General features: G+C 47.6%; 101 protein-coding genes and 1 pseudogene (1 of these 102 running past the window's edge). 68 read left to right on the top strand and 34 right to left on the bottom strand.

The annotated features are described in order from the left end of the window. Window positions 1–246 precede the first annotated feature (246 nt). Window positions 247–777, top strand: a complete 531-nt coding sequence (locus B067_RS20055; RefSeq protein WP_020700296.1) for a hypothetical protein — start codon at window positions 247–249, stop codon at window positions 775–777. A 210-nt stretch (window positions 778–987) separates the two neighbouring features. On the opposite strand, the gene B067_RS0109545 is transcribed toward B067_RS20055, so the two are convergent. Then, window positions 988–1,869: a LysR family transcriptional regulator gene (locus B067_RS0109545; RefSeq protein ID WP_019529854.1), complete on the bottom strand. Its 882-nt coding sequence runs from the start codon at window positions 1,867–1,869 to the stop codon at window positions 988–990. A 129-nt stretch (window positions 1,870–1,998) separates the two neighbouring features. Between B067_RS0109545 and B067_RS0109550 the strand changes: the two genes are divergently transcribed. From B067_RS0109550 to B067_RS0109590, 9 genes are all read left to right on the top strand, one after another. Continuing rightward, entirely contained in the window at window positions 1,999–2,673 is a 675-nt protein-coding gene (locus tag B067_RS0109550; RefSeq protein ID WP_019529855.1) for a type 1 glutamine amidotransferase domain-containing protein, read from the top strand. Window positions 2,674–2,964: 291 nt separating this feature from the next. Beyond that, window positions 2,965–3,837: a DMT family transporter gene (locus B067_RS0109555; protein WP_019529856.1), complete on the top strand. Its 873-nt coding sequence runs from the start codon at window positions 2,965–2,967 to the stop codon at window positions 3,835–3,837. A 710-nt stretch (window positions 3,838–4,547) separates the two neighbouring features. Next, entirely contained in the window at window positions 4,548–5,969 is a 1,422-nt protein-coding gene (locus B067_RS0109560; RefSeq protein ID WP_205619962.1) for an ice-binding family protein, read from the top strand. 390 nt (window positions 5,970–6,359) lie between these two features. Then, window positions 6,360–7,577 carry a chromate efflux transporter gene (chrA, locus tag B067_RS0109565; RefSeq protein WP_019529858.1) on the top strand — a complete coding sequence of 406 codons (1,218 nt, stop codon included), beginning with the start codon at window positions 6,360–6,362 and terminating at the stop codon, window positions 7,575–7,577. 242 nt (window positions 7,578–7,819) lie between these two features. Further along, complete coding sequence (gene smc / locus B067_RS0109570) at window positions 7,820–11,326, top strand: chromosome segregation protein SMC (RefSeq protein ID WP_019529859.1); 3,507 nt, start codon at window positions 7,820–7,822, stop codon at window positions 11,324–11,326. 68 nt (window positions 11,327–11,394) lie between these two features. After that, entirely contained in the window at window positions 11,395–12,435 is a 1,041-nt protein-coding gene (zipA, locus tag B067_RS0109575; protein ID WP_019529860.1) for a cell division protein ZipA, read from the top strand. Between the two features lie 39 nt (window positions 12,436–12,474). Beyond that, a complete protein-coding gene (gene ligA / locus B067_RS0109580) occupies window positions 12,475–14,511 on the top strand; it encodes an NAD-dependent DNA ligase LigA (RefSeq protein ID WP_019529861.1) in 2,037 nt (678 codons plus the stop codon). An 18-nt stretch (window positions 14,512–14,529) separates the two neighbouring features. After that, entirely contained in the window at window positions 14,530–15,141 is a 612-nt protein-coding gene (locus B067_RS0109585; RefSeq protein WP_019529862.1) for a transglycosylase SLT domain-containing protein, read from the top strand. A 13-nt stretch (window positions 15,142–15,154) separates the two neighbouring features. After that, window positions 15,155–15,625: a hypothetical protein gene (locus B067_RS0109590; protein WP_019529863.1), complete on the top strand. Its 471-nt coding sequence runs from the start codon at window positions 15,155–15,157 to the stop codon at window positions 15,623–15,625. Window positions 15,626–15,688: 63 nt separating this feature from the next. Here B067_RS0109590 and B067_RS0109595 read toward each other — a convergent pair whose 3' ends face one another. Next, entirely contained in the window at window positions 15,689–16,129 is a 441-nt protein-coding gene (locus B067_RS0109595; protein WP_026244552.1) for a lactoylglutathione lyase, read from the bottom strand. Window positions 16,130–16,194: 65 nt separating this feature from the next. Between B067_RS0109595 and B067_RS20060 the strand changes: the two genes are divergently transcribed. Both B067_RS20060 and B067_RS0109605 read left to right on the top strand, forming a co-directional pair. Continuing rightward, complete coding sequence (locus B067_RS20060; protein ID WP_019529865.1) at window positions 16,195–16,563, top strand: VanZ family protein; 369 nt, start codon at window positions 16,195–16,197, stop codon at window positions 16,561–16,563. Further along, window positions 16,560–17,009 (top strand): flavodoxin family protein, encoded by a 450-nt coding sequence (locus B067_RS0109605; RefSeq protein WP_019529866.1) that lies wholly within the window; start codon window positions 16,560–16,562, stop codon window positions 17,007–17,009. Before B067_RS20060 ends, B067_RS0109605 begins: the two co-directional genes overlap by 4 nt. Before the next feature lie 54 nt (window positions 17,010–17,063). Here the strand turns inward: B067_RS0109605 and B067_RS20065 are convergent, their stop codons facing one another. Then, entirely contained in the window at window positions 17,064–17,615 is a 552-nt protein-coding gene (locus tag B067_RS20065) for an FHA domain-containing protein (protein ID WP_019529867.1), read from the bottom strand. Window positions 17,616–17,808: 193 nt separating this feature from the next. Here B067_RS20065 and B067_RS20070 point away from each other — a divergent pair, with 193 nt between their 5' ends. After that, on the top strand, window positions 17,809–19,542 hold the full coding sequence (locus B067_RS20070) for a protein kinase domain-containing protein (RefSeq protein WP_051083841.1): 1,734 nt from the start codon (window positions 17,809–17,811) through the stop codon (window positions 19,540–19,542). Here the strand turns inward: B067_RS20070 and B067_RS0109620 are convergent. Beyond that, window positions 19,539–20,414 carry a LysR family transcriptional regulator gene (locus tag B067_RS0109620; protein WP_019529868.1) on the bottom strand — a complete coding sequence of 292 codons (876 nt, stop codon included), beginning with the start codon at window positions 20,412–20,414 and terminating at the stop codon, window positions 19,539–19,541. The genes B067_RS20070 and B067_RS0109620 overlap by 4 nt on opposite strands. A gap of 143 nt (window positions 20,415–20,557) precedes the next feature. On the opposite strand from B067_RS0109620, the gene leuC reads away from it, so the two are divergent. From leuC to B067_RS22130, 20 genes and pseudogenes are all read left to right on the top strand, one after another. Next, window positions 20,558–21,997, top strand: a complete 1,440-nt coding sequence (gene leuC, locus B067_RS0109625) for a 3-isopropylmalate dehydratase large subunit (protein WP_026244553.1) — start codon at window positions 20,558–20,560, stop codon at window positions 21,995–21,997. Between the two features lie 7 nt (window positions 21,998–22,004). Further along, window positions 22,005–22,649, top strand: coding sequence for a 3-isopropylmalate dehydratase small subunit (gene leuD, locus B067_RS0109630; RefSeq protein ID WP_019529870.1), 645 nt, complete (start codon window positions 22,005–22,007; stop codon window positions 22,647–22,649). Between the two features lie 14 nt (window positions 22,650–22,663). Continuing rightward, complete coding sequence (leuB, locus tag B067_RS0109635) at window positions 22,664–23,743, top strand: 3-isopropylmalate dehydrogenase (protein ID WP_026244554.1); 1,080 nt, start codon at window positions 22,664–22,666, stop codon at window positions 23,741–23,743. Window positions 23,744–23,802: 59 nt separating this feature from the next. After that, window positions 23,803–24,918 (top strand): aspartate-semialdehyde dehydrogenase, encoded by a 1,116-nt coding sequence (gene asd / locus B067_RS0109640; RefSeq protein WP_019529872.1) that lies wholly within the window; start codon window positions 23,803–23,805, stop codon window positions 24,916–24,918. Window positions 24,919–25,528: 610 nt separating this feature from the next. Further along, window positions 25,529–28,447 carry a motility hub landmark protein FimV gene (locus tag B067_RS0109650; protein WP_019529874.1) on the top strand — a complete coding sequence of 973 codons (2,919 nt, stop codon included), beginning with the start codon at window positions 25,529–25,531 and terminating at the stop codon, window positions 28,445–28,447. 191 nt (window positions 28,448–28,638) lie between these two features. Continuing rightward, entirely contained in the window at window positions 28,639–29,469 is an 831-nt protein-coding gene (gene truA, locus B067_RS0109655) for a tRNA pseudouridine(38-40) synthase TruA (protein WP_019529875.1), read from the top strand. Window positions 29,470–29,547: 78 nt separating this feature from the next. Beyond that, window positions 29,548–30,231: a phosphoribosylanthranilate isomerase gene (locus B067_RS0109660; RefSeq protein ID WP_019529876.1), complete on the top strand. Its 684-nt coding sequence runs from the start codon at window positions 29,548–29,550 to the stop codon at window positions 30,229–30,231. A 64-nt stretch (window positions 30,232–30,295) separates the two neighbouring features. Next, complete coding sequence (gene trpB, locus B067_RS0109665; RefSeq protein ID WP_205619971.1) at window positions 30,296–31,480, top strand: tryptophan synthase subunit beta; 1,185 nt, start codon at window positions 30,296–30,298, stop codon at window positions 31,478–31,480. A 17-nt stretch (window positions 31,481–31,497) separates the two neighbouring features. Then, window positions 31,498–32,313 carry a tryptophan synthase subunit alpha gene (gene trpA, locus B067_RS0109670; protein ID WP_019529878.1) on the top strand — a complete coding sequence of 272 codons (816 nt, stop codon included), beginning with the start codon at window positions 31,498–31,500 and terminating at the stop codon, window positions 32,311–32,313. A gap of 31 nt (window positions 32,314–32,344) precedes the next feature. Beyond that, window positions 32,345–33,208 (top strand): acetyl-CoA carboxylase, carboxyltransferase subunit beta, encoded by an 864-nt coding sequence (gene accD / locus B067_RS0109675; RefSeq protein ID WP_019529879.1) that lies wholly within the window; start codon window positions 32,345–32,347, stop codon window positions 33,206–33,208. A gap of 21 nt (window positions 33,209–33,229) precedes the next feature. Continuing rightward, complete coding sequence (folC, locus tag B067_RS20075; protein ID WP_019529880.1) at window positions 33,230–34,528, top strand: bifunctional tetrahydrofolate synthase/dihydrofolate synthase; 1,299 nt, start codon at window positions 33,230–33,232, stop codon at window positions 34,526–34,528. Beyond that, window positions 34,528–35,106, top strand: a complete 579-nt coding sequence (locus B067_RS0109685; protein ID WP_019529881.1) for an SPOR domain-containing protein — start codon at window positions 34,528–34,530, stop codon at window positions 35,104–35,106. The genes folC and B067_RS0109685 overlap by 1 nt, the downstream gene beginning before the upstream one ends. Window positions 35,107–35,136: 30 nt before the next feature. Next, the gene (locus tag B067_RS0109690; RefSeq protein WP_019529882.1) at window positions 35,137–35,646 is read left to right on the top strand and encodes a CvpA family protein; all 510 of its coding nucleotides are present in this window, start codon (window positions 35,137–35,139) and stop codon (window positions 35,644–35,646) included. An 86-nt stretch (window positions 35,647–35,732) separates the two neighbouring features. Continuing rightward, the gene (purF, locus tag B067_RS0109695) at window positions 35,733–37,256 is read left to right on the top strand and encodes an amidophosphoribosyltransferase (RefSeq protein ID WP_019529883.1); all 1,524 of its coding nucleotides are present in this window, start codon (window positions 35,733–35,735) and stop codon (window positions 37,254–37,256) included. 42 nt (window positions 37,257–37,298) lie between these two features. Further along, on the top strand, window positions 37,299–38,504 hold the full coding sequence (locus tag B067_RS0109700) for an O-succinylhomoserine sulfhydrylase (RefSeq protein WP_019529884.1): 1,206 nt from the start codon (window positions 37,299–37,301) through the stop codon (window positions 38,502–38,504). A gap of 43 nt (window positions 38,505–38,547) precedes the next feature. Continuing rightward, entirely contained in the window at window positions 38,548–39,468 is a 921-nt protein-coding gene (locus tag B067_RS20080) for an AAA family ATPase (RefSeq protein ID WP_019529885.1), read from the top strand. A gap of 23 nt (window positions 39,469–39,491) precedes the next feature. Beyond that, the gene (locus tag B067_RS0109710; RefSeq protein ID WP_019529886.1) at window positions 39,492–40,487 is read left to right on the top strand and encodes a DUF58 domain-containing protein; all 996 of its coding nucleotides are present in this window, start codon (window positions 39,492–39,494) and stop codon (window positions 40,485–40,487) included. Then, complete coding sequence (locus B067_RS20085) at window positions 40,487–42,517, top strand: transglutaminase TgpA family protein (RefSeq protein WP_019529887.1); 2,031 nt, start codon at window positions 40,487–40,489, stop codon at window positions 42,515–42,517. The genes B067_RS0109710 and B067_RS20085 overlap by 1 nt, the downstream gene beginning before the upstream one ends. A 176-nt stretch (window positions 42,518–42,693) precedes the next feature. Further along, a pseudogene (locus B067_RS22125) lies at window positions 42,694–43,107 on the top strand (NYN domain-containing protein); the annotation flags it as partial. Beyond that, window positions 43,108–43,404 carry an OST-HTH/LOTUS domain-containing protein gene (locus B067_RS22130; RefSeq protein ID WP_338031274.1) on the top strand — a complete coding sequence of 99 codons (297 nt, stop codon included), beginning with the start codon at window positions 43,108–43,110 and terminating at the stop codon, window positions 43,402–43,404. It begins immediately after the preceding pseudogene. A 432-nt stretch (window positions 43,405–43,836) separates the two neighbouring features. Here the strand turns inward: B067_RS22130 and B067_RS0109725 are convergent, their stop codons facing one another. Continuing rightward, on the bottom strand, window positions 43,837–44,811 hold the full coding sequence (locus tag B067_RS0109725) for a hypothetical protein (RefSeq protein ID WP_026244559.1): 975 nt from the start codon (window positions 44,809–44,811) through the stop codon (window positions 43,837–43,839). A gap of 666 nt (window positions 44,812–45,477) precedes the next feature. Between B067_RS0109725 and B067_RS20095 the strand changes: the two genes are divergently transcribed. Then, window positions 45,478–46,269: a hypothetical protein gene (locus tag B067_RS20095; protein ID WP_019529891.1), complete on the top strand. Its 792-nt coding sequence runs from the start codon at window positions 45,478–45,480 to the stop codon at window positions 46,267–46,269. A gap of 49 nt (window positions 46,270–46,318) precedes the next feature. Here B067_RS20095 and B067_RS0109735 read toward each other — a convergent pair whose 3' ends face one another. Then, on the bottom strand, window positions 46,319–46,807 hold the full coding sequence (locus tag B067_RS0109735) for a hypothetical protein (protein ID WP_019529892.1): 489 nt from the start codon (window positions 46,805–46,807) through the stop codon (window positions 46,319–46,321). Between the two features lie 965 nt (window positions 46,808–47,772). On the opposite strand from B067_RS0109735, the gene B067_RS0109745 reads away from it, so the two are divergent. After that, the gene (locus B067_RS0109745; RefSeq protein ID WP_019529894.1) at window positions 47,773–49,116 is read left to right on the top strand and encodes an aldehyde dehydrogenase family protein; all 1,344 of its coding nucleotides are present in this window, start codon (window positions 47,773–47,775) and stop codon (window positions 49,114–49,116) included. Between the two features lie 77 nt (window positions 49,117–49,193). Further along, a complete protein-coding gene (locus B067_RS20100; RefSeq protein ID WP_019529895.1) occupies window positions 49,194–49,451 on the top strand; it encodes a YfgJ family double zinc ribbon protein in 258 nt (85 codons plus the stop codon). Window positions 49,452–49,849: 398 nt separating this feature from the next. Here B067_RS20100 and B067_RS0109760 read toward each other — a convergent pair whose 3' ends face one another. The 3 genes from B067_RS0109760 to B067_RS20110 form a co-directional block, all read right to left on the bottom strand. Continuing rightward, complete coding sequence (locus B067_RS0109760) at window positions 49,850–50,056, bottom strand: hypothetical protein (RefSeq protein WP_019529897.1); 207 nt, start codon at window positions 50,054–50,056, stop codon at window positions 49,850–49,852. Next, window positions 50,049–50,618 (bottom strand): RNA polymerase sigma factor, encoded by a 570-nt coding sequence (locus B067_RS20105; RefSeq protein ID WP_019529898.1) that lies wholly within the window; start codon window positions 50,616–50,618, stop codon window positions 50,049–50,051. The genes B067_RS0109760 and B067_RS20105 overlap by 8 nt, the downstream gene beginning before the upstream one ends. A 72-nt stretch (window positions 50,619–50,690) precedes the next feature. Continuing rightward, window positions 50,691–51,281, bottom strand: coding sequence for a spondin domain-containing protein (locus B067_RS20110; RefSeq protein ID WP_019529899.1), 591 nt, complete (start codon window positions 51,279–51,281; stop codon window positions 50,691–50,693). Between the two features lie 240 nt (window positions 51,282–51,521). On the opposite strand from B067_RS20110, the gene B067_RS0109775 reads away from it, so the two are divergent. After that, on the top strand, window positions 51,522–52,043 hold the full coding sequence (locus B067_RS0109775) for a phosphatase PAP2 family protein (protein ID WP_026244560.1): 522 nt from the start codon (window positions 51,522–51,524) through the stop codon (window positions 52,041–52,043). A gap of 26 nt (window positions 52,044–52,069) precedes the next feature. Then, complete coding sequence (locus B067_RS20115; protein WP_051083842.1) at window positions 52,070–53,155, top strand: MJ1255/VC2487 family glycosyltransferase; 1,086 nt, start codon at window positions 52,070–52,072, stop codon at window positions 53,153–53,155. Between the two features lie 9 nt (window positions 53,156–53,164). On the opposite strand, the gene B067_RS0109785 is transcribed toward B067_RS20115, so the two are convergent. Beyond that, window positions 53,165–54,184, bottom strand: a complete 1,020-nt coding sequence (locus B067_RS0109785) for an AraC family transcriptional regulator (protein WP_019529902.1) — start codon at window positions 54,182–54,184, stop codon at window positions 53,165–53,167. A 108-nt stretch (window positions 54,185–54,292) separates the two neighbouring features. Further along, window positions 54,293–56,029, bottom strand: a complete 1,737-nt coding sequence (locus tag B067_RS0109790; protein WP_019529903.1) for an acyl-CoA dehydrogenase C-terminal domain-containing protein — start codon at window positions 56,027–56,029, stop codon at window positions 54,293–54,295. Between the two features lie 215 nt (window positions 56,030–56,244). Here B067_RS0109790 and B067_RS0109795 point away from each other — a divergent pair, with 215 nt between their 5' ends. Next, window positions 56,245–57,771, top strand: a complete 1,527-nt coding sequence (locus B067_RS0109795) for a DUF7133 domain-containing protein (RefSeq protein ID WP_019529904.1) — start codon at window positions 56,245–56,247, stop codon at window positions 57,769–57,771. Here B067_RS0109795 and B067_RS0109800 read toward each other — a convergent pair. Next, on the bottom strand, window positions 57,768–58,361 hold the full coding sequence (locus B067_RS0109800; protein ID WP_019529905.1) for a DNA-3-methyladenine glycosylase I: 594 nt from the start codon (window positions 58,359–58,361) through the stop codon (window positions 57,768–57,770). The two genes, B067_RS0109795 and B067_RS0109800, sit on opposite strands and share 4 nt — an antisense overlap. Before the next feature lie 102 nt (window positions 58,362–58,463). On the opposite strand from B067_RS0109800, the gene B067_RS0109805 reads away from it, so the two are divergent. From B067_RS0109805 to B067_RS0109815, 3 genes are read left to right on the top strand one after another with little or no spacing between them, the layout of a single operon-like run. After that, complete coding sequence (locus B067_RS0109805) at window positions 58,464–59,615, top strand: efflux RND transporter periplasmic adaptor subunit (protein WP_019529906.1); 1,152 nt, start codon at window positions 58,464–58,466, stop codon at window positions 59,613–59,615. Beyond that, a complete protein-coding gene (locus tag B067_RS0109810; RefSeq protein WP_019529907.1) occupies window positions 59,615–62,773 on the top strand; it encodes an efflux RND transporter permease subunit in 3,159 nt (1,052 codons plus the stop codon). The genes B067_RS0109805 and B067_RS0109810 overlap by 1 nt, the downstream gene beginning before the upstream one ends. A gap of 46 nt (window positions 62,774–62,819) precedes the next feature. Beyond that, window positions 62,820–63,230 carry a DUF4399 domain-containing protein gene (locus tag B067_RS0109815; RefSeq protein WP_019529908.1) on the top strand — a complete coding sequence of 137 codons (411 nt, stop codon included), beginning with the start codon at window positions 62,820–62,822 and terminating at the stop codon, window positions 63,228–63,230. 52 nt (window positions 63,231–63,282) lie between these two features. Here the strand turns inward: B067_RS0109815 and B067_RS21825 are convergent, their stop codons facing one another. The 3 genes from B067_RS21825 to B067_RS0109830 form a co-directional block, all read right to left on the bottom strand. Continuing rightward, window positions 63,283–63,459 carry a hypothetical protein gene (locus tag B067_RS21825; RefSeq protein ID WP_019529909.1) on the bottom strand — a complete coding sequence of 59 codons (177 nt, stop codon included), beginning with the start codon at window positions 63,457–63,459 and terminating at the stop codon, window positions 63,283–63,285. Between the two features lie 176 nt (window positions 63,460–63,635). After that, window positions 63,636–64,142, bottom strand: coding sequence for a hypothetical protein (locus B067_RS0109825; protein ID WP_019529910.1), 507 nt, complete (start codon window positions 64,140–64,142; stop codon window positions 63,636–63,638). A gap of 59 nt (window positions 64,143–64,201) precedes the next feature. Next, entirely contained in the window at window positions 64,202–64,549 is a 348-nt protein-coding gene (locus B067_RS0109830; RefSeq protein WP_019529911.1) for a translation initiation factor Sui1, read from the bottom strand. Window positions 64,550–64,656: 107 nt separating this feature from the next. Between B067_RS0109830 and B067_RS0109835 the strand changes: the two genes are divergently transcribed. The 3 genes from B067_RS0109835 (at window position 64,657) to B067_RS0109845 (ending at window position 66,619) form a co-directional block, all read left to right on the top strand. Continuing rightward, on the top strand, window positions 64,657–64,884 hold the full coding sequence (locus B067_RS0109835; RefSeq protein WP_019529912.1) for a SlyX family protein: 228 nt from the start codon (window positions 64,657–64,659) through the stop codon (window positions 64,882–64,884). 148 nt (window positions 64,885–65,032) lie between these two features. Beyond that, a complete protein-coding gene (locus tag B067_RS20120; RefSeq protein WP_019529913.1) occupies window positions 65,033–65,638 on the top strand; it encodes a hypothetical protein in 606 nt (201 codons plus the stop codon). A gap of 15 nt (window positions 65,639–65,653) precedes the next feature. After that, the gene (locus B067_RS0109845; protein ID WP_019529914.1) at window positions 65,654–66,619 is read left to right on the top strand and encodes a GGDEF domain-containing protein; all 966 of its coding nucleotides are present in this window, start codon (window positions 65,654–65,656) and stop codon (window positions 66,617–66,619) included. Window positions 66,620–66,695: 76 nt separating this feature from the next. Here B067_RS0109845 and B067_RS22135 read toward each other — a convergent pair whose 3' ends face one another. Beyond that, on the bottom strand, window positions 66,696–66,926 hold the full coding sequence (locus B067_RS22135) for a cold-shock protein (protein ID WP_240472863.1): 231 nt from the start codon (window positions 66,924–66,926) through the stop codon (window positions 66,696–66,698). 463 nt (window positions 66,927–67,389) lie between these two features. On the opposite strand from B067_RS22135, the gene B067_RS20125 reads away from it, so the two are divergent. The 4 genes from B067_RS20125 (at window position 67,390) to B067_RS0109870 (ending at window position 71,724) form a co-directional block, all read left to right on the top strand. Continuing rightward, entirely contained in the window at window positions 67,390–68,337 is a 948-nt protein-coding gene (locus tag B067_RS20125; RefSeq protein WP_019529916.1) for a PP2C family protein-serine/threonine phosphatase, read from the top strand. A 38-nt stretch (window positions 68,338–68,375) separates the two neighbouring features. Next, a complete protein-coding gene (locus B067_RS0109860; RefSeq protein ID WP_019529917.1) occupies window positions 68,376–70,226 on the top strand; it encodes a methyl-accepting chemotaxis protein in 1,851 nt (616 codons plus the stop codon). A 211-nt stretch (window positions 70,227–70,437) separates the two neighbouring features. Beyond that, window positions 70,438–71,310: a bifunctional methylenetetrahydrofolate dehydrogenase/methenyltetrahydrofolate cyclohydrolase FolD gene (gene folD / locus B067_RS0109865; protein WP_019529918.1), complete on the top strand. Its 873-nt coding sequence runs from the start codon at window positions 70,438–70,440 to the stop codon at window positions 71,308–71,310. 30 nt (window positions 71,311–71,340) lie between these two features. Further along, window positions 71,341–71,724, top strand: a complete 384-nt coding sequence (locus B067_RS0109870; protein WP_019529919.1) for a RidA family protein — start codon at window positions 71,341–71,343, stop codon at window positions 71,722–71,724. Window positions 71,725–71,781: 57 nt separating this feature from the next. Here B067_RS0109870 and B067_RS21245 read toward each other — a convergent pair whose 3' ends face one another. Further along, window positions 71,782–72,399: a TetR/AcrR family transcriptional regulator gene (locus B067_RS21245; protein ID WP_169335562.1), complete on the bottom strand. Its 618-nt coding sequence runs from the start codon at window positions 72,397–72,399 to the stop codon at window positions 71,782–71,784. A gap of 189 nt (window positions 72,400–72,588) precedes the next feature. Between B067_RS21245 and B067_RS20135 the strand changes: the two genes are divergently transcribed. Beyond that, window positions 72,589–74,352, top strand: coding sequence for an amidohydrolase (locus B067_RS20135; RefSeq protein ID WP_169335563.1), 1,764 nt, complete (start codon window positions 72,589–72,591; stop codon window positions 74,350–74,352). Between the two features lie 24 nt (window positions 74,353–74,376). Then, entirely contained in the window at window positions 74,377–76,407 is a 2,031-nt protein-coding gene (locus tag B067_RS0109885) for an amidohydrolase (RefSeq protein WP_019529922.1), read from the top strand. A gap of 67 nt (window positions 76,408–76,474) precedes the next feature. Here B067_RS0109885 and B067_RS0109890 read toward each other — a convergent pair whose 3' ends face one another. Both B067_RS0109890 and B067_RS0109895 read right to left on the bottom strand, forming a co-directional pair. After that, window positions 76,475–77,812: an ATP-binding protein gene (locus tag B067_RS0109890; RefSeq protein ID WP_019529923.1), complete on the bottom strand. Its 1,338-nt coding sequence runs from the start codon at window positions 77,810–77,812 to the stop codon at window positions 76,475–76,477. A gap of 31 nt (window positions 77,813–77,843) precedes the next feature. Next, window positions 77,844–78,542 carry a response regulator gene (locus tag B067_RS0109895; RefSeq protein ID WP_019529924.1) on the bottom strand — a complete coding sequence of 233 codons (699 nt, stop codon included), beginning with the start codon at window positions 78,540–78,542 and terminating at the stop codon, window positions 77,844–77,846. Window positions 78,543–78,745: 203 nt separating this feature from the next. Here B067_RS0109895 and B067_RS20140 point away from each other — a divergent pair, with 203 nt between their 5' ends. Together B067_RS20140 and B067_RS20145 are read left to right on the top strand one after the other, a co-directional pair. After that, window positions 78,746–79,585 carry a TonB-dependent receptor gene (locus tag B067_RS20140; RefSeq protein WP_169335564.1) on the top strand — a complete coding sequence of 280 codons (840 nt, stop codon included), beginning with the start codon at window positions 78,746–78,748 and terminating at the stop codon, window positions 79,583–79,585. An 11-nt stretch (window positions 79,586–79,596) separates the two neighbouring features. Next, entirely contained in the window at window positions 79,597–81,051 is a 1,455-nt protein-coding gene (locus B067_RS20145; protein WP_276201904.1) for a TonB-dependent receptor, read from the top strand. 9 nt (window positions 81,052–81,060) lie between these two features. Here B067_RS20145 and B067_RS0109905 read toward each other — a convergent pair whose 3' ends face one another. Together B067_RS0109905 and B067_RS0109910 are read right to left on the bottom strand one after the other, a co-directional pair. Then, a complete protein-coding gene (locus B067_RS0109905; protein ID WP_019529925.1) occupies window positions 81,061–82,269 on the bottom strand; it encodes an IS256 family transposase in 1,209 nt (402 codons plus the stop codon). A gap of 470 nt (window positions 82,270–82,739) precedes the next feature. Further along, entirely contained in the window at window positions 82,740–83,996 is a 1,257-nt protein-coding gene (locus B067_RS0109910) for a valine--pyruvate transaminase (RefSeq protein WP_019529926.1), read from the bottom strand. 205 nt (window positions 83,997–84,201) lie between these two features. On the opposite strand from B067_RS0109910, the gene fghA reads away from it, so the two are divergent. Continuing rightward, window positions 84,202–85,047, top strand: coding sequence for an S-formylglutathione hydrolase (fghA, locus tag B067_RS0109915; protein ID WP_019529927.1), 846 nt, complete (start codon window positions 84,202–84,204; stop codon window positions 85,045–85,047). 86 nt (window positions 85,048–85,133) lie between these two features. Here fghA and B067_RS0109920 read toward each other — a convergent pair whose 3' ends face one another. The 8 genes from B067_RS0109920 to B067_RS0109955 all read right to left on the bottom strand — a co-directional run bounded on the left by B067_RS0109920 (window position 85,134) and on the right by B067_RS0109955 (window position 94,138). Then, on the bottom strand, window positions 85,134–85,328 hold the full coding sequence (locus B067_RS0109920; RefSeq protein WP_019529928.1) for a CPXCG motif-containing cysteine-rich protein: 195 nt from the start codon (window positions 85,326–85,328) through the stop codon (window positions 85,134–85,136). A gap of 110 nt (window positions 85,329–85,438) precedes the next feature. Then, window positions 85,439–86,659: an NAD(P)/FAD-dependent oxidoreductase gene (locus B067_RS0109925; protein ID WP_019529929.1), complete on the bottom strand. Its 1,221-nt coding sequence runs from the start codon at window positions 86,657–86,659 to the stop codon at window positions 85,439–85,441. A gap of 63 nt (window positions 86,660–86,722) precedes the next feature. Then, a complete protein-coding gene (locus tag B067_RS22300) occupies window positions 86,723–87,859 on the bottom strand; it encodes a TIGR01244 family sulfur transferase (protein ID WP_338031271.1) in 1,137 nt (378 codons plus the stop codon). Between the two features lie 209 nt (window positions 87,860–88,068). Beyond that, window positions 88,069–88,284, bottom strand: coding sequence for a cold-shock protein (locus tag B067_RS0109935; RefSeq protein WP_019529931.1), 216 nt, complete (start codon window positions 88,282–88,284; stop codon window positions 88,069–88,071). 304 nt (window positions 88,285–88,588) lie between these two features. Then, entirely contained in the window at window positions 88,589–91,405 is a 2,817-nt protein-coding gene (locus B067_RS0109940; RefSeq protein WP_019529932.1) for a valine--tRNA ligase, read from the bottom strand. A 148-nt stretch (window positions 91,406–91,553) separates the two neighbouring features. Then, a complete protein-coding gene (locus B067_RS0109945) occupies window positions 91,554–92,135 on the bottom strand; it encodes a hypothetical protein (RefSeq protein WP_019529933.1) in 582 nt (193 codons plus the stop codon). Between the two features lie 50 nt (window positions 92,136–92,185). Continuing rightward, the gene (locus tag B067_RS0109950; RefSeq protein WP_019529934.1) at window positions 92,186–92,629 is read right to left on the bottom strand and encodes a DNA polymerase III subunit chi; all 444 of its coding nucleotides are present in this window, start codon (window positions 92,627–92,629) and stop codon (window positions 92,186–92,188) included. 9 nt (window positions 92,630–92,638) lie between these two features. Further along, complete coding sequence (locus tag B067_RS0109955) at window positions 92,639–94,138, bottom strand: leucyl aminopeptidase (protein WP_019529935.1); 1,500 nt, start codon at window positions 94,136–94,138, stop codon at window positions 92,639–92,641. A gap of 151 nt (window positions 94,139–94,289) precedes the next feature. Between B067_RS0109955 and lptF the strand changes: the two genes are divergently transcribed. Next, window positions 94,290–95,399: an LPS export ABC transporter permease LptF gene (gene lptF / locus B067_RS0109960; RefSeq protein ID WP_019529936.1), complete on the top strand. Its 1,110-nt coding sequence runs from the start codon at window positions 94,290–94,292 to the stop codon at window positions 95,397–95,399. Continuing rightward, window positions 95,396–96,457 carry an LPS export ABC transporter permease LptG gene (gene lptG, locus B067_RS0109965; RefSeq protein WP_019529937.1) on the top strand — a complete coding sequence of 354 codons (1,062 nt, stop codon included), beginning with the start codon at window positions 95,396–95,398 and terminating at the stop codon, window positions 96,455–96,457. The genes lptF and lptG overlap by 4 nt, the downstream gene beginning before the upstream one ends. Window positions 96,458–96,488: 31 nt before the next feature. Here lptG and B067_RS0109970 read toward each other — a convergent pair whose 3' ends face one another. Both B067_RS0109970 and B067_RS21250 read right to left on the bottom strand, forming a co-directional pair. Further along, on the bottom strand, window positions 96,489–96,965 hold the full coding sequence (locus B067_RS0109970) for an RDD family protein (RefSeq protein WP_019529938.1): 477 nt from the start codon (window positions 96,963–96,965) through the stop codon (window positions 96,489–96,491). An 84-nt stretch (window positions 96,966–97,049) separates the two neighbouring features. After that, window positions 97,050–97,793: a hypothetical protein gene (locus tag B067_RS21250; RefSeq protein ID WP_019529939.1), complete on the bottom strand. Its 744-nt coding sequence runs from the start codon at window positions 97,791–97,793 to the stop codon at window positions 97,050–97,052. A 231-nt stretch (window positions 97,794–98,024) separates the two neighbouring features. On the opposite strand from B067_RS21250, the gene B067_RS21255 reads away from it, so the two are divergent. From B067_RS21255 to ung, 4 genes are all read left to right on the top strand, one after another. Next, window positions 98,025–100,667, top strand: a complete 2,643-nt coding sequence (locus B067_RS21255; protein ID WP_019529940.1) for a putative bifunctional diguanylate cyclase/phosphodiesterase — start codon at window positions 98,025–98,027, stop codon at window positions 100,665–100,667. 41 nt (window positions 100,668–100,708) lie between these two features. Further along, window positions 100,709–101,014, top strand: a complete 306-nt coding sequence (locus B067_RS0109985) for a BolA family protein (protein ID WP_019529941.1) — start codon at window positions 100,709–100,711, stop codon at window positions 101,012–101,014. Window positions 101,015–101,860: 846 nt separating this feature from the next. Beyond that, window positions 101,861–104,257, top strand: coding sequence for a response regulator (locus B067_RS0109990; RefSeq protein WP_019529942.1), 2,397 nt, complete (start codon window positions 101,861–101,863; stop codon window positions 104,255–104,257). A 6-nt stretch (window positions 104,258–104,263) separates the two neighbouring features. Further along, window positions 104,264–104,980 carry a uracil-DNA glycosylase gene (gene ung / locus B067_RS0109995; protein ID WP_019529943.1) on the top strand — a complete coding sequence of 239 codons (717 nt, stop codon included), beginning with the start codon at window positions 104,264–104,266 and terminating at the stop codon, window positions 104,978–104,980. A gap of 105 nt (window positions 104,981–105,085) precedes the next feature. Here the strand turns inward: ung and B067_RS0110000 are convergent, their stop codons facing one another. Next, window positions 105,086–105,922 carry an HDOD domain-containing protein gene (locus B067_RS0110000; protein ID WP_019529944.1) on the bottom strand — a complete coding sequence of 279 codons (837 nt, stop codon included), beginning with the start codon at window positions 105,920–105,922 and terminating at the stop codon, window positions 105,086–105,088. Window positions 105,923–105,988: 66 nt separating this feature from the next. After that, window positions 105,989–106,987 (bottom strand): CAF17-like 4Fe-4S cluster assembly/insertion protein YgfZ, encoded by a 999-nt coding sequence (ygfZ, locus tag B067_RS0110005; RefSeq protein ID WP_019529945.1) that lies wholly within the window; start codon window positions 106,985–106,987, stop codon window positions 105,989–105,991. Between the two features lie 203 nt (window positions 106,988–107,190). On the opposite strand from ygfZ, the gene B067_RS0110010 reads away from it, so the two are divergent. Further along, on the top strand, window positions 107,191–107,445 hold the full coding sequence (locus B067_RS0110010) for an FAD assembly factor SdhE (protein ID WP_019529946.1): 255 nt from the start codon (window positions 107,191–107,193) through the stop codon (window positions 107,443–107,445). Continuing rightward, on the top strand, window positions 107,429–107,854 hold the full coding sequence (locus B067_RS0110015; protein ID WP_019529947.1) for a protein YgfX: 426 nt from the start codon (window positions 107,429–107,431) through the stop codon (window positions 107,852–107,854). Before B067_RS0110010 ends, B067_RS0110015 begins: the two co-directional genes overlap by 17 nt. A 15-nt stretch (window positions 107,855–107,869) precedes the next feature. Here the strand turns inward: B067_RS0110015 and nadB are convergent, their stop codons facing one another. After that, window positions 107,870–109,459: an L-aspartate oxidase gene (gene nadB / locus B067_RS0110020; protein ID WP_019529948.1), complete on the bottom strand. Its 1,590-nt coding sequence runs from the start codon at window positions 109,457–109,459 to the stop codon at window positions 107,870–107,872. Window positions 109,460–109,709: 250 nt separating this feature from the next. Between nadB and rpoE the strand changes: the two genes are divergently transcribed. The 6 genes from rpoE to lepB all read left to right on the top strand — a co-directional run. Then, window positions 109,710–110,303 carry an RNA polymerase sigma factor RpoE gene (rpoE, locus tag B067_RS0110025; RefSeq protein WP_019529949.1) on the top strand — a complete coding sequence of 198 codons (594 nt, stop codon included), beginning with the start codon at window positions 109,710–109,712 and terminating at the stop codon, window positions 110,301–110,303. Window positions 110,304–110,356: 53 nt separating this feature from the next. Then, window positions 110,357–110,995 carry a sigma-E factor negative regulatory protein gene (locus B067_RS21260; protein WP_019529950.1) on the top strand — a complete coding sequence of 213 codons (639 nt, stop codon included), beginning with the start codon at window positions 110,357–110,359 and terminating at the stop codon, window positions 110,993–110,995. After that, on the top strand, window positions 110,996–111,928 hold the full coding sequence (locus B067_RS0110035) for a MucB/RseB C-terminal domain-containing protein (RefSeq protein ID WP_019529951.1): 933 nt from the start codon (window positions 110,996–110,998) through the stop codon (window positions 111,926–111,928). It abuts the gene before it with no gap. A 2-nt stretch (window positions 111,929–111,930) separates the two neighbouring features. Beyond that, window positions 111,931–112,410 (top strand): SoxR reducing system RseC family protein, encoded by a 480-nt coding sequence (locus tag B067_RS20175; RefSeq protein WP_051083844.1) that lies wholly within the window; start codon window positions 111,931–111,933, stop codon window positions 112,408–112,410. Between the two features lie 163 nt (window positions 112,411–112,573). Continuing rightward, a complete protein-coding gene (gene lepA, locus B067_RS0110045) occupies window positions 112,574–114,373 on the top strand; it encodes a translation elongation factor 4 (protein ID WP_019529953.1) in 1,800 nt (599 codons plus the stop codon). Between the two features lie 42 nt (window positions 114,374–114,415). Continuing rightward, on the top strand, window positions 114,416–115,343 hold the 5' portion of the coding sequence (gene lepB / locus B067_RS0110050; RefSeq protein WP_019529954.1) for a signal peptidase I. 128 nt of this gene lie beyond the right edge of the window; 928 of the gene's 1,056 nt are visible here — the first part of the coding sequence; the start codon lies at window positions 114,416–114,418; the stop codon falls past the right edge of the window.

Below are 115,343 nucleotides of genomic sequence, written 5' to 3' on the forward strand. Positions count from 1 at the left end.
AAAGGACTCAACCGCTTCTCGTTGCGCAGCAAAGCCAAGGTGCAGGGCCAATGGCGTTTATTCTGCATGGTACACAATATCGAAAAGGTGATGCGTTACGGTGAAATGGAAAAAGAAAGAGCCCAAAAGGTGGCCTAAAGGGCAACTAATACGCGCTGACTGCGCATAATATGGCATTATGTCAAATAGATGTGGGTGGTTTCTACACAGTCTAGAATCATCCCATAAAACCAATAGAAGAGAGCTATGGACAGACGATTTTTCCCGAAACGTTTTTCTACAAGCTCGTTATGTGACAGAGGATTAAAAACCTTGGAACAACTTGAAATAGTGAAAAGGTATCTTCAAAGAATTGAAGCAATATATGAAGGGACACCATTGTTGCGAGGTAGCAATAAAAAATATTACGACGATGACGTCATATCTTTTTTCATTCATTGCTACCATGTCAGGGATTGGATTATTCACCTGAGTAATCGTGGTGTAAGTTCGAAAGAAATAGATAAATATATAGATAAAAACAGAGCATTAAGTATATGTGCTGATTTGGCAAATGGGTCAAAGCATTGCCAGCTAACACGTGCAACTCGAACTGAAGATCAGCCGCATGTAAGTGGGCGAGAAAGATACACCTCAAGATATGGCGATGAGGCAAGTATTATGAAATGCAAATATCGAATTATGAGTAATAAAAAAACACTTGATGCGTTAGAGTTAGCAAAAGAATGTGTCGCATTATGGGATGAGTACCTTGTTCAAATCAAAACAAACACATAACAAGCCGCTCAAATTCGTTCCGGCCACAAAAAAGCATGGCCTCCACCGGACTCGCTAATGCTCGCCGTTTAGCGGGGCGTTATATTTTTCACTAGAGGGTATATATGAAATTTGTAGTTATTATATTAATAGCTTTGTGTTCAGCTTGTACGGCATGTTAATAAGACACCCACCCTAAAAATAAACCAATAACCCAAGCCAGCCTACGACCTATTCCTCCCATCCCTCAAAGTGTTTCAACAAATAATCGACGGCCAAGCGAGCACGCATAGGCAGAAAGCGTCGATTTTGATAGACCAACCAGCTGCCAGAGCCTCGGCTCCAATAGGGCTCTAATATAGGGCTGAGTTCTCCCATTTTTACCGACTGTAAAAAATTAATTTTTGGCATATAGGCAATGCCTAGGTGTTGTTTGGATGCGCTAATAACTGCGTGTGCGTTATTACTTTTCCAGCGGCCGTTAACTTTTACCTCTTGGGTAATGCCTTCATGTTCAAACTGCCAGTGGTTGTTATTTGAAATGATACAGTTGTGGTTTTTTAACTGCTCTGGGCGAGTAGGGCTGCCGTGGTGCTGTAAATACTCTGCGCTGGCTACCGCCATTAATGGGCGGTCTAATAGTTTTCGTGCTACCAGCCCAGAATCTTCTAATTTGCCGTAGCGAATGGCAAAGTCGATGCCGTCTTCAACAAAATTGACTTTGCGACTGTTAAAGTCGATATCGACGGTTAGCTCTGGGTGCTGCTGTGCAAATGTTATTAATGCTGGGATGACATATTCCTCGGCAAAGGTGCCTGCCGCGCTTACCCGTAATGTGCCGTTTAGCTGAACTTGTTGGGAGTTGAGTTGTTCGTTGGCTTGTTGCAGGCCGTCCACTAAATCGCGGCATTGCTTATAGTAAGCTAGCCCGGCCTGAGTCAGGCTTACGCTGCGTGTGGTACGGGCCAGTAAGGCACTGCCTAGGCGCGCCTCAAGCCGTGAAACCTGCCGGCTGACATGGCTGGTGCTGCAGCCCATTTGTTTGGCTGCGGCTGAGAAACCCTGGCTTTCCGCCACGGCGACAAATTCTAGTATGCCTTCAAAATTATCCATAAGCTCTTATTGTTGCTGTTTGGCAATAGTAATTTGTCATATTACCGTATTGTTGCCATAAGTGTATGTCACTAAGATGATTGTAAGCGTAAGAAAAGACACTCAATTCATCACTACAGGGTAAGCATCATGAAAAAAATACTGATTCCAGTTACCAACCACGCAACATTAGGCGAAACCGACCAGGCTAACGGCACCTATGCTCCCGAGCTTAGCCATGCCTTGCAGGTGTTTTTAGACGCAGGCTTGGGTTACGACATCGCTTCTATTAAAGGTGGCAAAGCGCCTGTTTATGGGACTGATATTGAGGGTGACGCCGTAAACGAAGCCATTGTAAATAGCAGCGAATTTCAAAACCGTATTAACAATACTATCCCGGTTTCTCAAATCAATATCGATGACTATGACGCTGTGTATTATCCCGGTGGCTTTGGTTTGTTATCTGACCTAGTCAGCAATAAGGATTTTGCCCAGCTCAGTGCTAGCCATTATGAAAAGGGCGGTATCCTATCGTCGGTTTGTCACGGCCCAGCAGGGCTGTTACCCATTACCCTTAGTACGGGCGAAAAGCTACTTGCTAATAAATCCGTTACCGGTTTCACCCGTGAAGAAGAAATAGATTACGGCACCATAGGCGATATTCCCTTTTTGCTGGAAGAGTCTCTGGCGCGTAATGCTGCTCGTTATAGCAAGGTTCAACCTTGGAACGTGTTTGTTATTGAGGACGATAGGGTAATCACCGGGCAAAATCCTGCTAGCGCTCATGCGGTTGCTGAGGCTGTTGTTAAATTACTGGTGGGATGAGCTGATTACTAACTGTGCTGAAAAGAGGGCCATGCTAAAGGGTTGAATAAAGTGATCAACCCTTGGGCTGGCTGTCATGATAGGAGCTTGCTTGGGGTGGCTGTCATTATAGACGCTTGATAGCGGGCTTCTGGTTTATGGCTGCCTACTCTTACCTTGTCTTACATTTTTGAGGTGTAATAAGCAGATTTGCGTACAGTCTAGGCCTAGCTATTGCTTTATAATGGAGCTCTCAATCGCTTATAAATACCGTACGGCCCTCTAGCCTAAAGCCAGTACAAGGAGAACCCAATGTCTGATCGCCTTCGTGGTGATTTATTACTGGTGCTAGTTACTTTAATTGCTGCTGCAGGTTGGATTTTCTCCAAAAACGCTTTAGCGGTAGTGCCACCCTTTCTCTTTATTGCTATTCGCTTTCTCATGGCGGCCTGTTTGTTGATGCTGTTTTATCGACGACGCTTAATGTTACTCGGTAGGCAGCATTGGTGGTCTGCTATTAAAACCGGTGTGCTCTTTGCCATAGCCTTACTGTTATGGATTCAGGGTTTATTTCATAGCACTCACCTCGGTGAGGCCGCATTTATTTCTAGCCTAGCGGTAATATTTATCCCTTTAATGGGGCGGGTTGTTTACGGCCATCGAATTTCTAAGCAGCTACTATTGCCTATGTTACTGGCGGTATTAGGGCTTGCGGCTCTCACACTGCAAGGTGAAATCCACTTAGAGGTATCGCAACTTTATTTGCTACTAGGGGCGATATTTTTTGCGCTGCAATTTGTTGTTACTACGGTTCACGCGGCAAAAATGCCAGCCCTAACATTAGCCGCAATACAAATGGCTACTGTCGGCATCGTTGCTCTTATGGCGGCATTTTATACTGAACCCGTAACTTTCAATTGGAGCCTAGGTATTTGGGGCTGGGTATTAGCCAGCGCCTTAATCGCTTCGCTACTGCGCTTTAGCCTGCAAACCTATGCGCTGAGCATAAGTACTGCCAACAATGCCGGTATGGTAATGATATTAGAGCCCGTTTGGGTAACTATTCTAGGTGCTTATTTTATGTCGGAAACCTTAGCGGCAAACCAATGGCTAGGTTGTGGTTTGATTTTATTGGCGATGATTGTGTATCAACTTACCCGAATGAGGCTGTGGCGATACCGTTAAGCTGGAATTTAAGAATTGCAGGGGTTGGTGAATTCGGTTGATTACTTTTAAGGGCCTTGACAAGATAGTTTTAAGTTATTCATGTCAGTTTTTATTTTAATCGACTTACTCTGAATTTTTCATAGCTCAATGAGATCTGCGTCACAATACGGTGAATCGCTATAATTTAACGAAGTTACGAGATTCTATGAAATATTTCAGGTGTAAAATGTGAGGTATGAATTAGTCTATTTTTCTCGAAAAGTGATTGTTTTGGAAGTTATTAATGATTTTTATTCAATTATTTTAAAAAAATATTAACTGTTTTTTTTCACTTAAATATTTTTTATAAGAGAGACTATATGGCTATATAGTAGTCTTATTTGCATTTCGGTATCTATTTAACGTGCTTAGTTAATTGGTTGAAAGTACTTCCACTTTTAATATGACCCACCTATTTGTTGTTATTTGGCGCATAATGGCATCTGCCCTCCCGTCTAAGGCCTGCTTATAGACGAAACAAATGCTAAAAATTCGCACCTTACTCGTAATTAAAACAACAGCTCTCTTGTGGCATAAAGAAACGCCAGGTGAATACGAATATATAGTCCTCAGATAAGAGTAAAGCTCTTATCGTCAAAAAAATTGCAGCTCGTTTTTTCTACGATGAGCTCTTTTAATGGATATAAATAATGAAGACAATAGCCAGATTTGGAAATAGAAAAATATGGTTGACGACATTCATTCTCAGTACTTTATTAGTCGGCTGCGGAGGTAGTAACAGTAACCACGGTGGTACGGTTACCTATACTGCACCTACGGTTAGCTCAACAGCCCCTGCTGACTCTGCAACGTCGGTTGCGCTAAACAGCAGAGTGGTTGCCAGCTTTGACAAGGTGATGGACGCAAACAGTATTGATACGTTAAGTTTTACTGTGCAGGGTGCAGACGAACCCGCGCTCACAGGTACGGTAAGCTATGATGCCGGAAGTAAGACGGCGAGTTTTAGCCCAGGTAGTAATTTCAGCAGCAGTACTTTATACACTGCGACTCTCACTACCGCGGTAACTAGCGCGTCATCTGTAGGGTTGACCAGCGATTACGTTTGGAGTTTTACTAGTGGCACTACCGTTGATTCAACTGCGCCAACAGTAGTTTCTACTGACCCACAAAATGCTGCAACGGGGTTTGCACTCAATCACAGTATTACTGCTGTTTTTAGTGAAGATCTACAACCAGCAAGTGTTAACAGTGACAGTTTTAAATTGACTACAAACGGCGGTGCCGTTGTCGTTACTGGCTCTGTAAGCTACCAAGACAGATTGGTAAGTTTCACTCCTGATGATCAGCTAGCCCCTAGCACACTTTATACCGTTACTTTTACCACGGCGGTTACTGACCTTGCGGCAAATGCGCTGGCAGCAAACTATAGCTGGACTTTCACGACGGGTACTGAAATTGCTGAAGGCCCTGGCCCTATTAAACTGAGAACGGCTGGGGATTTTGTGGTGCTGACTAAAACGGGCATTACTAATGTTCATACCTCTGCTATTACCGGTAATATAGGCGCAAGCCCTATTACCGCTGCGGCGATGGACAATGTATTTTGTACGGAAATTACCGGTACTATCTATGGTGCAGACAATGCTTATACCGGTAGTGGCGCTGTAGGTTGTTTTGCGGGTTCAGCATCCGATAACACCTTAGTTGCTAATGCGGTACTCGATATGGAAACTGCCTATACCGATGCGGCGGGAAGAACAACGCCTGATTTTACCGAGTTATATGCGGGTGATATTAGTGGTCGCACCTTGGTGCCAGGTCTTTATAAGTGGGGTACCGATGTTTTGATTAACACCGATGTAACGCTTAATGGTAGTGCGAACGATGTTTGGATTTTTCAAATATCGGGTGACCTTATTCAGGCAAGTGCTACAAGTGTTTTCTTGACAGGCGGAGCGCTAGCCAAAAACGTATTTTGGCAGGTAGGTGGCGGTACCGGTGTCGCACTGGATACCACGGCACACTTTGAAGGTGTAGTGCTCGCAATAAAAGGCATTACCGTCAATACCAGTGCTTCTGTTAATGGCAGGCTGCTATCACAGACCGCAGTAACTTTAGATATGAACACGGTTACTCAGCCCGCACCCTAAAACAATTACTTCAATATAACCAAAGCCCGCCTCGCCAGATGCGGGCTTTTTTTTGTTTTAAAAAAGTCTACTAGGGCGGCACAAGGTGTGGAGAATATACGGACAAGGTCATAATGGGTAAAGAGCAGCACAGGTAATTCTGTAGGCAATTATGTAGGTGTCTTGATAGAAGAGGCGTTGTATGTTTTGGCGGCAATATTAAATACTAAGCTGTACTGCCAAGCATGACGCTGTATAGGCGTAGGAGTGTCGCCGTTAATGTTCTGTGTTTTTCTAAGCCGCGTAATACTAATCTCACGTGATTATGGTATACAGCTGTTACTGATATCGAGTTTACAATGCGGATTATTACTCACACATAAAACTTTAGCTTTCTGAGATGTTTACAGTATGCAGGCCAACGAATCATTAAGCGCTAGCCAAGGTAGTGTTGCTGAAGTCTTTAAAACTTTTCTTATTTTAGGCTTGACGTCTTTTGGTGGGCCGGTGGCGCATATTGCTTATTTTCGTAAAGAGTTAATAGTGCGGCGGGGCTGGGTGGGAGAGGCGCAGTTCAGTCAGCTATTGGCGATTTGCCAATTTATCCCTGGTCCGGCTAGCAGCCAGCTGGGTTTTGCTCTGGGCTTGTTACGGGCGGGGTGGCTGGGTGCTGTCGCGGCGTTTCTGGCGTTTACACTGCCATCGGTGTTGTTGCTGCTGGCTTTTGTTTATGCGCTGCCGGTTTTGTCGGGGCCGGTGGCTGAGTTGGCGATACACGGCCTTAAGTTGCTAGCCTGTGTGGTGGTGGCCGATGCGGTGCTGGCCATGGCGAAAAAGTTGTGCTCGGATCTTTATAGACAGAGTTTGGCCCTGTTGGCGGCTAGTGTTTTGTTGTTGTTGGATACATCTTGGGCTCAGATTGTGGTTATCGTGGCGGGCGCGGTTGCGGGTATGCTTTTTTGTCGTGTGACTGGCGATGAGGTTAGCGCTGAGAGCGGGGCTGAAATTCGGCTGCCCTATGGCAGGGGGCTGGGCTTAACGCTGTTCGCGGTGTTTTTATCGCTGCTATTTATTTTGGCTTGGGCGCCCAGTGAACTTGGCCTTTACTCGTTGACACAGGCGTTTTATAACGCTGGCGCTATGGTGTTTGGTGGTGGCCATGTGGTGTTGCCGCTGCTGGAGGAGTCGGTGGTGGCCAGTGGCTGGCTAACTAGCGAAGCCTTTTTGGCGGGTTATGGTGCGGCGCAGGCTGTACCGGGCCCGCTATTTTCCTTTGCGGCTTATCTGGGCGCTATAATCCCCACTACTTACGGGCCATGGTTGGGGGTACTCACAGCGGTGTTTTTCATCTTTCTGCCGGGCTTTCTTTTGTTGGCGGCAGCGCTGCCTGTGTGGCAGAGCATTGCCCATAACCCACTGGCGGCCAATGCGGTAGCCGGTGTTAATGCGGTGGTGGTGGGTGTTTTGGCGGCGGCGCTTTATGACCCTATAGTCACCTCTAGCATTATCACGGGGCTGGATGTCGTTATAGTCGCTGTTGGTTTTGCGCAATTAGCCCTGTGGCGACTCTCGCCGCTGTATGTGCTGCTTTGGTGTGTGCTGGCTAGCCTGCTGCCTGTTTGGTGGTGAGTTTAGGTCGAGGCAGCCCAGTCATATCGGCTGCTTGTTAATTGTTCTATTTGCCTGTATTTCAACCCATAGTCTAGTGTTACAAAAATCCCAAAAAACCTGTATTTCAACGTAGAGCTTAGGCGCTAAAAGCATTACACTGGCCACTAATTTTACGCTGTGCGGGCGTTGCCGCTGGCACTGTTGTTATATTGTAAAAAATATAATAAATACAAGACGTTATCTGAATAAGCTAAAGTAATATGCGACTTAAATCTATCAAGCTGGCGGGGTTCAAATCCTTCGTTGACCCTACAACTGTAAACTTTCCTAGCAATCTGGGCTGCGTGGTTGGTCCTAATGGCTGTGGTAAATCGAATATTATCGATGCGGTACGTTGGGTAATGGGTGAAAGCTCGGCCAAAAACCTACGTGGCGAAAACATGACCGACGTTATTTTTAACGGCTCGGTTAACCGCAAGCCCGTAGGCCAGGCTACTATTGAATTGGTGTTTGATAATAGCGACGGCACCTTGGGTGGTGAGTACTCCCGCTTTGGCGAAATAGCGATTAAGCGCCGAGTGACCCGTGAAGCGGTTTCTGATTACTTTTTAAACGGCGCTAAATGCCGCCGCCGCGACATTACCGATATCTTTTTAGGCACCGGCTTGGGCCCACGTAGTTACTCTATTATCGAACAGGGTATGATCTCGCGCTTGATTGAGTCCAAGCCCGAAGAGCTGCGGGTATTCATCGAAGAAGCTGCTGGCATTTCCAAATACAAAGAGCGCCGCCGCGAAACCGAAAACCGCATGCGCCGTACCATGGAAAACTTGGAGCGCTTGACTGACTTGCGCGATGAGATGGAGCGCCAGCTAGAAACCTTAAAGCGTCAGGCCCAAGCCGCCGAACGCTACGCCGAGCTGAAAAAAGAAGAGCGGGTATACACCGCGCAATTGCAGGCGCTGCAATGGCAGTGCCTAGATGGCGACGTTAAAAAGCGCGAGCAGGCGATACGCGATGCAGAGGTCAAACTAGAGGCGGTGATTGCCGAGCAACGCGCCATTGATGCCAGCATAGAAAAATACCGTGATGCCCACACCGAAGCTATGGATACTTTTAACGAGGTACAGGCCCGTTTTTACACCTTGGGCGGTGAAGTGACTCGCTTAGAGCAAAGCATTAAACACCAGCAAGATCGCAGCCGTCAGTTGCGTGATGACTTGCAGCAAACCGAACAAAACTACCAGCAAGCGCAGTCGCATTTACAGTCTGATAACCAAAATATGTCGCGCTGGTCTGAAGAGCTAGAGCAAATTGAGCCCGAGCTAGAGATGGCGCAAGCCTCCGAAGAGGAAACCGCCGAAACGCTACAAACCGCCGAAGAAGCCATGCAGCAATGGCAGCAGCAGTGGGATGAGTTCAACCTAGAGGCCAGCCAACCGCGCCAGCGCGCCGAAGTGCAGCAGTCGCGCATACAGCAATTTGAGCAAGTGCTCAGCCGTATGCAGGATAGGGTGGAAAAGTTAGAGCATGAACAGCAAGGCCTTAGCGCTGGCCCGGTAGAGGATGAAATTAATCTTTTGGCTGAGCAGCAAGCCGAACTGGATATGCAGCTGGAAGAGCAACAGCAGCGCATAGACGAACAAGCCGAGCTTATTAACGAGCAGCGCGATAGCAATAACGAAAGCAGCTCAGCGCTGGATGTAGCGCGCAACAAATTTCAAAGCCTACGCGGTAGGCAGGCCTCCTTAGAAGCGCTGCAGCAAGCAGCTTTGGGTCAGCAGGGCGGTGCTATCAATGAATGGCTAAGCAAAAATAGCTTGGCCGGTCAGGCTAGGTTGGCCGAGAATATTAAAGTTGCCAGCGGTTGGGAAACAGCGGTAGAGGCCGTGTTAGGTGAGCATCTGCAAGCGGTGTGTGTCGATGGCCTAGATGCTATCGCCGCTTTAACTGCGCAGCTACAAAAAGGCAGCATTACTTTATTAGACACAGCTACCGCCAGCCTTCACAACGGCAGCGCCGTGGCCGATACCCTAGCCAGTAAGGTAGAGGGCACGCAAGCGGCCAGCTTATTGGCCGGTGTATACGTGGCCGATGATTTACCCGCTGCGTTAGCCTTGCGCAATAAGTTAGAGGCTCATGAGTCGGTGGTAACTGCCGAAGGTTTATGGATAGGCCCCAACTGGTTGCGGGTTGCCAAAGACAGCGATGCCCAAGCCGGTGTGCTAAACCGCCAGCAAGAGTTAGAGTCGTTGAGCGCCGACATTGCCGAGTTAGAAATCAAAGTAGACGCGCTAGAAACTGAAATCAGCACTGGCCGCGACGCCTTAAAAACCGCTGAAACTTTGCGCGAGCAATTGCAGCGCGATTTGCAAGACGTCAACAAAAAACATACCGAGCTGCGCTCAGAGTTAAGTGGTAAGCAGGTGCAGGTAGAGCAAATTAGCGTGCGCCGCGAGCGCATTAATAGTGAGCTCACCGAAAGCCGTGAGCAATTCCAAGTTGAGCAAGAAGGCTTAGGCGAAGCGCGTATTATTTTGCAAGAAGCCATAGAGGCTATGGAGCAAGATGCCAATGAGCGTGAACGTCTATTGGCGGTGCGCGATGAAAGCCGCAGCAAACTAGACCAAGCTAGGCAAAGTGCTAGGCACGATAAAGATTCGGCCCATCAGTTGGCCATGCGCTATCAATCGCTGCGCGCGCAATTAGACTCTATGAATCAAAATATAGAGCGCACCCGCAGCCAAGTGGAACAGTTAGAAGAGCGCCGGGCCACCTTACAAGAAGGTATAGAAGGTGCCGACGAGCCCATAGAAGAATTGAAAATGGAGCTGGAGGCACAGTTGGAAGGCCGCTTAATGGTAGAGGAAGAGTTAACTACCGAGCGCGCTAAAGTTGATGAGTTTGAGCATGCCTTGCGCCAAGCCGAGCAGGGCCGCAGTGCGGTAGAGCAGCGCGCGCAAATCGTGCGTTCGGAGCTGGAATCACTGCGGGTGAATGTGCAGGGTTTGCAGGTTAGCCGTCGCGCTTTAGAAGAGCAGTTGATTGCCACCCAGTTTGATTTAGAAAACGTGTTGGCCAACTTGCCCGAAGAGGCTAGCGAGCCAGCTTGGCGTGAAGAGCTAGACTCTTTAGGTCGAAAAATTGCCCGTTTGGGTAATATCAATATGGCGGCGATAGACGACTACAAATCGCAGTCTGAGCGTAAGGTCTATTTAGATGCGCAAAATGATGATTTGATGGAAGCGCTGCAAACCTTAGAAAACGCCATTGCCAAAATTGATAAAGAAACGCGTCAACGTTTTAAAGATACCTTCGATACCGTCAATGTTGGTTTGCAAGAGTTGTTCCCGAAAGTGTTTGGTGGCGGTACCGCTTATTTAGAAATGACTGGCGATGATTTGCTCGATACCGGTATCGCTATTATGGCGCGGCCACCGGGCAAGCGTAACAGCACCATACATTTATTATCGGGTGGTGAAAAAGCACTCACCGCCATCGCCTTGGTATTTTCTATCTTCCGCCTCAACCCAGCGCCATTCTGTATGCTGGATGAGGTGGATGCACCACTTGATGATGCCAACGTAGGCCGCTATGCTCGTTTGGTAAAAGAAATGTCCAAGTCTGTACAGTTTATCTACATAACCCATAATAAAATTGCCATGGAAATGGCAGAACAATTATTAGGTGTTACCATGCACGAGCCAGGGGTTTCGCGTCTGGTAACGGTAGATGTAGATGAGGCCGCCGAACTGGCTGCCTTATAGCAATACGCATTATTGATAACATTATTAACAACAATATTCTTTGATAAAGGTAAAAGGGTAAAACAGCAATGGAGCTCGGTGTACGCGACTGGATGATAATTGTTGGCATACTGCTAATTGCGGTAGTCCTTTTTGATGGTTTTCGCCGCATGCGTAATGACCGGCGTGGCAAAATACGCATGTCGTTAAATAAAAACTTCGTTAACTCCAGTGGCGATATTGATGAGCCGGTTAATAAAGAAGTTTTAGGCGGCCCTAGAGTGATACCGCGTAAACCCGGTGACGCTATGGCTAAGCCTGCGTATGCTGACGATGACCTACAGCTGGATGAGGATGTGCCTATGCTGATGGAATCGATCAGTGCCACCGACTTTAGCGATGAAGAAGTGCTGGCGGGGGATGCATTTGAATCTGTGACCGAACTCGACACTGAATCTGAACTAGGCTCTGAATTAGATTCTGAATTAGGTTCTGAGCTAGGCCCTGAATTTGAGGCTGAGCCCGAAGCTGACTATGAAGTGGCAGCGCAAGAGCAAGAGTCGTTAGAGCCTGTCTATGAGGGTAATGATGACAATAGCTATGACGACGACAATGATCCCCTTTTTGCCAGCAATAAGCCGCAACAGCAAGAGCTAGATGTTATGCCCGCTGATGACAGCGATCAGGCTAACCGCAACCTAGGCCCGGAAGAAGTCATTATCATTAATGTCATGGCCAAAGGTAAGCCTTTTAAAGGCGCTGATTTGCTGCATATTTTATTGGCCTGCGATTGCCGTTTTGGCGATATGAATATTTTTCACCGTTATGAAAGTGCTAGTGGCATAGGCCCAGTACAGTTCAGTATAGTGAATAGTGTAGAGCCTGGAATTTTTGATTTAGATAATATCGAGCAGTTTTCTACTCCAGGTGTCTGCTTTTTTGTAAAAGTGCCTGGTCCGCAAAAGCCCATACAGGCCTTTGACTATATGGTAGAAACCGCCCAGTGCTTGGCAAAAAACCTCAACGGCGAATTGCGTGATGAAACCCGTAGCGTGATGACGGGGCAAACCCTAGAGCATTGCCGTAATCGCATACGCGAAATCGAGCGCAAGCAATTAACCCATGCCTAAGGGCGTACAGTTCCTCTATTATTACGGCTTACTATGTCGATGAGTTCTACTCCCGAGCAGCGTATCGCGCTGCTACGCCAAAGCATTAATCAACACAACTACCACTACTATGTTTTAGACGATGCCCGTGTTCCCGATGCGGAATACGATAGGCTAATGCGTGAGTTGCAAGCGCTGGAGTCAGAGCATCCGCTATTGATCAGTGCCGATTCGCCCACCCAGCGGGTGGGCGCCGAGCCTTTAGCGGCCTTTAAACAAGTGCAGCATGAACTGCCCATGTTATCGTTGGATAATGCTTTTAACGCCGATGACATGCGTGAGTTTGAAAAACGTTTATTGTCACGCTTGGATGAACCGCAAGCGCTATCGTACGTCTGCGAACCCAAACTCGACGGCATAGCAATTAGCCTATTATATAAAGACGGTGTGTTGCAGCGCGGTGCCACCCGCGGTGATGGCAATGTCGGTGAAGACATTACTCATAATGTACGTACCATCGCGTCCATACCCTTAAAGCTGGTCGGTGACGATTACCCAGCCATATTAGAAGTGCGCGGCGAAATCTATATGCCCAAGCGCAGCTTTGAAGCGTATAACGAACGTGCCTTGGCGGCAGATGAAAAGCCCTTTGCCAATCCGCGCAATGCTGCTGCCGGCACCTTGCGTCAGTTAGATCCCAAAATAGCCGCTCAGCGTCATTTGGAAATGTGCTGCTACGGCTATGGTTTGATTACCGATAGCGACGGTCAGCCACTGCAAATTGCTGACAAGCACAGCGAAATATTAAAGCAATGCCAACGCTGGGGTTTTCGTATTAATCCCGAAATGCGTGTGGTTAGCGGTGTCGCTGCCTGCTTGGAATACCACGACTACCTATTAGCAAAACGCCCCGAACTTAGTTACGACATAGACGGCATCGTCTTTAAAGTCGACGATGTAGAGCTGCAAAAACAATTGGGTTTTGTGTCGCGGGCACCGCGCTGGGCTATAGCCCATAAGTTTCCCGCCGAAGAAGAAATCACCCGCTTGTTAGGCGTGGATTTTCAAGTAGGCCGCACCGGCGCGATTACGCCAGTGGCTAGACTAGAGCCGGTATTTGTCGGCGGCGTAACGGTGAGTAATGCCACCTTGCATAACCGCGATGAAATAGCGCGCTTAGATGTACGCATTAACGATACCGTAATCGTGCGCAGAGCCGGTGATGTGATTCCGAAAGTGGTGAAGGTGGTATTAGAGCGCAGGCCTGACGATGCGAGCTTGATTGTGTTCCCTGAAAGCTGCCCGGTGTGTGAATCACCCATAGAGCGGGTAGAAGGTGAGGCGATTAGCCGCTGCACCGGTGCGGCAATTTGTGGCGCGCAGGTGAAAGAATCGATTAAGCACTTTGCCTCGCGCAAGGCTATGGATGTCGATGGCTTAGGCGATAAGCTGGTAGAGCAACTGGTAGATGAAGGCTTGATAAAATCAGTCGCCGATTTGTATACCTTAGAAGTAGAAAAGCTATGCACCTTAGAGCGTATGGCAGAAAAATCAGCTAACAACTTAGTCGCAGCCTTAGAGGCCTCTAAGCAAACGACCTTTGCGAAATTTTTATTTTCGCTGGGCATACGAGAAGTCGGTGAAGCTACTGCCAGCAACTTGGCGCAGCACTACGGTAATTTATCAGCCCTGCAACAAGCTGACGTTGAGTCGTTATTAAGTGTGGCCGATGTAGGGCCGGTGGGAGCGCAGCATGTGTATGATTTTTTTCACGCGCCTCACAGCCAAGAATTATTAGAAAGCCTGCAAGCTTGTGGTATTACGTGGCCCGACATAAAAGTGAAGTCGGAGGCCGAATTACCGCTTAAGGGCTTAACCTATGTGGTAACGGGTAGTTTGGAAACTATGGATAGATCCGATGCCAAGCAGCGTTTGCAAGATTTAGGTGCCAAGGTCGCTGGCAGTGTCTCTAAAAAAACCCATTGCGTGGTGGCGGGGCCGGGAGCGGGCTCAAAGTTAGCCAAGGCGCAGGAGCTGGGTGTTGAAATTTTAGATGAAAAAATGTTTTTATCCTTACTCGCCCAATACCAACAATAATAAAGCTATAGGCTTACTATGACAGCCCGCATTGCTATTCTGAGTTTACTCACCGGTTTGTTATTTCTGACTGGCTGTACTACTGCACCACCTAAAAACCTCGATAATGTCTGTGAAATATTTCGTGAAAAAGATGATTGGTATGAAGATGCTGCTGATGCTAGAGAGAACTGGGGTTCATCTATAGGCACGATGATGGCGATGATGCATCAGGAGTCGCGCTTTCGCGCTAAGGCGCAGCCACCAAGAGAATGGTTGTTAGGTATTATTCCTTGGTTTAGAGCCTCTAGCGCCTACGGTTATTCGCAGGCCAAAGATGGCACTTGGGAGGACTATCAGCGTGGCAGCGGTAATTACGGTGCTGATAGGGATGATTTTGACGATGCCATCGATTTTATCGGCTGGTATAACAGTGTCAGTATGCAGCGCTGTAATATTAAGCGCGATGATACCTACCATTTGTATCTGGCCTATCATGAAGGTCAAGGAGGGTTTAATCGGCGTACCTTTAAAAATAAAGGCTGGTTAAAAGTGGTGGCAAAAAAAGTCTCTGCTAGGGCGCGGCGCTATAATGGACAGCTCAGTGCTTGTGAGGAATCGTTAAAAGAACCGTGGTGGTATTTGTTTTAATGGAAGAGCAGCGATGTTGTTAGCGCTAAAGGGCTGGTGTTTATCGGCCTATACAAAAGATAGGGCGTTGATTTTTTTATTCGCGATTATTTTTATTTCTTGTGCGGCCAGTTATTATTTTGCTGATGATGAGCCGGCAAGCAATGTATCTGATAATGCCAGTAGTTTACTTAGGGATTATTATCGCTCACCGCTGAATATGTCTGATGCCTATCAGTACTGTGTGCAAGAGGCACAGACGCAATTGGGCGCATCCCTGCAGCGCTATGCTATGGATGATATTTCTACCCGCTATAAGCATGAACAGGGCGTTTTTTTTGTGGTGCTAAGAGTGGATGTGGGCAGTCTTAATGATTATCGCAAGGCGATGATTTATTGTGACGTTGATCCTAAAGTTTATAGGGTGAGTTACTATAAAGAGGTTTATCTGGGTGAGGATAGATCCATATTGTCACGCACTATAGAGTTTTTCTCTGATCTGTAATAACACCAATAAAACTACGTGTTTAGCGCCCTGCGGAGTTTATGCGTAGGCGCTATGTTTAGTTTACCATTGCCCTTGGTTGGGCATGGAGAGCCAAGGTTCTTGCGGTTGCTGCTGTTCACCTTTTTGTAGTAGCTCTATAGAAATGCCGTCGGGAGATAGAATAAACGCCATATAACCATCGCGAGGCGGGCGGTTAATGGTCACGCCTAGCTCTAGTAGTTGTTGGCAGGTTTGGTAAATATCATCCACGGCGTAGGCTAGGTGACCAAAGTTGCGGCCCTTGTCGTAGTCCTCGCTATCCCAGTTATAGGTGAGTTCTAGGCAGGGTCTATGTTCCTGTGTGGCTAAGGCGGCATCACCCGACGCTGCTAGAAAAATTAGGGTAAAACGACCTTGTTCGTGATCGGTACGTTTAACTTCTATCATATTGAGTTTATTGCAGTAAAAATCCAAACTGACGTCTAAATCTTTTACTCTAACCATGCTGTGTAAATACTGCATAGGATTTACTCCTGGGTCGCTGCGCGTTTTGCTATGATAACGCATATTTTTTAGAGATAGGGCTTATGTTGCTTTGCTATAGAATAGTTTTTTACTTTACTGCTGTCACAGTGCTGTCGCTATCCTTATTGTCCTTAGATGAGGATTTTATCAGTACCGGCTGGGATAAAACCAATCACTTATTAGCTTTTTTTGTATTGGCTGCGCTGATTGATAGCGCCTATCCTTTATGGGCCTACTGGCGCTGCAAGGTAATGCTGCTTATCGCCTTTGGCTTGTTGATAGAGGTGTTGCAGTTTTTTACCGGCTATCGATTATTCTCCTGGCTGGATTTGTTGGCTGATAGTTTGGCGTTGTGCCTGTTTTATCCCTTTAGAGGGTATTGGGCGGCCGGCCTGCGTTGGGGTGAGCGTTTAATAGGCAAAAGCAAATGAAAAAAATTCTGATTGTTTATCATAGTCAATCCGGTAATACCGCACAGTTGGCGCAGGCGGTATTAAAGGGCGCTAGTGCCGACGCTGAGGTGAGCTTACTGCCGGCTATGGAAGCGGGTGTGGCCGATTTACAGGCTTGCGATGCGGTAATCTTTGGCTCACCAGAGAACTTTGGTTATTTATCTGGGGGCTTAAAAGATTTTTTAGATAGAACTTTTTACCCCTTAGAGCCTTATCAATTGAATATCCCTTACGGCTGTTTTATTAGCGCAGGTAACGATGGCAGTGGTGCTGTTAGGCAGATCGAGCGTATTGCTAAAGGTTATCCGCTGCGTAAAGTCGCTGATCCGGTAATTGTTAAAGGCCAAGTTAGTGAGAGTGGTTTAAGCCGGTGTGAAGAATTGGGGGCGACCTTTGCCGCCGCATTGTCTATGGGTATTTTTTAAGCGCGGTTATAGGTGTTGTTTTAGGGTTAGCGATATTACTAACGCTGCTAACGTTTATAATTGCGTAATTAGAAACGCTATGCCCGCAAGTACTGCTGCCACTGTGCAAACGCATAGCGCGGTGATAATGGCATTTTTAATTTTTTTGCTTTGGTTGTAGTGATCGTTTTCGCTGCGGTTGCCGGGTGAAGTAGGCTTGGTTTTCCACTGTTTTTTGTCGGCGGGTATTTCTGGGATTAGGGGCTTGGGTTTCGCTTTGGGTAGTATCGCCGGCCTAATTCTGGTGGCGTTAATATCTTGCTGTTCACCGGGACCTTCTACGGAAAAGGTCAGCACATCAAATTGAATTTGATCGCCAGGTATTAGCTCGGCTTGGCTAACTTGCTTACCGTTAACAAAGGTACCGTTAGAGGAACCTAAGTCTTTAACCAATAATTTATTACCACTAATCGCAATTTCGGCGTGGCGGCGCGATAGGTGAGTGCCGGGTATGGTGATGTCGCAATCCGAGTCGCGGCCTAATACTGTATGTTGCGCCAGAGGAAACACTTGCCCTTTTAACCAATCGCCGTTGGCTACGAGTTGCCATTCTTTTTGATTATTCATAGCTATATTTTTGCTTTTATCGTGAGGTGGTTAATAAATATACGTGTACCGTTTGTGGCCCAGTACTAGCAGATTAGCGCAACTATTGGCTGAAAAAACAGTGCGACAAAAGTGCTAAGGCCCGTCTATACTTCAGCCAACACTTAGCATTTTAGCGCTAACTCCTTGAACTCGCACTATTAATTATCATTCTATGCAACTTGCCATCCAGCTCCCCGGATACAGTATTGCTGCGCCTTTAGGTAAAGGGGCGATGGCCACCGTTTATTTGGGGGAGCAATTATCCCTACACCGTGCGGTAGCCATTAAGGTGTTAGATGCCGCTTTGGTGGATGATGACACGGTGCAGGCGCAGTTTCAGCAAGAGTCTTTGCTGGTGGCCAGCTTAAATCATCCCAATATTATTCAGGTGATAGATCAGGGCGTGAGCGCTGATGGCCAGCCTTATTTTGTTATGCAGTATGTCAAAAGCGTTAACCTCAGCGCTGTGTTATCTCGGCCGGATGTGGCCCTTACCCGTAAAATCGACATCGTCATGCAAATCTGCAAGGCGCTCTCTTATGCGCACCGTAATGGCGTGGTGCATAGGGATATTAAGCCTGCCAACATTCTAGTCGATTACGACGGCCATGTGCGAGTGGTGGATTTTGGCATTGCCGGTTATTTTGCGCAACAGGCTGAGGACCAGGCCATTATGGGTACACCGGCCTATATGGCGCCCGAGCAGGCTGAGGGCAAGGTGGTGAATGCTCTAGCGGATTTATATGCCTTAGGTGTATTAATGCATGAGTTGTTTTACGGCGGCCAGCCCGGGCTCTGCTCGGCAACGAGCTCTGTACCTAAGGTGCTGGCGAGCTTGATCGATGAATGCCTTAGCCGCGAGCCTTTGCTGCGCCCTAAAAGCGCCGATGAGATACGCCAGCGTTTATTGTTGATTCTGCAAGGCAAGCATTTGAACGAACACCGCTGGGAGGGTGAGCAATCGCAAGAGGGCTTGCCCGCAGCTTATAAATTACTGGATGTTTTAAAAGAGAATCACTACGGCGCCACCTATTTGGTGAGCGACCCCAAGCGCAAGCGTTTGCTGGTGGTAAAAAAGCAAAAATGTGCCTACGAAGGTGAGGCTTACAATGTTAATAAAAACCTAACAGGACTAGAGCATCCCCATATCGCTAAGGTTTACGGCACCGCTAAAAATCAGCGGGCATTTATTTCGGTATTGGAGTATGTCGGCGGTGGCAGTTTGGAGGAGCGCTTAAGTCAGGCCTTTCCACTGGCGCATTGGTTATTATTGGCACAGCAAATGTGTGATGCCCTCAATTACGCCCACAGCAAAGGCATAGTGCATGGCAATTTGCGGCCCAGTAATCTGCTGTTGTATAAACCGGGCCAAATAAAGCTCAGCGATTTTGGTTATACCGATCACTCTGACAAGGCTAATGACTGGTATCAACCATCCGATGAAGAGAAGTCGCCACTCAGTGATATCTATTCAGCGGCGGCAGTGTTGTTCCATTTGCTAACCGGCCAGCCGGTAGCGATGCAGCAGGGCCAGTTGGTCAATGAGTCGCAGATGGCGATATTACCTTTGCCTCTGCAGGCGGTATTGAAAAAGATGCTGGCTATAGACCCCGGCCAGCGTTACCGCAACTGTGACGAGGTGAAGCAAGCCTTGCAGGCCTTTAGCAATGATCAGCAAACCCTCATCATACGCCCCAGAGTGGTGGCGCAAGCTGATGGCCATGACCAGCTGTCGCCACGGCCCAGCTCGCGTCGCAAGGCCTGGGCAGGTGCTGTGTTGCTAGTGTTGGTGATAGGGGCTGTGCTGGCCGAGTTGTGCTGGATGGCCAGCCAGGGTTATTTGGGCGAGCACTTGCAGCAGCAGGTAGCGCCGTTGCTAGCAAGGTTGTTGGCGCTATGGCCTTAGCCTAAACGGCGGTGTTCGTTTAGGGCGGCGACAAACGCTTGCGCGGCATTACTGAGGCTGCGGTTGGGGTGGTAGATGTAACCCAGCTTGCGGCTGAGGCTGAGGCCTGCAATGCTGATGGGGCTGAGCTGTTGATCTAGCATGGTTTTCGGTAACACGCTCCAGCCCAGCCCTATGGATACCATCATCTTTATTGTTTCCAAATAATTAGTAGCCATGCTGGTGTTGAGTTTGAGCTTATGCTGGCTAAATAGCTCGGCGACTATACGTCCTGTGTAGGTGTTTAAACCGGGCAAAATTGCATTGTATTTGCTGAGCATTTTCGGGGTAATGATGGCTTTGCTGGCCAGTGGGTGATCGGCGGCGACTACTAAGGTGAGTTCATCATCCCATACCTGATTGTGGCTGACTAAGCTATGGCCGGGGTCTAGGGTGACTACCCCCAGCTCAATCTGGCCGTGCATAACCTGCTCGTGAGCCTCTTCCGAATCCATAAAGTCTATCGCTAAGTGCACTTTTGGGTAGCGTTTGCTGTATGCCTGTAACACCGGCGGCAGCCTGTGCAGGCCTATGTGATGGCTAATACCTATGCTGAGGGTGCCGGCAACCGTACCACGCAGCTCACGCACGCTGCGTTCGGCTTCTTTCACATCTTGCAGAATTTGCAGCGCCTTGGGGTATAGCTCTCGGCCTGCTTCGGTAAGCTGGGTGCTGCGGCCTATGCGGTCAAACAGCTTGCAGTCTAGCTGTGACTCCAGCCCCGCTATGCGTTTGCTAACGGCGGGTTGGGTGAGGTGTAACTGCTCGGCGGTGACGGAGAAAGAGCCGCTGTCAGCCACGAGTATGAATGCTTGTAGGGATTGAGTGTCCATGGCTGCAGGCTAGAGTATTCCTTTTTGGAATGCAAACTATAAAAAATATGAATTTGTGTTATTCGTGCACCCTGCATACAATGCTTGGCATAGCTTATTTAATGCCAATTAAGGCTTCGTTAGTGAATATTTGAGGTGGGCTGATGTCTGCAACAACAAAGACTCTTTATGACAAATTGTGGGATTCCCACCTAGTTAAACAGCGTGATGACGGCTCGGCGCTTATTTATATCGATCGCCAGCTAGTGCACGAAGTCACCTCGCCGCAGGCCTTTGAAGGCTTGCGCTTGGCCGGCCGCCCCTTGTGGCGTGTCGATGCCAACTTGGCAACGCCCGATCATAATGTGCCTTCCGATGTAACTGAACGCGCGGGTGGCATCGCTGGCATAGTGGACGAGATCTCACGCATACAGGTGCAAACCCTAGATGATAACTGCGAGAGCTTTGGTGTTACCGAGTTTAAAATCAACGATGTGCGCCAAGGCATAGTGCATGTGGTTGGCCCCGAGCAGGGCGCAACCTTGCCCGGCATGACCGTGGTGTGTGGCGACTCTCATACTGCTACCCATGGTGCCTTAGGTGCCTTGGCCCACGGCATAGGGACTTCTGAGGTTGAGCACGTGATGGCCAGCCAGTGCCTAGTGCAGAAAAAAATGAAAAACATGTTGGTTAAGGTCGATGGCAAATTAGGTTTTGGCGTCACTCCTAAAGATGTGGTGTTGGCTGTGATTGGTAAAATTGGCACCTCTGGTGGCAACGGCCACGCCATAGAATTTGGCGGTGAAGTGTTTCGCAACATGTCTATAGAAGGCCGCATGACGGTGTGTAATATGGCCATAGAAGCTGGTGCTCGTGTGGGCATGGTAGCGGTAGATGACAAAACAATTGATTATGTTAAAGGCCGGCCTTTTGCGCCTACCGATGCACAGTGGGATGCCGCCGTTGCCCAGTGGCGCACCTTGCACAGCGATGAGGGTGCGCACTTTGATACCGTGGTCGAATTAAACGCCGATGACATTATTCCGCAGGTGACCTGGGGTACTTCGCCAGAGATGGTGGTGGCGGTTAACCAAACCGTACCCGCCCCCAGCGACTTTAGCGAGCCGGTAAAACAGACTGCCGCTAAGCGCGCCCTCGAATATATGGGGCTTACTGCAGGCATGGCGATTACCGATATTAAATTGGATAAAGTCTTTATAGGTTCATGCACCAACTCGCGTATAGAAGATTTACGCGCTGCTGCTGCGGTGGTTAAAGGTCGTAAAAAAGCTGATAGCGTGATTCAAGCTTTGGTCGTGCCTGGCTCAGGTTTAGTAAAAAAGCAGGCGGAAGAAGAGGGCTTGGATAAAATCTTTATCGAGGCTGGTTTGGAATGGCGTGACCCCAGCTGCTCCATGTGCTTGGCGATGAACTCCGATAAGTTAGGTGCCGGTGAGCATTGTGCCTCTACCTCTAACCGTAACTTTGAAGGGCGCCAAGGCTTCGGCGGCCGCACCCATTTGGTTAGTCCTGAAATGGCCGCGGCCGCTGCAATTGCAGGCCACTTTGTTGATGTACGCGACATGATGCGCGCGGAGGCTTAAGAATATTATGCAAAAATTTACAATAGAAACCGGTATTGCCGCACCCATGGATAGAGCCAATGTGGATACCGATATGATTATCCCCAAGCAGTTCTTGAAATCGATTAAGCGTACCGGCTTTGGCCCTAACTTATTTGATGAATTACGTTACACCGATGAAGGTGCGCCGGGCAAAGATTGCGCAACGCGGCCGTTAAACAAGGAATTTCCGCTTAATTTCGCCCGCTACCAAGGCGCCAGTGTTTTGTTGGCCAAGGAAAATTTTGGTTGTGGCTCTAGCCGCGAGCACGCACCTTGGGCGCTGGATGATTACGGTTTTCGTGCGGTAATCGCCCCCAGTTTTGCCGATATTTTTTATAATAACTGCTTTAAAAATGGTTTGCTGCCCATCGTGTTAAGTGATGAAGTTGTCGAGCAATTATTTGCCGAGATGTATGCGCAAGAGGGCTACCAATTAACGGTGGACCTAGAGCAGCAGCAAGTTCGCACTCCCAGTGGTGAGGCTTTTTCTTTTGAGGTTGAGGGCTACCGCAAAGACTGTTTGTTAAATGGCTTGGATGATATAGGCGTTACTTTACAAGATGCCGACGCCATCAAGGCTTTCGAAGCTAAGTGGCAGCAACAATCACCTTGGTTATTTGCCAAATCATAACATTGGAGTTAGCAGTGTCTAAAAAAGTTTTATTGATTGCCGGTGACGGTATAGGCCCAGAGATTAGTGTTGAGGCCAAGCGTGTGCTCGATATTATTAATCAACAATTTGATTTAGGTATCGAATACGATGAGGCACTATTGGGCGGTGCTGCTATTGATGCCACGGGTGTGCCATTACCTGATGAAACTTTAGCGAAAGCAAAAGCTTGTGATGCCATTCTGTTTGGCGCTATAGGCGGCCCCAAGTGGGATAACATCGATCGTGAAATACGGCCAGAAAAAGGCCTGTTAGGTTTGCGCTCGGGCTTAGAGTTGTTTGGCAATTTGCGGCCTGCGATTTTATATCCGCAATTAGCCGATGCCTCATCGCTAAAGCCGGAAGTGGTTTCCGGTTTAGATATTTTAATCGTGCGGGAATTAACCGGCGGTATTTATTTTGGTGAGCCTCGCGGCATACGCACTTTAGAAAATGGTGAGCGCGAAGGCTATAACACTTACAAATACAACGAAACAGAAATACGTCGCATCGCCAAAGTGGCCTTTGAGGCGGCGAAAAAGCGCGGCGGCAAGCTGTGCTCTGTTGACAAAGCCAATGTGTTAGAAGCGACAGTACTGTGGCGTGAAATCGTCCAAGACATGGCCAAGGACTACCCCGAGGTAGAACTTAGCCATATGTATGTGGATAACGCCGCTATGCAATTAGTGCGTGCACCCAAGCAGTTTGACGTGATCGTTACCGGCAATTTATTTGGTGATATATTGTCAGATGCGGCGGCCATGCTCACCGGCTCTATAGGCATGCTGCCTTCGGCCTCACTGGATAAAAACGGTCGCGGCATGTATGAACCCTGTCACGGTTCGGCACCCGATATTGCGGGTCAGGGTAAGGCTAATCCCTTAGCTATGGTACTATCGGCTGCCATGATGTTGCGTTACTCCTTAGGGGCAACGGCGGCGGCGGATGCTATAGAAGCGGCAGTGGGTAAGGTTTTGGATCAGGGTTATCGCACACCGGATATTTATACTGAAGGTACCAAGCTGGTTTCTACCAGTGAGATGGGCGATGCCCTAGTGGCTGCTTTAACTGAATAGCAGCGGCATTAACGACGTAATTTTTTCGCTGCGGCGAACGGACAGTATTGAGAGTAATTATGAATAGAGTAGGTTTTGTAGGTTGGCGTGGCATGGTCGGTTCCGTATTAATGGAACGTATGATGGCTGAAGGCGATTTTGCTGATATCAACGAACCGGTATTTTTCACCACCTCCAACGTAGGTGGCGCGGGCCCGGACATAGGTCGTGTTATAGCGCCGTTAAAAGATGCCAACGATATTGCTGCATTACAAAGCATGGATGTCATTGTTTCTTGTCAGGGTGGCGATTACACCAAGGCCGTATTTGGACCCTTGCGTGAGGCTGGCTGGCAGGGGTATTGGATAGATGCGGCTTCTAGCTTGCGCATGGCTGACGACGCGCTGATCATCCTAGACCCCGTTAATATGAACGTGATTAAAGACGGCCTAGCCAACGGCGTAAAAAACTTTATTGGCGGTAACTGTACCGTGAGCTTAATGCTAATGGCCATGGGCGGCTTGTTCCGCGAAGGCTTGGTGCAGTGGACAACGGCCATGACTTACCAAGCCGCTAGCGGTGCCGGCGCCCAAAATATGCGTGAGTTAATCTCGCAAATGGGTGCCATAGAAGCCGGCGTTGCCGAGCAACTGGCTGACCCTGCCAGTGCTATTTTAGAGATAGATCGCAAAGTGGCTGCCACTATGCGCGGTGCTGATTTCCCCACCGCCAACTTTGGTGCGCCTTTAGCGGGCAGCTTATTACCGTGGATAGATACGCAATTAGACAATGGCCAAAGCCGCGAAGAGTGGAAGGGTCAAGCGGAAACCAACAAAATATTGGGTTCATCGGCGCAGCCTGTACCCGTTGATGGTCTCTGTGTACGGGTGGGTGCTATGCGCTGCCACAGCCAGGCTTTAACGATAAAACTGACTAAGAATGTACCCATGGATGAGATACACTCCATCTTGGCGTCGGCTAACGATTGGGTAAAAGTAGTGCCCAATGAGCGCGAGGCCAGCTTGCAGCAGCTAACGCCTACGGCGGTAACCGGCACCTTGCAGGTACCTATAGGCCGTTTGCGCAAAATGAATATGGGCCCTGAATATTTGTCAGCCTTTACCGTAGGTGACCAATTGCTATGGGGTGCTGCTGAGCCTGTGCGCCGTATGCTGCGTATTTTGTTAGAGGCATAAGTCTGTATGGCTAACCCTTGATATCGCCGTAGAGGGTGCCGTGCTAGGGATATTGGCAGGGGTCAATCCCGCTGGCCAAGCGCTATGCCTTGGTCATCGCCTAATCGGCAAGGGATTCTAATATTTGCCAGCAGCTCCGCGATGATATAAAGCTAGTTTAACGTTGATTGTAGTCTGGTCTCTATCCCGCTGCTTTCTGTTGCTAGTCTATCGTGGCGTTAGCCGGTGAAGTGGTGGCCGGCTAGGGCTGTAGTTGATAGCGAACACATTGATGACGATTATGCTGCGGCATTGGCTGATGCTGTCGCTAACGAGACGGCGCTTGTTGCTTGGCTGCGGCAAGCTATTTTTCACCCTAACGCCCTTAATCTGTGGACTGTGTCAGATAATATGCCAAAAAGGCCTGTTTTAAGCCGTGTTCAGATTGTTGAAATCTTGCTAAAAAGCTATTTCTAATCAATACTTACGCCAACTAGTAAAGACCTATTCTAGGTTTTTTACCGTTTCGACATTCGGTTGCCTCAATAGCTTAATTATTGAGCAGTCGTAACCGTTACGGAACAATAAAGATAAAAAGCTGACAATAAAGCTCAAGATAGGGAAAGTAGCGATGATGGTGCGTAAAAAGCTTGCGGTAGTGGTAGCGGCATTGGGGGCATTGCAAACTGATGTAGCCAGTGCATTAGGGCTAGGAGAGCTCAGCCTGAGTTCTGCTCTAAACCAGCCGTTAGAGGCCGAAATCAGATTATTAGATACCGGTGAGCTAGACGCTACACAGGTGCTGGTAAAGCTTGGGGCCAGGGAAGACTTTGACCGTGCCGGTGTTAGCCGCGACTTCTTCCTCTCCAACTTAAAGTTTAAGGTAGAGGTGAATGAAAACGGTCACGGCGTGATTAAGATCAACACCCGTGAAAACGTTATTGAGCCTTACCTAGATTTTATTATTGAAGCTCGCTGGCCCAGTGGCCGCATATTGCGAGAATACACCGTTTTATTGGACTTACCCACTTACAGTGCAGTACCGGCTCCGACAGTGACCGCATCGGCAGTGACTAGCGCGGCTAAAATTGCTGATAGTAAGGTTATGGTACCCGCCCCAAAGCGTGCAGTGCCCCCACAGCCTCGTTCAACGGGCAGCTCTAGCCGGGAGAGTCTTAGGCAAGGCACCTTAAAACCGGGCGAAAGTTATCGTGTGCGTCGCGATGAAACCTTATGGGAAATCGCCGCTAAAAGCCGCCCCACGCCTAATACCTCTGTGCAGCAATCCATGCTGGGCATACAGCGTGCTAACCCTGAAGCTTTTATCAATGGCAATATTAACCGCTTAAAAGCGGGTTATGTATTGCGCATACCTACCCAAAATCAAATAGCAGACATTTCCGATAATTTGGCCACCAAAGAAGTGGCTAATCAGAATCGTGCTTGGAAAACCGGTGAACAAGCGCCATCGTTGCTGACCGAGGCGCCCTTGGATGCTTCGGCAACCACGGCTAAAACGGATAAAGCGGCTGCTGCTGATGCCCGTTTAAGTATTGCAGGTTCAGGTAGTAGTGATAAAGCAGGTAGCGACGGGGTGGGTAGTAATGCTAACGGCTCTGCCGCACTTAGCGAAGAACTAGCGGTAGCGGCAGAAGATTTAGAAAAAACCAAGCGCCACAATGACGAGCTCGCTGGGCGTTTAAGTGATATGGAAGCCAAAATGGCAACCTTACAGCGTTTGTTGGAGCTAAAAGAAGATCAGTTAGCGGCCTTACAATCCAGCAAAGGCCAGCCAGTCACTAGTGCTGAGCCTGCTAAGACACAAGCTGCCGCCGTTCCTAAAGCAGAGCCAAGTTTTGTTGATCAGCTATTAAGCCCACTCAATTTAGGGATTGCCGGTGGCTTAATCGCTTTGGCCGCTATTGTTGCGCTACTGCGTCGCCGTAAGCAGGCTGACCAAGAGCAGGAGATGGCCTCGGCCTTTGCTGAGCCAGAAGCAGAGGATTTAGATGAGTTATCCCTAGGTGATGAAGACTTAGGTGCAGAGCTAGATGAGCAGCTGGATGATAGCGATATCGACTTGGCAGAAGCCAATGTTGGTGACTTTGCCATCGAAGAGGAAATGGAAGCGGTGGTTGAAGAGCCTGCACCGGTGCAATCGGAAACGGGCGATGCTATTGCTGAGGCGGATATTTATATCGCCTATGGTCGTTTTCAGCAGGCTATGGATTTATTAAAAACCGCCCACAGCCAAGAGCCTCAACGCTCAGATATTTTAGTTAAGTTGTTGGAAGTGTGTTTGGAAGCTAGAGATAAGCCATCCTTCCAAGAGTTTTACGTCAAGTTGCAGGCCCTGGGTGACGAGTCTGCGGTTATTCAAGTGAAAGAAATGTTATCTAGCATCGATGGCGTTGCTGATTGGTTGGATGATTTACCCTCAACAGCCTTAGATATTAGCGATGCAGATATGGATGCTGAGCTTATCGATGGCGATGAATCTGAAGAGTCCTTGGAGTTAGAATCTGTTGACCTGGGTTTAGATGACGATGATCTCGAGCTGGACTTAGAGTTGGATTTAGAGGGTGACGACTTAGAGGATTTATCAGAAAGTCGCACTATGCAGTTCGATACCTCCTTGCTGGACCAGCAGTTAGGTGCTGATAGCGCTGAAGAGGATGGCGCTGCACTGGAATTGGATGAAGGTGAGCTGGACTTAGAGCTAGAGCTAGACGAAAGTGGGCTGGATGAAGCCTTGGCTGGTTTATCGCTGGAAGATGAATTAGAGCCGCTGGATGACGATAGTTTGGATCTAGATCTAGCCGATTTTGAGGCTGAGTTGGAGTCAGATGATGCACCTACTGTCGATAAGCTGGAGCTAGAGGAAGAGCACGACTTGGCGGCTGACTTAGAGTTGGCGGTGGACTTAGAATCTACTGATTCGGAAACAGAGCAAGAGCCCGAGTTGGAAGCGTTAAATTTTAGCGCTGATCTTGATGATCTCAACGCTGATTTAGATTCAGGCTTGGATTCTGATTTGGATTTAGAATCGCTCAGTCTTGATGAAGATAGCGATTCTTTTAGTGCAGAATTAGATGGCGATGATTTTGAATTATCCGAAGAGTTATCGGCTCTGGATAGTGAGCTAGAACTAACTGAGCAGCCCGCTACTGGCGAGAAATCCGCCGATGAGGGTGACTTGCCAGCCGACCCTAGCGAAGAGCTAGTCAGCTTAGATGAAGATTTGACTGAAGAAGACTTGGTCGAGCAGTTAGATGAGGCGGTGTCGGATCTGGGTGCCGACGCTCAACGTTTAGATCTAGATCTGACCGAAACCAACGAAAGTTTCGATGAGCCGGTGACAGTTGATGAGGATGACGATGAGTTTGATTTCTTATCTGATACCGATGAGGTAGCGACTAAATTGGACCTGGCTAGAGCCTACATCGATATGGGTGATACCGACGGCGCCAAAGATATACTGGACGAAGTCGTGCAGGAAGGTAGTGACGAGCAAAAGCAAGAGGCCAGTGCTTTGCTAGAGCGCGTCTAATCTAACAGCGTTGTAAAAAGCCTCGGTTTACCGGGGCTTTTTTATGTCTGGTGTTTGACTCATCGGGCCCCAGCTAGTGTTATGATACGCCTTTTTTACCGGTAGCTTTCGTAGCTGTCTGATTAAGAATCATGAAGTCGGCTTGTTCAGAGTTGAAAATGTTGGCCTAGATAAGTAATGAGTGTTACGCAATGAGTTTGCCAGAGTACGAAACCATTAACCCCGGCGATAGAGTGGCGGTAGCTATTAGCTATGACGGTAGCGCCTATCACGGTTGGCAAAGTCAGCTGAAGCCGCAGGTGCCCACCGTGCAAGAGGGTTTGGAACAAGCCTTAAGTTTCGTCGCCAATGGCCCCATCAAGGTGCATTGTGCCGGCCGCACCGATAGTGGTGTGCATGCCAGCCATCAGCTGGTTCACTTTGAAAGCCCGGTAGCGCGCAGCGAAAAAGCGTGGGTGCAAGGAGGTAATACCCGCTTGCCTGCAGGTATAGCCATACATTGGGCTAAGCCTGTGGCCGAGGATTTCCACGCCCGTTTTAGTGCTACGGCTAGGCGTTATCGCTATGTGATCTTAAACGATACAGTTAGGCCGGCCTTGCTGGCTAATGGCGTTACCTTTGCGAGCCGGCCGTTGAATGCCGAGCGTATGCATGCGGAGGCGCAATGTCTGTTGGGTGAATTGGATTTCACCTCTTTTAGGGCGGTAGCCTGCCAAGCCAATAGCCCAATGCGCAATGTCCATTTTATACGGGTGTATCGCCGCCAGCAGCTGGTAATTATCGATATACAGGCCAATGCTTTTTTGTATCACATGGTGCGCAATATTGCCGGCGCCTTAATGGACGTGGGCGTGGGTAAGCAGCCGGCGGGCTGGTTACAAGAGATTTTGCTGGCTAAAGATCGCAGTTTATCCAGCGCCACGGCGTCACCCAAGGGTTTGTATTTGGTGGATGTGGCGTATCCCCAGCACTTTAATTTACCCCCGGTGGCGGTGGGGCCGTACTTTGTTCCGGCCGATTGAATAAGCTGTGGCTTAGGCCTTGAATAATCACGCTTTTTCCGCCGCTACTAGCGACATGCAGGGGCGGTTGTTGCTAGAATGGTCGTTTTTTTAGAAGCATCCTTTTGGGCTTGGCGTAATAACGTGCAACGTACTCGAATAAAGATCTGCGGCATCACCTCTAAGCAAGATGCACAGCTAGCGATAGCGGCGGGTGCCGATGCTATAGGTTTGGTGTTTTATGCTGCCAGCCCAAGAGCCGTGGATATAGCGCAAGCACAAGTAATCTGTCAGGCCTTGCCCCCATTTGTTACAGTTGTGGCCTTGGTGGTTAACCCAGAGCAAGATTTTGTGACGGAGCTGATAGCCAAAGTACCGGTAGACTTATTGCAGTTTCACGGTGATGAGCCGGCAGAATTTTGCCAACAGTTTGGCAAGCCCTATCTGAAAGCCATAAGAATGCGGCCAGAGCTGGACTTAGCAGCCTGCTTTGACCAGTACGCAGGCGCTAGCGCACTGCTACTAGATGCCTATCGCAAAGACGTACCGGGCGGCACCGGCGAGTGTTTTGATTGGGCACGTATACCGGCACAGCGGCCCATGCCCATAGTCTTGGCGGGTGGTTTAGCGGCAGGTAATGTCGGCGCAGCCATAAAACAGGTCGCGCCGTATGCGGTAGATGTTAGCGGTGGTGTAGAGGCGCAACCTGGCCGCAAAAACAGCGCTAAAATAACGGCCTTTATACGGGCAGTAAACAGCGCCAACCGCGCTGATAAATTATGAATTCATTGGAATAGTGTGAGTAAGTATTGTGAGTAGTGATAAAGCGATTATTGATTATAAAGCGATGCCCGATAGCGATGGCCACTTCGGTATTTATGGTGGCAAGTTTGTATCGGAAACGCTAATGGCAGCGTTAACCGAGCTGACCGAGAGTTATGAAAAATTATCTAAAGATGCTGATTTCCAAGCAGAATTCGATAAAGACTTAGCCCACTATGTAGGCCGACCTTCGCCGTTGTATCACGCCGAACGTTGGAGTCGCGAATTGGGTGGCGCACAAATTTATTTAAAGCGTGAAGATCTCAACCACACCGGCGCACACAAAATAAACAACACCGTAGGCCAGGCCTTATTGGCCAAGTACTCCGGTAAAACCCGCATTATCGCTGAAACCGGCGCCGGCCAGCACGGCGTTGCCTCAGCCACCATCGCTGCGCGTTTGGGCATGGAATGCGTGGTGTATATGGGTGAAGAAGATGTACGCAGGCAGGCCTTAAATGTTTATCGCATGAAATTATTGGGCGCCACGGTGGTGCCGGTTACTTCTGGCTCTAAAACGTTAAAAGATGCCATGAACGAAGCCATGCGCGATTGGGTCACCAATGTCGACAATACCTTTTATATTATAGGCTCTGCCGCTGGCCCTCATCCTTACCCCAAATTAGTACGCGATTTTCAATCGGTGATAGGCCGTGAAGCGCGTGAGCAATCGTTAGCCATGACCGGTAAATTACCCGATGCTCTGGTAGCTTGTGTAGGCGGTGGCTCTAACGCCATCGGTTTATTTCACCCCTTTTTGAGCGACGCTAGCGTTGCCATGTATGGGGTAGAGGCTGGCGGTCATGGTGTGGAAACGGGCCAGCATGCAGCGCCGCTTAGTACGGGTAAGCCCGGCGTGTTGCACGGTAACCGCACTTATTTAATGCAAGATGAAGATGGCCAGATTTTACATACCCATTCAATATCAGCCGGCTTAGATTATCCCGGTGTGGGCCCTGAGCACTCGTGGTTAAAAGATATAGAACGGGTAAACTACGTAACTATTAATGACGACGAGGCCCTAGCGGCTTTCCATCATCTAACGCGCATAGAGGGCATAATGCCGGCGTTGGAGTCCAGTCACGCGCTGGCCTATGCTGAGAAGTTGGTTAAGACCCTTAGCCCCGAACAAACTATAATCGTCAATCTTTCTGGCCGTGGTGATAAAGATATACACACCGTGGCAGAGTTAGACGGCATTTCATTTTAATACCAGAGGATAAACTGTTGAGTCGTATTGCAGGCTGTTTTGAAAAGCTACAGCAACAAGGTCGCAAAGCCTTAATTCCCTATATTGTTGCGGGTGACCCCAGCCAAGAACTGACTGTGCCTTTAATGCATAAGTTGGTTGAGCAGGGTGCGAATATTATAGAAATAGGCGTGCCGTTCTCTGATCCTATGGCCGAAGGCCCAGTGATACAGTTGGCCCATGAGCGCGCCCTAGAAAGTCACACGGGTTTGCGTGGCATATTGGCCATGGTAACAACGTTTAGAGAAACCAATAACGATACCCCCGTGGTGTTAATGGGCTATGCTAATCCAGTAGAGCATATGGGTTATCAAGCTTTTGCCAGCGCCGCCCATGAGGCAGGTGTTGACGGGGTGTTGACGGTAGATATTCCGCCCGAAGAAGCTACGCCACTCAATACCGAACTAAAAAAATTCGCTATTGATCATATATTCTTAATTGCACCGACCACCGATGAGCAGCGCATTAAGCAAATTGCCGCGTTGGCCACGGGTTTTGTTTATTTTGTTTCCCTTAAAGGGGTGACTGGCGCAGGCCATTTGGACACCGCTATGGTTGAGCGAAAACTGACGAAAATAAAGGCCCATACTTCGCTGCCCATAGGTGTAGGTTTTGGTATTAAAGATGCCGATACCGCCGCGGCGATTGCTAAGCTAGCCGAAGGTGTGGTGGTAGGCAGTGCCTTGGTAGATGCGGTGCATCAACAAGTGCAGAAAAACACTGACGAACAAACACTATTAAATACAGCGACACAAATTATTGCTGATATGCGCTTAGCTATAGATGCGGTTTAAATAATTTTTATTTTTTAATGTGGATCATACTATGAGTTGGTTAGATAAAATTGTTCCATCAATGGTTCGTAAAAACGACGATGAGCGACGCACCTCAGTACCCGAAGGGCTTTGGAAAAAATGTCCTAAATGTGAGTCGGTATTATATCGCCCCGAATTAGAAAAGAACTTAGATGTATGCCCCAAGTGCGAACATCATATGCGCATAGGTGCGCGTCGCCGCTTGGCTAGTTTTTTAGATGAAGCTAATGCGGTAGAAGTGTTGGCTCACATAGAGCCAGTAGATCGTTTAAAGTTTAAAGACAAAAAGAAATATAAAGATCGCTTAATCGCGGCACAAAAAGCCACGGGTGAAAAAGATGCGTTAATTGCTATGCAAGGCACCTTAAAAGGCCTGCCTTTAGTGGCGGTGGCGTTTGAATTTAACTTCCACGGTGGCTCTATGGGCTCAGCGGTAGGTGAGAAATTCACCCAGGCTGCTAATATCGCCTTAAAAGAAAATATCCCTTTGGTGTGTTTCTCTGCTTCTGGCGGTGCGCGTATGCAAGAGGCTTTGATCTCGTTAATGCAAATGGCAAAAACCAGTGCTGTTATTGAGCGCATGCGTCAACAAGGCGTGCCTTATATCTCAGTAATGACTGATCCTATATACGGTGGCGTTTCCGCTAGCTTGGCCTTGTTAGGTGATGTGAATGTTGCCGAACCCGATGCTCGTGCCGGATTTGCTGGCCCGCAAATTATCGAACAAACCATTAGGCAAAAACTACCTGAGGGCTTCCAGCGCAGTGAGTTTTTATTAGAACACGGTGCTATCGATATGATAGTTGAACGCAAAAACATGCGTGATGAGCTGGCTAATTTATTAGCCAAAATGACTCATCAAAACTTACATTAATGCTTGGCGTAACAAACACTAATGCGTTTTGATACCTTGCAGGGCTGGCTATCGTGGATAGAGTCCTGTCACCCCTCCGAAATTGAACTTGGCCTAGAGCGTATGGGCCAAGTGTTTCAACGCTTACAAACCGACTTCAGCAAAACAAAAATTATTACCGTTGCCGGCACTAATGGCAAAGGCTCCTGTGTGGCGGCGTTAGAGCATTTACTGCTGAAGGCCGGTTTCAGTGTTGGCTGTTATACCTCACCACATTTTATACGTTATAACGAACGCATAAAGGTGAATGGCCAAGAGATAGATAATCAGGCTTTAATGCAAAGCTTTGAAAAAGTCGATCAACTGCGCGGCGAAATTTCGCTAACCTATTTTGAATACGGCACCTTGGCGGGGCTGGATCTATTTTCCACTCAGCAATTAGATGTAGTGATTATGGAAGTGGGCCTAGGTGGCCGCTTAGATGCTAGCAATATCGTTGATGCTGATATTGCCATAGTCACCAATATTGCTATAGATCATGTCGATTGGTTGGGTAGCAACAAAGAAGTGATAGGCCGTGAAAAAGCAGGCATATTCCGCGCAGGCAAAATTGCTTTATGTGGCGACCCGCAACCGCCAGCTTCGGTGCAGGCGGTAGCGCAAGAATTAGGCGCTATTTTTTATCAGCGCGATAAAGATTTTACGGTATCTGTACAGGGGCAGTATTTTGATTGGCAGGGGATAGGTACGCAGCCATCTGATAGGCCGCATATTAACGGTTTACCCCTTTGTCATTTACCTTTTGATAGTGTGGTAGTGGCGATACAGGCTTGCCAATTACTGGGGCTGCCTGCCGCTGCTGCGTTTTACCAAGGCTTGGCGCAGCTGCAACTGGCCGGTCGCTTTCAACGCTGCAGCTATCAAGGCAAAGAATTGGTGTTAGATGTGGCGCACAATCCCGCTGCTGCCGCACATTTAGCGCAGCGCTTGGCGCAAGAGCCTGCTCAGGGTAACAATTACGCTTTAGTGGCGATGATGGCAGATAAAGACATAGACGCTATTTTAGCGCCGCTGGCTAACAGCTTTGCCTCTTGGTTTGTGGCTGATTTACAGGCGAATCCACGTGCGTTAAAGGCCCAGGCTTTAGCTGCGCGCATAGCTGCGGTGGGTTGCGGTCCGGTGCAGCAATCGGCAACGATGAGCGAGGCCTTGCAAACAGCGCTGGCACTGATGGCAGCAGAAGACCGTTTGATCGTGTTTGGTTCGTTCTTCACGGTTGCTGAGATAGTTAAATTAATAGATGATTCGCAGCTAACAGACAATCGCAGGGGAGAGGCTTAATGCAGTCAGGTGTACGTCAACGTTTAGTCGGTGCGTTTGTGTTGATCTGCGTGGCCGCTATTTTATGGCCTGTGCTATTTTCTAAAAGCGTTAATCCAGTATTGGATAGGCGCAGTCAAATACCTGCCATCCCCGCCTTTGAAAAATACGAGATTAAAAAGCCTGTTAAGCCGGTTAATGTTAGCGAAGTGATGCGCTATCAGCCCGAGGCTGCAGACGATAGCTTAGAGCCTGAACCGGCTAAAGCTGAGAGTAAATCTAGCCCTGAGCCGCAGCCTGCTGCCAACACAGTTAATAACCTGCCACAAAAGCCGGCGTTTAGTGAGCAAGGCTTACCGGTGTATTGGACTTTACAGCTGGCCAGTTTTAGCCAGCAAGAGAAAGCCGATAAGCTTAAGCAGGCGCTGTTAGCCAAGGGTTATAAAGTGGATATGCAAACGGTTAAAACCAGCAAAGGCGATAGGGTGCGTGTGTATGTGGGCCCGAAGTTAGATAAGTCGGTGCTGGAGAAAATCAAACCTGCTATCGATAAAGAATTTAAGGTGAAATCCCTATTAGTGCAGTTTTCACCAAGATAATAGGCGACTGATGTTTAGGGATTATTTATAATGAGCGACGCTATGATGAATTGGGCCGACTGGATATTAGTGGGCATTATTGGAGTATCCTGCCTAATAAGCATTAAGCGCGGTTTTTTTAAAGAGGCTATATCCCTGGGTATATGGGCTTTGGCTTTTTTTGTGGCGGTGACTTTTCACGAGCAATTAGCGGTATTGTTACAGGGCAGTATAGCCTCGGCCTCCATACGTTATTTAGTGTCTTTTGGGCTGTTGTTTGGGGTAACGCTGATCGTCGGCTCTATGGTTAATTACCTTTTTTCTGAGTTGGTGAAAATGACTGGCTTATCTGGTACCGACAGAGCCTTAGGGGTCGTGTTTGGTTTGGCCAGAGGCGTGATCATCGTGATGGCCATACTTATTTTTACCCCTATGTTGGTACCCGTAAAGCAAGATGTTTGGTGGAACGAGTCGCTACTGATTCCACAATTTTTATTAATGGAAACCTGGTCGCGTGATACCTTTGCGCAACTGACTGGCTGGTTATCAGGTTTGCTGTAGCGCTATTTTAAAATTGCTCCGCAAGGATATGGAGTGAGTCGTTCAGGATGTCAATTTACACAATTTAATTATCTGGAGTCAGGGCAATGTGTGGCATAGCCGGTATAGTCGCAAAGTCCAATGTAAACCAAGCGTTATATGACGCGTTAACGGTTCTACAACATCGCGGTCAAGATGCAGCGGGTATTGTTACCTGCGAAGGTGGTCGTCTTAATCAGCGTAAGGCCAATGGATTGGTAAAAGATGTGTTTCACTTGCGCCACATGAAACACTTGCAAGGTAATATGGGGGTAGGTCATGTCCGCTACCCTACCGCAGGCAGCTCCAGTCCGGCATTGGCACAGCCTTTTTATGTTAATTCGCCTTACGGTATTAGCTTGGCGCACAATGGTAACCTTACCAATACCGCCGAGTTAGCCAAGGCCATTTATCAAGAAGATTTACGCCACTTAAATACTGATTCTGACTCTGAAGTGTTGCTGAATATTTTTGCCCATGAGCTGCAAAAACTAGGCAAGCTCACGCCCTCGGCCGACGATATTTTTACCGCTGTTAAAGGTGTGCACCGACGCTGTAAAGGTGGCTATGCAGTTATCGCTATGGTTGCGAACTATGGTTTAGTCGCCTTTAGAGATCCACACGGCATACGCCCTATAGTGTTTGGCGAGCGCGAGACCGAAGCCGGTACAGAATATATGGTGGCCTCTGAGAGTGTGGCGCTAGATGTAATCGGTTTTGACCTGACGCGTGATATTGCAGCCGGTGAAGCTATTTTTATCACCACTGAGGGTGAGGTGCATACCCAGCAATGTGTGGATAATCCGAAACTAACCCCTTGTATTTTTGAACATGTGTATTTCGCCAGGCCCGATTCTATTATGGATGGTGTGTCGGTGTATAAATCACGTCTGCGCCAGGGCGATAAATTAGCCGAGAAAGTTAAGCGCGAACGCCCCAATCACGATATAGACGTCATTATTCCCATACCCGATTCCAGCCGTATAGCTGCCCAAGCTATGGCTAGTGTCTTAGGGGTTAAATTTCGTGAAGGTTTGGTGAAAAACCGTTACATAGGCCGCACCTTTATTATGCCTGGCCAAAGCCAGCGTAAAAAATCGGTGCGCCAAAAACTCAATGCCATAGAGCTAGAGTTTAAAGATAAAAACGTAATGCTGGTAGATGACTCCATCGTCCGCGGCACTACCTGCCAACAAATTATTCAAATGGCTAGGGATGCCGGCGCGGCAAAAGTGTATTTTGCCTCGGCAGCACCGGCGGTACGTTATCCCAATGTGTACGGCATTGATATGCCTTCTGTCCATGAGCTAATTGCTCACGGCCGCAGCACCGAAGAAGTGTGCGAGAAAATAGGGGCCGACTGGTTGCTGTATCAAGATTTAGGCGACTTGATAGAGAGCTGTGCCGAAGGTAATCCTGCGATAGAACAATTTGATTGTTCGGTCTTCAACGGTGAATATATCACCGGCGATGTCGATGACAATTACTTAGGTGCTCTTGAGGCGGCCAGAAGTGATGCGTCTAAAAAAGCGCCGCAAACGGCTTTGTCGGATGAAATTATAGGCCTGCATAATGACGAGGCCGCACATTAAGCGCTGGGTTATTTAGTCCTAGCTATAGAGCAAGGTTAAGGTATGTCAGACAGGGAACAAAAATTACAACAGGCCTTATTAGAGGCAGAGCTGGATACCTTAGCTATACGTGCAGGGCAGTCGCGCAGCGCCGAAGGCGAACACTGCGAGTCTATAGTCACTACATCTAGCTATGTCTTTGACTCGGCCGCCCATGCAGCGGCGCGATTCTCAGGGGAAGAAGAAGGCAATGTCTACTCGCGTTATACCAACCCTACCGTGCGTACCTTTGAAAAGCGCATCGCGGCCATGGAAGGGGGCGAGGCTGCAGTAGCTACCTCATCCGGTATGGCGGCGATTTTAAGTACCTGCATGGCCTTACTTAGGTCTGGCGATCACGTGTTGTCATCGCGCAGCATCTTCGGTACCACTACGGCTTTATTTACTCGTTACTTGGCTAAGTTTGGGGTGGAGGTAACATTTGTGTCGCCGCTAAACGTAGCCGATTGGCAGGCCGCGATACAGCCCAATACCCGTTTATTGTTTGTTGAAACGCCGTCTAATCCGCTGGCAGAAATCGCTGATATTACCGCCTTGGCTAATTTGGCTAAACAGCATGATTGTTTGCTGGCGGTGGATAATTGTTTTTGCACGCCTGCCTTACAAAAACCTTTAGAGTTTGGTGCCGATTTAATCATACACTCCGCTACCAAATACCTAGATGGCCAAGGCCGTTGCATGGGTGGTGTAGTGGTGGGTGAAAAAGCGGTGATTACGGAAATCATTGGTTTCTTGCGTTCCTGTGGCCCCACTATGAGCCCCTTTAATGCTTGGATATTTTTAAAAGGTTTAGAAACCCTGCGCCTGCGTATGGATGCCCACAGTGCCAACGCCCTAGAGCTGGCGTTGTGGTTAGAGCAACAGCCCGGCATAGAGAAAGTTTTTTACGCGGGTTTACCTACGCATCCGCAACATGCTTTGGCGGCGAAACAGCAGCGCGCTTTTGGCGGGGTGTTGTCTTTTGCTGTGAGCGGCCAGCGGGCAGAGGCCTGGCGCTTTATTGATGCCACCGCTATTTGTTCGTTAACCGCAAACTTAGGTGATGTAAAAACCACTATCGTTCATCCCGCTACCACTACCCATGGCCGTTTAACTGACCAGCAAAGGACAGAGGCGGGTATTGGTGAAAACCTAATACGGCTGGCAGTAGGCCTTGAAGATATTAAAGATTTGAAAGCGGATATGGCTAGAGGTTTAGCCGCGCTATAACGTCAGCCGTTTTAAAAGCCGGGTACAATAATAAGGCGTTACTATGCATAAGCTGGTAGACCAGGCAGTTGCCGAAGTAGGCACTGTGTTATTGGGTAAAGAGCAGCAAGTGCGCTTAGCGCTATGCTGCTTGATTGCACAAGGGCATTTGCTGATAGAAGACTTGCCCGGCATGGGTAAAACCATACTCTCTAATGCCTTAGCCCGTGTCTTAGGTTTAGATTACCAACGGGTGCAATTCACCAGCGATTTACTACCTGCCGATGTCTTGGGTGTGTCGATTTTTAATAGGCAAGATTCCAGCTTCCGCTTTATGCCCGGGCCGATTTTTTCGCAGCTATTACTGGCCGATGAAATTAACCGCAGCACACCCAAAACCCAAAGCGCTTTGCTAGAGGCTATGGAAGAAGGGCAGGTGAGTATAGAAGGTAAAACCCGTGATCTCCCTACGCCTTTTTTTGTTATCGCCACTCAAAACCCTAGCAGCCAAGCCGGCACTTACCCCTTACCCGAATCACAACTTGATAGATTTTTAATGCGCATTAGCTTGGGTTATCCCAGCCGTGATGCCGAACGTAAATTATTATTGGGTGATGACAGCCGCCAAAAATTACCGTTGCTAAAAACCTGTGTCAGTAAAGAGCAATTATTTGCACTGCAAGCCGCCGTTAAAGACATACATTGCTCAGAAGACTTAATGGATTATCTGCAGCGCTTAATTGCCTTTAGCCGTAAACATAATGAGATAGCCTGTGGCCTGTCACCGCGTGGGGCTATAGCCTTGTTGCGCTGCGCTAAGGCTTGGGCCTTAATGCAGGGCCGCGGCCATGTGGTACCCGAGGATATACAAGTGGTTTTACCCGCCGTGGTCGAGCATCGCCTACAGCATGCGGCAGAATATCGTGGCGACACCGCTGGTTTATCGCAGCGTATGTTAGCCGAGGTAGCCGTACTTAACGCCTAAGCCTATACCCATAGAGTTATCATATGTTGCAAGCGCCACTGCAATCACTACAGCAATCATTGCGGCAACGTTTTCAGCGCTGGCTAGATAAACGGCTCCCCCCTAGCCGAGAGCATATGTTAAATCGGCGCACTATTTTTATTTTTCTTTCCCCTGCCGGTTATGGTTTTTGTGCGCTGTTATTACTGCTGTTTGTGGTGGCGGTTAACTATCAAAACAACATGGTGTTTGCGTTGTTGTTTATGTTATTTGGCCTGTTAATCGTAAGCTTATTTCATTGCTATATGAATTTGTCGGGGCTGCGCGTTAGCTACCAGCAGGCGGCCAATACGTTTGTCGGTGATAGCGTTCCCATACAGCTACTGTTTAGCAGCGATGCAAGTAGCTGCTTTGCAGTGCGTTGCCAGTGGCAACAAAGCGTGGCTGTAGTGAGTGTGGAACCCGGAGAAGGGGATTCCCTAGCAAAGGGTGCAGAGCAAAATATCACACTACACGTAACGGCGGATAAACGTGGTTGGTTAAAACCACCACGCTTATTAATAGAGAGTTATTATCCCTTAGGATTATTTCGCAGCTGGTCATGGCTGGCGGTAGAGGTACAGGCCTTAATCTATCCTGCGCCGCTAGCTAGCCCTCTAGGCGCTACCCTCAGCGACAATGATGGCGAAGGTGAAGCCATTAACGTACCCGGCAGTGATGATTTTTATGGTTTTCAAAGTTACCAACCCGGCCATTCGCTAAAGCATGTGCACTGGCAAAGTTTTGCCAAAGGCCAGCCGCTGCAAACCAAGGAATTCGCCGCGCAGAGCAGTCAAGCTTATGTTATCGACTGGGCTACTTTTAGTGGCACTAGCGAGCAGCGGCTAAGTGCCATGTGCTACTGGGTGCTGCAGTTTAGCCAGCAAGCCTGCGTGTATAGTTTGCTGTTGCCTAATACCCAATATGGGCCGGGCTCAGGCGAGGCTTTTAAGCAGCAGTTGTTGCGCGCCTTAGCCTTGTATCCGGCGAGTGGGGGCTGATGAAGAATACCGATTGGCAGTTACCCCGCAATGCCATGCTGTGGATGCTGGTGGCACAATTACTCGTGTTGCTGCCCCATCTTAGCCGTATACCGCTGTGGCTATTGTGCGCCTACGGCCTGTGTGTGTTGTGGCGTTATAAAGTGTATAGCGGCGCTTGGTCGGCACCGAAAATGTTTGTAAAAGCCTTTTTTCTTCTCGCGGTGTTTGCGGGTATTTATAGTAGCTATGGCCGTTTTTTAGGCTTAGAGCCTATGGTGTCGCTATTGCTGGCGGGCTTTGCGTTTAAATTGTTAGAAAGTTATAGCTTACGCGACTGCGTGCGTTTTATTTTTATCGGCTACTTTACTTTGGCAACCGTATTTTTATTCGACCAAGGGTTGTGGGTTTCGCTATATGTATTGGCGAGTTTACTATTACTAAGTACCGCCTTACTCAGCTTGCAGTTGGTTGATTTACCTAGTCGGGGCTTTATGCCTTTGAAAAAAACGGCCGTTATTTTTGCTCAAGCTTTACCGTTAACGCTGTTGTTTTTTTTATTATTCCCACGCTTAGATCCTTTTTGGCAGATTAAATTACCCAGCCATCATGCCAAAACTGGGGTAGGGGATGTGTTATCCCCCGGCTATATTAGTCAGCTCAGCAAAGATAGCTCACTGGCTTTTCGCGCCAATTTTACCGGCGAGTTACCGCCACGCTCGGCCCTGTATTGGCGTGGGGTAGTATTGTCTTATTTTGATGGTCGCGCTTGGCATTTAGGCACGTTTAACAAAAAAGCTAATGGTCACAATACACTAGAGTTTCCCGCTTCTACTTCCGAAGCCAGTGACACTAATAACTATCGCTATACGATTATACAAGAGCCCAGTTACCGGCCTTGGCTATACGCCATCGCGGTGGCCTCTAGTGATACCCCCAAAATATTGGCCACCAGCGATTACCGCTTGCAAGCGCAAGACGATATTTATGAGCGCATGGCCTACCAAGTGCAAAGCCATAGCCATGCCGTTATGGGTAGCCACTTAAGCGCTGCGCAATACCGCAAAGAAACCCTACTCAATGGCAATAACAACGTAAGGGCGCGTCAGTTTGCTCAGAAATTGTATGCCGCTAGCGAGAATGACGCGGCTTATATACAGGCTGTTCTCAATTATTATGCAGAACAAAACTTTATCTATTCTTTAAAATCGCCGCTGTTAGGGGCCAATAATATCGATGAGTTTTTATTTGATAGCCGTATCGGTTTTTGCGGCCACTATGCCAGCAGCTTTGCTTTTTTAATGCGCGCCGCGGGTATTCCGGCAAGAGTTATAGGCGGTTACCAAGGCGGCGAACTTAATCCCTTAACCGGTAGTGTGTTGGTGCATCAATTTGATGCTCACGCCTGGGCAGAAGTATGGCTGCCGCAAAAAGGTTGGCAGCGCTACGATCCCACTCTGCAAGTAGCCCCCGATAGAATAGCAAGCAGCGTACAAGATTTACCTGCTACCCAAAGCGATTTTTTTGACCAAGCAAAACTATCGGCACTTAAATTTAAGCACATAGCGCTGCTAAACAAACTGCGCTTGCGTTTAGATGCCTTAGATTACCATTGGGCCAATTGGGTGCTGCAATACAAAGGCGAAAAACAATGGTCGTTTATCAATCGTTGGTTGGGAGCTATTAGCTTTACTCGCATTATCAGCTTGCTGGCCATCGTTATCTCTCCCGTACTATTGTGGATGTTATGGCAACTGTATACACATCGTCGCCAACAACAAATAAAGCCGCATGATAGGGAGTACCAAAAACTTTGCGCTTTAATGGCTAAGTACTATTTACAGCGGGCGGATAACGAAGGGCCTATAGACTTTGCTAGGCGGGTGGAGTCAGGTGAAAATATAGAAAATGCAAAAGTTAAACAGCACTTTTTATCGGCAACCCGGTTGTATGTGGCCTTGGCTTATGAGCCTCAAGGTAGTGATAATACGGTTTTATTACAGCGGCAATTGCAGGTTGAGGTTAGGGTGTTGAGGAAGTTGTTTGGGTAGGCTGGCGTTGTTTGGGTGTTATTGCTTCAATAGGTATGACTTTAATATAACGTATAAGTGGTTATAAACGGGGTTTTACATAGAAAATATTGAGCGGTAATAGGGTTGTGGCTGCGTTTGAGTGTGACCTAATTGGGTGTATGGAATACTAACTATTATGAGATTATGGATTTAAGATGAGTGAGATAAAGCAAAAGATAGCCTTGTTTATAGATGCGGATAACGCACCAGCCAGCAAATTCGAAGTTGTTTTAAGCGAGGTTGCAAAATATGGGGTAGTGACTATCAGAAAAGCTTATGGCAACTGGAAGTCACCAACACTTAAAGCCTAGGAAGACCTGTTGCATGAGCATGCTATCCAGCCTGTACAGCAGTACGATTTGATTAAGGGGAAAAATGCCTCGGATATAGCTCTAGTTATAGATGCTATGGATGTTATGTATACGAAAGATATCGATGTTATGTGCTTTATTACATCCGATTGTGATTTTACGCCGATGGTGACTAGAGCCTTAGCTGAAGGCAAGGTCGTACTTGGATTTGGTGAGCGTAAAACACCGGCGCCTTTTGTCAATGCATGCTCAAAGTTTTTGTTTTTAGATCAGCCTGAAACTGCAGCAACAGAAGATATCTCTAAACCTAAAAATATAAAGTCCGATACTAAGTTGATTGGCTTATTACGTCAGACAATTGAAGCAACTGAAGATGATGACGGTTGGGCAGCTCTTGGCCCCGTTGGTGCAAACATATCCAATAGAACCTCCTTTGATTGTAGGAATTATGGTTTTAAAAATCTTAGCAGCTTGTTTAAGGCCATTGATTTATTTGAAATAAAGCGCAACCAAGATAAATCTTATGTGGTTAGGGACGCTAGAAAATACAAATAACGCTGATAATCGCTAATAAACCGCAAGCCCTAAGAAGATATCCACTTTAGCCTTAGCCCTAACCGCTAATAAGAACGCTAAAGAACGCTAATAAGAAGAACGCTAATAAGACAAAGCCCTAATAAGACATCCACTTTAAAAAGTTAAAGTAATACGTATTTTTGGTCAATAAAGGCCAAAGATACCTAAAGTTGTTTTATTAGATTCTTGAAATTCACGAGATTTAAGTTTTCTACGATTGTTCAGGGGGTCCCTAATAAGACATCCACTTTAAAAAGTTAAAGTAATACGTATTTTTGGTCAATAAAGGCCAAAGATGCCTAAAGTTGTTTTATTAGATTCTTGAAATTCACGAGATTTAAGTTTTCTACGATTGTTCAGGCAAAACTAAACCTACCGCTCCGGCATATATCATTTGAGATTAGGTTTTAGTTAAAACAAGACAGCACAGTTAGCCAGGCCAGGCGTACGTTGATAGCCCAGCACTTTCGCCATTTCTTTCAGTTTTTGTTTCGCCCCCACCAAACTTTTAAACCGGCTTTCAAATTGGGTGCTTAGCGTTAGCCATTGTTGTGGTTCTATCGCGAAACGCTCAAGTATAGGTGGTAACTGTTGGTTGATAGCCCCGCGTTTGTCGTTACGTATATCACGACCGGTCCAGTCGACCAGCTCTATATAGTCCTTTAGGTGAAAAGGAATGCCTTGTGGCATAGGTTCTCTGGGGTTGCCTATAAATCTAGCCAAGGCTTTGGGTTGGCACTGTTGTTGTTTTATTGCGTTTATGCGCTTTTTAATTGAGGTGTGCGGCGAATACTCAGGTGTTTTAGCCAGCTTGGCTCTAATGGGGTTGAGGTCTACATAGGCCATGCAGGAGAGCAGGGCTTTATCGTCCAATAAAGCCTGTGATTTAAAACGTGATTCCCAAAATCTGCCAGTGCATTTATCTTCCGTATTAGCTTGCCTAGCAATAGGTTCGTTTAATGCCCGCATAAACCAGCTGATATCGCAGAGCTGCTCGCGCCATAGCTGTAACTTGGTGTTAACGGCGGCCAGCTCAGCATTATTCAGCCTATCGCCTTTAGCATAACGCTGGGTGAGCAGGGTGCCTTGGTATAATTGATGCCAGCGTTGGCATATAGCTTCGTCGCTAAGCTGTTGAGACTGTTGTTTATTGATATGTAGCACCACATGATGGTGGTTACTCATAACAGTATAGGCACAGACATCAATAGTAAAGACGGAGGCTAACAATAAGATGCGATCTTCCACCCATTGGCGGCGGTGTTCGTAGCATTTGCCGGTAAAAGTATCGATGCCGCACAAAAATGCGCGCCGCACACAGCGCGAGGTACAGTGGTAATAGGGGGTAACGTCTAGTGAGACTAATTCCTTTCTAGGTTTGGGCATGATAACCGCTCCTTGGTTAACTATTAGTGTACTGTTTAAATATACAGCTAGTTGGCTTTGTGTCAACCCTTGTTATGGCTGTCTTGATAAGAAAGTTATAGAAGGGCGTCAATCCTTGTTATGGGTGTCTTGATAAGAAGATAATTATGGGTGTCTTGATAGGAAGGAAGGCGCCTTATCTAAAAACTGGTTAAATCAACAAAATTATATAAATTTTGATTGGGATGTCGTGTGGAAGATGTTCTTATGTTAAGCGTTATTATGCTTCTGGAATTGTGTTTTAAGCGTCGTGATTCTGGTAATTGATAGCTGTAATAATTGTTATGGTAATATTTGAGATCGTTTTTATTGCAAAATAGTTGCCTATAAGTTGGTTTTTTGTGAATTATTTACGTGTTTCTAGTAGTTTTCTTGGTTAGGCTAATTTCCGTCAAGTTTAATGGATTAACTTGAATGGGTGGCACTGTAAAAAATGTTGTGAAATATTTAGCCGCCTGATGTATTAGTGTTCTAAACAGGCATAAGGATGTGCTCTTATCGTTTTTATTTTTTCTCCTGTTTAATTTTTATAGTTGCTAGCGTAGCTGGCGATTAACTGTTTTTTATATGGAATGTATTACACAAGGATGTTTTTTTTACTACCTAGGATGACGTAGGAGATTAAGAATGGAATCGTTATATAAAATTGTTTTTCTATTAATATATTTATTGGGTTTTAATGCTGCGCAGGGCTCCTTGCTAGGGCCTGGAGATATTGCTTTTACCGGCTGGAATGCCGATAGCCGTGATGCTTTTTCTTTTGTGGCGTTAACAGATATTAACGCTGGTGAGAGCATAGTATTTACCGATAATGAGTGGAGTGGTACGGCTTTTACTAGTGGCGAAAGCGAATTGAGCTGGACTACCAGTAGCGGTTTGGCGGCGGGTACTATAGTGGCGATTACCGACAGCCACTCAGCCACTGATGTGGCAGCAAGCAGCGGTAGTGTTAGTGGCCGTGTTGCGCTTAATGCTTCCAATGAAGGGCTCTTTGCATTACTGGGCACTTTGGCTGCCCCTAGCCATTTTTTGACAGCTTTTTCTAGTGATGGTGCTGCAGGTTTTGGCTCTTTGTCGGGTACGGGTTTAACGGTGGGGCTAAACGCTATCGATTTCCATGGCACAGCGAGTCAAGATGATGATGTTTTTGCCTATGCCGGTATTAGGGCAGGTGAGTCGAGTTTTAGCGATTACCTAGGTTTGATTAATGATACCAATCATTGGTTGTCGCAGGGCGGCAGTGGTTCGCAACATAATGACGGTATAGTCCCAGATACCCCCTTTTCGACTATCCCTTTTGTTGTGCAGCCTGCTGCGGTTGTAGCGGAGCCTAGTAGCTTGTCGCTCTTGTTGTTAGCAATGATTGCCCTAGTTGGGCTGCGATGCCGATCAAGCGCAAATCATTTATCTATAGACTAGGCATATTTAGTGGCGGCAGCCTGGCCACTGCCGTTATGCTTGCGATGAATTAGTTTCTTTTGTCTAATAAGCTTTCACACTGTAATTGAATTTTCTGTGCAGTTTTTAGCGCTTGCTCTGCAGCTTTTTCTCTTGAGTGTTGATATTGCTCAATAATTTTCTGGCTAGCCTTCGCCATGAAATCCCTAGCTTCCATTTTTGCTAAATGAGTCTGTAAGGCTGAGCGATCAAGTACTGGCTGTGATTTATGTTTTACCGATTCGGTAAAACCAGAGAGGTGCTGCTGTAGATCATGCCAGTGATCACCGGCATCCATAGCCGCTAGGTGAGCTTGTAGCTGGGCTTCATCACTGTTGCTTTCTAAGTGTTGGTTAGCTTCAGCTAAACGTGCTTTTAGTTGTTTTAATTGTTTTTTAGAGCGCTGCCATAAATGCTGGCTTTGTTCGCTAAAGTGTTCTGCACCATCTTCTATATTGTCTGTGAGTTTTTCTAGCGCTTCTGCTGCATCTTTTATGGCGTGGTCTAGTTGTTTAAGCACGATTGTTTCCTTAAATAAAAGAATATGACGTATAGATAACAGCCTTAGTATAGTGTCTCTGAGGGAAATTTTTATTGATTAATATCATTAAAACTAAGAATTATTGCTCGCTTTTATAACAGATCAAGGTATCTCGGTTGATCAGAAAAGTCTGCTCGGAGTCATAAACAGCGCCAGATAGCGTTTTGCTGTTACAAATCGACAACATATCAGAAGTGAAGCTCACAAAAGCATCTATGTGTTTGGCCATAAGTTTTTTGTAGCTAGAATCCATATGTAGTAGTCACTTACGTTTGACGTTGAATTGCGCAATGTCTGTGCCAAACCAGCATGTTGGCTGTTAATCCTATAGTTTTGCCTCCTAGTTGGCGGAGGCTTTGCCTGCGAAGGTTCACCTGCACGCCAAAATACATAAACTTTGACGAGGGGTGGTTTGGGTCATGGGGAAGAGCAAAGGAGGCAGTTGGGGGGCAGAGGGCGATAAGCAATCTAGCTGGCGGGCTAAAAATAAATGAAAGGTTCTGCCTGTAGGCAAGTGCTATCTCTTAAGCTCTAGGCCTAATTGCTGGGCTTGCTGCATATTTAGTTATATCTCCCCTGTTTTGAGGGTGTATACAAGCCGTCTATGATAGCTGTCTGTCTGTACTGATCTGTAGTCACGATAATTTGGGGCATGCTAATCACTAATGGGCCAATAAAGCCCAGAACTAGTTCTTTTAGCGCCTTATCGGCATCTATCTTCCCCGCGGAGTTTTAGTTTTGCTGGGAGAGTTACAGTAGCTTTGCGGCCTCCATTATAAAAACATCGATATTAGCCCCCCTAGGGTGTTAGCGCATTTGTCATCCGTATGTTAAAAAGGGGATAATAATGAGCCTATGCCTGTCCATAGGTAAGCCATATTAATAAGTGGTTGTTTTTATTGGGGTTTTTATTGCCCTTTTGTGTAATAGATGAGGAATGAGAGATGATCGACGAGATGATCGCCAAGGCGAGAATAGCCCAAGCTGAGTATGCAACGTTCTCGCAAGAGCAGGTAGATGAAATAGTACGCGCTATCGGCAAGGTTATTTACGACAATGCCGAAGAGCTGGCCCGCAATGCCGTAGCAGAAACGCGCATGGGTAACGTTGAAGATAAGTTGGTCAAAAAATTAGGTAAGTCACGCGCTATTTGGAACAGCCTTAAAGGCAAGCGTTCTATAGGTGTGATAGAAGAACGTGATGAAGATGGTCTGGTTAAAATTGCCAAGCCAGTAGGTGTTGTTGGTGCGGTAACCCCCACCACTAACCCGGTAGTGACCCCTATGTGTAATGCTATGTTCGCCCTAAAAGGCGGCAATGCCATTATCATAGCGCCACACCCGCGTGCTAAAAAATGTAGCGCACAAGCGGTAGACCTAATGAATGGCGAAATTAAACGCCTAGGTGGCCCCGATAATTTAATTCAATGTATTACTGAGCCCAGCATTGCTGCTACCAATGAGTTAATGCAAAAAGTAGACGTACTTGTTGCCACCGGTGGCCCCGCTATGGTTACCGCAGCCTATAGCAGTGGCAAGCCCTCATTTGGTGTAGGGCCGGGTAACGTGCAGGTGATAATTGATACCGATGTCGATTACAACGATGCCGCTGCCAAGGTGGTTGCTGGCCGTAAATTTGACTACGGTATTATCTGCTCGGGTGAGCAATCAGTGATTGCCCAAAAAGATGATTACAACAAAGTGATAGAAGCTTTTAAAGCCAATGGCGCTCACTATGTAGAAGATCAAGAGACTGCGGATAAGCTGCGAGCTGCCATTTTTGAAGATGGTCATATAGCTGCTGATGCGGTAGGCCAAAGCCCACAGCGCATTGCTGAAATGGCGGGTATAAGCATTGCTGACGACGCTAAAGTTATTTTGATTAAATCAAATGGCCGCGACGACGATATACTACGCAAAGAAAAAATGTGTCCTGTGTTGGTTGCCCATGAATATAGTGACTTTGATAACGCTATCGCTATTGCGCAACAAAATTTGGGAGTAGAGGGTAAGGGTCACACCTGCGCGATACACTCAAACAACGACGAGCATATACGCCAAGCCGGTCTTGCCTTGCCTGTTAGCCGTTTAGTGGTTAACGAAGCTAGCTCACTTACCGCTGGTGGCAGTTTGAAAAATGGTTTTGCGCCTACCACTACATTAGGTTGTGGTTCTTGGGGTAATAACTCTATTTCTGAAAACTTAAACTATCACCACCTAATCAATGTGCATCGCACGGGTTATGCGCATGATAAGCCAGCACCTACTGACGAAGAAATTTGGTCCTAAGTTGTAGCAGCAAAAAAGGCCAACATAATGTTGGCCTTTTTTATGCGCGTTAATTGTATAAGTGAAGGGGATAAATAATGACAGACCATGTGCAAAAAGGCATGTTGCCCAGCGAATTACTATGCCCTAACTGCCAGCAAAAAGGTGTAATAAGTGGAAATAGTTGGCACTGTAAACGCTGCGATCAGCAGTATGGTTTTGCTATTTACTGCGATACCTGTAACGAGCCGGTGCAACGGTTAACCGGCTGCGGTAGTTCTGAACATTTTTATTGCCGTAGCTGTAAAACCCCTAAATCTCGCAAAGCGGTTTTATATACCATGACAGAAACATAGGCCTACAACTAAGCCTGTTATTAGACTTGGAACAACATGCAGCTTGATTATGTGCTGTGGTTCGTACATACAAGCAATTTGCATATACAGGGTGGGTAACATGGCCGCAGCTAGGATTAATGCAAAGCTGCATTGTAAAGGTTTGAGTGGGCAGAGTTTTTTCGTCAAGATAAAAGCGGCCATTATAGGTAATAGGGTATAGGAAAAACTTTCGTAAACACAGTGCTCGCGCTTACCCAGCATAGATGGCACTAGCGCCGGGCTGTATAAACCCCACACATGAAATCCCAACCATAGTGCAAGCAGTGTATAAGCACTTATTAATTGCATTTGGCTTAAATTACCTGGTATAGCGCTGTTAAACGCAGCCAAGCTTAAGGCGGTTATAGCCAGTAACCCTATAGCTGTTTCCAAAAAAATTGTGGTTGAGTGATAAGTTGTTGTAATGCGTTGCCGCGTATAGGGCCAAAACTATAGGTGAGGGCAATAACGACTAGTGTGCTGGCAGCTAGCCATAGCAAAGCTGTATATTTGACGCTGGGTGCAGCTGTCACCGGGGCTAAGTTATGGCTGAGCCTGTCGATTAATTGCAATCGTTTATTCATATGTGTCTTTCTCTAATGATTTTCTAAGTTGGCCTATGGCTCTGTGCACGCGCACTTTCAAAGCGCCTTCACTAATGCATAGCTCGCTGGCGGCTTCGGCGCTGCTTAGGTCAACAATCTTAGTGAGGGTAATGGCTTCTCGGTAGGCTGGTGCTAGGGCGGCAACTAGCTGCCCCTGTGCCATGTGCTCATCTTGGCTAGGCGCATGTTCTTGCTCGCTAAGTTGTTGCTGATTAAATGTTTGTTCTAGGTTATGGTAATAGCGTTTTTGTTTGCGCAGCGCATCAATTGCTTTATGCCTGACTATGGCAAATAACCAAGACCGAAATAAACGTTTACTGTCATAGCTGTGCCTAGCTTGATGTATGGCAATAAACGCGTCCTGCACACAGTCTTCTATAAAGTGTTGCGGCCCTAAGCGCTTAATTAAATAGTGATTAATGGCCTCGGCCAGTTCTGTTAGCAGCTCGCGATACTCTGCTTCATTGCCTTGCTGGGACTGGGCCATAAGCCCAGACCAGCGTTGCTCATCATATTGATGCTGTGCTGGCGTCGCTGTCATAAAAGTTTGGCCGCTGGTTTACAGCGGCAGCTAGTAATCACTGCATTACTTAGCCCTGTGTGGGTATTGTTGCTAATGAACGCGTTCGACTGTAACGATAGCCACCGAGTTCCGCCAGTCATAATGTTGCGGTTTTAGTATTTCATTACCCGCTTCATCATAATCCCCTAGGTCGTGAAAACCGTTGCTTATATGCACATAGCCTTCATCGGTTTCTGGGTTGGGATCGGATAAGGCTATACCGCCGCAGCGTGGGCCGGGTATGTTGGCGCAGTTTTGGTCGTTGTATTCCGTGCCGGCATCATAGAAACTGGCCATAATGGTTTTGCTGCCGCGTTTAGGTAGGCGTAATTTATTCACTGCGACAAAATTATCGTTAGTGGGGATCATCATCGCGGCGACACTTAAAAAACCTAAGTTGGGATGGCCCTTAACGGTCACTGTGGCGCTTTGGCCGGGGGATAATAAGGCAGGGATAACTTGGGCGTCATTAGCGCTGGTGCCTAATTGCTCGATCAAGGGGGCAGGGTTGCCGCTTTCTGCCAATATGGACAAGGCTGGGCTGGCGGGTTGGCCTAAGGTAAATAAGTGTACGGTTTTAGCATGGGTGACCACTAATTGCGGGGTAAAGCTTTGCCCTAGGGTGATATTCGTAATGGTCACTTCATAGCTGGCTGCTAACCAGCAGTAATAGACATATCAGGCTGTGTTTATACATGAGTATTCCTTCATGGTGGGGTAGTTGTGTTACTAGTACGTCATCTACTGCTAAAAGGTTACAGGGTAATAGTAAAAATTTAACAGTGGTTACTTTGGCTACTGTTAGTTTTTAAGTATGGCTATGTCATAAATACTTCATAAATCTGTCATCCGTCATTAACACGCTTCTTTTACGTTAAAGTCATGACAGTATTTGAAGGTATTACAAATTACGATAGGCGCATGTTGCTGTGGTGTAGCAAGTCGCGCTATTACCCCAGTGTCATTATGGGATTTAGGCTGTTGTCGCGCAGTGGTGATGGCTATATACAGATCTTATTGCCTTTGCTGTTACTGGCGTTTAATAACCCACAATACAATGTCTTTGTTAAAACCCTACTGCTGGCTTTTGCCATAGAGCGTGGCTTATATCTGCTGTTAAAAAATACTTTAAAGCGTCCGCGTCCTCCCGAGGCTATTGCTAGTTTTTATAGCTTAGTTAGAGCATCCGATCAGTTTAGTTTTCCCTCTGGCCATACCATGGCGGCTTTTTTATTAGCGGGGCTATGCTTTTTTCAGTTTTCATATATGGCAGCCCCTTTGTATCTATGGGCTTTGTTGGTGGGTGCGTCACGGGTGGTGATGGGTGTGCATTTTCCCAGCGATATTGTGGCGGGAGCATTTTTGGGGTCAGCCATTGCCTATGCAGTGACGGCGGCTGTTTAAATATAAAAACTATTTGAGAATAGACTATGAAAATATTATACGGCATACAGGGGACCGGTAATGGCCATATTTCTAGGGCTAGGATGATGGCCCATTGCTTTGCCGCTACAGGTGTAGAGGTAGACTATTTATTTTCTGGCCGCGCTAAAAAAGACTTTTTTGCTATGGAGGTTTTTGGTGATTACCAGTTGCGCAAAGGTTTGAGTTTTAATGTGTCAGAAGGGCAGGTGAATTATCTTAAAACCGCTAGAGATAATAAGCTGCTGCGCTTCTGCTATGACGTGCTGCGTTTAGATGTGTCGACCTATGATGTTATTATCAGTGACTTTGAGCCGGTCAGCGCCTGGGCGGGTAAATTAAAAAATAAGCCGGTGTTAGGTATAGGCCACCAATATGCCTTTGGTGATAAAACGCCTATGGCTGGCGACAATATTTTTACCCGCAATATTATGCATTACTTTGCGCCAGCAGATTTTCCGGTGGGTTTACACTGGGCCGCTTATAATGATTACACCTTGCCACCTATTATTAATACCGATTTATGCCGCGAAGCCAGCAATGGCAAAGTGGTGGTGTATCTCCCCTTTGAAAACCAACAACGGGTGACGCGGTTACTAAATCAGTTTCCACACACTCAGTTTATTCAATACTCCCCCCATGTAATTGAAGGAGAGGATTATAATGTTAGCCTTAAAAAAACTAGTTACGAAGGCTTTCAATATGATTTAAGCCGGGCCGCTGCGGTGATATGTAATGCCGGTTTTGAATTGGTTAGTGAATGTTTATATTTGGGATTACCTATATTGGTGAAGCCGGTTAATGGCCAAATGGAGCAGGCATCTAATGCCCGCGCCTTGCAGTCGCTGGGTTATGCCGATGTTATGGACGTGGTGAGCTTTACCGCTATAGCGACGTGGTTAAAGGCGATAAAAAGAGAGGGGGCGCTTAAACCCTTGCCCATACCTAATGTGGCAAAGGCTTTGGTGGGTTGGGTAGTGCAAGGGAGCTGGCATGATAAGCAGCGTTTAGTGCAGCAGCTGTGGCAGCCTTTGCAACAGGCACAGCGGCAAACGCCGCGCTATAGTTTTAGTCAACCACTGCATAATTATTGATAGCGCTGTTTACTTGCTATTGTGGTTGTTTTTTTTGCCGCGAAATTGTTGTGGCGTTAAGCCTGTCCAGTTTTTAAAGGCGCGGTTTAATGAGGCCGATTCAGAAAATCCCACTAGCTGTGCAATATCGGCAATGTTCATATTACTGCGGCTGAGTTTATCCATGGTGAGGTCACGGCGTATCAATTCTTTGAGGTGGCGATAGCTGGTGTTTTCGGCGGCCAGTTTTCGGCCTAATGAGGTGCGGCTCATATGTAATGAGTCGGCTAATTGCTCTAGGGTAGGGAATTTTAGCTGCTCTCTGGATTGCTTCAAAATTAAAATTTTGATACGCGTTTCTAAGCTTGAATCTTTGCCGGGTATGGATAAAAAATCATCAGGCAGGCGATTTAAAAAATCATACAGTTCGCTGCGTGAGCGCATAGGTTGCAAATCTTTAAAATCATCATTAAAAATTAGCGCGTTTCTTTCGCCATTAAAGTGTATGGGGCATTGAAACAATTCTTTATACACCGCTGAGTGGGCGGGCTCTGGGTAGGCAAATTCGGCATACAGCGGTTTTATTTTTTGATTACTAAACCAGCAGGCCAACCTATGCCAGTAGAATAAAATATATTCTATGCTGAAATGTTGCATATCGTGGTCGGGGGCGTGGTTGACTATGGTTAGCGCTTGCTTGTCTGCTACCGGCTCTAAGGACATGACTATGTCGCTGTCTACCAAGGTGTAAAAGCGTGTCATCTCCTTGAAAAAATGGGTGAAGTTGGCGCTGCGACGGGATAGCTTACAGGCGGTGGCAAAAGTACCGCGTTTACAGGGTCTTTGTGTGAAGCCTAAAAACTCATCATCTAGGGCGTCCCATAAGTAGCGCCACAGGGCGGAAAACTGCTGGTTGCTTACCGTGCTGTTGGGGTCGGCCAGTTTGGCATTATCAATATGGAGTGCCTCGCATATGGCTAGCGGCTGCAAACCTTGGCGCTGGGCGCTGGCGAGGGTGATATGAAAATAGTGAGCTGGGATATCAGACATTAACCTTTACGGCCCTGTGGTTGGATTAGCGCTAGGGATTATAAAGGGGTTTTAGCCAATATAAAAAGGGCAGCGTCGCTACCCTTAACATTGCAAGCAGTAGCTTACTTAAAAAGCCGCGCTATCCATGCTCATGATAGCGCTGTGATCGGCCATAATTTGCTGCTGCAAGCTCGCTATGCGCGGCAGCAAATTGCTGTAGTAAAACTCTGCCACTATCCGCTTGTTGCGGTGCAGTTCACTATCACTGCTAGCGGCAGCCGACATTTTTGCCCATAGATAGGCAAAGATCACATAGCCGATTAAATCCTGATAATAAACCGCAACGGCACCGATAAGCTCGGGCTGGCCTTGCGCTACGATATACTGGGTGCATTGCTGTAGGCTGTTGCAGGCATTTACTAGATCGGTTTTCATACTGGCGCTTAGCTCGGCGCTGTTGGCAAATTGCTGCGCTTCCTCTAACAGCGTCGTTACGCTGGCGCCTTGATTGGGCACTACTTTACGGCCTAATAAGTCCATGGCCTGTATGCCGTTAGTACCTTCATAAATTTGGGTGATGCGTACATCACGCACCAGTTGCTCTTGCCCCCACTCTCGTACGTAGCCGTGGCCGCCCAGCACTTGCTGCCCTAGCAGGCAGGCTTCTAAGCCGCGGTCGGTGCAGAAACTTTTTACGATAGGGGTCAGCAGAGCGACTTGTTCGGCAGCTTGCTGCTTGGCTTGCTCATCATCAGAGAACTTAGTGATATCTAGCAGGTTGGCGGCATAGGTGGTAAAGCAGCGGCTGGCCTCGGTAAAGGCGCGCATGGTTAGCAGCATACGGCGCACATCGGGGTGTACCAAAATACTCTCGGCCTGTTCGGGGCTTACCCCTTTGCGGCGGCCTTGCAGACGCTCGCGGGCATACTGGGAAGCACATTGATAGGAACGTTCAGCTGGGCCTATACCCTGTATGCCCACACCCACACGCTCGTAGTTCATCATGGTAAACATGGCCATGAGGCCGCGATTTTTCTCGCCGACTAAATAGCCGGTAGCGCCATCAAAGTTCATTACGCAGGTGGGGGAGGCTTTAATGCCCATTTTGTGTTCTATAGAGCCACAGCTAAGGCTATTGGCTGTGCCATCATCTAAAATTTTAGGGACTAAAAACAGCGAGATGCCCTTGGGACCAGCGGGGGCGTCAGGTAGCTTGGCCAGTACTAAATGAATGATATTGCCGCTGAGGTCATGCTCGCCGCAAGTAATAAAAATCTTGGTGCCGCTAATGGCGTAGCTGTCATCACCAAGTGGTTCTGCTTTGCTGCGAATTATACCTAAGTCTGAGCCGGCGTGCGGTTCGGTTAAGCACATGGAGCCGGACCATTCACCGCTATACATTTTAGCGAGGTATTTTTGTTTCAGTTCATCGCTGCCGTGTTCGTCTAAAGCGAAGCAGGCACCGGCGGTGAGCATGGGTAATAGCGAAAAGGCTAAGTCGGCGGAGGCAAACATTTCTTCGCAGTGTACGGTTAGTGCTTTGGGCATGCCCATAGCGCCAAATTCTGGGTTGCCGGTTAGGCCGCCCCAGCCACCTTCACTCACCGCTTGGTAAGCTGCTTTGTGGCTCTCGGTGGTGATGACTTTTCCCTCGGAGTATGTGCAGCCCTGTTCGTCGGATTCGCGGCTACCGGGCGCTATCATTTCACGGCTGAGCTTGGCGCATTCGGCTAGCATGGCGGCGGCGGTGTCAGCATCGACGCGCTCGGCTAGTATAGGATTGTCGGCCCATTGTTGAGGTAAGTTGAAAACCTCGTTAAGCAAAAAGGCAATATCGTCGATAGGAGGATTAAATTCTGACATGATGCTCACTTCCAATAGTAGTGTGGTTAGCTAAGTATTGTGTATTAGAGCTGGGCTTACTTGGCGGCTTTTCCCAGTTTTCATGGCTTTTCGGCTCTATATTGCCTTTAACGCAGTCTAAAGTCGCCGAATATGCTGTATTGACTATAGTGTAGGATGACGAAAACGTGCTTCATCGTGAATAACAATAAACAAAGTATTAAGGTGTAAGCCGTATGCGTAAAACCCTAAAACACGTGCTGTTAAGCGTGCTCGCCGTGCTGTTGCTGTTATTGTTGGCAATAAAGCTGTGGCTGGGGGCGGAATTTACCACCACCGCCAAAATCTTACTCAACACTATTAGCGGTTACAGCATAGCCAGCCCCAGCCAGCAGCAAATAGATCAGCGCTTTAAGGTGCCGCCCGGATTTAGGGCGACGGTTTATGCTAGTGACTTAGGCAAGGCGCGGATGCTGGCCATGAGTACGGCAGGTGACTTGCTGGTTAGCCAACCGCGCTTGGGTAGCGTGACCTTATTGCGGCGCGATAGTAACCATGATGGTCTACCCGATGGCCGCAGTGTGCTATTACAAGGTTTAACTCGCCCTCACGGCTTACAGTTACTGAACGGCTGGCTGTATGTGGCGGAGTCACAGCAAATAGGCCGCATAGCGTTTGATGAACGCTTGGGCGAGGTGCAGGGTCAATATCAAGTGCTGATTACTGGCCTCAGTGACAGCGGTAATCACTGGACCAAATCCCTGCGCGCCGGTGCCGATGGCTGGATATATGTGAGCTCCGGTTCCAGTTGTAATGTGTGTGTAGAAGACGATAAGCAGCGCGCCGCGATTAGTCGCTTCAACAGTAATGATGACCATCCTAAGTTAGCGTTATTTGCCAGCGGCCTGCGCAATAGCGTGGGCATGGATTGGTCACCTTGGCAGCAGGCCTTATACGCCACCGACAATGGCCGTGATTTGTTGGGTGATGATTATCCACCCTGTGAGCTAAACCGGATAGAGCAGGGCGGTTTTTACGGCTGGCCCTATATTAATGGTTTTGCCGATTTAGACCCAGATTTTGGCGCGGGCCAGCAGCATTTGTTAGCTACGGCTATATCACCGGTACACGGTTTTCGCGCCCATAACGCGCCTTTGGGGATGCGCTTTATTGATGGCCGCGACTGGCCAGCGCAGTATCACAAAACTGCTTTGGTGGCTTTACATGGATCTTGGAATCGCTCCACCCGCGATGGCTATAAGGTGGTGTCGTTACACTGGCAGCCCAATGGTAAGTTGTTAGAGCGGGATTTCATGACGGGTTTTCTAGCCTCGGATAGCGCACAACCACAGGGTGAATCGGTCATAGGGCGGCCAGTGGATATAGCTCAGGGCAGCGATGGCGCGGTGTATATTTCGGATGATTACTCAGGCACGATTTTTAAAGTGACCTATAGCGAAGAGGATGCAGTGGCCAGCAGCAATAGAGTTGCAGCTAAGCCCGTAGCCAGCAGCAACCCCGTCACTGTGGAATTGCAGCAGCAGGGTGCTACGGTATTTAAGCATTACGATTGCGGCAGTTGTCACGACCCGCGCCATGCCCGAGCCAATCGCCCAGTCAGGCCGCTAAAGGATTTGGCTAGCCGCTATAACAGTGCAAGCTTACAGGAGTTCTTTCTCAGCCCGACACCGCCTATGCCTCTCTACCCGCTAAGCGAACAGCAGCGGCAGGCCTTGGCGGCTTATCTGCTGAATAATCCTTAGGCGCTAGTTGCGAGCTGTGCGCATATAGGCTGGCGGTAACAGCTAGTTAAATGGTCATTAACCATGCCGGTGGCCTGCATAAAGGCATACATAATGGTGGGGCCTACAAAGTTAAAGCCGCGCTTTTTTAAGTCTTTACTCAGTTGCTCAGATACAGTGGTTGCCGCAGGCAAGTCTGTTACGCTGGTATAGCTGTTTTGTAAGGGTTGATGATTAACATAGCTCCATAAGAAATGATTCAAGGAACCAAATTCATTTTGTATGGCCATAACAGCCTTAGCATTATTGCGCACAGAATAAACTTTTAAGCGGTTGCGTATAATAGCGGGGTTGGTTAACAGCTTATCGAGTTTTTTATCGCTGTAGCCGGCGACTTTTTTGATATTGAAATCATCAAACAGTTGCTTATAGGCATCGCGTTTACGCAGTACGGTAATCCAGGCTAAACCTGCTTGGGCACCTTCCAGCGATAAAAACTCAAACAGGCTTTGATCATCGTGCAGGGGTACACCCCACTCATGATCATGATAATGTTGATACAATTCATCGCCGTGACACCAGTCGCAGCGAGATAAACTTTTATTTGTCATAACGAGTATCTTATAGTGGCTACACTGTAAGCACTTTAACGGAAAGCATAGGCTAAGAAAATATAAGACTAAGCAAATATAAGGCTAAGCAAACAAAACACTATGATCACCAGTAACAGCAAAGCAATAAAATGGGCACTGCCTGTCATCATTATCATCAGTGCCTATGTGTTGGTACAAGTCATGATAGCGGCAAAAGCTACGCCGGCTAAAAAACCAGCAAAAGCCAGTGCCGCCTTGGTGGAAGTAGCTACGGTTAATTTACAAGCGCTAAGCTTGGTTGTTAACTCTCAGGGCACGGTTAAACCCCAGCAACAAATCAATGTGCTCAGTGAAGTGGCCGGCACAGTGCTATCGGTGTCGCCACAGCTGGTCAATGGTGGCCGGGTGACTAAGGGCGATGTGTTACTGAAGATAGACCCCCTCAATTATGAAGTGGCTGTTGCTGAGGCGGCAGCCAATTTAGCGCAGACTGAGCTCAACCTCGCCGATGAGCAGGCCGAATATAAACGCGGCGCAGCCTATGGCATACAAAACAAGGTGGCTAGTAGCTCTTTGCGCAGCCGTAAGGTGGCGGTAGTTGAGGCTGAGCACAAAGCCAGCCAAGAGCGCCTGCGCTTAGCCCAGCAACAGTTAAGTAAAACCAATATTACCGCGCCCTTTGATGCCTTGATCAGCAGCAAAGCAGTAGATGTTGGTCAGTATGTAGCGGTGGGAAATAATTTGATGACGCTGTTAGGTACTGCGCTAGCCGAGATTCAATTACCCATTAGTTATAGCGAGCTGGCTTATTTGCCACAGCAGTTACCTGCGCCGGTAACCTTGCAGGCGCATCAGCAGCAATGGCAGGCGCAGTTACTGCGTGTGGATGGGCTAGTGGATGAGCAAACTCGAGTCGTCAATGTAGTCGCGCAAGTGCAGCAGCCTTATGCGTTGCAACCGCAGGCCTTAAGCATGGGCGTGTTTGTGCAGGCGCGTATACAGGGTAGGCAGCTTGAGCAGGCACTGAGGATCCCACTGTCAGCGATACATGGTGATGAAGTTTATGTGGTGGAAGAGGGGCGCTTGCAGCTACGCAAAGTGCATATTTATCGCCGTGAAAAACAACATGCAGTGATAGACAGCGGCTTAAACAACGGTGATCAAGTGGTGATGACCAAGCTCGATTTAATGATTGCGGGTATGGCAGTGAACACTAAGCTTAATCAAGCCTTACTGGCTGCACCGGTCGAGCCTGTAGAGGGCGCTAATTAATGTTGCACGAGCGCGGTGTTATCGCTTGGATGGCGCGCAATTCTGTTGCCGCTAATTTGTTGATGTGGATAGTGATAGCTGCGGGTGTTAATGCATTATTTACTATTACCAAAGAGGTGTTTCCCAGCTTTCCTTCGGAAGTGCTGACCATTACCGTGCCTTATCCGGGGTCCTCACCAGAGGAAGTGGAGCAGGGCATACTGATAAAAATCGAAGAACAAATTCAAGATTTAGTCGGTATAGACGAAATTATTTCTCGCGCTAGCGAAGGCAGCGGCGTGGTAACGGTGACGGTAGAGCCGGGTACCGATATCGCCACCTTTATGAACAAGGTGAAGCTGCGCATAGACGGTATTTCCTCCTTCCCTATAGATGCCGAGCCGGCAATTATAGAGGAGCGCCTACAGCGCACCCGCGCGATCAACCTCACCTTATACGGTGAGTTAAGTGAACATGAATTAAAAAAACTGGCCGATAAAATACGTGATGATTTATTAGCGGTAGAGGGTATTACCCAAATTGATATGGTGGGCAGCCGCGATTACGAGATCAGCATAGAAATATCTGATGCGGCCTTGCAACAATATGGCTTGAGTTTTGATCAAGTCGTCACCGCTATACGTAATCAATCGAAAGATTTACCCGGCGGTAAATTGCGCACCGATAATGCTGCGATTACCTTGCGCTCTATAGGCCAGGCCTATACTGCCGATGAGTTTTCGGTGCTTACGCTCATTAATCGCCCCGATGGCACGCGTATTACGCTAGGGGATGTGGCGCAGGTTAGAGACGGTTTTGAAGACCAGCCAGTACTCAGCGAATTAAACCAAGTGCATGGTATTAGCTTGCAAATAGACCGGGTAGGCGAGCAGGATGTGCTGGCCATTAGTGAGCAGGTTAAACGCTATGTGGCTGAACAGTCGCAATTACTACCTGCGGGGGTAGGCATTAGCTATTGGCAAGACCGCACCGAAATACTCAAAAGCCGTATTAATTTAATGTTGAGTTCAGCCTTTCAGGGCATGGTGTTGGTGTTGATCTCACTGGCCTTGTTGTTAGAACTGTCTTTAGCTATTTGGGTGGTGGTGGGCTTGCCCTTTTGCGTGCTGGGCACCATTTTTGTAATGGACTTAGCCTACGTTAATTTATCTATTAATATTGTTTCGTTGTTTGGCTTTATCTTGGTGCTGGGGATTTTGGTGGACGATGCCATTGTCACCGCTGAAAGTGCCTATACCCAGTTAGAGGAGGAAAACGAGGGGGTGGATAGCATTATCCGCGGCGTGAAGCGGGTGGCGGTGCCGACTACTTTTGGGGTGTTAACCACTATTTTTGCCTTTATGCCGTTGGTATTGGCCACCGAAGGCATCGCCCGTTTTTTTAGTGTGATGGCGCCGGTTATTATTGTTGCGCTGCTATTTTCTTTGTTAGAAACAAAATTAATTTTGCCTGCGCATTTACGTCATATCAAAATTCGTCGCAGCCATAAAGAGGGTGCAGATAAGGAGGCAGCTAAAGGCGCGATGGCGGTTTTTCGGCGGGCCCAGCATTATTGCAGCGGCAAGATGCAATCGTTTGCTGAGCAGCGCTATCAGCCGGCTTTAGAGTGGGCCTTGCGCTATCGCTATATAACCTTGGCTTTTTTTGTCGCGATATTAATACTGGCTTTGGGTTTGGTGCAATCGGGCATAGTACGGCAGGTTTTTTTCCCCTCGGTACCTTCCGACAGCATGTCAGTGACGATGACCCTGCCGCAGGGCAGCTCTTATAAATTAACCCACGACTACGCGTACCGTATAGAAAAGGCCGCCATGGCTTTGAATCAACATTACCACCAGATTAGTGGTAGTGATGTGGATGTGGTGAGGCAAATTTATACCTTGTCTGAGAGTGATACCCAAGCGGAGATTAGAGTAGAGCTGATTAATAGTACCGAGCGCAGTATTACCTCGGTGGAGATAGCCCGCTGGTGGCGCGAGAAAATTGGCGAGTTGCCGGGCATTAAATCTTTTACCATTGATGCCAATGCTGGCCATGCCGGCATTCCTATTGATATAGAGCTACAAAGTGCCGACTTAGAGCAACTGCGCCTAGCGTCGGAAGATATACGCAAGCAGTTGCTATTGTTTGATGGTGTGTTTGATGTGCGCGACACCTTTGATGCCGGCGGCCCAGAGATAGATGTGCAAGTCACCCCTGAAGGTGAGGCACTGGGCTTAGGCCAAGCTGAGTTGGCCAGACAAGTGCGGCAGGCTTTTTTTGGGGCTGAGGTGCAAAGAATACAGCGCGGCCGCCACGAGGTTAGAGTGTATGTGCGTTTTCCCGAGGACGAGCGCAATAGCTTAGAGACCCTGAGGCAGATGTGGGTGCAGTTGCCCGATGGTCGCAAAGTCCCCTTCGAGGTCGTGGGGCGTGCAATAGAGCGCAGCGGTGTTAGTGCCATCAATCGTATAGACCGACGCCGGGTGGTAAATGTACAAGCCGACGTCGACAAACTGAAAGTGTCGCCCGGTGATGTTATCGCTACCATTAACAGCGATATACTGCCCGAGGTGTTGCAGCGTTTCCCGGCGGTAAAATACCGTTTTACCGGTGAGGAAGAAGCCCGGGCTGAAAATATCGCCAGCTTAAGTACTGGTGTCTTGGTGATGCTAATGATTATTTATGCGGCGTTGGCTATACCGTTGCGTTCCTATGGCCTACCGCTCATTATTATGTCGGTAATCCCTTTTGGTGTAGTGGGGGCGATACTAGGGCACTTGCTGCTGGGGCAGGATGTCAGCATTATCTCTATAGTCGGTATTATCGCGCTTAGCGGCATAGTGGTGAACGATAGCCTAGTGCTGGTAGATTATATTAACCACCGCTATCGTAGTGGCAGTAGCTGGCATGAGGCGATAAAAGAGGCCGGCAAGCGCCGTTTTAGGGCGGTGATATTAACCTCGGTAACGACTTTTGCGGGCTTACTGCCGATACAATTGGAGCGTTCGATACAGGCACAGTTTTTAAAACCTATGGCGGTATCGGTAGCCTTTGGTGTGTTATTTGCTACCGTGGTTACTTTGATTTTAGTGCCCGTACTTTGCTATATCGCAGAGGATGTAAAGTTGTGGTTTAGGCGCTGCACGGGTAAATATAGCAAGCCGCTCAGTGAGTAGCAGGCTTAAATTTTTTGATTAATCGGTAATAAAACTAAGGATGACTATGTTAAAAAAAATACTATCTATGGCAGTGCTAATGGCTGCGGTAGGGCAGGCTGCAGCGCAAACGGCTTCACCGGCAGGGGCGATGGCGTATATTATTAGTCCCGTTGATGGTGCTGTGGTTAGTTCGCCGCTTACCGTTACCTTTGGCTTAAAAGGTATGGGGGTTGCTCCAGCGGGTACCGATAGGGCGAATACCGGGCACCACCATTTATTGGTTGATGCCAAGGGTCTGCCCGCGGTTGGCCAGCCTATGGGGGCAGATGTGATACATTTTGGTGGCGGCCAAACCGAAACCAGCTTGGCGTTAGCACCGGGCAAGCATACCCTGCAGCTTATTATGGGCGATATGGGGCATGTACCTCACCATCCGGTAGTGGTATCAAAAGTAGTAACGATTACAGTGAAGTAGGGCGGCTAAGAGCGGCGCTTAAACCATAGGTTTAGCGCCGTGGTGAGCGTGGTTAATGGTGCTGGTGGGCTTCTAGTTCTTGCAATAAGTTTTTTAGTGTTGCCAGTTCTTGCTCTTTATCTAGGCTAACTGCTCTGGTTTTTGCCACCAGCATATCGAGCTCTTCGGTGGTGATATGGTGGTGGGCTGCCTTATCTAAAATATCCTCTATTATGGTTTTCCTATTCATACCTACCTCTGTTACGGCTACTTCTGTCGATGGGCCACCGCGTTTACCCGGCAGCTAATTAATCTGCAGGGAAAACACTGGCCATAGCTATAGAGTAATGGAAATACACCGTTATATTAGAACAATGGGCTATTAAGGGAGCTTGCTTAAGCCTTATGTGGTGTTGACTGTGAGGTTTAGCCGGCGGCTTGGTCGTAGCGCTCGCTGAGGGTGTCGTAAAATTGATCGCGCACCGTGCTGAGTTCTTTTTTAAAGGCAGTGGTTTGCTCGCTGCTGTGATATCGACCGGGGTAAAATTGTTTTCTAAACTGCGCCATTTTACCGGTGTATAGCTTCATGGATTTTTGTAGGCGCTTTTCTCCAAGCAACAGCAGCTTGGCATCGGCGACAGAGACTTGTTCAAAGACGTCTACAAATTGACCGCTAAGCTCATCCAGCTCTTTTTGCTGTTTCAGCGACATGCGATCAGCCTTGGGGCCTATTTCATTAATAAGCGAGGCATATTTCGAATAGGTGTGAGTGACCTTGCCCAGATGCTCGGCCACTTCTTCCAGCAGCGTAGTGCGGCGCTGGGATTTGTGCTCACTGACTAGGCGTAGCTTTTCTTTCACTGAAAAGTGAACGCTGAAGCCACCAAATAGCGCCCCCAGTACAAGCATGGCAACGGTTTCTATAATTTCCATAATTATTAATTCGTTATTGTGATTATGATAAATGCCAGCGCTGGGGGCTCTTTAATAGCCTACCCACCGCTGAGTTTCACCTGATAGCCTTTGTCGGTTAACAGGGTTTTTATTAGTTCTCTTTGGTCGCCTTGAATTTCTACCACACCATCTTTAACCGCACCGCCGGTGCTGCAGCGCTGCTTAAGCTCTTTGGCCAAGATTTTTAGCTCCTTAGCGTTAAGGGGCAGGCCAGTAATTAGTGTCACGCCTTTACCTTTACGGCCTTTAGTCTCCCGCTGTATGCGTACTATGCCGTCACCTAGCGGGGTGCTATTTTTTAGCAGCTGACAACAGCATTGTTTAATGGGCTGTTGGCATTCGGGACAGATCTTACCGGCTTCAGTGGAGAATACCACACGCGTCATATTGAATTCCTGTTGGTTTATTGTTGCAGAAGATTATAATGGCGCCAGTGGCGATCCGGAACCCCTGGCGTTGTCATCCTTAAACAATAATGCATAAGGTCTATACTGTGACAGAGTCTACAAGTGATAACGAGGTACGTGAGCAATTGTATGAACTACAGTCGCAATTGGCATTTCAAGAGGATACTATTCATACGCTTAATCAGATTGTGACCGAGCAGCAGCAACAATTAGCGCGGCTTAATGAGATGATCAACCAAGTAAAATCGCAACTGGAGTCCTCTGCAGATAATCAAGCCGGCCCAGCCTCGCTAGAGCGGCCCCCGCATTATTGATTTTATTGATAATTCGGGTTGAACAGCGCACAGTCTGAGCTAAGCTTAGTCTTACTGTAGTCGCTTGACAGGCTAAATAACATTACAATAAGTACATAACAGCAAGTGCCACACAAAATTAATAATAGGGCGCTGTATATGGAGTTTTATGTCAGCTATAGCATTCAATGAAGATATCCGTGATGGCATACAAGAGGTAGCCAATATTGCTGTGGGTATGGCCGCCAAGAATATTGCCAAAAGTTTCTCTGCCTTTGTTGAGCTACCCATACCACAAGTACACCTGATTGAAGCCGTCGATATCCAAATGGCTTTGGGGGCGGTATTTAGTGGTGAGTCAGTTACCGCTGTAACACAGCCCTTTTATGCCAGTAATATTAGCGGCGAGGCTTTGTTACTATTTTCTGATACCAATATGGAAGCCTTATCAGCTCTTATGGGCTATGAGCCCGGCTATCAGCATAATGAGGTTGAGCTGGTGCTTGAAATGGCCTCGTTACTTAACGGCTCCTGTGTTACCGGGTTTTGTTCGCAGTTGGATATCAGCGTGTTACTTAAACACCCTGAGGTTTATGGTCGTAATACGTCACTGGCCAGCGTTTTACAGCAGCAAAACTTCCCTTGGAAACAGACTCTGGCTATAGAGCTTAACTACAGTTTCGAAGGCTATGATATTAGCTGCGACTTAATACTTTTGTTTCATGAAGATTCGCTGCCTAGTCTTTATGAAAGCGTACAATTTTTGATTGATTAAGAGCCCTCTTTCCTTATGGATACTTCAACCTTCCAAGAATTACACTGGCTATTGGATATCATCCAAAGTGCTGACATAGGCATAGTGGTTGTTGATAAAGATCTCAATATAGAAATCTTTAACCGCTTTATGCAGGTACATAGCAATATTGTGGCTGAAAAAACCATAGGGCAAAAAATCATTGAGGTTTTCCCTTATTTAAATGATGAGTGGTTTACCCGTAGGGTTAATTCCGTTTTTGAGCTGGGTATACCGGTATACACCACTTTCCAGCAGCGCGATAATTTATTTGATTTCCGCCTGCGCTTGCCTATACATCATGCCAATAGCCAGATGTATCAAAACACTACCTTTGTGCCTTTGCGTTCGTCTACTGATGTAGTGGAGAAAGTGGCCATTATTGTCTACGACGAAACCGCCATGGCTATTAGCCAGGGTAAGTTACATGAAGCTAAAGATGAGTTGTTAATACTTAGCCGCACCGATGCATTAACCACACTGAATAACCGCGGTTATTGGGAGGAGCGTTTAAAAGAAGAGTTTAAACGTAATAAGCGTTCTACTGAGCCTGTGTCCTTGGTTATTTTTGATATAGATCACTTTAAGCGAATTAACGATACCTATGGCCATTCTGTTGGTGATGATGCCATACGCTATATTGCCGAGGCATTACTCTATGAGACTAGGGAGGTGGATATTAGCGGTCGTTATGGTGGTGAGGAGTTTACCGTTATCTTGCCTAACACCGATATTGAGGGGGCAACAATCTTTTGTGAGCGCTTTCGCGAGCGAGTGGCGGCTAATGTGGTAAAAAGTGGTGGCCACGAGGTGAGTTTTACTATTAGTTTAGGGGTGTGTTTGTTAGGGGAGAGTATAGACAGCGCCCACAGCTGGCTGGTCAATGCCGATGCGGCCCTCTATGAAGCCAAAGAAAGCGGTAGAAATAAAACGGTTATCTACAAGCCTGCTGTAGCTGTTTAATCGATAATCAATCAAAAAAAATCCCGCAAAGGCGGGATTTTTTTTGATTGAAGCTAAGCGTTTAATTGATAGACGCTTAGTTTTTAGAGAGCGGCTCTACATCGTCAGCTTGTGGGCCTTTATCACCTTCAGATACTCTAAAGGATACGGTTTGGCCTTCATGTAAAATGCGGCGGCCCTTACCTTTGATGGAACGAAAGTGCACAAAAACATCATCGCCATTTTGGCGCGTGACAAAGCCATAGCCCTTGCTGACATTAAACCATTTTACCGTGCCTTCCTCTTTTGGTACTGAGGAAAACTCTATGCCGTCAAACAATGGGTTAACAAAGCTGGCAATAGCAAATAGTGCAAATAGTGTCCAGAACTCGCTGGCATTAAAGCTAAAGCTGTCCAGGTTACCTAGTTCGGCCAAATCAAAAATAACAGTCGCTAAAAAGGCCAATAAGGCGCTGAATACAAGTCGTAATAGTGGGATCATGATCGTCTTCTTATATAAATGGTCGTTAAAAAATAATTAATAGCCGCTCTTTAAAGAGAGCGATAGTAGGCTATTAAACGCGTTCGCGGCCAGTTTAACACGAGCTGAATTGAATAGGTATGCGCTAAGGGCGGCAATTAAAGATAATAAAATCAATGGCTAAGTGCATTAGCTATTGGCGTAAGCCCTACGGGCTTGCTAAGCTCAAACAAACTTAATACAGGTAAAATAATTGACTAACGGCGCTGTGATGGATGGCGCCGTACCGGCATAAATGAATAGGCAGGGAATGATTCAGTTTTTTGGTGCTACCGATAAAGGTAACCGCAAGCATAATGAAGATTGCTTTGCGGCAGATAATGAACTGGGCTTGGGCTTAGTGGCTGATGGCATGGGCGGCTATGCCTGTGGTGAGGTGGCCAGCGCCTTGGTGCGGGAAACCCTGGTGGATGCTTTAATACATCAGCAAGGCTTATCAGAGGCGATAGTGCGAGCCCACTACCTGATACGCAGTGAGTGCATTGAAGACCCTACTAAAAACGGCATGGGCTCTACTGTGGTGGCGGCAAAGTCACAGGGTAATGGCTATGAAATTGCTTGGGTAGGGGATAGCCGTGCGTATATATGGGACGGCGAGCTAAAGCAAATTACCCGTGATCATTCTTATGTGGAGTCTTTACTAGCGGCAGGCAGCATAAGCAGCGCAGAGGCTAAAGTGCATCCCAATCGTAATCTAATTACTCAGGCTGTGGGCGTTGCCGGCGAGGAGGGTTTAGAGGTTAGTGTGGTTAATGGCCAGCTGGCGGCGGGGCAGATGTTAGTGCTGTGCAGTGACGGCTTGGTTGACGAAGTCTCTGATGTGGAGATTGCCACCTTGCTCAATGAGAGCGATGACGGTCAGACTTTAGTGGATGTGTTGATACAGGCCGCGGTGGCGGCAGGTGGTCGCGACAATATCAGTGTTGTTATCGCCCAGGCCGATGCTATGTTGGCAGAGCATGACGATGATGCGATAGAGCCCTTTGTGGTGTGTACTACGCGTTTAGATGGTGTAACTCAGCGCCACCCTTTACCCGACGAGTTGGTGGCAAATAACTATAAGGGTATAGCGATAACTACTGATAGCGAAGAGCCCGAATATAGGGATAATGGCGCAGGCTTGAGGATCAATTATTTCCTCTTAGCGATAGGCGCAGCCGTATTGTTATGCGCAATCTTGCTATGGAAAGGCGTTTAAACGTAGTACTCCTTAATTCCTTACTGTACAGGGTTAATATGAAGCTCCCGAATTTCTCTATCAAGCAAAGCTTGATTTTTATTGCCGTAATCACCCTATTGGGTCTTAGCATCATAGCGGTAAGTACGCTTAAAACTCTTTCAGATATTAATAAGCTGCATCAAAGCCGGGTGTTATTGGATGAATATCATGCCAGCCTATTGACTTTGCGCCGCCATGAAAAAGATTTTCAAAGCCGCTTACAACTGCGTTATGTTCAGCATTTTAATCAAACCATGGCGCAGGCCTTACAGCAAAAGAGCAGCCTTGCTGGCTTGTTACGTACGCTGGATATAGATGCCCAGATACTAGATTCTCAAACAGCCTCCCTTAATGCCTATAGTGAGCAATTTGCCCGCTACGCCGCTTTACAGCAAACCATAGGTTTAGATTCGGAATCTGGTCTATATGGGAGATTGCGTGCAGCCATACATGGTGTAGAGCGCTTACTGGATTCGGAATCAGAGGCTAGAGCTGAAATGCTGATGTTAAGGCGGCATGAAAAAGATTTTATGCTGCGCCGGGATGTAAAGTATGTGGGAAAATTTGATAGCAGTCGCGAACAGTTCGCCACCTTACTAGCTGATAATAAAACGCTAATGCAAGGATTGGCCGTGTATGCCCAATCTTTTCATGCATTAGTCGATAAGGAGCAGGAAAAAGGGCTGGATGCCAACAGCGGTGCCAGTGGTAAAATGAGAGACGCCGTGCATCAGGTGGAAGAGGATTTTACCGTGATGCGCGAGTCTGTCGAACAGGCGGTGGAGCACGGTTTTGAACAGGCCCACAACACTATGTTAATGGCTTTATTGGCTATAGCTGTTGTGCTTTTAGTATTGGTGCTATTCGTGGCGCGCCGCATAGTCAGAGCCTTATCGCAATTTAATACAGAAATACTATCGATTATTGATGACAAGGATTTAACCCGTCAGGTTACCGTGCAGGGTGGTAGTGAAATCGCGCAGGTAGCCACGGCCTTTAATGCGTTAATTGCAAATTTGCATAATATTATAGGTGCTATTTATAAAGCTTCAGACCACATGGCTGCCGCGGCCACTGAGATGTCGACTATTTCGGATAAAGTTAATAATGCGTCTAAAGAGCAGAGTGTCGAGGTTGATCAGGCGGCGGTGGCGGTGACGGAAATGTCACAAACCATACAAGAGATTGCCAGAAATGCTGCCAGCGCTGCCGACAGCGTCAATATGGTACACGAGCAGTTGCAAGAAGGGGTTAGAGTGGGCGGCGACGCTCGTGACAATATCCAGTTGCTCACTCAAGAAGTGCAAGAAGCGGCCTCCGCTATACTGGAACTTGAAAAAAACAGCAAAAACATTGGTCAGGTTTTAGACGCCATCCAGAATGTGGCTGAACAAACCAACCTGTTGGCGCTGAACGCCGCGATAGAGGCCGCGAGGGCCGGTGAGCAGGGCAGGGGTTTTGCGGTAGTTGCTGATGAGGTAAGAACACTCGCCCGACGTACGCAGGAATCTACGGAAACTATTAGGCTAACCATAGTTGAGTTTCAGCAGGGCACTAACGACGTGGTGCAAACCGTGAATAAGTCAAATGAACGCGCAGAAGTGGGTATAGCTAAGGTCACTAGGTCCACTGAGATTTTGAATGAAATCTCCGTTATGGTAAGTGGCATGAGTGGTATGAATATGCAGATTGCTGCCGCCTCGGAAGAGCAGAGTGTAGCTTCCAATGAAATCAGTCGCAATGTCACCCGAGTATCAGACCTGTCCGTGAATGTGCGCAGTCAAACACAGTTGGCAGCCAAGGCCAGTGCCGAGTTAACACGACTGGGTGATTCGCTCTGCGATATGGTTAAGGTCTTTAAGCTCTAAACGTGTAAGAACAGTAACGGCGCTAGTGCGGGATGTTAAAGAAAAGTAGTGTTTCCTAGCGCTATTGATAGCCTTTGTTGATCAATAATGGCTGCTTAACGTTCCACTTTCGCGTAAAATACCCCGCAATTAGAAACCACTATTAACCGTCGGCGATTCGCAGCGCTGGCTATAATGATACGTATTTTTTATCGACAAAGGTTTGGTCTACATGAATATTGATGGGAAGCAGGTGGCAGCGGATTTACGCCTAGTATTGGCACAAGAGGTGGCGGAGCTAAAAAAGCAAACAGGTATTACGCCAGGGTTAACCGTTGTATTAGTAGGCGAAGACCCTGCCAGCCAAGTGTACGTGCGTAATAAGGTTAAGCAGACTCAAGAAGTGGGTATGATTAGCAACGAGTTCCGTCTGGCGGCCGACACCTCGCAAGATGTGCTATTGGCCAAGTTGGACGAGCTTAACAATGACCCCACTGTGCACGGTATTTTAGTCCAGTTGCCACTGCCCAAACACATAGACGAAAGTCTGATTATAGAAAGTATAGTCCCCGAAAAAGACGTAGACGGTTTTCACGCGATGAACTCTGGCCGCCTGATGAATGGTGATGCAGGTGCACTAGTGCCTTGTACGCCCCAAGGTTGTGTGATTTTAGCGAAGAAGCACCTAGGTGATGATTTATCCGGCAAGCATGCGGTGATAATAGGGCGTTCAAATATAGTCGGCAAGCCGGTTGCCATGTTGCTGCTACAGGAAAGTTGCACCGTGACTATTGCCCATTCGCGCACCAAAGACTTACCTGCGCTGTGCCGCCAAGCCGATATTTTAGTGGCAGCAGTGGGTCGCCCAGAAATGGTGAAAGGCGATTGGATTAAGCCCGGCGCTACCGTGATTGATGTGGGTATTAACCGTATAGAAACCGAAGATGGCAAAACCCGTTTAGTGGGGGATGTGGACTTTGCTGAGGCCGAGAAAGTTGCCGGGGCGATTACCCCTGTACCCGGTGGTGTCGGCCCCATGACCATAGCCTGTTTATTAAAAAACACCATAGAAGCTGCGCGTCGCTTTGGTGTGCGCGCACAATAATAGAGTAGAAATAATCTTAGGAGTTTTACCATGATAGAAACCATATCCACAGATCGTGCGCCAGCAGCCATAGGCCCTTATTCACAGGCTAAAAAAGTAGGCAATACCTTGTATTGTTCAGGCCAAATTCCGTTGTGCCCTAAGACGGGTGAAATGCTAGGTGGTGATGATGTGGCCAGTCAAGCCAAGCAATCTTTAGAGAATTTAAAAGCGGTGCTAGAGGCGGGCGGTAGTTCTATGGATAAAGTGGTTAAGACCACTTGCTACTTAGTCAGCATGAATGACTTTGCGGCGTTTAATGCCGTTTATGCCGAGTACTTTGGCGACGCGGTACCGGCTAGAGCTTGTGTTGCGGTGGCTGAATTACCTAAAGGCGCGCTATGCGAGCTGGATGCAATAGCCATCGTAGGCTAGTGTGCTTTAGGCTCACTGGCTAGCTACACGCCCGCTCGTGCGCTATGAATCGCCAGCCTAAGGTTTAGGCTGGCTGATTATTCTTTCTATCAAGCTGTATAAATGTTGCTTATAGAGTTTCATTGATTCCTCTAAATCTCGTTCATTTAAATGCCCCAGGTCGTAGTAGCTAATATTGTTCATCTTATAAATTAAGCGGCCACTGTTAAGTAGGCTGGACTCCGGCCATTTTGAACCATAAAAAGAGAATGCCTTGGCATAGAATGCGGCAATGCGTTGTTCGTGCTCCAGCTCCATGGCCATCAGGTCTTCGTTGGTGTATATCGCATAATCCAGCGCTCTGACCAGTTTTACATGGTGGGTGTCGGTAATCAGTTCGTTGTCCATTACGTCAAACAACTGCTGCCAGCCCATGTTAGGCATTAGGCTTTCGTAGCGCTGACAGCCCTCTATTACTTCGTCCAACATTTTCCGATTGATGGCATACACTAGGGATTCTTTATTAGGAAAGTACTGGTATAGCGACGCAATATTAATGTCGGCATCTTTGGCTACGCGGTTGGTGGAGAAATTATCATAGCCTTCATTGGCAAGCAGGGTTTCGGCCGCCGTTAAAATATCGGCAACACGCTGTTTGGCGCGGGCTTGTTTCGGTGTTTTTCTGGGTTGTACCACGGGCACTCACTTTTGTTGGTTTGTAAGCTAATGTAAGCAGCGCGCTAGTTTAACCAGCTAAGACGCTCGCCACAAGTTATATTGTAAGCTTTAGCTTATTTACTGTTGACCCTTGGCGGTTGTTTGCCTATGCTGCTAAAAATAGTTAAAGCTTATATTTTTAACAAACTACGCATAAGGGTAATGATAATGAAAGTAGGCAGAAAACTCTTCAAGCATGTTGCCGTAGCGGCTATGGCAACGGGGTTGTTGGTTAATACCGCGGCGGCCGAGCAAGCAGACTATGTGTTTAAAAATGCCAAAGTCTATACCCAAAATCAGGCTAAACCCTGGGCTGAGTCTGTGGCTGTACGCGGCAACAAAATTATTTATGTAGGCTCTAATCAAGGCGCTAGCGATATTATTAGCAAGGGCACCAAAGTTATTGATGTGGCTGGCAAAATGATTATGCCGGGTTTTATTGATACCCATGCCCATCCGGTGATGGCTGCGGGTGGTTCGCATGCATTTGCCTTAGATTTAAACGGCAGTGTTGAACAGTGGCTGGTCGAGATAGCAAGCTATGTCAAAACTCACCCCGATGTAAGTGCTTTTTATGGCATGGGCTTTTTAGCCGCCACCTTTGGACCAGAAGGTCCTAATAAGGATTTATTGGATAGTATCGTGTCAGATAAGCCCATATTAATTATGGATGAGGGCGGCCACAGTGCTTGGGTAAACAGCAAGGCTTTAGCGCTGGCGGGTATTAATAAAAACACCCCCGACCCTATACCAGGCACCCATTTTTACCAACGCGACGCGCAAGGTGAACCCACCGGTTGGATGGTGGAGGGCATGGCTTTTATGCCCATGATAGCCGATTTGGGAATGATTACTGAGCAGTCCATTTTATCGGGTGCTGAGCAAGTATTTCCGATTTTTTCTCAGTTTGGTATTACTACAGTTTACGATGCAGGTTTTTCACAATTCGAACAACTGGCTTATGACAGCGTGGCTAAACTGGCCAAGGCCGATGCCATTCCTTTTCGTTTAGTGACCTCTAATATGATACAAAGCCCCAATCATGTGGCGGATGAGATCACTACCTTGCAGGGCTACCAACAAAAATATTCATCACCCTTAGTTGAGCCAAGGGTGATGAAAATTCACAATGATGGTACTAAAGAAGCCTCCACCGCCGGCCAGTTTGAAGATTATAATAATCAGCCAGGTAACAAAGGCAGTGTGTTGTTAGAGGGCAAAGTGCTACAAGATTTTGCCGAGGCTATCGATAAGGCTGGTTTTGATATACACATACACGCCATAGGTGATAGAGCTGTGGATGAGGCGTTGGATGCTTTTGAAGTGCTGCGTAAACGTAATCCCAATAGCACTAATCGTTACTCCGTAGGCCACACCGAATTAGTACGCGATCAAGATTTAAAACGTTTTTCCGAGTTAAATGTGGTGGCGCAAACTACCCCATTTTGGTTTGCCACCGATGGTGAGTTTGAAATAGCTGCTATCGGCAAAGAGCGGGCGGAAAAGCTCTATAGGTTCCGTAAAATTATTGATACCGGTGGCAAGGTTACTTTCGGTAGTGATTTCCCGGTGACTGGTGAAGTGTTTGGTTTGTCCCCTTTACCCAATATAGAAATGGGTATGACTAGAAAATACTATGGCGAAAAATCCATGCCTGTCACGCCACCAGTGAATGCCTTACTAACGCTGGAAGAAATGATTAGAGGTTATACTCTGGATGCGGCTTACCAACTGAATATGGAGACTAAAATAGGCTCTATAGAAGTAGGCAAGTTAGCAGACTTAATCGTCGTCAACAAAAATCTGTTTGACATAGATGTTTACGATATACACAAAGCCAAAGTTGAAATGACAATGATGAATGGCAAAGTGGTTTTTGAACGTGGCGATGATGCCATAGCCTTTGAAAAAATAATGGGTTTTCCTCATTAGAGAAGACTAATAAAAAGGTCATTTATGTTGAATATAAAAATAAAACAGTATTGTGCTGCTTTGCTGTCTGCGGCTCTATTAACCGCTTGCGATGCGAAAGAGGCTGGCACCACTACCAAAGCGGAACACGTTTTTTCAAATGCCTTTATTTACACCGCTGACCAATATGCGTCGGTGGTGGATACTATGGCCATCGCCGATGGCCGTATTATTTATACAGGCTCTAAGCAGGGCGTGGCTGAATTGATTGGCGATAACACCCAGCAGCATGACTTGGCTGGTAAAATGCTACTGCCGGGTTTTCACGATGTACATATACATGCCTTGGATATCGTAGAACGTGAGGCCTGCGACTTTAACAGTGAGGCTATGTCACTGGATAGCATGGTGGCTTTTTTACGTAGTTGTATACAACGTTACCAAATTGCAGAGGGGCAATGGTTGGATGTGGCCTTGTGGAACTTTTATAAAGGCAATGAACCCAGCCAACAATACCCTACATTACGCGCGGCATTAGATGCCGTATCGGCGAAGCATCCTATCGTATTGCGCGGCAATGATGGCCATCACTATGCGGTGAATAGTGTAGCATTGGCTAGGGCTGAAAATCAGCGGGGTGCAGTTGTAGGTATTAATAAACAAAGCCTAGTGACAGATTTTCATCTCTATAAAGAACTTGTTGCGGTAGATGCCGGTGGTGAGCCTAGTGGCGGGTTGACTGAATCTGCTGTGGCTTTAGTGCAGTCACCTAGCTCTATTCAGTATGAAAACCCAGAAAAATTTATGCCACAAGTTGCGCAAAAATTAGCGCAGTCGGGTATTACTTCTATTATGGATGCGCTATTGGAACCGCGCTTCTTAAGTGCCTTTAAGTGGTTGGAAGATAGTGGCAATATGACTTTTCGCTTACAGGCGGCGATAAAAAAATATTACGATTATCCCAGAATTGAACAACGCTTAAGCATTGCTGACATACCTGCTACCGTAGCCGGCTTTAAAGTGGTGCGTGATGAATATGCTAAAACACAATACATACGTGCTGATGCGGCAAAAATTTTGGTAGATGGTGTTATAGAGGGTAACCCCTATGCCTTTCCTCCTACGCTGCCCAATGCTGCCATGCTACAGGATTATCAACAGCCCATTTTTAGTGTCGATGATAAAACGGGAACAGCTCGGCTAACAGGCTATGTGGATTTTAACAGTGAAGCCTGCAAACAAGTGAAAGCAGCGCCTATGCGTTTTGAGACTAGGAATGTTGTTAAGGCTTTCACTGCGCGCCATGGCTTTCACCCTATGCAATGCATTACCAATAATGGGGTTTTTGAAACTGCTCCAGAATTTGTTAAAGCTTATGCCTTGGAGCTAGATAAACAGGGCTTTACAATTCACGCCCATGCTATAGGCGATGCCGCAGTAAGAGCCTCTGTTGATGCTATAGAGCATGCCCGCAAAGTGAATGGTAATAATAATTTGCCACATGCTATCGCGCATGCGCAAGTGGTACATCCTGATGATCAAAAGCGTATAGGTGATTTAGGGATTTACATGGCCTTTACCCATGCTTGGTCTAACGCTGACCCAGAATACCAGCTAATGGTGGAGTCTTTCATTGATCGCTTAAGTAGTGGGGCGCAATTATTTAATAGTAATAATTACTATTCGGCTAATGTTTACCCAGCTAATAGCTTACAAAAACTAGGTGCGGTAATTACTGCCGGTAGTGATGCGCCAGTAGATACCCGTGATCCGCGTCCTTTTGTGAATATAGAGCAAGCGATTACCCGTAGTTACGATGAGGTTGAATCCCCTAAAGTGCTTAATGCTAGTGAGGCCTTAGATATACATTCTATCTTACGCGCCTACACTATTAATGGCGCCAGAGCGATGAGCCAGGCTGACATGTTAGGCTCTATAGAAGTGGGTAAAAAAGCCGATTTTATTATTATTAGCCAAAATATAGTGGCGCTGGCCGAGCAAGGTAAAGCCAACGAAATAAGCGATACACAAGTATTAAGTACTTGGTTTGATGGCCGCTTAGTTTACACGCGCTAAGTATGCGTGGCGTAGCATTAAACTAATCACTGTAGACTGTAGACTGTAGACTGTAGACTGTAAATTATTAACTGTTTTCAACAGGCCAGGTTACAGAAAATTTTGCTCCCCCTAAGGGCGAAACCCCAACATGGATGTTACCTTCTGTTTTTCGAATAATCTCTAGTACTATGGCAAGGCCAAGGCCGCTGCCGCCGGTTTGTCGGCTGCGGCTGCTGTCCACTCTATAAAATGGCTGAAAAACATTTGCTCTTTCTTGCTCGGCGATGCCGGGGCCATCATCTTCTATGGTGAGTAGGTAATTGCTCGCGGTTTTTTCTGTGCTTATGTGTATCTGTTGTTTGGCATATTTACAGGCGTTATTTATAATATTGGCGCAAGCGGTTTCTATCAGGCTGTTATTGGCATGTAGCACGATATCGTGGTGGCAGTGCAGCTGTATGCGCGTGTCCTCTTGTTGTTCGATTAGGTCGTGTAATACGTTCTGTAGTGATATTTGTTTTTGTTCGGTGAGATTGTTTTGCAAATAGGCCTTAGATAACTGCAGTACATTAGTGGTTAAGTGATCCAGGTCGTTAAGGGCTTTATCCATTTCGAAGCCCATCACTTTAATAGTTTCTTGCTCATTGCTGTTGTTTAAAATATCTAAAGCCAATCGTAGCCGCGTAATAGGGCTGCGTAATTCATGGCTGATGGCACCGTTAAAAATTTGTTGCTTTATTTCATCGTCCTGTAATTTGGCTGACATGGTGTTGATGTCATTAGAGAGTAATTGAAAAGCATCTACCGAGGTGACTGGCGCTTTGGTTTTGTAATGACCGGCGGCTATAGATTGTACCGATTTGCTTAGTGATTGTAGGTAGCGATATAAATAGTGAGTAATAAGGTAAACCAGTGTTGCCGTAATAATAAATATCATAGCAAAACCTATAAAATAGCTAGCTTTAAAGTAAAAGTCATAGGCATCGTGAAACTGTATGAGTAAGGCTTGCTGGCTATTAGCTTCATCAGATTCAAGCTCTAGGCGCTCTATTATAGGCTTGAGTGGTACCGCTAGCTCGGCGGTATCGAGAAAGCGGCTGATAGATAAAGATAAAAATCGGCTTTCGGTAAGCGGGCTCACCGGTATCAGTCTGTCATCGGTAATATTAACAATCTCTATATGCTTAATATTATAAAAATTAACTTCAGAGCGCTCTTTCCACCATTGCATTAATTCATGCAAATCGGTATTACTGTTTTTATGTTCTCTTAATAAGGATTCAGCCAGTGTTTCGGCGTAATAAGTGGTTTCTTTGGCGAATTGGCTTTTGTAAGTGGTGTTGAGAAGTAACTGATTTAAAAAGGTATTCAGTAAAAAACAACCAATAATAAGAATATAGAGACGTACAAAGAGGCCTTTCAAGAGACTTTCTCCAAGTTGATGTTAGCGGTAATTATTTGAGAAGAATGTAACCTTTGTGGCGCAAGGTTTTTATGTATTCGTTTTCGGGGTTGTTTTTTTGCAGGGCTTTTCGTAGCACGGACACCCGCATATCTATGGATCTGTCTATACCGTCATAAGGCTTGCCGCGTAGCATCAGAAACAAATCATCGCGTTTAACGGTTTCTCCAGCCTGTAATGCCAGTAACCAGAGTAATTCAAATTCTGAGTCGCTAAGGGTCACGGCGCTTTCACCGCGTAATACCGTGCGGTTGTCTTTGCTAATCACCAAGTCTTGTACTTGCACCGTGGTTTTGGGTGGTTCTGCGTTGAGCCGCCTAAGTAGCGCGTTAATATGGGCCAATAATACATGCGGCCTAACCGGTTTTGTTAGATAGTCATCTATGCCTGAATTTAATGCCATGGTTTCATTGAGGTCATCATCCTGCGCGGTAAGCATGAGTATACCTTTTTGGTAAAAAGGTCTGACCTCCCGGCAGATTTCTATGCCGTCTTTTCCCGGCAGCAACATGTCCAGTATGACAACCTCAGGCATGGTTTTTTTTATCTTCTCGGCGGCGTCATAGCCATTATCACAGTGCTCTACATGAAAACCTTCGCTCACTAGAAAACGCTCTAGCAGTTTGGCTATATGAAGGTCGTCCTCGACAATTAGCAGTTTTGTTTTGCTGTGTTCGTTGTTATCGGTCATTGCTATACATTCATTTGATAGGCGATGGCCCATAGCATAGTTGAATATGCTCTTTGGGGGTATATGTGCTGCGCTTGTTTATTTCTGCCAGCTTACATAGGCTGACAAAATGATACTGCTGTTGACAGTGTGGCGAACGATTTTAGGTTTTAATGCTAGCTCAAATATCGAACAGCCTAACTATAATAATCCGGTATATTACAATGATGAAAAATCACTCTTGCTCGCAGACTCTCATTAAAAAACCTTTAGTTAACGCTATACAGCTAATCGCCTTGGCGTCGGCGGCTAGCTTATCATCTTTTAGTATGGCGGCCCCTATGGCCTTAGAAGAGGTGGTGGTAACCGCCACTAAGCGTTCTGAATCCATACAAGACGTGCCTCTGGCAATTAATGCCATCTCTGGCGATTTTGCCCGAGAGGTCAATCTTAACGATGTTAAAGATATGATTAAGTTTAGCCCTGGCCTTAGCGGTAATAGTCAGGATAGCTTTTTAGATACTATTTCCGTGCGGGGCATAGTGTCTAATGATTTTGGTAATGGCGGTGACCCTTCTATAGGCATGTACAAAAATGGTAACTATCAAGGCAGAAATGGCAGTGCCGTTAGCAGCTTATTTGATATCGATAGGATAGAGGTTTTACGTGGGCCGCAAGGGTTTTTATTTGGCCGTAACGCTATTTCTGGCGCTATTAGCGTACATGCCACTAAGGCTAGCCTAGAAGGTCAAGAAGGTTATGTAGAGTTGGATGCCGGTGATCGGGATATTTTTGTAGCCGAAGGTGCGGTCAATATTCCGGTAAGTGATAACTTTGCTCTGCGTGTGGCGGGCTATCACTCTGAAGAAGAGGGCTGGGTAGATCACTTACCCAGTGGCGACAAATTATTAGGCCATAATAAAGACGCCGCCCGTATTTCGGCAAAATTTGTTACCGAAAAAATGGATGCCAATCTCTATGTTGAATATGAAGACAGAAAGCAAGGTGGCACGGTTTATGTGGCGAAAGAAGATCAGGCCTATCAATCCTTAATGCCTTACTAGCTAATGGCGGCCTGCCTACGCTAGCGGCTAGGGGCAAGCATGGTGAGGATGTTAGCGATTTAGATTTAAACGGCACGGGCCAAGGTATATACGACGGTGGTAATGTCTTAAGCGTGGGCCTACAAATCGATTACGATCTTGATGAGATGGTGTTGAGCTCAATTACCGGTTATAAATCACATCACTATGCTTATGCCGAAGATTATGACGGCACCAGTGCCGAGTTATTTTGGTATGGCCAAGATCAAGAGGGAGACTATATAGAGCAGGAATTTAGGCTGACCTCGAATAGCGATGGCGCGCTAAGCTGGTATGCCGGTGTATCCTATTATGAGGAAAACATTGATACGGTTTTTACTGGTAATCAGTCCGAAGAAATCTACTGTAATATTTACTGGGGCGGCAGCTGTGCCTATGCCGTCTATATCGATAATACGTATTACGGTTCTTCTTATTTTGATTCGGCTGGCGGTTTTTCCCCTGCAAGCAGCGGCTTGATAGAAGATAAAAATAGAACCGTAGGCAAGTACCAAGGCTATGCCGGCTATGTCGATTTAAGCTATCAGTTTACTGAGAGTGTGAGTGTTAGCACGGGCCTGCGCTATACCTATGATGAAAAAGAGATGTCACAGCAGTCTCTGCCTGCCGAATCTGTTTTTAATGGCGGTGTGCAGGCGCCGATTACCAATGGTGTGTTATCAGACAAGGCCGATTGGGATGAAGTGACCTGGCGTGTGGCCATTAATTACCAGCCCAATGATGACACCTTGTTGTATTTCAGCACCACCACAGGTTCAAAGTCGGGTGGTTTTAATAGCTTTAGTTTAACGCCGGCCGGCGATAAGCCTGCCGCCTTTGATGAGGAATCGATGATTTCTTACGAGTTGGGCTACAAAGGTACCGTGTTAGAGGGCCGTGCGCAGTTAACCGCCAATGCCTTCTATTATGATTATACCGATCAACAGCTGACTTTTGCCTATCCCGACAGCCCCAATATTACCCGGGTAGGTAATATAGGCCAAGTCGATGGTTATGGTTTTGAAGGCACGGCTCAGGCGGTACTCACCGATACGCTACGTTTTATGATGGGTATCTCTTGGTTTGATAGTGAGGTGAATGAGGTAGAAAACTTTTGTGAAAACCTCGATGTTTGTGAAGGCGAGCCGCAGGTAGGTGCGCCAGAGTGGACGTATTTTGCCAGCTTAAATACCGCCATCCCGGTGACCGGTGGCGAGTGGTTTGGCAGCCTCAGTTATAGTTGGGAAGACAAGCGTGCTACCAGCTTAAATCCTAATCTATCAACGAATGTTAGGGGCCCCCGCGAGGCGCAGTTGTCGGCTGGCTATCGCTCTGAAGAGCAATGGACAGTGTCTGTTTATGTTGAAAACCTAACCGATGAAAAGTATTACGACGGTGGTATCAGTAATGCGGCGGCGGACGGAGAGCCTGTAAATATTTCTGTGTAACTGTCTGGGTTAAATATAATCCGTTAAACGGCCTTCGAATTCAATGATAAATCGGTTCAAGGCCGGTTTCCAATTCCTTATCGGCATCGTCCATTTTTTTGAAGCTTCCTGTATCGCCAAGTAAACAACTTTTTTGGCCGAGTCGTCACTAGGGAATAGCTTGCGCTTTTTCACGGCCTTACGAATCACGCTATTGAGTGATTCGATGGCGTTGGTCGTATAGATCGCTTTGCGTATGTCCTGAGGATACGCAAACAGGGTATTGAGGTTATGCCAGTGGGCATGCCATGATTTGCTTATCTGCGGATACTTATCGTCCCAGCGCTCGGCAAATTGCGCTAACGCTTGCAGGGCTTCCTCTTCAGTTGCTGATTTATAAATCCGTTTTAAATCTGCCGCTACGGCCTTGTAATCTTTCCAAGGTACAAACTTCATGGCGTTACGCACCATGTGCACAATGCAGAGCTGTATTTGGGTATCAGGGTAGACAGCATTAATGGCATCGGGAAATCCTTTGAGGCCGTCAACACAGGCGATTAAAATGTCTTTTACGCCGCGATTTTGCAGTTCAGTCAGCACGTTAAGCCAAAACTTAGCGCCTTCATTCTCTGATATCCACAAGCCTAATAGCTCTTTATGGCCTTCTATATTTACGCCTAACGCCAAGTATATCGCTTTATTGATAACCTGTTTATCCTGCCTAATTTTAAGCACAATGCAGTCGAGATAGACGATGGGATAGATGGCATCCAGCGGCCGCGCTTGCCACTCNACAACTTGATCGATAACAGCGTTAGTCACTTTGGAGATTAATGTGGGCGAAATATCCGCGCCGTACATTTCTTTAAAGGTGGTGACGATTTCCCGTGTGCTCATGCCCTGGGCGTAGAGGAAGAGGATTTTATCGTCCATGGAGGTAAAACGGCGCTGATGCTTTTTAACCAGCAGGGGTTCAAAACTGCCTGCTCGATCGCGTGGGGTGTCGACTTGAAATTGGCCATCTTCGGTCTGCAAGGTCTTGCTGGTAAAGCCATTGCGGCTATTACTCGCTCCCGATGTCTCGTGCCTTGCGTAACCTAAATGATCGTCTAATTCAGCATTAAGGGCCGTTTCAACGGTGATTTTGGTGAGCATCTGCCTGAATTCATTAAGATCAGCTTCCGTCTTAATGTTCTTGGCTGCGGCTTGGGCTATTGCTTTTAGTTCGTCGTGGTTCATGGCTGTCTATCCTTACCCTTTTTGGGGTTTAATGATAGACAGTTACACAGATTTAGTTACAGTCTCCGGACGGATCATCGTTTTACTCCGATACCGATATCAACCCCAGCCGTCCGCGCACGGCGGGTATACGTTTGGGCTATGAGTTTTAGCTACGAGTTTTAGCTGTAATGTATAGTGGTAAGCGATGATGGCGTTGGGGCAGCAGAAGAGCTGCCTATCTTAGCCAGGGACAGGCTTTTTTTAAGATAATATTTCAAAAGATATTTTGATTATGCTGATCGTGACTTCAGTGGTTTCTAACTAAAAGAAAATAAGTAGGCATTTAACGACAGGGCGAATAGAAAGCGCCTTATCAAGTTGTAGGGCCTACGCCATATCGTCGTAAATGACAGCGCCTAGCTTACAGAGTGTGTTTATGACGTATCTTGTGAAGCTACCTTGCTCCATTGTTCAAATTATCGTTTTATTTAAGCCAACTCATAAGCTTTGCGCACTTCTTCGGCAATAATAACTATGCCTTGTTTTACCGCGGCCTCGGGTTGGGCATAGGATATTCGTATGCATTCATGTTGATGGGGCCAGTCGTCAGCGTTGCCTACAAAAAAGTTATGCCCAGGCACTACTAACACGCCACGGGCTTTTAGGCGCTGATACAATTCTTGGCTGCTAATCGGTAAGCCTTCAAACCACAGCCATAAAAAGATAGCGCCTTCGGGCTTGTGTATATGGTAGTTCAGCCCTTGCAGTGCATGGTGAAACCAGCTGCAGGTTTGCTGCGAGCGCTGCTGGTAAAAAGGTTTAACATGTTGGTTGCTGAGGTTTAAAATTTTATCATCAGTAAATAGCTGTTTGGCAATAGCGGGGCCTAAGTTACCGCAGGCCAAACTGGTGATGGTGTTGGCGTTGGTATAGGCCTGTATCAGCTCTTCATTGGCGACGATGATGCCGGTGCGAGCACCCGGTAAGCCCAGCTTGGATAAGCTTAAGGCCAAGATGGTATTTTCATCCCAGTGCGGCTTGGCGTCACAAAATAGAATATTGGGAAAGGGTAGGCCGTAAGCGCCATCAATAATTAAGGGTATGTTGTGAGCCTTGGCTATGCTGCTAAGGTGCGCCACTTCCTCATCGGTTAACACGTTGCCGGTGGGGTTGGTGGGCCGCGAAACACATAAGGCTGCGGTGCTAGCGCTTAATTGCAGCTTAGAAAAATCCACATGATATTTAAATAGGCGATTATCCAAGTGTTCTATCGTGGGCTTGGTAGCGCTAAACAGCGGCTCACTGAGGCCGGTATCGGCATAGCCTATATATTCAGGCGCTAACGGTAGGTGTATCTGGCTCTGGCTACCGTCGGGCATTTTGCCCGCCAGTAAATTAAACAAGATAAAAAAGGCCGCCTGGCTACCGTTAGAAATGGCGATATTGGCGGCGCTGAGCTGCCAGCCAAATTGCTTGTTTAAAAACTGCGCCAGCTCGCTGCGAAATTGGCGCTCGCCCTGAGGGGATTGGTAGATACCCAGTAAACTGTGACGGCTGTCGGGCTGACTAAGAATATTCTCTAGGCATTGCTGAAAAACGTCTTCAACATGGGGGATGCGGGCAGGGTTGCCGCCACCCATAAAAATCATATCGGGGTTTTCATTTAAGGCGCTGCCTAGGTCGTCCATTAAATCGACGATACCAGAGTGGCCTGCAAATTTTTCACCAAAGGCGGATAGTTTCACGTTTGCTCTACATGTTTTAAAGTGGCTGGGGAGCTATGCGTTATGGCATACCTTATGACATGGCTTATGAAAAGACATGCCTATTTATATGTTGGCGATTATAACCCATTATAGGGGGCATTAGTCGCTAGTCGCCAGTTCAAAGTCGCTAGGGCAAAGCGCTAAAAACAAATTATATAAAGTCGTTATGTAAAGAGGGTGTACTATGTCGCTAGAACAAGTTGCTGAAAATAAATCCTTTGGTGGTAGGCAGTTGCGCTATAGCCATCAGTCAGCGGTGTTAAACTGCGCCATGAACTTTTCGATTTATCTACCAGCAGAGGCCGCCAGTCGTAAAGTACCGGTTTTATACTGGTTGTCGGGTTTAACCTGCACCGATGATAATTTTGTTACTAAGGCTGGCGCTCAGCAGTTTGCTGCCCAGCATGGCGTGGCGATAGTGGCCCCCGATACCAGTCCCAGAGGCGAGGGTGTAGCTGATGATGAAAACGCTGCTTATGATTTTGGTTTGGGTGCGGGTTTTTATGTTGATGCAACACAGGCGCCGTGGTCCCAGCATTATCATATGTATAGCTACATCACTAAAGAGCTACCCGAGCTGATTGATGCGAATTTCGCCATCAATGGCGATAAGATGTCTATCTTCGGCCATTCTATGGGCGGCCATGGTGCCTTAACCATAGCGCTTAAAAACTCCACCCACTATAAATCTGTTTCGGCCTTTGCGCCGATTAGCTCACCTATGCGCTGCCCTTGGGGTGAAAAAGCTTTAGGTAATTATATAGGGGTGAATAAAGAAGAATGGCGTCAGTATGATGCTACAGAGCTGGTTGCCAAGGCTGCAATACAGATTCCCATGTTGGTTGATCAGGGCACCGGCGATAACTTTTTAACCGAGCAATTAAAGCCAGAGCTATTACAAGAAGCGTGCGCTGCTGCGGGCTACCCTGCTGAGATACGCTTGCAAGAAGGTTATGATCATTCCTACTTTTTTATGAGCAGCTTTATGGCCGATCATATCGCCTTTCATGCTAAGTATTTAAACGCGTAATATTTTTACCGGCTTAGGCCGGTATTTTTTTGCTAGCTTAAAGTTTTTGTGCGGAGACTAGCCGTGAGCTGATTTTTTGTGAGCTGTTAAAAACTTTCATCTTCGCCGTATGCCGACACAGTGATTTCGCCGTTATCGTCCGAAAGTACAAGGGTAATCGGCTTGCAGCATACCTGGCAATCCTCTATGTAGTCCTGCCCTAAGTCTTCGGCATTAATAAGCACGTTGATGGCTTCGCCGCAGTAGGGGCAGCTGATGGTGGTTTCGGTGAGTAGATTCATAGTATTTATTGCCCTGACATTTTTGACTTAGCATGCAGCCATTAAAAAAGCCGAGGGCTACACTGCTGCTCTCGGCTTTTTTAATCGACTTTCGTATAAAACAACCGCGATTAATCCTTAGGCTCGGCCAACCACTCCTTACCTTTCAACATGCGATTAAAATACACATAGGGTAAAACTTTAGCTTTTAAAAACCAGGCTAAGCGGGTGGGCACTAGGCCATTCAAAAACCAAGTGGGGAAGGTGGGGGTCACCTTACCGCCATAGCTGAACTCGGCTAAGACTATCTTGCCATGCTCTACGGTTAGCGGGCAGGAGCCGTAACCACCGTAGCAAGACAATAAGGCTTTGCTGTTCAGCAGGCGCACGATATTTTCGGCGACTATAGGCGCTTGTTGCCTAACGGCACCGGCGGTTTTGGCGTTAGGTGTAGAGGTGCAATCACCCACGCCAAAGATGTTTTTGTGCTGGCTGTGTTGCAGTGAGCCTTGGTCTACATCTAACCAGCCAGCCTCATTAGCCAGAGGGCTGGCTTTAAGAAAGTCGGGGGCTGATTGCGGTGGGCATACGTGCAGCATATCAAATTCGCGCTCTACGGTTACGTCATTGCCGTCGGCATCTTTACCGGCGAAGGTGGCGATTTTTTTGTCGCCATCTACCGCGATTAAATTATGGCTAAACTCTAACGAGGCGCGGTATTTTTTTACATATTCCATTAACGCGGGTATGTAATCGGCGACGCCAAATAGCGCTGGGCCAGCATTATAAAAGCTGATGTTGATGTTGTTTAGCTCACCCGTTTTAGCCCAGTGGCTGCCAGATAGGTACATGGCTTTTTGTGGGGCGCCTGCGCATTTGATAGGCATAGGTGGCTGGGTGAATAAGGCGGTGCCTGCTTTGAGATTTTGTACCAGCTCCCAAGTATAGGGGGCTAGATCATAGCGGTAATTAGAGGTAACGCCGTTTTTACCTAGGGTTTCTTCTAGGCCTGCAACCTTGCCCCAGTCTAGCTGTAGCCCGGGGCTAACCACTAATACGTCATAGCTGATAGTCTCGCCGTTATCCAAGGTGACTTGGTTTTGTTCGGGCTGAAAACTGCTGACAGAGGCTTGTAGCCATGTTACGCCGCTGGGTATTAAGGATTGCATGGGGCGCGCTGTTTCAGCTTGGCTAAAAATACCGCCGCCTACCATAGTCCAACCAGGCTGATAATAGTGTTCGCTCTGTGGCTCTATAATGCTGATATTCAATGAGGCATCGCGCTTTAATAGGCTGGCAGCGGTTGCTATGCCGCCAGCGCCGCCACCGATGATGACTATGTTATGGCTCATGGTTTTCTCCAATTATATTTATATGATTTTTAAGTAAATAGCCTACTGTTTTTACAGTGGCAGTTACTGCTGTAGGGCGTGGGTTGCTAGGCTCAAATCGTACCCCAAAGTTTTAGCATGTTCTATAGCCTGTGCCCGCTCAACAGTTTTCAAGGTGCATAGCCACAGGTTGGTAGAGCGGGTGCCGGTGCGGCAAAAGGCAAAGCTAGGGCCCTCTGCCTGTTGTAATTGGGTCGCCATCTCAGCTATAGCGCTTGCTGGCAGGCTGCGTTGTATCGGGATGTGAGCATAGTGTATGCCTGCGTCAGCAGCCGCTTTGGCCAGCTCAGCACTGCTGGGTTGGCCTTGTTCTTCGTTATCAGGGCGGTTGTTGATGATCAGGCTGTAGCCTTTGGCTGCTATGGCTGCTACATCGCTGGCTTGTATTTGTTCAGCGGTGGTAAATAGGGCGGTGTGGCGTTTCATGTTGACGGTGCTCTCATCAAAGGGCTGTGGTTTTTTTTGCCCGCATTGCAGATTGGCGGGTATAGCTACATCCATCATTTTGGGGTTGGCCAGTTTTAAGTTGCGCATGATGCTAATAAACTCGCTGGCCTTGGAAACTTGCAGGCGTGGGTTGTTGGCTTTTTCTTCGCCTATGCTGGATTGGGTCCAGCCTTTGTAGTCGTGGGCAGGATAGACCACAGTGTTATCGGCCAGCGTCAGCACTTTAGTAAACAGGCTGTGATACAAATCTTCGGCGCTACCGTTTTGAAAATCGGTGCGGCCGGTGCCGCGTATTAATAAGGTATCACCGCTAAATAAATAACCCTGTGGCTGGGTGGCAGTGGGTGCTAGGTAAAAGCATAGGGAGTCGTCGGTGTGGCCCGGTGTGGTGAGCACTTGTAGGGTAATATTGCCGCACTGTATGTTATCGCCATCACTGACGTATTGATCGGCGCAGGCCAGCCCCGATACTTGCGAGACTAGGGTTTTGCAGCCCAGCCGTTCGCGCAGCGCCCCTAAGGCGGTGATATGATCGGCGTGTACGTGAGTGTCTAAGGCGTACTTAAGTGTTAGCTTTAATTCGCTGAGCAGTTGTATGTATAAATCGGTTTGTTCAAATACCGGGTCTATTAACAGTGCTGTGCCGCTGTCGGTATCGGCGATTAGATAGCTGTAGGTATAGCTGGTTTGGTCGAAGAGTTGACGTATAAGCATGGCCGAGTCTCTGTGTATCAATGAATGTAGACTGTAAGCGTGACAGGGCGCTGAAAATGCCCAGCAATGATTATACATTTTTTTACAAAAAGAACTGACTAAAAGCGTCCTTACGCGGCCTTTATCACTATGAAGGGCCGCGGAGAAAGTACGCTAGTCGTGTTGCTAGCTTATTACAAAAGCTTAGTCGTCAAACTGAATAGAAACGTTCAGGCTGAAACTTTAGCCACTTCTTCTGCTTGCAGGCCCTTGGGGCCATCAACCAGGCAGTATTCTACCATTTGACCTTGCTCTAAGGTTTTGTAACCTTCGCCGGCGATAGCGCGAAAATGCACAAACACATCTTCGCCAGATTCCTGATTGATAAAGCCGAAACCCTTGGCATTGTTAAACCATTTTACGGTGCCAGTAATACGTGATGACATTGTTTTACCTCATTGTTGTTATTTTTTTGAAAGTAAACAGGCGCCCTTAGTATAAGTATGAGCAAGCTTAGTGGTATGGCGGTGCGGCGAGATCGCTGATGGCCGCCATACCTCAGTTGCTATTTATTATGTTTATGCACAACTGGCGTCTATAGATGTTACTCCACCCAACATTATCGACACAAAATCGATTCTGTCTAGTTTCTATCTAGCTTCTGGGGCGTATACGGACTGAAATGTAAATATTACCCAAAAAAAAGGCGATACCCGTGAGGTATCGCCTTTTTTGTCGTGCTTGCTGGCTTTACAGTTGCTTAATGCTTTGCAGCTGCTGCTCTAGTTTGTCGACAGATTGTTGCTGAGCGGCCTGCTTTTCTTTTTCCTTGGCAACGACATCGGCTGGGGCTTTATCCATAAATTTAGGATTGTTGAGCTTACCCGAGATACGCGCCAAGTCTGTTGCTAGCTTATCGATTTCCTTAGTTAAACGGCTAATCTCGGCTTCCTTATCGATAAGGCCTGCCATGGGTACAAGAATTTCCATGCCACCCACTATCGCTGTGGCAGACATGGGCGCTTCTTCACCGGGGTTCAGCCAGGTAATGTGCTCTAGCTTGGCTAGGGTTTTGAGGAATTGTGCATTGCCATTGAGGCAGCGCTGGTCTTCTGCTGAGCCGTTTTTAAAGAATATCGGCAACTGCTTAGCGGGTGAGATGTTCATCTCGCCACGGATATTACGTATGCCCACGATCACGCCTTTTAACCAAGCAATATCGGCTTCGGCTAGCGTATCGATTTTACTGTCGTCGGCCTCTGGGTAGGCGGCCAGCATAATGGTTTCCCCTTGGGCGCCAGCGAGGGTTTTAATACGCTGCCAGATTTCTTCGGTAATAAAGGGCATTAGCGGATGGGCTAGGCGCAATATAGCTTCTAACACGCGTATCAAGGTGCGGCGGGTGCCTTTCTTTTGCGCGGCGCTGGCGTTGTCGTCCCATAGTACCGGTTTGGAGAGTTCCAGGTACCAGCTGCAGTACTCGTTCCAGATAAAATCATATAAAGCTTGTGACGCTAAATCTAAGCGATAGCTGTTGATACCGTCGGCAACAGCTTGCTCAACTTTTTGCAGCTCGCTAGTAATCCAGCGGTCGGCTAGTGATAGCTCGTAGCCGCCGTCATTGTCCTGGTCGCAATCTTGCTCTTCGGTGTTCATTAACACGTAGTTAGCGGCGTTCCAGATTTTATTACAGAAGTTGCGGAAGCCTTCGATGCGGCCAACATCAAAGTTAATATCGCGGCCGGTAGAGGCCAGCGAGTAGTAGGTGTAGCGCAGCGCGTCGGTGCCGTAGCCGTTAATGCCATCGGGAAACTCTTTGCGAGTTTGCTTCTCGACCTTTTCTTTCAAGCGCGGCTGCATCATGCCGGCAGTGCGCTTGGTGACTAGGGTTTCTAAGTCGATGCCGTCTATCAAGTCTATAGGGTCTAGCACGTTACCCTTGGACTTAGACATTTTAGCGCCGTGGCTATCGCGTACTAGGCCATGCACATAAACGGTGTGGAAGGGCACTTCCTTTTTGAAATGCAGGGTCAGCATAATCATGCGTGCTACCCAGAAGAAGATAATGTCAAAACCAGTCACTAGCACATCGGTGGAGTGGAAGGTTTTCAAAAAGTCGGTTTGCTCAGGCCAGCCCAAGGTGCCGAAGGTCCACAGGCCAGAACTAAACCAGGTGTCTAGCACATCGTTGTCTTGCTTGAGGTTGATATCGCCTAAATTATGCTTCTTGCGTACTTCGGCTTCGTCGCGGCCTACGTAAACATTGCCCGCGTCGTCATACCAAGCGGGGATGCGATGGCCCCACCACAGCTGCCGTGAAATACACCAATCTTGTATGTCGCGCATCCAAGAAAAGTACATGTTTTCATACTGTTGCGGAACAAACTTAATGTCACCTCTCTCTACCGATTTAATGGCTTCATCCGCCAAAGGCTGGGTTTTTACATACCATTGGTCGGTGAGATAAGGTTCGATAACCACGTTGGTGCGGTCGCCGCGGGGGGTTTTTAATGTATGTGGGTCTATCTTGACTAGCAGGCCTAAGCTCTCAAACTCGGCGACTATTTGCTTGCGGGCGTCAAAGCGATCTAGCTTGTGGTAGCTCTCGGGCAGTGGCCTATCTTGCTGTTCTAGGCGTGTGCCGTCCATGCGGTAGGCGTCGGCCACGGCGCGTATGGCAGCGTCGTCGTCTAATACGTTAACCATGGGTAGGCTGTGGCGCTTGCCCATTTCATAATCGTTAAAGTCGTGGGCTGGGGTGATTTTAACGCAACCGGTGCCGAATTCAGGGTCGACATAATCGTCGGCGATAATGGGTATTTCGCGATTCACTATCGGCAACATGATGGTTTTGCCGATCAAGTCTTTGTAGCGTTCGTCTTCCGGGTGCACTGCTACCGCTGTATCGCCCAGCATGGTTTCGGGGCGGGTGGTGGCAACCACCAAATAACCAGAGCCATCGGTAAGCGGGTATTTGAAGTGCCACATGTGGCCTTGTTCTTCTTCTGACAACACTTCTAAGTCAGAGATGGCGGTGTGCAGTTTCGGATCCCAGTTAACCAGGCGTTTGCCACGGTAGATGAGATCGTCGTCATAGAGTTGCACAAAGACTTCTTGTACCGCTTTGTAAAAACCCTCGTCCATGGTGAAGCGTTCACGACTCCAATCGGGTGAGGCACCTAAGCGACGTAGCTGTTGGGTGATGTTACCGCCGGATTCTTCTTTCCACTCCCAGACCCTTTCTAAAAACTTGTCGCGGCCTAAGTCGTGGCGGGTGACGCCTTCAGCGTCTAATAAACGTTCTACCACCATTTGGGTTGCGATACCGGCATGGTCGGTGCCCACTTGCCACAGGGTGTTTTTACCCTTCATGCGGTTGTAGCGGATTAACGCATCCATAATGGCTTCTTGAAAGCCGTGGCCCATATGCAGGCTGCCGGTGACATTGGGGGGCGGAATCATAATGCAGTAGGGGTCGCCCTTACCGGAGGGCTTGAAGTAGCCGCTGTTTTCCCAGTTTTGGTACCACTTAGTTTCAATGTCGGCGGGTTGGAAGGTTTTATCCATGCGTAATATCTATGCTCAAGGTTGTATCTAGGGGCCGGAGATGCAGTCGCAGCTGAGAAGAGGCGTTACTGCATAGTATGGCGCGGTTTAAAGCCGACCAGTATACAGTGAGATAGGGTTCGCCCCAACCGTAAATAGGGGGCGTTCGTTACTTATTGAGGTGTTTTTCGGCTAATTCGCGAATCATCTCTGGGGCGAGTTGCGACAGTTGCGTGCGCAGGCGGGCTTCCAGCTCGGGGATCATCTCGTCCACCAGTTCTTGCACGATTAAGGGGATGTTACTGTGGTAATTACTGTTGCGCGGGTTGTTGGGGTTGAAATTAGGCTTGGGAATGGCTGCTGCTGTAGCTGTGGGTAGTATGTCTTCCAGCAAGGGGAATAAGTCGGTTTGCTCGTCTTCGTTGTGCTGGTTTATTGGTGGGGTGAGATCGCTAAGGTCATTGTCGAGTCGTGTCTCGGCGGCGTTGTCATTTGGATCGCTAAAAATACGATCTAGGTCGAATAGGCTAGGGGTGCTAGCAGCGATGTTATCGATTGCGCCAACGTTTTCACTTAGGCTGCTTTGCTGATCGATGACTACATCCTCTAGCATCGGTATATCGGCCGCGCTGGCATTGTGCGCCTTTAAGCCCAAGAGTGTGTTGTTGACGGGTTCGGCGTCGTCCAATATGTCAATGATGGACTCTAGCTCAACTAAAAGCGTTTGTTGCGGATTGCCTATGTTTTGCATGGCTTACCTCAATCAGATGTTATTTTTATTGTTGTTGTGGCTTAAAGAGCTTATTGCGCTAGTTGATGCGTTTTAACTTCGTAGCCACGCTCTCGATAATAGCGAAAGTTGTCGCGCGTGGCTTGTTTAATTTTTTCGTGTTGCACCACGATTTCACTAACCCGTTGGAAGCGGCTGAAAAAATCCGGCACCTGATTCGACAGATTAATCATTACATCGTGATAAGACTCGGGTGGCAGGCCTGTACTTAAAATAATTTCGCCTTCAGCCAGCGGCGGCTGGCCTTCTGCTAGAGGGTAGTAGCGGTGCGGCAAAAAGCTGTTGGCACGAAAAGACCACAGCATCTGGTCCAGCTTGTCTAATTGCGGCTGGCTGCTGCCGTGAACAAATACGGCGTTACCCAGCCTATAGGCTTTTTCTATCAAGCGGCAGGCAAACAAATAGCGTTGCTGCACCGCCTCGTGGTCTAACACATAAAAGTCTATCTTGGTCATGGGCTGATTTTAGCCTTGGCTTTTATTAATTAAACTTTTATTGATTAAGTATTGACTAAGCAGGGCCACGGGGCGGCCGGTAGCGCCTTTTTTGGGGCCAGAGACCCACGCCGTGCCAGCTATATCCATATGCGCCCAGCGATAAGCTTTGGTAAAACGCGATAAGAAGCAGGCAGCAGTGACGCTGCCGGCTTCTGGCCCACCTATGTTGGCGATATCGGCAAAGTTGCTGTTGAGCTGGGGTTGGTATTCATCCCACAGTGGCATATGCCAAGCGCGGTCACCGCTAGCTTCACCGGCGGCGATCAATTCGGCGGCAAAGTCATCTTGGTTGCTGTATAGGCCGGTGGCGTGTGAGCCTAGCGCAACTACGCAGGCACCGGTTAACGTGGCGATATCGATCACCGACTGCGGCTTAAAGCGCTCGGCATAGGTAAGCGCGTCGCATAATACCAAGCGACCTTCAGCATCGGTATTAAGTACTTCTATAGTTTGCCCTGACATGCTGGTGACGACATCACCAGGTTTAGTAGCGTTGCCGTTGGGCATGTTTTCGGCGGCGGCAATAATGGCAACCACATTGATAGGCAGGGCCAGTTCTACCAGTGTGTTCATCGCGCCCATTACACTGGCGGCACCACACATATCGTATTTCATCTCATCCATTTTGGCGCCGGGTTTAAGGCTGATGCCACCGGTGTCAAAGGTAATGCCTTTACCGACTAAGATATGGGGTTGCTGTTTTTTAGCAGCTCCTTGGTATTCCATGATAATGAATTTGGCGGGCTCGCTGCTGCCGGCAGTCACCGATAGTAATGAGCCCATGCCCAGTTCGCGCATTTTCTTTTCTTCAAGAATGGTGGTTTTTAGAGCGCTGTTGTTGCGGGCTAAGTTCTTGGCTTGTTTGGCGAGGTAGCTGGGGGTACAAATATTAGCCGGCAGGTTGCCCAGTTCGCGGGCGACGTTCATCCCTAAGCCTACTGCGCTGCCAGTAGCGGCGGCGGATTTGAGCTTGGCGTTGGGTTTTTGCGCCAGAGTTAGCGTTTTAAAGCTGGGTTTGGTCGGTTTTTTACTTAAGGTGGCGTTGTAGCTATAACTGCTCAGGGCTATGGCTCTAGCAATTTGCTCGCTGAGCCATTCTGGGCTGCGGCCAGCGACAGATAAACTTTCAGAGAGTAAGGTGGCGCTTTTGATGTGAGCGTTGTTAAGTTGTTCCAACAGGGTGTTGATGATTTTTTTAACGTCGGCGGGGCTAATCTCGCTGTTATCGCCACAACCTAGTAGCAACAGGCGCTGGGCTTTAATGCCGGTAACATGGGGTAGCAGTAAGGCCTCGCCGGCTTTGCCGCTGATGTCGCCGCGTTTTAACAGCTGCGTGAGGTTGTTATGGCCGGCATGGTCTAGGCTTTGGGCGGCACTACTCAGTTTGCCATCGGTGTATACGGGAACAATTAAACAGTCGCTTTTGTGAAGTTCAGGTTGCGCTATAGATTTAATATTAACAGTCATATATATACTCACAAGACAAGTTTGATTGTTTGATAGATAATGCCGCTTCATAATTATCATGCTTGGCAGCTGCGGCGCTTACGGCTGCGTGCTAGTGTAATTGTTCATCGCTGCAGTTAACAGCCTAGAGGCGTACAAGGGTCCAATTAGCTTGATTTTATTTCGTTATTTAAGTCGTGAAATTTTTACTTCGACCTTTGCGGTAAGTTTGACCTTATTGGTCATAGTGATGAGCGGTCGCTTGGTAAAATATTTAGCCGAAGCGGCGGCGGGGGATCTTTCCCCCGATGTGTTACTGAGTATTATGTTATTTCGCGTGCCCAGCTTTTTAGAGTTGGTGCTGCCTCTGGGTTTATTTATCGGCATATTGCTGGCCTATGGCCGCTTATATGTGGATAGCGAAATGACGGTGATGTCGGCCTGTGGCTTGTCGGTTAGTCGCCTAGCGGCCTATACCTTGGCACCAGCCTGCTGCTTGGCCTTGCTAGTGGGGTATATCAGCCTCTATGTTAGCCCCGCCGGTATTGCTAAGGTGAATGGTATTTTTGATAGCTTAGAAGCCAGTAGTGGCTTGGAATCGGTGGTGTCGGGTCGGTTTCGGGTCGATCAAAAATCCGGCAGGGTAACCTATGTTAAATCCTTTACCAACGACAAAAAATTAATGAAAGAGGTGTTCACTGCCGACCCGCATATCTCCGATGACGGCCGCGTACAGCACCATGTGATTTTGGCCGAGCAGGGCTATATAGATATACCCGAACAGTACGATGCCCGTTATTTAGTGATGGAAAATGGCCGTCGCTATGAGGGCCAGCCCGGCGAGAGTGATTTTCAAATCACCGAATTTGCCCAATATGGTCAGCGTTTAAAAGAGCGGCAGGTGCGCAAGCGTCGAAGTGAAAGAGCGGATGCCTTACCTTTATCGGCATTAATTGAATCAAATCACCTCCGCGATCAGGCGGCTTTACAGTGGCGTATTTCTTTGGCGATATTAGTTCCCATTATTTCCCTAATAGCGTTAGCGTTGAGCAAAACCACGCATAGGCAGGGGCGCTATGTCAAAATGCTGCCCGCGTTTTTAATTTATATTATTTATATCGTGGCATTGAATGCTGCAAGGGATGCCGTTGAAAAAGGTGACTTACCTTTAAGCTGGGGTATGTGGTGGGTGCATCTTATCTTTTTGGCTATGGCTATCGTGCTGCTGTATGGCGGTAACTGGTGGCGCAGTTTACGCGCGCCTAAGGCGGGCCGCCCATGAAAAAGCTTAATCGCTATGTTAGTCAGATAGTAGGCTCGGCTATTTTAATGGTGTTGGTAGTCATTCTAGGTTTAGATGCTATAGCCTCTATTATCGATGAAATGGAAAACATCGAAGCCGGTTATACCTTTTGGGCCGCGCTAAAGTTTGTGCTGTATTCGGTACCGGGTGATGTTTATGAGTTTTTGCCCTTTGCTGCGTTAGTGGGTAGCTTGGCGGGCTTAGGCGCGCTGGCCAATAACAGCGAGTTGGTGGTGATCCGCAGTGCCGGCGTGTCTACTGGCCGTATTTTGTGGATGGTAATGCGCCCCGCGCTGGTGATTACTGCGCTGGGTTTTTTGATCAGCGAATATGTGGCCCCCCATACCGAAAGCATAGCCAAAAGTGAGCGCGGTATTGCGCTGCGTGGCGATGCTAATGTGGTGAGTCGGGAAGGCTTGTGGCATAGAGAGGGCAGCCACTATATGCACTTTGATGTGGTACAGCCCAACGGGGTGTTATACGGTATTAAAATTTACCAGTACGGCGACAATAGAGAGTTGCTAGTGGCCACGCAGGCAGAGCGAGCTATTTATCAACAGGGCCAATGGTTGCTGGAAGATATAGACGAAAGCCGTTTTGTTGATGGCCGCGTGCAAACCCAACATTTACCTTTTAGAGTTTGGCAAACCGAGCTATCACCTCAGTTGTTGAGTATTTTGGTGTTAGACCCGTTGGATTTATCCGTGCGGGGTCTGTGGGATTATAGTCATTATTTAGAACAGCAGGGTTTAAATAATGGCTCTTACTTATTGGCGTTTTGGAAGAAGGTGCTACAGCCTCTTTCCACCTTAACGCTGGTGTTGGTGGCTATCTCCTTCATCTTTGGCCCTTTGCGTGAAGTGACTATGGGCTTTCGCGTGTTTGTAGGCGTGTTGGTGGGGATAGTGTTTAGAACCACCCAAGATATGTTGGGCCCCGCCAGCCTGGTATACGGCTTTGAGCCGGTTTATGCCTCGGGCATACCGATAGTGGTGTGCGCCTTATTCGGGGTGTTGCTACTACGCAGGGCGGCTTAGGTCCGCCCTGTTAGGTTTCTTTACGCGACTGTTACTGCGTTTTACTGAGTTGCAAAACGCGGGTTTTTGACCAGCGGTCGTGCCAAGTAAGCTGTTCTTTATCTATCCACAGCCACCAGTACCCCATGCCTAAACAGGCAAAAGAGATAGTCGCGTACAGCAGCCGCAGTAGGCACTCTTTGATGGTGGGTGCTTGGTTGTGGCGATTAACCAGTTTCAGTTTCCAGGCCTGCATGCCCAGTGTTTGGCCCTGTTTACGCCAAAAAACACTAAAAAATAATACCACTATGAATAGCAGATACAGTTGGAAAGCCAGCCCTGTCATCAGTGGATGTAGCTCATGAACTACATCACCATTGGCGTTTTGCTGCTGGCTGCCGCTGAGTAGCAGGGCGGGGATAAGCGTGGCAGTAAACAGCACGCCAAAAAGCAGTAGGGTATCGTAAAGCATGGCGGCAAAGCGTTTGACTAGGCCGGCGTTAGGGGCGGAACTGAGCGTGTTGTTCATAGCAGATGGCTTCTGGCTTAATCGCTGGGCGCGCAATAGTAGCAGAATACTATCAGCGCACCCAGTGTCGCTAAGCTTGCCGACTTAGGGTTTTAGGCTGAGGTGCGAAGTGTCTGGCGCGGGCGGCGCACTGGGTTTTTTCTCTGTTAGCAAGTCAGCGCCGGCAGGGGCCAGGCTAATACCGCTAATGTCGGGATTAAGCTCAGGCAAGTCCGGATGTAGCTCTTCTAATATCGCGCCTGCCGGCGCCAAGGTGATGTCGTCTATATCTAGGGGTAGGGGCACTGCTTCGGGCCGCGGCTCGCTGAGCATATCGGCGCCTACTTCGGCGACACTGATGTGGGAGGTGTCGGGTGGCGCTGGTGCAACGGCGCTGGCGGGCTCGATAGTCTCTAAAAAAGGCGAGCTAAGTCTGATGTTGCTGGTATCGATATTAGCGGTCGCTACTACCCGCCGTTCGTGAGCGGCCAGTACATCACTGCCTACCGGGGCGATAGTCAGCGTCCCTTGCTCAGCGGCGGCGGTAGTTGGTGGCACAACCGCGTTCGCTGTTGTGGCGGTTACAGGTGGGGCCGCAGCGGCGGCATCGCTACTCATTTTAAATAATATGGATAAACCCGCTTTGCGTAGCACGGCTTTATATTTAAGCGCAGCATCTTTAGCTAAGCCGCGTTTAAGAATATGGGTTTGGCCGTTAAAGAGGTGAGCTATTTTAGCCGGCTGGGTTTTAAACAGCTGTGCCACGGCTTGTTGCGCCTGCTCGGGGCTGATGTCGTCGACTAGCTTACCGGTAAAGTAGACATCGTATAGGGGTTGTTGCTGGTCCATAGTTGTTATTGGCTCTTAATACTGAGTAATGGCTCTAGTATAGAAGAGCTAGTAGCCATATTGCACGCTTTGTGTGCGGCGCTAGTGTAGCCATCAGTAACTGTACTTATAGGTTTTTGTGATTGGCTGCACAGTTTTTGCCTTGCACTGTTATCAGTTGTTAAATGTACTGGTTGAAAACTAGGGTTGATCTAGTATAGCGCTTACTTCTGTTGTTATTGAGGTCGTCCCTTGCTTGCGCCGTTCACTATCGATGATTCGTCTATTATTACCTTGCAGTATGGCTTTGATCAGCCCTTGGACATATCGGCTGATCCGGATCAGTTGCGAGAACAGATTCTTACTCGCTCAAAGCTTATTGCGGCCAGCGATGGGTTTTACGATTTATTTGAATATGTAACGCCTACAGTTATAAATAAATCGTCTTATCAAGCCTTGGCTGACTACCTAGTAGACTTCACTGGCCACGCGCATGGCAATTATTTTGAAAGCATACTAGGCTTTGCTATAGATTGTCGTTTTACGGATACCGGTTATAACCCAGATATTTTTGTCTTAGACTCACACGACTACTACGTAAAATGGGTGGCTAAATTGAGTGGCGGAACATTAAAGGGATTTGATGTAGTAATGAAGCAGGTTAAACAGCAGAGTGACTACCCAGCCGATGTGCTGGAGATTTCGAAAACCATACTGGCCCAGCCAGGTGAGTATTTTTTTAGTGAGTTAGTACGTTTTCTTAGTCGCATACTAACTATTGATGTGGCTATAGTAGCCAGTATTAGCCAGAGCGAGTTTACCGTGGTTGCCGCCAGCTATGATGGTACGCTGGAGCATGGCTTTCAAGCACCTATAGAGCATTCGCCCTTTGCTGCACTACAGGGCGGCTTTCATTATTATCCCAATAACGTGTCAGAGCATTACCCCCAATGTGTATGGCTGGCTCACCAACCTATTAGTGCTATGTTTAATTTTCCGCTGTGGAATGCCGATGGCGACTGTATAGGGGTAATTAGTTTAATGCACTCCTCCGCTATGACTGAGCTGGCCCTGGTCCGAACCTTGCTCAATATTTTTACCTCTAGAGCTTGTTTGGAGGTAGAGCAATATCAAGTCAATTTTAAAGCTAGCCGCCGCTATCAGCACTATCAGCAGCTAATAGAAAAAAGCCGTTGCGGTATGGTGGTATTGGATATCGAGCCAGCCATGCCTCTGACCTTATCGGCTACCGAACAGCTGACTTATTTAAAGCAATATGCCCGTTTTGGTGAGTGCAACCAAGCTTATTTGCATATTTATGGTTTGTTAAATGAGACCAATATCATAGGCAAACGCTTTGTTGATGTGATCGATGAGCAGGAATCTGTGGCACATTTCCAGCAGCTAATTAGCCATGGCTTTACCCTAGATGAAAGTGTTAATGAGCATTGCTATTTAGGGGTGAGCACGTGGATATCGTCTAATTATAGTGCCTGCATAGAGAATAAATCCCTAAGCCATATATACAGCATTAACAGCGATGTCAGCCTACGCGTTAAACAGACTCAAGAGCTGGCGTATCAAGCTAAGCACGATGAGTTGACGCAATTGCCTAACCGTCGTTTTTTTAGTGAATACTGCGATGAGTTGATTCATGGTTTGCGGGCAGGGCAGCAGCTAGCCTTATTTATTTTAGACTTGGATGGTTTTAAAGAGATAAATGATACCTTGGGGCATATAACCGGCGATGAGTTACTAGCGTTGGCAGGCCCTAGGTTACAGGCTTGTGTAGAGGGTAGTGAAGCATTGTTGGCTAGGCTGGGTGGTGATGAGTTTGGTTTGTTAATTCCCTATAACAGCGGTGCCGAGTCTGGCCTTTTAGATGTGGCTATAGCAATGATACAAGCAGTGAAAGTACCATTTCATGTTAATGGTTTAGATTTATGTATAGGTGGCAGCATAGGCATTAGCCATTATCCGCAGCATGGGGATGGTTTTTCTTCCTTATTGCGCTGTGCTGATGTGGCAATGTACCGAGCGAAAGAGCTATCAAAAGATGTTGAGATATATCAGGCTGAGGATGATTATTTCTCGGTACGGCGCTTGTCGCTAATGATGGAGATGCGCAATGCTATTAGCGATCAGCAGCTGGTTTTGTATTACCAACCTATTACCCGCATAGATGATAGGTCTATCAAGGGTTTTGAGGCCTTAGTGCGTTGGAACCACCCCTTGCATGGCTTAATTCCACCTGGCGAGTTTATTCCGTTAATAGAACTGACTGATGTTATAGAACCTATGACATGGTGGGTGGTAGAGACAGCGGTTAAACAGCTAAAAGAGTGGCGCAGCCAGGGCAAGGAGTACACCGTATCAGTCAATGTTTCCACTCGAAATATCAGTGAGGACAGCTTTGTTTATCGACTGTCCTGCTTATTGCGTAAGTACCAGGTTGAAGGGCGCTTTTTAGAAATAGAGATAACCGAAAGCACTTTGATGGCCGACCCCAACAAAGGGCGTAGCGTTATCAATGCGCTGGCGGCTATGGGTGTACGCTTCGCTATAGATGATTACGGAACAGGGTATTCCTCACTGGCCTACTTAAAAAGCTTGCCTATTAACACGCTAAAAATTGATAGAGCGTTTATTGCCCAAATGCTCAGCGATGAGCAGGATCAGATTATTGTAAAGTCCACCATACAGCTGGCGCACAATCTAGGCATGGAGGTCACGGCTGAGGGTATAGAGGATTACAGCTTAATTGCATCATTAGCCGAGTTGGGCTGTAATTTTGGCCAAGGTTTTTTTATTTGCCGCCCTATACCTATTCATGATCTGGAGCAGTGGTTGTCTTTATATGAGTATGGTGTCGATACCATGAGAGGGATTCGCTGATATACTAGAGCATTGTTAATAATGATGTGGTTGTATAGCTAATGTCCGTTGAAAATACTTTGCGCGAAAAATTAAATCAGCAGTTCAAACCTAGCCACCTTGAAGTGCACAATGAAAGCCATATGCACAGTGTGCCGGCTAATTCCGAAACGCATTTTAAAGTAGTCGTGGTGGCAGAGGCTTTTGCTGGTCAGCGCGCAATTGCTAGGCATCAACAAATTTATGCGTTATTGGCTGGTGAGTTAGCGGGGCCTATACATGCGCTGGCTATACACACCTATACCCCCGAGGAGTGGCAACAACAGGCTGCTGCCCCCGACTCGCCACAATGTGCGGGCCGACGCTAGTACTTGCGTGTATTAGCCGCTAGCGTTTTATCCTTATTTAGTCTTGCTGCAATGGCTTGATAGTTTGGCTTTATGGCGGGTGTTGGCTAAGCTACAAAGGTTTAGTGCTATGACTGTAGTGGCTTAATTGCACTATTGAATCTGTAACATCTCTCAACGCGGCCAAGGACAGTGTTTGGGTAGGGATGGGGGCCTAGGTTGCCGTCCCATGTTCGGGGTTAGGCATTTTACCTATAAGCATAAACGGTATCAGCATTGTCTAATGCATCTCCCCGGACCACCTTCCTTGGCCGCTACCTAACCTTGCAGTAATGTCATTTGTTCACATCCTTGTTTGTGGCTTGCTGACGCACAGGCTAAGCAATAATTACTTGTGGGGGTTTTTCAGGCAAAAAAAACGGAGCCATACTATGGCTCCGTATACGCATGCTCAATGGTTATTACTCAAGACCTGGATGAGTCTCCCTTGGAGATGCCCTATATCATTTTCCTTAAGAGTTAATTAAGCATAGCAGCGCCTAGCAACTGCTGCCATTTACCACTATGACTAAATCTTCATAAAAGCCGATAAACAAAAGGGATAACTGCTATAAATACTTGCGCTAAGTATAGGCATCACCTTTAATGGTGGGTGAATATTGAAAGCTCTATAAATCAGGCACTTATGTGTTGTGTTTAGCGTTTTAGCGGGCATGGTAACTTTAAGGGTTAAATAACTAAAGTTAATTATACTGATGGTTAATGGCATTGTGGATATAATGTACAGATACTCAATCATAACAATAAATGAAAGGTAGTTAGGGAGTTTGGTGTGATTAGGAATTCATTAATGGGATTGTGCGTTATATGAGCGACGTAAAAAGCAGTCGCAGTGTGGCCGCAAAACTGAATTTGCTGATAGTGGTGACCACCTCATTAGCTATTTTATTAGTGACCGTGGCGGGGATACATTTTGACTATCAGCAAAGCCAAGAGGAGGTTAGGCGCCTATTAGAAAGCCACGCTAAAGTGGTAGGCAGCAATAACACCGCGGCTATTGTCTTCGATGAGCCTTTCAGTGCTAAAGAGTCCTTAAAGTCATTAGAGATGCTTAGCAATGTCACTATGGCAGTTATTTATAATGGTGATGGCCAGCTCTTCGCTGATTATCAGCAAGACAGCGTGGAAGGTATGCCCATCCCTGCAGTTAAAGCGCCCGGCTATTATGAGGATGGTAACTATCTCAAACTCTATCAGCATATAACGTTAGATCACGATAAGGTGGGTACCATCTTATTGAGTTATGACATGTCCTCGGTGTATCAAAACCTACGCACCATGATTTTTTCTAATTTATTTTTGGGTTTACTGGCCATTAGCGCCTCGGTATTGCTGGCCAGTTGGTTTCAGCGCTTATTAATCCGCCCTATACAAGAGTTGGCCAAGGCAGCCGAAAGAGTCTCTAGCGAGGGAGATTATACGGTGCGCGTGCCGGTAAGCAGCCACGATGAAATAGGGCAGTTAACAGAAGTTTTTAATGAGATGCTGCAACAGGTGCAAGATAGGGATGGCGAGCTGGCTCGCTCCCATGATTTGCTAGAGCAGCGTGTTATTGTCCGCACCAAAGAGTTAACCATAGCTAAAGATCAGGCTGAGCAAGCGGCGCGCTCAAAATCGCAATTTTTGGCCGCCATGAGCCATGAAATTAGAACCCCCTTAAATGGGGTCATAGGCATGTCATCGCTTTTGTCCTCTACCGAACTCAATGAGGAGCAAAGGGACAGCCTAACTACGGTACAAAGCTCAGCCGAATCGTTGCTGACGATTATTAATGACATCTTAGATTTCTCAAAAATTGAAGCCGGCAAAATGGAGTTGGAACCCATAGCGTTTAACCTGCGTGACAGCTTTGAAGAATTAGTTGATGTGATGCGAGTTAAAGCTATAGAGAAGTCTATTTACCTGCAGTTATACATTAACCCCAATGTGGTTGAGTGGGTGACAGGTGACCCCGGCCGCATACGTCAGGTGATGATGAACTTTATCAGTAATGCTATTAAATTCACCGATAGTGGCGGTGTGCTGGTGGATATTAGTAATAAGCGCAATGGCGAAGGCTTAAACCACATGGTTTTTTCTGTGCATGATACTGGCATTGGTATACCACAAAATAAACTAGCCCATGTGTTTGAAGAATTTACCCAGGCTGATAGTTCCACCACCCGCAAATACGGTGGCACGGGTTTGGGGTTGAGTATATCTAATTTATTGGCCCAGCTTATGGGTGGGCGGCTAGAAGTGGCCAGTGAGCTGAATCAGGGTTCAACCTTTAACTTACTTCTAAGCTTGCCCGATGCCGCTGCCGATAAACACCGGGCTAAAGACGATTATTTAACCCAGTTACCACGCTTAAGAGCGGCGCATATTATGGTGGTGGGTGATGTTACAGCGGCCTACCAGATAACCAAAAAATGGTGTTTGAGTTGGACGCCGAACACCCACTACTATCCAACGCTGGATACTGCCAAGACCGCTTTAGCACAACAGAAGAAAACCGATATTATTATATTGGATGAATGCTTAGGGCGGGGTGGGGTAGTGCATTTTGCCGCCGAGTTGCGCTGTAACTTTCCTGAGTTAATTATCCTCATGTTAGCTTCCAAGCAGGAAGACCAAGGCGAGAGTTTGCGGGAAATGGGTGTGGATGGTTATTTGTCGCGACCAGTGAGAGAATTACAGTTACGACAAAGCTTGCTGGATTTACTGCACGATAGGGAGGCTTTTTTAACGGGAGAGCAGTTGCAAAAATCCTTTATCACACCTTTTAAAGACGTAGCCACCACTAGTGCTAAGCTGACGCCGTTGCGTAATCTTCGGGTGTTACTCGCCGAGGATAATGTGGTTAACCAAAAGGTCGCTGTGCGGATGTTGCAAAAGTTAGGTTGTAGTATTGATGTTGCTGCCAATGGTCGTGAAGCTATAAGAATGTGGAAGCAGTTTTCTTACGATCTGATTTTTATGGATTGCCATATGCCTATACTCGATGGCTACGAGGCTACTACAGCTATACGTGAGCAAGAACAAGAGCAAGAAGTGAACGAGCATGTTTGTATCTATGCCTTAACCGCCAACACCATGAGTGATGAAATGGAGCTTTGTAATAAAGTGGGTATGGATGGTTTTGTCAGTAAACCCGTGAGAATAGATGACTTACAAGGTATTATTGAGGAGGTCAGTGCTACCTTAGCTACGTCTACCGTGTGAGTTTTTATGTGTAATAAGCCAACCTTAGCTGCTAGCTTGCCAGCGTCCTGGTCATCGCCCTTAGCCGCTGAATTGAAGAGTGCATACTTTAAAACGTTGTGCGCTTTTCTCGCTGAGCAACAGCAGCTAGGTAAAACTCTGTATCCACCGTCCCCGCTTATATTTAATGCTTTCGAACACTGTGCTTTTGATAAGGTGCAAGCGGTTATCTTGGGGCAGGACCCCTACCATGGCCCGGGGCAAGCACATGGCTTGAGTTTTTCGGTGCCTGCCGGGGTGGCAGTGCCGCCCTCCTTAAAAAATATTTACAAAGAGTTGTATCAGGATTTACAGATTCCCATTGCTAAGCACGGCTGTTTGAACGATTGGGCCCAGCAGGGCGTGCTGTTGTTAAACAGTGTGTTAACCGTAGAGCAGGGTTTGCCGGGCTCACATCAAAACCGGGGTTGGGAAACTTTTACCGATAAAGTCATTAGCACCCTCAGCACTGAGCGCAGCGGTGTGGTGTTTTTTTTGTGGGGGGCTTACGCCCATAAAAAAGCAGCCTTGATAGACCCTACTAAGCATTTGATATTACAGGCAGCGCACCCATCACCGCTATCGGCCTACAGAGGCTTTTTTGGTTGCGGCCATTTCTCGCAAGCTAACCGCTATATGCTAGCGCAGGGGCGTGAGCCGGTGCAGTGGCAGCTGAATGAGGCGCAGGCGTCATTAGCTTTTTAAAGCGCTGGCTTAGTGCAAGTGATGGGTTAACAGAAATGCGGCGGCGCAACACTGTCGTGATGGCCGCCATAGAGGGGGAGGATTACCGGGGGTTGCCCAGTGCAGTTATTGCAGCAGCGCCATAGCGGCTTCCATATCTGCTGAAAGGTCTTCGGCCTCATGGGCGTTGACTTCAGGGTCTAAGCCTAAGCGTTGAAAGGCGCTAATCGGGGTCCAATCCATTTGTGTTAAGGGGTTGTCACTGCCTATGTAACTTTGCAGGTTAGCTACCATTACGATATCGGCATAATCCACTTGTGCAACATTGCGGTCAAAATTCAAATGCTGTTCAGGCACCAGCTGTAGCTCTTCAGGGAAATCCCAAGTCTCTAATATTTTACGACCAATTTGCGGGTGTATGCTGGCGATGACCTCGTCCAATACTTTGATATCTCTTAGTAGGCGGCGGTTATCTTCGGCATAGGTCAAAATAGGTAATACGCCAATTTTATGGACTAGGCCTGCAAGGGTGGCTTGGTCGGGTTTGAGTTTGGTGTAGTGACGGCACAGCACATGGCTAATGCCAGCCACTTCTGTGCTCTTTGCCCACACCTCGCGCATATATTTATCAACGGTATCGGAGGTGGCCTGAAACATTTGCTGCATGGCCAGGCCGGTGGCTAGGTTGGCGGTGTAATCTATCCCTAGGCGCATTACCGCCATTTTTAAATCTTCTATAGGATTACGTGCGCGTAGCAAGGGGCTGTTGGCAACTTTGATAATTCTGGCGGTGAGTGCGGCATCGTTGCTGATAATATTATCCAGCTTTTGTGCATTAACATTGGGGTCGGCTGCTATCTCTCTTACCTGCAGGGCAACCTCAGGCAAGGTGGGAAGAACAATTTTATCGTTGGCGATGGCTTCTAATAAATCGTCTCGAACTTGTTCGGCTACTGTACTCATGTATTTTCCTGTTATTTATTCTTAATACTGGCTGGTAATTGTGGCATGGGTGATTGCAACAGTGCTTTAGTTTATAGCATAGGGCAAATCTAGCATCGTGACAGCTGTCGTTGCCTGTTCCGTGACTACACTCAGGCTTTGCTCTTGGTTGGGGTCAATGTTAAGCACCGCTAAGGCTTCTTGTGTGTTGGGTTTACTAGCTGCGATATTAATAATCTGGCCTACTACCGCGTTAGTGCTGTTGTTGATTATATCCATGCCCTCGGTAAGGATAGCAGAGCCGGTAAGTGCTATGCGGTACAGGCGGCGTTTGACTTTGCCTTTGTATTGCATGCGTGCCACGATTTCTTGGCCGGTAAAACAGCCCTTGGTAAAGCTGATAGCTCCAGTTAGCTGGTAGTTAAGCATTTGTGGGATATATTGATCCACGTTGCTGGCACTAAGCTCTGCTATACCTAGGCGTATTAATTGTAATTGCCAGAGCGAGCTATCGGCGCAATGTAGGCCATTACTAAGGCGGGGCCAGTAGTCGGCCAGCACGCTGTTTTTAATCCAGCATTCATAGAGCTCTTGGCTGGGGTCTATGGCAATAATACTGTAATCGGCTGCGCTGATGCTGGCCAATGGTTGGCTGGGGCAGTCGCCAAAACAGCTGCGTATATTGGCGCTGGCGGCTGGGCCTTTGAGGCCTAGCAAGCTGTACTCGGCACTGCAATCGATTTGCTGAGCTTTAAAAAAGGCTAGGTATTTGGCTAGCTGTTGTTGAGTGCCGCCGAGAATAGATTGGGGTAGCCGCAGCAGGTAATTATCAGCGCTATTTTTGCTGGCTAAAAAATGCGCATAGGCGCGCCCTTTGGGGCTGCTAAAACTGCCGTAGTGGGCCTGTTCTGCACTAATCGCGTTAATATCGCAGCTAGCTTGCCCCTGCAAAAATTTTGCCGCATCTAAACCTTGGGTGGCTAATAGACCGTAGTGGTCTAGTAGGCAAACAACGTTGCTGTCGGTGCTTGCAGGTGCTTTGACTGGGGCAAAGCGGTTAAAAAAATCTGTCCAAGGGTTAGGCATAAAATAGTCTTAGGATGTTGATAGGCTGGCCGCTATTCTACGAGCAATATGCGCTGCTGTCAGCTGATTGCGCTATCGAAGTGCGGTGTGAGTCGTTATAATGCGGCTGTTTTTTACTGTGTATATGCTACGACTTATGCATGGTTTCCGTTTAGGGTCTATTTAGGGCTTACTTAGAGTGTACGTTTTTTAAGGGTTTTACTATGTTATCGGATCAAGAATTTAACCGCATAGGGTGGGCGAGTCGCCGCGGTATGCTAGAACTAGACTTGATCTTAGTGCCTTTTGTTGAGCAGCGCTTACGTAACTTGGATGCGGACGACTTACAACGTTATCTAGATTTGCTGGAGTCTGAAGACAATGATTTGTTTGCCTGGTTTTTAGGCCGTGGCAAACCCGAAGATAACGAGCTGGCTATTATCGTTAATAAAATTATTGCGCATGTGCGGCCCGCTTAAGGTCGCCGTAACACCTTCCTTTTGGCTGAAAAGCTATCTCTGGGCGTTAAATGGTCTGGTGCTAGTGGCGCTGCTGGTTTATCAGCTGCCTTGGTATCTGTTACTGTCCATGCTGTTATTGCAGCTGCTATACGGTTATCACTGTTGGCGGCGTCATTTTTCACCGCAATGTTTACAGGCCCTGCGCCATGATCATGGCCGCTGGCAGTTGTGCTATGCCGAGGGCGATGTCGATGTGGTATTGCGCGCAGCTACCGTTTGGCCTTGGCTAATGGCGGCCAGCTATCATCAGCCACTGACTGGGCAATCACACGCAGTGTTATTGCTGGCTGATAGCTGCCAGCCAGATGATTTTCGCCGGCTTAGCGTATTATTTAAAAGCCGTAAGGCTTATCAAGCGGGTTTTTAGCGGTTCATTTATAGGCTATTGCAGCGGCTCTTTCTTGCTGGGATAGAGTATGGTGTCCTCGGCTTCAGCTAGTGCGTTGGGGTAGTCCAGGGTGTAGTGCAGGCCACGGCTTTCTTTACGGCTTAGTGCCGAGCGTATAATCAATTCGGCGACTGTGGCGAGGTTGCGCAGCTCTAATAAATCATTGCTGACCTTGTAGTTGCTGTAATACTCATTAATTTCCTGTTGCAGTAATTCGGCCCGGCGCAGTGCCCGTTGCAGGCGTTTATTGGTGCGAACTATACCTACGTAATCCCACATAAAGCGGCGCAACTCATCCCAGTTGTGGGAGATAACCACGTCCTCGTCCGAATCGGTAACCTGCGATTCATCCCAGGGGTTAATCTGTAATTTAGGGAAGTCCTGATCCAGATTAGCCATCATATGTTGCGCTGCCGAACGGCCATACACTAAGCACTCTAATAAAGAGTTACTGGCCATACGGTTAGCACCGTGCAGGCCGGTAAAGGAGGTTTCGCCTATGGCATAGAGGCTGGCGATATCGGTGCTACTGTGTTGGTCAACCATAACGCCGCCGCAGGTGTAGTGGGCGGCGGGCACTACTGGCATGGGGTCGCGGGTAATGTCTATGCCCAGTTCTAGGCAGCGAGCTTTTACCGTGGGGAAATGATGCAAAATAAAATCGGGTGATCGGTGGCTGATATCCAAATACACGCAGTCGCTGCCTAGGCGTTTCATTTCATGGTCAATGGCGCGTGCCACGATATCCCTAGGTGCTAACTCGCCGCGCTTATCAAAGCGGTGCATAAAGCGCTCGCCGTTAGGTAGTAATAAACGGCCACCTTCACCGCGTATCGCCTCGGTAATCAAAAAAGATTTGGCCTCGGGGTGATACAGGCAGGTGGGATGAAATTGGTTGAACTCCATATTGGCTACCCGGCAGCCTGCGCGCCAAGCCATGGCGATGCCATCACCGCTGGCACCGTCGGGGTTGCTGGTATAAAGATAGGCCTTGCTGGCACCGCCAGTGCTTAGGGCGACATACTTGGCTTGAAATAGGTCGACATGGCCGGTGTTGCGATCGAGCACATAGGCGCCGTGGCACTGGCCTTGGCGGGTGATCAGGTCTATCGCTACGCGCTGTTCATAGATGTGTATATTGTCGGCTTCTATAGCTCGCTGTATCAACGTTTCTGACACGGCCCGGCCGGTGGCATCTGCCGCGTGAATGATGCGGCGGTGGCTGTGGCCGCCTTCTTTGGTGAGGTGGAAGGACTGACTGGGGTCAGTGTTGCGAGTAAATTGCACGCCTTGCTCAACTAACCAATTGACTAAGTCATTGCTATTGTTAACGGTGAAGGCCACGGCATCTTCGTGGCAAAGGTCGGCACCGGCGGTAAGAGTGTCAGCAATATGGGCAGCGCAGGAATCTTCCTCGTCCAATACTGCCGCTATACCCCCTTGGGCGTAATAGGTGGCGCCCTGGTTGAGCTCACCTTTGCAGATGAGAGCGACCTGTAAGCTGGGGTCTAAGTGCAAAGCCAAGGAAAGGCCGGCAGCGCCACTGCCTATAATTAAAACATCGTGTTGAAGGACTGTGCTCATAAAAGGGAGAGGTGCTTTATTAATTAATGGTTTTTTCTAGTGAGAGGGTCGCGTAAACTCGCCACTGATTTGCTGGCTACAATATGCGCGTAGTATAAGCCCGTAAGCACAAAAAGCGAAATTAAACAGCGTGTTAGCGGAACTATACAAAAAGTAGGGGCTCTTAGGAGGCAAGCATAAAGCATGAAAGAACTTTCACCACACACTACGGTCAAGCCATTGAATAAGAAGTACCCGATTTGGGGGAGCAATGTCTAGCACCCCACAGGCTGACCAACAACTCGTTAAGCGGGTGCAGCAAGGCGATAAGCGAGCCTACGACTTACTGGTATTAAAGTACCAGCACAAGATCTTTGGCTTGATTTCCCGCTATATACGCGATCATTCCGAAATTCAGGATGTGGCGCAGGAGGCTTTTATTAAGGCTTATCGTGCACTACCTAATTTTCGTGGCGACAGTGCGTTTTATACTTGGCTGTACCGGATTGCGATTAATACCGCGAAGAACCATTTGGTATCTCGCGGGCGTCGCCCGCCTAGCGCCGATATAGATGTAGAAGATGCGGAACATTTTGAGGGTGACTCCCCTCTAAAGGATATTGAAAATCCAGAGAACGCCTTGTTTGGTGAAGAGTTGAAAGCGGTATTGGATAACGCGATAGCAGATTTACCCAGTGACTTGCGCACAGCACTAACCTTGCGCGAGTTGGAAGATTTTAGTTATGAGGATATCGCCGATGTGATGGGTTGCCCGGTAGGTACGGTGCGATCACGAATATTTCGGGCCAGGGAGGCAGTGGATAAACAGGTACGAGCGCAGATGGATGGTTTACCAACCGTTTAACTTGGCTAACAGCAGCCAGCAGCCGCGGCATGAGAATGAAGGTAGGGTAGTTTATGAGTGAGCAATTGCGAGAAGCATTGTCGGCATTAAAAGACGGTGAAACGGATGAGCTGGAATTACGTCGCTTGTTAAAACAAGGCGATACTCAGGAGCAGGATCAACACTGGCAATCTATGCATAGGATGGCAGATGTGATGGCAGGGCGTGATGGCCAAGCTTTTTTGCAGTGGGATATTAGTGCCAAGGTCGCGGCAGCTATTGCTGATGAGCCTGCGCATAATGTAAATGAAACGCCGGCAGCGCCTAAAATTGCTCGAAACTGGTATAAGCCGGTAGCGGGTTTTGCCGTGGCAGCCTCGGTGACTATGGCGATAGTGTTAGGCGGCCAAAGCTTAATGACGCCGAATACGGGATTAACGCCTGCGGCTAATACCTTAGCCTCAGGGAATAGTGGTAGAGTTTACCCTGCACAATTAGCGGCTAATGGTGTCGGTAATGTCACTGTTAGCGCCACCTTGGCTCAGCAATGGCCGACACCTGGCACGGGTTTGTCTAGAGCGATAGAGAAGGGCGATTTAACCGCAGAGCAGCGTTTGCATCAATATATGTTGGAGCACACTGAACAATCTTCTCTCAATAACGGCCAAGGCATGATGAACTTTGCCCGCGTTGCTAGTTACGAGGCGCAATAAATGATGTGGCGTGCTATGGCTGTGTTGTCGCTAGCCTTGCTAACGGCGGTCAATCTGGCTGTTGCTGAGCCTCTGGCTGCGCAAGACTGGCTGCAAAAAATGTCTAGCAGCCATAGACAGTTAAATTATCAGGGGCTGTTTACCTATGAGCAGGCCGATAACATCCAGACCATGCGTATTTTTCATGCATTGATAGATGGTGAAGAGTATGAGCGCTTAGAGCGGCTCAACAGCAGTGAGCTTAATGTGGTGCGCAAAGGCCATGGCCCCAGTTGTATGCATGCAGGTGACAAGCTGATCAATCTGCTAAAACAGCAATTCCATAGCCAGGCGGGCATGGCCCATTTTTATGATTTTTCGTTGGCCGGCTACGATAGAGTGGCAGGCCGCAAAGTGGTAGTTTTGGCGATAATGCCCAGAGATAAACACCGCTTTGGCCACCGACTGTCACTGGATGAAGAAACGGGGCTGTTACTGCGCGGTGTGCAATACAGTACCGACAACAAAGTATTGGAGCGCTTTCAGTTTGTAGAGCTGGAGTTGAACGTCGATATTCCTGCCCATATCTTTAGTGATCCCAAACATTCCCAGCAGGCTGCCCATATCGCCCCCGGTGTTAGCGATGATCACCATTATGCCTGGCGTTTAAACTGGGTGCCTGGTGGTTTTAAGCCTATATCAGGCACACCTAAAAAAACCACTGTTGATAGTCAAACCTTTACTGATGGCCTGGCGGTGTTTTCTGTATTTGTAGAGCCCCATAACAACAGTAGCCCCAATGCGGGGGTGCAGGGCAGGGCACAGCGCGGTGCTACCATGGCCTATTCCAGAGCCTTTCAGCTTAACGGTACAACCTATAGGGTCACAGTAGTGGGTGAAATTCCCCAGCTTACCGCTGAGCGCGTCGCCGCCTCTATAGTAGCGGCTAGCTAATTATGATGAGCGAAGTAGCCAGAGTGCTAGCGGTAGATAAGCAGCACTTATGGGTAGAAACACTGCAAAAAAGCACCTGCAATAGTTGTTCGGCACAAAAAGGCTGCGGTTATGGGTTGATGAATGAAGCTGCTCATCAGCGCCGCAATCATTTGAAAGTGGTTATACCTGCAGAAGATAGCTGTCATTATCAGGTGGACGATAAGGTGCAGTTGCAATTCCCCGAGCATTTATTAGTCAGTGGCGCTTTATTAGTTTATCTGCTGCCTCTGCTAAGCATGTTAGCTGCCGGTGCTGTCGCGAGTTATTGGTTTAGCCTAGAGGGTGAGATAGTACTGGCTTCAGCAGTTGGCTTGCTGCTGGGTTTTGTATTGGTTTGGTGGCGCTCTCGCGGCCAGAGTAATATTCTCGCTGCGCAGGTGAGAGTCACGTTGAGTGGTAGGGCCAAAACCGCCTGTGGCGATATTATTCACAGCGCGTAAGTTTCTATAGGTATTCTAAAAGCGCTATTCATAGCTAGATTATCCCCTTTCCTGTAAAATTCGCCGTTTGATTGAAACGAGTCTTATTCGGCCTAACTGTATATCGTGTTGTTAGGGGCTGTGATAAGTGTATTTATGTAGTTTTTTGAAAGTGGTTTAGCGAGTGAGTAACTTAGATTTAATTCGAAATTTTTCCATCATTGCCCATATAGATCACGGTAAATCGACCCTCGCCGATCGCTTTATTCAAACCTGTGGTGGCCTTAGTGCCCGCGAGATGGGCGCGCAAGTGCTGGACTCTATGGATATAGAGCGCGAGCGCGGTATTACCATTAAGGCCCAAAGCGTCACCCTCAATTACAATGCCAAAAACGGTAAAACCTACCAACTTAACTTTATCGATACGCCTGGGCATGTGGATTTCTCCTATGAAGTTTCCCGTTCACTGGCAGCTTGTGAAGGTGCGTTGTTGGTGGTGGATGCGGCGCAAGGGGTAGAGGCGCAATCGGTAGCCAATTGTTACACCGCTATAGAGCAGGGTTTAGAAGTGCTGCCTGTGCTCAATAAAATGGACTTGCCGCAAGCCGATCCTGATACTGTTAAGCAAGAAATAGAAGAAATTATAGGCTTAGATGCTTCTCATGCCATAGCCGTGAGTGCTAAATCCGGCATGGGCGTGGATGATTTACTAGAGCAGTTAGTCGAGTTAATACCACCGCCGGTAGGTAATCTTGATGGCGACTTACAGGCGCTGATTATCGATTCTTGGTTTGATAATTACTTGGGCATAGTCTCGTTGGTGCGTGTTAAGCATGGTCAGCTGCGCAAAGGCGATAAAATCATTATGAAGTCTACCGGTAAGCAGCATATTACCGATAGTGTCGGTATTTTTACCCCCAAGCGTCTGGTGACAGGCGTATTAAAAGCGGGTGAAGTCGGTTTTGTAGTTGCCGGTATTAAAGACATACACGGCGCGCCTGTGGGCGATACTATTACCCACGCCAGTACCCCCAATGTTACGCAGTTGCCTGGCTTCAAAAAAGTGAAACCGCAGGTTTATGCGGGTCTGTTTACCGTTAATTCTGACGATTACGAATCCTTCCGAGATGCTCTGGCAAAGTTAACGCTCAACGATGCATCGTTGTTTTACGAGCCCGAAAGTTCGGACGCACTAGGCTTTGGTTTTCGCATAGGTTTCCTAGGCATGTTGCACATGGAAATTATTCAGGAGCGTTTAGAGCGGGAATACAATCTCGATTTAATTACCACTGCCCCTACGGTTATTTACCAAGTGCTCACCAAGCAAGGCGAGGTGTTAATGGTAGATAACCCTTCGGCCTTACCCGATCCGGGCATCTTAGACGAGGTGCGCGAACCTATTTGTCTCGCCAATATGTTAGTGCCGCAAGAATATTTAGGTGCGGTGATTACCCTGTGCGTAGAAAAGCGCGGTGTGCAAAAAGAGATGCAGTTTTTAGGTAAACAGGTAGCGGTTAGCTATGAGTTGCCTATGAATGAAGTGGTATTAGATTTCTTCGATAGGCTAAAGTCCGTTAGCCGTGGCTACGCTTCTTTGGACTACAGCTTTGAGCGTTTTCAAGAAGCACCGCTGGTTAAGCTGGATGTGTTGATTAATGGCGATCGCGTCGATGCCTTGTCGATAATCGTACACAGAGACCAAGCACAAAGCCGTGGTAGATCCTTAACCGAAAAAATGAAAGAGTTAATCCCTAGGCAGATGTTTGATGTCGCTATACAGGCCGCCATAGGTGGTCAAATTGTAGCCAGGCAGTCGGTGAAAGCACTGCGCAAAAACGTAACCGCTAAATGCTATGGTGGTGATATTAGTCGTAAGCGCAAACTGTTAGAAAAACAAAAGGCTGGTAAAAAGCGCATGAAACGAGTGGGTAATGTAGAAATTCCGCAGAGCGCGTTTTTAGCGGTGTTAAAAGTTGATAGTTAAGCTTTAGTCCTTAACCTTTAAATATAATGATTGGATGTAAATATGGTTAATACGCTGTTATTTGTTGTTTCAGGCATGAGTTTATTGCTGTGGCTAATGCAGGAAAAATTTGCCCGACCACAAATACAAGTACAGTTAGATCGCTGTATTAATGAAGGGCAATCACTATCTGCTGACGAACTACTAGTAAAAACTGTACCCGGTTGGTCAGAGTGGTTTTACCGTGCCACCTTTATTATGTGGCTGGCTTGGGGCGCGTCTATCTTCTTAGTGAAAGATGGCGACTTCGCGCTGGTACTGGTGTGGCTAACCTTGTTTAGTGGTGTGGTGTATGCCTTAGATCATTTTTGTTTTGCGCATAAGCGCAACAACTATGTGGATTCGCCCTCGGTAACGGCATTTTTAGGACGCTATGTGGCCGAGCAAAAAGAGTTATTACTCAGCAACTATGGCCGCGAGTTGATTTTGGCGGAATACGCCAAGTCTTTTTTTCCAGTGTTATTCGTGGTGGTGTTGCTGCGCTCTTTTATTGTAGAGCCTTTCCAAATTCCCTCCGCCTCTATGGTACCCACTCTCAAAGTGGGTGATTATATTTTGGTGAATAAATTTAGCTATGGTCTACGCCTGCCCGTGTTAGGTACCAAAATTATGGCAGTGGGTGAGCCGCAGCGTGGTGATGTGATGGTGTTTTTTCCTCCCCATGATCCGCGTTATTTTATTAAACGGGTAATAGGCTTGCCTGGCGATGAAATTGTTTATAGCAACAAAACTTTAACCATCAACGGCGAGTTTATGCCGCAGGCGTTTGTGGCGCAAATTCACGAATCTGGCCAAGCAGTTAAACTCTATAATGAGCAATTTGGCGACAGCAGCCACACCATACACAATACCATGGCTATAGACCGTGGCGGTTTTACCATGGTGGTGCCGCAAGGCCATTATTTTATGATGGGCGATAATCGTGATAACA

The sequence above is a fragment of the Dasania marina DSM 21967 genome, from assembly GCF_000373485.1.
Taxonomy (GTDB): Bacteria; Pseudomonadota; Gammaproteobacteria; order Pseudomonadales; family Dasaniaceae; genus Dasania; species Dasania marina.

Excerpts from the sequence above, each read along its gene's own strand:
- B067_RS0109725 (WP_026244559.1), bottom strand. The coding sequence starts at position 44,811 with ATGCCCAAACCTAGAAAGGAATTAGTCTCACTAGACGTTACCCCCTAT.
- leuD (WP_019529870.1), top strand. The coding sequence starts at position 22,005 with ATGCAAAAATTTACAATAGAAACCGGTATTGCCGCACCCATGGATAGA.
- B067_RS0110035 (WP_019529951.1), top strand. The coding sequence starts at position 110,996 with ATGATGTGGCGTGCTATGGCTGTGTTGTCGCTAGCCTTGCTAACGGCG.
- B067_RS20115 (WP_051083842.1), top strand. The coding sequence starts at position 52,070 with ATGAAAATATTATACGGCATACAGGGGACCGGTAATGGCCATATTTCT.
- B067_RS0109895 (WP_019529924.1), bottom strand. The coding sequence starts at position 78,542 with ATGACCGATAACAACGAACACAGCAAAACAAAACTGCTAATTGTCGAG.
- B067_RS21250 (WP_019529939.1), bottom strand. The coding sequence starts at position 97,793 with ATGGACCAGCAACAACCCCTATACGATGTCTACTTTACCGGTAAGCTA.
- trpB (WP_205619971.1), top strand. The coding sequence starts at position 30,296 with ATGCCCGATAGCGATGGCCACTTCGGTATTTATGGTGGCAAGTTTGTA.
- B067_RS0109785 (WP_019529902.1), bottom strand. The coding sequence starts at position 54,184 with ATGTCTGATATCCCAGCTCACTATTTTCATATCACCCTCGCCAGCGCC.
- B067_RS20080 (WP_019529885.1), top strand. The coding sequence starts at position 38,548 with ATGCATAAGCTGGTAGACCAGGCAGTTGCCGAAGTAGGCACTGTGTTA.
- B067_RS20175 (WP_051083844.1), top strand. The coding sequence starts at position 111,931 with ATGATGAGCGAAGTAGCCAGAGTGCTAGCGGTAGATAAGCAGCACTTA.
- rpoE (WP_019529949.1), top strand. The coding sequence starts at position 109,710 with ATGTCTAGCACCCCACAGGCTGACCAACAACTCGTTAAGCGGGTGCAG.
- B067_RS0109935 (WP_019529931.1), bottom strand. The coding sequence starts at position 88,284 with ATGTCATCACGTATTACTGGCACCGTAAAATGGTTTAACAATGCCAAG.
- B067_RS20140 (WP_169335564.1), top strand. The coding sequence starts at position 78,746 with ATGATGAAAAATCACTCTTGCTCGCAGACTCTCATTAAAAAACCTTTA.
- smc (WP_019529859.1), top strand. The coding sequence starts at position 7,820 with ATGCGACTTAAATCTATCAAGCTGGCGGGGTTCAAATCCTTCGTTGAC.
- B067_RS0109945 (WP_019529933.1), bottom strand. The coding sequence starts at position 92,135 with ATGCAAAACATAGGCAATCCGCAACAAACGCTTTTAGTTGAGCTAGAG.
- ygfZ (WP_019529945.1), bottom strand. The coding sequence starts at position 106,987 with ATGCCTAACCCTTGGACAGATTTTTTTAACCGCTTTGCCCCAGTCAAA.
- B067_RS0109830 (WP_019529911.1), bottom strand. The coding sequence starts at position 64,549 with ATGACGCGTGTGGTATTCTCCACTGAAGCCGGTAAGATCTGTCCCGAA.
- B067_RS22300 (WP_338031271.1), bottom strand. The coding sequence starts at position 87,859 with ATGCTTATACGTCAACTCTTCGACCAAACCAGCTATACCTACAGCTAT.
- B067_RS0109795 (WP_019529904.1), top strand. The coding sequence starts at position 56,245 with ATGCGTAAAACCCTAAAACACGTGCTGTTAAGCGTGCTCGCCGTGCTG.
- B067_RS20120 (WP_019529913.1), top strand. The coding sequence starts at position 65,033 with ATGTCAGCTATAGCATTCAATGAAGATATCCGTGATGGCATACAAGAG.
- ligA (WP_019529861.1), top strand. The coding sequence starts at position 12,475 with ATGAGTTCTACTCCCGAGCAGCGTATCGCGCTGCTACGCCAAAGCATT.
- B067_RS0109620 (WP_019529868.1), bottom strand. The coding sequence starts at position 20,414 with ATGGACACTCAATCCCTACAAGCATTCATACTCGTGGCTGACAGCGGC.
- B067_RS0109595 (WP_026244552.1), bottom strand. The coding sequence starts at position 16,129 with ATGCAGTATTTACACAGCATGGTTAGAGTAAAAGATTTAGACGTCAGT.
- B067_RS0109605 (WP_019529866.1), top strand. The coding sequence starts at position 16,560 with ATGAAAAAAATTCTGATTGTTTATCATAGTCAATCCGGTAATACCGCA.
- B067_RS0109650 (WP_019529874.1), top strand. The coding sequence starts at position 25,529 with ATGATGGTGCGTAAAAAGCTTGCGGTAGTGGTAGCGGCATTGGGGGCA.
- B067_RS0109970 (WP_019529938.1), bottom strand. The coding sequence starts at position 96,965 with ATGAACAACACGCTCAGTTCCGCCCCTAACGCCGGCCTAGTCAAACGC.
- B067_RS0109690 (WP_019529882.1), top strand. The coding sequence starts at position 35,137 with ATGAGCGACGCTATGATGAATTGGGCCGACTGGATATTAGTGGGCATT.
- folD (WP_019529918.1), top strand. The coding sequence starts at position 70,438 with ATGAATATTGATGGGAAGCAGGTGGCAGCGGATTTACGCCTAGTATTG.
- fghA (WP_019529927.1), top strand. The coding sequence starts at position 84,202 with ATGTCGCTAGAACAAGTTGCTGAAAATAAATCCTTTGGTGGTAGGCAG.
- B067_RS0109950 (WP_019529934.1), bottom strand. The coding sequence starts at position 92,629 with ATGACCAAGATAGACTTTTATGTGTTAGACCACGAGGCGGTGCAGCAA.
- folC (WP_019529880.1), top strand. The coding sequence starts at position 33,230 with ATGCGTTTTGATACCTTGCAGGGCTGGCTATCGTGGATAGAGTCCTGT.
- B067_RS20070 (WP_051083841.1), top strand. The coding sequence starts at position 17,809 with ATGCAACTTGCCATCCAGCTCCCCGGATACAGTATTGCTGCGCCTTTA.
- B067_RS0109955 (WP_019529935.1), bottom strand. The coding sequence starts at position 94,138 with ATGACTGTTAATATTAAATCTATAGCGCAACCTGAACTTCACAAAAGC.
- B067_RS0110010 (WP_019529946.1), top strand. The coding sequence starts at position 107,191 with ATGTTATCGGATCAAGAATTTAACCGCATAGGGTGGGCGAGTCGCCGC.
- B067_RS20125 (WP_019529916.1), top strand. The coding sequence starts at position 67,390 with ATGATTCAGTTTTTTGGTGCTACCGATAAAGGTAACCGCAAGCATAAT.
- B067_RS0109585 (WP_019529862.1), top strand. The coding sequence starts at position 14,530 with ATGACAGCCCGCATTGCTATTCTGAGTTTACTCACCGGTTTGTTATTT.
- nadB (WP_019529948.1), bottom strand. The coding sequence starts at position 109,459 with ATGAGCACAGTCCTTCAACACGATGTTTTAATTATAGGCAGTGGCGCT.
- B067_RS0109925 (WP_019529929.1), bottom strand. The coding sequence starts at position 86,659 with ATGAGCCATAACATAGTCATCATCGGTGGCGGCGCTGGCGGCATAGCA.
- B067_RS0109790 (WP_019529903.1), bottom strand. The coding sequence starts at position 56,029 with ATGTCAGAATTTAATCCTCCTATCGACGATATTGCCTTTTTGCTTAAC.
- B067_RS0109710 (WP_019529886.1), top strand. The coding sequence starts at position 39,492 with ATGTTGCAAGCGCCACTGCAATCACTACAGCAATCATTGCGGCAACGT.
- B067_RS21825 (WP_019529909.1), bottom strand. The coding sequence starts at position 63,459 with ATGAATAGGAAAACCATAATAGAGGATATTTTAGATAAGGCAGCCCAC.
- B067_RS20085 (WP_019529887.1), top strand. The coding sequence starts at position 40,487 with ATGAAGAATACCGATTGGCAGTTACCCCGCAATGCCATGCTGTGGATG.
- asd (WP_019529872.1), top strand. The coding sequence starts at position 23,803 with ATGAATAGAGTAGGTTTTGTAGGTTGGCGTGGCATGGTCGGTTCCGTA.
- B067_RS20055 (WP_020700296.1), top strand. The coding sequence starts at position 247 with ATGGACAGACGATTTTTCCCGAAACGTTTTTCTACAAGCTCGTTATGT.
- B067_RS0109800 (WP_019529905.1), bottom strand. The coding sequence starts at position 58,361 with ATGACAAATAAAAGTTTATCTCGCTGCGACTGGTGTCACGGCGATGAA.
- purF (WP_019529883.1), top strand. The coding sequence starts at position 35,733 with ATGTGTGGCATAGCCGGTATAGTCGCAAAGTCCAATGTAAACCAAGCG.
- B067_RS0109815 (WP_019529908.1), top strand. The coding sequence starts at position 62,820 with ATGTTAAAAAAAATACTATCTATGGCAGTGCTAATGGCTGCGGTAGGG.
- B067_RS20095 (WP_019529891.1), top strand. The coding sequence starts at position 45,478 with ATGGAATCGTTATATAAAATTGTTTTTCTATTAATATATTTATTGGGT.
- zipA (WP_019529860.1), top strand. The coding sequence starts at position 11,395 with ATGGAGCTCGGTGTACGCGACTGGATGATAATTGTTGGCATACTGCTA.
- chrA (WP_019529858.1), top strand. The coding sequence starts at position 6,360 with ATGCAGGCCAACGAATCATTAAGCGCTAGCCAAGGTAGTGTTGCTGAA.
- B067_RS0109555 (WP_019529856.1), top strand. The coding sequence starts at position 2,965 with ATGTCTGATCGCCTTCGTGGTGATTTATTACTGGTGCTAGTTACTTTA.
- B067_RS0109745 (WP_019529894.1), top strand. The coding sequence starts at position 47,773 with ATGATCGACGAGATGATCGCCAAGGCGAGAATAGCCCAAGCTGAGTAT.
- B067_RS0109775 (WP_026244560.1), top strand. The coding sequence starts at position 51,522 with ATGACAGTATTTGAAGGTATTACAAATTACGATAGGCGCATGTTGCTG.
- B067_RS20060 (WP_019529865.1), top strand. The coding sequence starts at position 16,195 with ATGTTGCTTTGCTATAGAATAGTTTTTTACTTTACTGCTGTCACAGTG.
- B067_RS0109590 (WP_019529863.1), top strand. The coding sequence starts at position 15,155 with ATGTTGTTAGCGCTAAAGGGCTGGTGTTTATCGGCCTATACAAAAGAT.
- B067_RS0109685 (WP_019529881.1), top strand. The coding sequence starts at position 34,528 with ATGCAGTCAGGTGTACGTCAACGTTTAGTCGGTGCGTTTGTGTTGATC.
- B067_RS0109885 (WP_019529922.1), top strand. The coding sequence starts at position 74,377 with ATGTTGAATATAAAAATAAAACAGTATTGTGCTGCTTTGCTGTCTGCG.
- accD (WP_019529879.1), top strand. The coding sequence starts at position 32,345 with ATGAGTTGGTTAGATAAAATTGTTCCATCAATGGTTCGTAAAAACGAC.
- ung (WP_019529943.1), top strand. The coding sequence starts at position 104,264 with ATGTGTAATAAGCCAACCTTAGCTGCTAGCTTGCCAGCGTCCTGGTCA.
- lptG (WP_019529937.1), top strand. The coding sequence starts at position 95,396 with ATGAAAAAGCTTAATCGCTATGTTAGTCAGATAGTAGGCTCGGCTATT.
- B067_RS0109990 (WP_019529942.1), top strand. The coding sequence starts at position 101,861 with ATGAGCGACGTAAAAAGCAGTCGCAGTGTGGCCGCAAAACTGAATTTG.
- B067_RS0109805 (WP_019529906.1), top strand. The coding sequence starts at position 58,464 with ATGATCACCAGTAACAGCAAAGCAATAAAATGGGCACTGCCTGTCATC.
- B067_RS0109825 (WP_019529910.1), bottom strand. The coding sequence starts at position 64,142 with ATGGAAATTATAGAAACCGTTGCCATGCTTGTACTGGGGGCGCTATTT.
- B067_RS20135 (WP_169335563.1), top strand. The coding sequence starts at position 72,589 with ATGAAAGTAGGCAGAAAACTCTTCAAGCATGTTGCCGTAGCGGCTATG.
- B067_RS0110000 (WP_019529944.1), bottom strand. The coding sequence starts at position 105,922 with ATGAGTACAGTAGCCGAACAAGTTCGAGACGATTTATTAGAAGCCATC.
- B067_RS0109810 (WP_019529907.1), top strand. The coding sequence starts at position 59,615 with ATGTTGCACGAGCGCGGTGTTATCGCTTGGATGGCGCGCAATTCTGTT.
- B067_RS0109660 (WP_019529876.1), top strand. The coding sequence starts at position 29,548 with ATGGTCGTTTTTTTAGAAGCATCCTTTTGGGCTTGGCGTAATAACGTG.
- B067_RS20105 (WP_019529898.1), bottom strand. The coding sequence starts at position 50,618 with ATGACAGCGACGCCAGCACAGCATCAATATGATGAGCAACGCTGGTCT.
- B067_RS21260 (WP_019529950.1), top strand. The coding sequence starts at position 110,357 with ATGAGTGAGCAATTGCGAGAAGCATTGTCGGCATTAAAAGACGGTGAA.
- truA (WP_019529875.1), top strand. The coding sequence starts at position 28,639 with ATGAGTTTGCCAGAGTACGAAACCATTAACCCCGGCGATAGAGTGGCG.
- B067_RS0109700 (WP_019529884.1), top strand. The coding sequence starts at position 37,299 with ATGTCAGACAGGGAACAAAAATTACAACAGGCCTTATTAGAGGCAGAG.
- B067_RS0109550 (WP_019529855.1), top strand. The coding sequence starts at position 1,999 with ATGAAAAAAATACTGATTCCAGTTACCAACCACGCAACATTAGGCGAA.
- B067_RS0109920 (WP_019529928.1), bottom strand. The coding sequence starts at position 85,328 with ATGAATCTACTCACCGAAACCACCATCAGCTGCCCCTACTGCGGCGAA.
- B067_RS0109545 (WP_019529854.1), bottom strand. The coding sequence starts at position 1,869 with ATGGATAATTTTGAAGGCATACTAGAATTTGTCGCCGTGGCGGAAAGC.
- B067_RS0109860 (WP_019529917.1), top strand. The coding sequence starts at position 68,376 with ATGAAGCTCCCGAATTTCTCTATCAAGCAAAGCTTGATTTTTATTGCC.
- B067_RS0110015 (WP_019529947.1), top strand. The coding sequence starts at position 107,429 with ATGTGCGGCCCGCTTAAGGTCGCCGTAACACCTTCCTTTTGGCTGAAA.
- B067_RS0109845 (WP_019529914.1), top strand. The coding sequence starts at position 65,654 with ATGGATACTTCAACCTTCCAAGAATTACACTGGCTATTGGATATCATC.
- B067_RS20100 (WP_019529895.1), top strand. The coding sequence starts at position 49,194 with ATGACAGACCATGTGCAAAAAGGCATGTTGCCCAGCGAATTACTATGC.
- B067_RS0109760 (WP_019529897.1), bottom strand. The coding sequence starts at position 50,056 with ATGAATAAACGATTGCAATTAATCGACAGGCTCAGCCATAACTTAGCC.
- leuC (WP_026244553.1), top strand. The coding sequence starts at position 20,558 with ATGTCTGCAACAACAAAGACTCTTTATGACAAATTGTGGGATTCCCAC.
- B067_RS0109985 (WP_019529941.1), top strand. The coding sequence starts at position 100,709 with ATGTCCGTTGAAAATACTTTGCGCGAAAAATTAAATCAGCAGTTCAAA.
- B067_RS0109940 (WP_019529932.1), bottom strand. The coding sequence starts at position 91,405 with ATGGATAAAACCTTCCAACCCGCCGACATTGAAACTAAGTGGTACCAA.
- B067_RS20065 (WP_019529867.1), bottom strand. The coding sequence starts at position 17,615 with ATGAATAATCAAAAAGAATGGCAACTCGTAGCCAACGGCGATTGGTTA.
- B067_RS0109870 (WP_019529919.1), top strand. The coding sequence starts at position 71,341 with ATGATAGAAACCATATCCACAGATCGTGCGCCAGCAGCCATAGGCCCT.